Genomic DNA, 95,396 nt, shown 5'->3' on the forward strand with positions numbered 1-95,396 from the left:
TGTATCTAAAATACAATAAGCATCTAAAGAAACAAAAAAAGCTTGTAGAAAAAACATCGTTTTCTCTACAAGCTGAAAGAGCCGGAGGCTCTTTTTTTGTTTTTACAGGGCAATATGTTTTTCGCTGGCTAGCTTCAAAAGGGTTAGTACCGAATCGGCTTGTTTATGGCCGAGCTTTTGTTTTAGTTTGCTTTCTTCAACTAAACGGCTTCCATATATATCGACAGAGGCTTTGTCGACGACAGTATGCCAGTTTTCCTGTTTTTTTCCCTCAACGAGCGGTTTTGAATGTCTCTCAGAAAAAGAGAACACAAACAATACAAATGCAAGTGAAAGTACGATGCCGACAACTAGTTTTTTACGGTTGATCTGTGCTGTCATTTGTTCTCTCCTTCACCATTTTACTTTCTATTTAATCATATTTTCAGCTTGCTTTACATAATGGAAAAGTCATCTTTTAGAGTAGTGCTTACGTTGCGGATGAGGGCGACGTGTGAGATTTTCATAAGCTATTGATTGCGTTTCTAAAATCGATGAGCATGCCTAAGGTCACGTTGTGAACCAAATCGGGTGTGCGTAATAGAAAAAAATTGAAAGATTATGGTAAGATGAACAACATTCGAGGGGGATTATATGATGCCTGCACCGGCATCTTGAAGACCTGCCTGCTGTTTCAGACGACAAAATGGATGTCCCTCTCTTTTTCGATAGCAGGAGGTGGTGAAGTTCGTCAATTGCTGAATCTTTTCTTTCATGGGGAGGGGAAAAGCATGAATGTGGTAAATCGGCGACAAGCTTTGCAGCGTGCACTGATGAACGGAAAAAATAAACAGGATGCTTATCATCCGTTTCCGTGGTACGAGTCGATGAGAAAGGAAGCTCCTGTTACCTATGATGAAGACAATCAAGTATGGAGTGTTTTTCTTTATGATGATGTCAAAAAAGTGATTGGGGATAAAGAGCTTTTCTCCAGTTATATGCCGGAGCAGACAAGTTCTATCGGGAATTCGATCATTAATATGGACCCGCCAAGACACACGCAAATCCGTTCTGTTGTCAATAGAGCGTTTACGCCGCGTGTCATGAAGCAGTGGGAACCAAGAATTCAAGACATCGCAGATGATCTGATACATCGTTTTCATGGACGAAGCGAGTTTGATTTGGTCCAGGATTTCTCATATCCGCTTCCTGTCATTGTGATATCTGAGCTTTTAGGCGTTCCTTCAGAGCATATGGATGCGTTTAAGACATGGTCTGATATTTTGGTGAGCACACCAAGAGATGGAAGTGAGGAAGCGGAGAAAGCCTTTCTGAAAGAGCGGAACAAGTGCGAGGAAGAGCTAGCCGCGTTTTTTGCCGGCATCATAGAAGAAAAACGGAAGAAACCGGAACAGGACATCATCTCCATTTTAGTTAAAGCGGAAGAAACCGGCGAGAAGCTTTCCGGAGAAGAGCTGATTCCGTTTTGTACATTGCTGCTGGTGGCGGGAAACGAAACGACAACGAACTTGATTTCAAACGCGATGTACAGCATTTTAGACACGCCGGGCGTTTATAACGAATTGCGGCGGCATCCAGAGCTGGTGCCTCAGGCGGTGGAGGAAGCTCTGCGTTTCAGGGCGCCTGCACCTGTCTTGCGGCGAATTGCCAAACGGGATACAGAGATTGGTGGCCAGCAGATGAAAGAAGGCGACATGGTGTTAGCGTTTGTGGCGTCTGCAAATCGTGATGAAGCGAAGTTTGACAGGGCGCACATGTTTGATATTCACCGCCATCCCAATCCGCATATTGCGTTTGGCCACGGCATTCATTTTTGTCTTGGGGCTCCGCTTGCACGGCTTGAAGCAGCCATTGCGTTAACGGCTTTGACTCAAACGTTTTCTCATATGGAGCCAGTCAGTATCACCCCGATTGAAAATAGTGTGATATACGGACTAAAGAGTTTTCGTGTCAACATATAATATGAAAATTGGAGGCTGAAATGATGAGACAGCATCATATCTCAATTATTAATATCCCGGCATACGGACATGTGAATCCCACTCTTGCGTTAGTGGAGAAGCTTTGTGAAAAAGGGCACCGTGTCACTTATGCGACGACTGAGGAATTCGCGCCTGCGGTGAAGCAAGCCGGGGCAAGCCCGCTTTTATATCAAACTACGATTAACGTGGAACCGGAACGCATTAGGGAAATGATAGAGAAAAATGAAACACCGATTAGCATTTTAAAAGAATCGCTCGAAATCTTGCCTCAGCTTGAAGAATTATATCAAAATGACCAGCCTGATCTTATCGTTTATGATTTTATCGCATTTGCGGGAAAATTGTTTGCTGATAAGCTGAATGTGCCGGCCATCAGGCTTTGTTCTTCCTATGCGCAAAATGAATCCTTCCAGCTTGGAAGTGAAGAGATGCTCAAGCAACTCAAACAAGCGGAGGCCGATTTCCAGGTTTACCTTGAGAAAGAAAACTTACCGGCTGTCTCATTTGAACACTTAGCTATACCGGAAGCGTTAAATATTGTCTTTATGCCGCGGTCTTTTCAGATTAAAAACGAAACCTTTGATGAGCGATTCTGCTTTGTCGGTCCTTCACTTGGAAAACGAGGTGAACAAGAGAGCCTGCTGCTGGAAACAGGGAATCGTCCGCTCATGCTGATTTCATTGGGAACCGCTTTTAACGCATGGCCGGAATTTTATCGTATGTGTATAGATGCATTTCGGAATTCCGACTGGCATGTTGTGATGTCAACAGGGATATCAATTGAACCTGACAGTCTAGGTGACATTCCTGACAATTTTACAGTTCGCCAGCGCGTTCCGCAGTTGGATATCTTAGCGAAAGCCGATCTGTTTGTTTCTCACGGAGGAATGAACAGTACGATGGAGGCAATGAATGCGGGGGTACCGCTTGTTGTGATTCCGCAAATGTATGAGCAGGAGCTCACTGCCCGGCGTGTTGATGAATTAGGCCTCGGCGTCTATTTGCCGAAAGAAGAGGTCAGCGTCTCCCGTTTGCAGAAGGCAGTTCAGGACGTATCCGGAGATAAAGAAATGCTCAACCGTGTAAAAGACATGCAGAAAGACGTAAAAGAAGCAGGCGGAGCGGAGAAGGCAGCTGCGGAAATTGAAGCCTTCATAAAAAAGTCTGTCGTTCCGCAATAACACATTTGCACCCGAAATCTGCTGAGATTTCGGTTTTTCTTCTTTTAAAAAGGATGGGATGCAATGAGTAAAGAAAACGCCGTCTATCTGATTACAGGGGTGATGGCAGCGGGGAAGTCCACAGTTGCCCAGCTTCTTTCTGAGCGTTTAGACAAGAGCGTTCATATCAGGGGAGATATATTTAGAAAAATGATTGTAAACGGCGAAATGCAAATGTCAGACACTCCTTCAGCTGAGGCGCTGGAACAGTTGCGTCTTCGCTACCGGCTGGCGGCTAACGTATCGGATATGTATGCTGAAGCGGGGTTTCATACGGTGGTGCAGGATGTGATCATCGGACCTATGTTAGAAGAAATGGTGAAGTTGATCAGTTATCGTCCATTGTATGTGATCGTGTTGGCACCCCGAGCTGACATAATAGCCGCAAGAGAATCAGCACGCAAGAAAAAAGGATATGGAGATATCAGCATTGAATCTCTCGATGCCGTCTTGCAGTCAGAAACACCGCGTCTTGGCCTGTGGCTGGATGCGTCAGAGATGACGCCGGAAGAGACGGTGGGAATGATATACAAAGGGCTGGAGACTGCAGCGAAAATAAAATAATGAATCCCGCTTTCTCCAGCTTGTTCTCGGGTGCAGAGGCTAACCCCTGCCCCGCGAACATCTTCTATTAAATATTCTTTTTCATCCCGCATCTCCGGCATTCTCTCAAAAACTTTCCGCCTTTTACGGAGCTTTTAAAAAGCGTATAGTCACAATTATCACAGCGTCCGCTATGGACGTCGGGATATTCGTTGAATTCATAAATAACCGATGTGTCGTAGCCTTTTGTTTCGTATTCTTCTTTTGTTTCCATGGTCGATCCTCCGTTAAAGCGTGTCTGTTGTTTATATTACAGCATGCATCCGGTGTATTCAACGGGTAATGAGAGGCATTTGGTTCATCTTGATTTCTCCCTTGGTTTGCGACACAATAGCTTTATTAAAGGTTATATACATATAAAGCCTAAGCTGGCAAAGAGGAGAGGAACGGATATGGGTAAAGGTTTACATGGAAAACGCGTTGCGATCGGCGGTTCTCGGAAAACGGAAGAAATCAGCACAATCATTGAAAAACAGGGCGGAATTCCTGTCGTTCGGCCTCTCCAAGGAACGGTGTACTTGGCAGAGGAGCAGGTGGAGCCGGAGCTGCGCAAATTTGCGGAAGAAAAAGCCGACTGGGTGATCTTTACGACAGGCATCGGTACGGAGACGCTTGTGAAGATGGCAGAGAAAATCGGAATAAAGGACGAGTTTCTGCTGGCGATTCGCCAGGCTAAAGCGGCGTGCCGAGGGTACAAAACATTGTCTGCGTTAAAAAAGCTTGGCATCACCGCAGAGGCTTCTGATGAAGATGGGACAACCAGCGGATTGATCCGGTCCTTGGAGCCTTACGACTTTTCAGGAAAAAAAGTAATGGTGCAGCTTCACGGAGAAAATGCACCTGCCCTCATAGCATTTTTGAAAGAAAAAGGAGCTTCAGTTTTGCCGATTCTCCCTTATCAGCATATCCCGCCAGAGGAGGAAACGGTGGAACAGTTATGCCGGGAACTGCTGAATGGTGAATTGGATGCTGTTTGTTTTACCACGGCCATTCAGGTTCGTTCTCTGTTTCAATTTGCCAAGGAGCGCGACTTTATCAATGAAGTGAAGGCTGTATTCGAAGAGCATGCCATCGCAGCGGCTGTCGGAAAAGTGACAGCTGAAGCGCTGCGGGAAGAAGGGATCACAAGGCTGCTTGCTCCGGAGATTGAGCGGATGGGCGCGATGATTATTGAACTTTCACGGTATTATGAAGAAATGGCTGGGGAATAAACAGCACAAAAGCCGCTTTTCTGTTGAGAAGCGGCTTTTATGTGATCTGCAAATCCCGAAATCGCTGTCATAATGTTAACCATTTTGCTTCAGCTGCTGATGCGCGGTAAATAATGACGGGTATGTCAGCACGCTGAGTATGACACAAGTCAGCGCGGCGGACGCCATCGTTGTAAAAACAATCAAAAGCTGAAAGCGAACTGCCTGAATCGGGTCCGCGCCCGCTAAGATCTGGCCGGTCATCATGCCGGGAAGCTGGACGAGCCCTAATGTCTTCTGGCTTTCGAGCGTTGGGATCATACTCATTTTCATAGCGGAAGTCAGGATATGCTGTATGGATTGTTTTGGTGTGCCGCCAAGCGACAAAATCAATTGAATTTCTTCCTTGCGCACCCCGATCTCGGAGCTGAGCCGGTTTAAAAACAGGCTCGCGAGCACCATTGAATTTCCGATGACCATTCCGCTGATCGGGATGACATACCGTGCGGTAAGCGGGATGATGTGAAGCGCCAGAAGAATGCCTTGGGTGACGATTTCTACAATCGCTAATGCCACAAACACCCTCCAAAAAGAACCGATTTTCATTTTCTTTCGTTTGACGACGTTTTGCGCCGCCACCGCCAGCATTAACAGCACCATCAGCAGGATAAACACAGGGTGATCCCCATGAAATATCAGCGACAGCACATAACCGATCACAAGCAGCTGTAACGCGGCCCGGATGGTGGCAATGATCATGTCTTTTTCTACGCCGGCTTTAAAGGATTTTGATAAAAACAAGGCGATCAAAACAAAGATCATCGTTAAAGAGAGGGAAAGATAATCCATTATTGAGTGCCTCCCTTCAAAAACTCCTTGGCTGCTTCATGCTGCGGATTAGAGAAAAATGTTTCAGTTTCTGCGATTTCCAGCAGCCGACCATCCGCCATAAACCAAATGGAATCGGCTACTCGTTTTGCCTGCTCCATATTATGAGTCACCCACATGACCGTCAGCTTTTTCTCTTGATGCTGCCTTTTGATCAGCTCTTCAATCTCCAGAGCAGAAACAGGGTCCAGGGCAGATGTAATTTCGTCCAATAATAGGATGGAGGAAGGGTTTGCGAGTGTTCTGGCAAGTGAAAGCCTTTGCCGCTGTCCGCCGGATAAATCCTTGGCGCTCCTGTCTAACAGCTCTGGAGACAGGCCTGTCAGTGAAGCGAGCTCTTCAGGAGAGTAAAGCTGGGTTTGGTGGAGCTTTTGTACCAGATTCAGATTGTCACGCACCGTTCCGTCAAGGACGGGGGCGGATTGAAAGGCAAGGGAGGCCGTCCGCCTCAGTTCATTCACATTCCAGTCTCTGACTTCCTTTCCGTAAATCTTCACTTCACCGTGATCCGGTGTTTTCATCAAATTACACATTGACAGCAGTGTGCTTTTTCCTGAACCGGAAGGGCCCAAAACGGCCACGGTTGCACCCTGTTTAATGTCTCCGGTGACATCCTTTAATACATCATAGGTTTGTCCCTCTTGTTCATAGCTTTTTCGCACAGATGTGAATGAGATTGCTGGTATATCGTCTTTTTGATTGTTTGCTTCCATTAAAATATCACCTTTCAGTTAAGTGGGCTTAGACTATACATAAATATAACGTGAAACAGGTCTCTTTTGGAAGGCGTTAAAAAGAAAGGAGAACGGGCTTTCGCCCATTCTCCAGAAGCTGCTAAGCAGTCAGATTTGACTGAGTTTTCTCTTTGGGTTTTTGTTGGGAAGCGAAGGTATGTAACACCATTCCGGCAATAATAATCATTAAGCCGGCAAACGATAAAATGGAAGGGAAAACACCTGACAGCAGGATTATTTCACCAAGCAAAGCGAATATCACTTCCCCGGATTGTGTTGCTTCAACAGCAGCAAGCTTTTGCGGATGATCTCTTACCATATCCGTTGCCCAGAAAAATAAAACGGTCGCAATGATGCCTGAGCTGACGGCAACGATAAAGGATTGAACGGTTTGCCCCGCGGTCGGGAGGCCATCTGACCACCAGCCGTAAGCTGCCAATACAAGCCAGAATGGAAGGCTTGCAAGGGTCATTCCCAGCACACGCTGGAACGTATCAAGCCTGCCTCCGTATTGCTCAAGCATTCTCCGGTTTCCCAGCGGATAGGCGAAAGCAGCAATGACAACCGGCAACACGCTGAAGAGCAGCATTTTTCCGGAAAGCGATTCTGCATGCTGGAGCTGAATCAGCGCTGCCCCAATCAGAATGACGACGGAAGTGCCCAGCGAAACAAGGGGAATCTTTTGCCGAACGAGCAAAGTGCCTCTAGGTGTGTCTTTTTTCTCATAGAAAAATGGAGACAGCAGCACACCGGCTACAATGGTAATTTGCCATGTTCCGGCTACGAGCCAGCCCGGCCCGAATGCGGCGGCAAACGTGATCGGCGCATAAAAAAGAACAAAGCCGACAAAGCTCCACTTTATCCAAAAAAACGGCTTTTTCCGCATCTCTTGTAAAAGAGGAACGAACTTCCCTTTCATTATGACAATTAGACATAAAAACGGAACCATAAAAATAAAGCGTAACGAGGCGCTCCAAAGCCAGCTGCCTCCGGATAATTCCATCGCCCTGTTTAAAATAAAGGTAACGGCGAAAAAGAGAGAAGCCAATATTCCGATTATGATCGCTTTCATCAAATCCCTCATTCTGGCATTATTTTTTTATACTATACTATCCGGGATGATACAGATCAACGGAATTGTGAGAAAATAATGATGTTTTACGGATCAATATATGTGGAAGACAGAAATAGGGAGGTGAAAATGATGGAAACAGAAACGTACTTTTTTCAGGATGACGGCAGGGTTCCAAATCACCCTGATTTTCCGCTCGTTATCTATAAAAATGTTTTTATGGGACGTGCTGAACAGGCAGAGCGGATCGTCAATCAATCGGCATGGCTGGCTAAACAGCTGGTCGGGCAGTGTTTTTCCGTACCATCATTATCACAGCAACACGCATGAAGTCCTAATCGCAGTCCGAGGGGAGGCTGTTATTCAATTTGGGGGAGAAAAAGGAGCTGCTGTTCCTATCAAAACGGGCGACGCAGCGGTCATCCCAGCCGGTGTCGGCCATAAAAAGCTAAGCGCGAGCCCCGATTTTACCGTGATCGGCGCTTATCCAGATGGTTCTCGGTATGATATGAAGACGGGAAAGCCGGATGAAAGAGCGGCTGCGCTAGAGAATATAGAGCAAGCAGTACTTCCGGCATTGGATCCAGTTACAGGAAAAAGAGAACCTCTATTAGACATATGGGTAACGCGTAGGGGAGAAAATTGATGGATTGTCAATAACTAGTGCTGAAGAAATGTTATGACACGGGCACCATATAAATTAATTTCATAATCGAAGCAATTCACGTTCAAATTTTGTTCAAAAAGTGTTATCATATAGAAGGTAATCAAATTGGAGTTTTTTATGTTTGCTATTTTCAGAGAGAGTAAAGGATTTTGACTTATTCAATGGTTTATTTTTGAGATAAAAATAATACTGAATATGGCAAGATGAAAAACTGGGTAGTAAACATTTATTTTTGCGAATGATTGTGCACGAATTCACAATCCTTCTTCTCATGCTTTCAAACATGAGATCAGGGAGAGGCACTACCCTTTCCAAAAAATCAGCATACTGCTTATAGTAAAGGAGAATTGGATATGCCAGAAACAATCGATCAAACAAATGCGTCTGTCAGCCAAAGCCAGCAAGATCTTATTGATCAGCTGTTAAAGCCAGAAGTTCAAGAATCACTGACTGTTTTAGTTGACCAGCTTCCAAAGCTGACTGAGTTAGTGAATATTTTAACGAAGTCTTACGATTTCGCTCAGTCTGTTGCGACTGACGAAGTATTGAAAAGCGATACAGTCGGTGCAATCACTGAAATTCTTGAGCCTGTAAAAGAAACAGCAAAAGAAGTGGCTGCGACTGCAATCGAAGCGAAAGACCGCGCGGATGCTAGCAACGAAACGATTGGACTTTTCGGCCTGTTGCGCATGCTGAAAGATCCTCAAGCTCAAAAGCTGTTCCGTTTTGCTAACAGCTACCTTGAAATCATGAACGAAAAACAAAAATAATCTCAGATTCAAATTGATATAAAGGACGGAGGATATACGATGTCAAAACATATTGTCATTTTAGGCGCTGGTTATGGCGGTGTTCTTTCTGCTTTAACAGTTCGCAAACATTACACAAAAGAACAAGCACGCGTGACAGTGGTAAACAAATACCCAACTCACCAAATCATTACGGAATTACACCGTCTTGCAGCAGGCAACGTGTCTGAAAAAGCGGTTGCAATGCCGTTAGAAAAACTTTTCAAAGGCAAAGACATTGATCTTAAAATCGCGGAAGTCAGCTCTTTCTCTGTTGATAAAAAAGAGATTGCGCTTGCTGACGGTTCTGCATTAACTTACGATGCGCTAGTAGTAGGCCTTGGTTCTGTCACTGCTTACTTCGGCATCCCAGGACTTGAAGAAAACAGCATGGTTCTTAAATCTGCTGCTGATGCGAACAAAGTTTTCAACCACGTTGAAGACCGTGTGCGTGAGTACTCTAAAACGAAAAACGAAGCGGATGCAACAATCCTTATCGGCGGAGGCGGCTTAACAGGCGTTGAGCTTGTCGGTGAGCTTGCTGACATCATGCCGAACCTTGCGAAAAAATACGGCGTAGATCATAAAGAAATCAAATTGAAATTGGTTGAAGCAGGTCCGAAAATCCTTCCTGTTCTTCCGGATGATCTTATCGAACGCGCGACTAAAAGCCTTGAAAAACGCGGCGTTGAGTTCTTAACAGGCCTTCCTGTTACAAATGTAGAAGGAAACGTGATTGATCTGAAAGACGGATCAAAAGTTGTTGCCAACACATTTGTTTGGACTGGCGGCGTACAAGGAAATCCTTTAGTCGGCGAATCAGGTCTTGAAGTGAACCGCGGCCGTGCGACAGTTAACGATTTCCTTCAATCTACATCTCATGAAGATGTATTTGTTGCCGGTGACAGCGCAGTTTACTTTGCGGCAGACGGCCGTCCATACCCGCCAACTGCACAAATCGCATGGCAAATGGGTGAGCTGATCGGTTACAACCTTTTCGCTTACTTAGAAGGAAAAACACTTGAAACATTCCAGCCAGTAAACTCTGGTACACTTGCAAGTCTTGGACGCAAAGATGCGGTAGCCATCATTGGTGCTAATTCTACACCGCTTAAAGGTCTTCCTGCTTCCTTGATGAAAGAAGCAAGTAACGTACGCTACTTAACACACATTAAAGGACTATTCAGCCTGGCTTACTAATCCTTTCTTGTAAAATCGGACATTGCCAAAAAGTGGTCTTTTCAGGCAGCTTTACGGCAATGTCTTTTTTGCGCTTATTTGCTAACGTTAACATTTAAATTTTAAAAAGAGATTGATCCCAGAGGAATATAAAGGTAAAATAAAAACAAATCAAAATGTTAACGTTAACATTTTGAAATAGAATGAAAGACGGTGAGGACATGGAACCCTTTATGGGAGAAAACGTTTTGCTGAAAAATGAAACCGCTGTCAACCTCTATCACCATTATGCGAAAGACATGCCGATTATTGATTATCACTGCCATTTGAGTCCGAAAGAAATCTATGAAAATAAGAGATTTCAAAACATGACAGAAGCCTGGCTGTATGGAGACCATTACAAATGGCGCATCATGAGAGCCAATGGAATTGAAGAAACATACATTACAGGCGATGCAGCTGATGAGGAGAAGTTCATGGCATGGGCGAGAACAGTACCGATGGCGATTGGCAATCCGCTCTACAATTGGACCCATTTAGAGCTGCAGAGATTTTTTGGGATTTACGAGATATTAAATGAGCAATCGGCGCCAAATATTTGGAAACGGGCGAATGAACTGCTGCAAGGAGAAGGCTTCGGGGCAAGGGATTTCATTGTGAAATCAAATGTAAAAGTAGTATGCACAACCGATGACCCTGTCGATTCCCTCGAATACCACCTATTATTAAAAGAGGACAAAGATTTTCCTGTCAGTGTGCTGCCGGGATTTCGGCCGGATAAAGGGCTGGAAATCAATCGCGAAGGCTTCCCGGATTGGGTGCAGGCGCTTGAAAAGGCTGCGTCACTTTCGATTACAACCTATGATGAGTTTTTGACGGCTCTTGAAGACCGAGTGCGTTTCTTCCATTCAGTCGGAGGCAGAGTATCTGATCATGCGATTGATTCAATGGTGTTTGCCGAAACGGACAAAGAGGAAGCGGGCCTCATTTTTACCGCAAGATTAAATGGGGAACAGGTTTCTTACGAAGATGAGAAGAAATTCAAGACATATACGCTTCAATTTCTTTGCGGATTGTATGCTGAGCTTGACTGGGCGATGCAGTTTCATATCAATGCACTCAGAAATACGAATACGAAAATGATGAATAAATTGGGGCCGGATACAGGCTATGATTCTATGAATGACGAAGAAATTGCGAAGCCTTTGTACAGGCTGCTGAATTCAATCGAAATGAAAAACCAGCTGCCGAAAACGATTTTATATTCGCTCAACCCAAATGATAACTATGTCATTGCCAGCATGATCAATAGCTTTCAAGACGGCATCACGCCTGGGAAAATACAATTTGGCACAGCATGGTGGTTTAACGATTCCAAGGATGGAATGCTTGATCAAATGAAAGCGTTGTCAAACGTTGGGCTTTTCAGCCGTTTTATCGGCATGCTGACTGATTCCAGAAGCTTTTTGTCGTATACACGCCATGAATACTTCAGACGGATTGTCTGCAATCTGATGGGCGAATGGGCTGAAAACGGTGAAGTGCCGAAAGATATGGAGCTTCTTGGCGGCATCGTACAAGGCATTTGCTATCACAATGCGAAACAATATTTTCAATTTCAAGAAGAAAAGGCAAACGTATAAAATAAGTTCCGCTCAGATACGTCATACTGAGCGGACATCTCATCGAAAATTCTTAAGACACAGAGGTGGAAGATGCGAGCAGAACTGGAAAATAAGGTTGTGTCGATTGAAACGGAGAAGAGGCTTTCACTGAAAGAGAAAATTTCCTATGGTTTTGGTGATTTTGGGAACGGTTTTATGTTTGATTTAGGCCAAATCTATTTATTAAAGTATTTTACTGATGTGGCGGGAATTCCGGCTGCAATGGCGGGAAGTATTTTTTTAGTCAGCAAGCTCTTTGCGGCTGTAACAGACCCCATTGTCGGCTCATCAATTGATTATCGCAAAAACATCGGCAGGCGTGGGAAATTCAGGCCTTATTTATTAATCGGCAGCATTGTTCTTGCGGTGTTTACTGTTCTTATTTTTCTGTCCCCGAATGTATCAACGACAGGCAAGCTGATTTATGCGTATGCATCCTATATACTGTGGGGCGTGGGCTATTCATTTGTAAACATTCCGTACGGTTCATTGGGAGCGGCGATGACTCAAAATACCGAAGACCGGACTTCTATCTCTACTTTCCGCCAAATCGGCTCACTCGGGGCTTTGTTTATCACGAGCGTGGCCGTCATGCCGCTGCTCGTCAAGTTTGATAACCCGAAGGTAGGCTATCCGGTGGTCATGGGATTGTTTGCTGTTCTCGGTGTGCTTTGGTTTTATATTTGCTATCGCAACTGCAAGGAACGTATTGTTATTGCGGAAGCGCCAAAAGAGAAATTAACATTTTCATCTGTCGTCAAAACGTTTATAACGAACAAACCGCTGTTAACCCTTGTCCTGATGACCATTTTTTCGATTTCCGCATATAACATTAAATCCGCAATGCTCGTATACTTCGCACAATATAACCTAGGCAATGTCGAACTGATGGCTTATATGAACTTTATCATTATTGGATCTTCCTTTTTGGGTGTCGTGTTTCTGCCAAAGCTCGTTAAGATGTTTGGAAAGAAACAAACCGCAATGATCGGTTTCGGCATCAGCGTTGCCGCGGATCTGATCAACTTTATGCTTCCTTCAAATGTATATGTGTTTACCATCCTTGCAAGCATCGCGTTTATTGGAATCAGTATTCCCAATGGCATTACGTGGGCGCTTGTCTCAGATATCATTGACTATGGCGAGTGGAAATCCGGTGAGCGGAAAGAAGCAACGACATATTCCCTCTTTAACTTCTCGCGGAAGCTTGCTCAGTCATTGTCTGGATTTCTCTCGGGGATCGGATTGGGGCTTGTCGGATATATGCCGAACGTAGCCCAGACGGCACAGGCGCTGCTCGGCATTAAAGCGCTTCTTCTTCTGTATCCCGCCATTGCTTTGGCATTAGCTATGGTCATTATCGGTTTTCTTTATAAACTGACAGATCAGCAGCATGCACAGATTGTCGAAGAGCTTCAGCATAGAAACTGATCAAACAACCATATAAAGAATATTTTGAATAGTTCGCAAGTAATAATAATTTGTAAGGGTTTTCGCTAAGTGATGAAACTGAAAGAAAGGAGGCTCTTTATTGAATTGAATACGGTAACGATTTCCGCTGAAGAAGCGAAGGAACTGGTTCAGCAAAAGCTGATCGGCGCCAATTTGAATGAACGAGATGCCGAAAAAGTAGCAGACGTGCTCATACACGCCGATTTACGCAATGTGAATTCTCATGGTGTTTTGCGAACAGAACATTATGTGAACAGGCTGAGGGCTGGAGGCATCAATCCAAAAGCGTGTCCCATTTTTAAAGAAACGGGGCCGGTGACAGGAGTGCTGGACGGTGATGACGGGTTCGGCCATGTGATTGCCGATAAGGCGATGGCTCATGCCATTGAAATGGCAAAGAAAAATGGTGTTGGCATGGTCACCGCGACAAACAGCAGCCATTGCGGAGCGTTAAGTTATTTTGTGCAAAAAGCGGCTGAGGAAAAACTGATCGGAATCGCTATGTCTCATACTGACAGTATTGTCGTCCCGTTTGGCGGGAGGTCTTCTTTTTTAGGCACAAATCCAATTGCTTACGGTGTGCCGGCAAAGCATAAAAAACCGTTTATCCTAGATATGGCGACGTCAAAAGTGGCATTTGGAAAGATTCTGCAGGCGCGTGAAGAGGGCGCAGAAATACCAGAAGGATGGGGAGTCGATGAAAACGGAGAGACGGTAACAGACCCTCACAAGGTCGTCTCGCTTTCAGCGTTCGGGGGTCCTAAAGGCTACGGGCTATCTGTTGTGGTGGATGTGTTTTCAGGTTTGCTGGCTGGGGCGGCTTTTGGGCCGCATATCGCTAAAATGTATGGCGATCTTGATCAAAATAGGAAGCTTGGACATTATGTTTGCGCGATCCATCCGTCCTATTTTACCGGACAAGATACGTTTTTAGAGCAGATGGACGCCATGCTTGATGAACTGCAGCAATCACCTCCGGCTAGAGGAGTCGAGCGAGTGTATGTGCCTGGCGAATTGGAGCAGCTGCATGAGGAAAGAAACAGGAAACACGGAATTTCAATTGCTCGGAGCGTGTATGAATTTTTAAAAAGCAGGTGAGAAAATGAAAGCGGTTCAAGTGCGAAAAGCGTATGATTTGGTGACAGCAGACATGGAAAAGCCTGTTCTTTCAAAGGCTGATGAGGTGCTCGTCAAAGTAAAACGAGTCGGAATTTGCGGTTCTGACATGCATATTTATCATGGCACGAATCCGCTTGCGACCCTTCCGAGAGTAATCGGACACGAGGTAACGGGAGAAGTGGAGGAGGTTGGTGCGAATGTTAAAGGCCTGAAAGCCGGAGACCATGTTGTGATTGAACCGATTTCTTATTGCGGAAACTGTTATGCCTGCCGTAAAGGCCGGCCAAATGTTTGTGCGAAGCTTTCTGTGTTTGGCGTTCATGAAGACGGCGGGATGCGGGAATATGTTGTGCTTCCTGAAAAGCAGCTTCACGCGGTTTCAAAAGAGCTGCCTTGGGAGGAGGCAGTTATGGCCGAGCCTTATACAATAGGTGCCCAGGCTGTTTGGCGGGGACAGGTGGAAAAGGGTGATCGCGTTCTGATTCAGGGAGCGGGGCCTATCGGCATCTGTGTGTTAAAAATGGCAAAGCTTGCGGGTGCTTCCGTCATGATAACCGACTTAAATAATGAGCGGCTGGCATTTGCTACAGAAAACGGTGCCGACGCTGTTGTGAATGTTCAAACAGAACATGCGGCTGAGCGGGTTCGGGAATGGACGGGCAATGAAGGAGCCAATGTAGTCATTGATGCTGTCTGTCTCCCTGCGACTTTTGAGCTTTCCGTTGATGTTGTTTCTCCGGCAGGGCGTGTGGTGGTGCTTGGATTTGATGAGAGAGCGTCACAAATTCCTCAGCTCCCCATTACAAAAAAAGAAGTCACGATTACCGGCTCAAGACTCCAGACAAATCAGTTTCCGAAAGTTGTAAAGCTGCTGAATGAAGGACGGTTAGCGCATAACGGGCTCGTCACCCATACGTTTTCAGTTGATGATGTCCATCACGCGTTTCAATTTATCAAGGAGCATCCTGATCAGGTGCGGAAGGCAGTGATCACATTTGATTAAAAGGCTCAATCCGGAGGTGTAGGATGAATATTACATTTCGATGGTATGGACGAGGCAACGATACAGTCACACTTGAACACGTGAAACAAATTCCCGGGGTGAAAGGCATCGTCTGGGCTCTTCATCACAAACCTGCCGGGGAAGTGTGGGGAATAGAGGAAATCAAAGCCGAGACGGAATATATACAATCCCATGGTTTTCATACGGAGGTTGTCGAAAGCGTAAACGTTCATGAAGCGATTAAACTGGGCAGCGAAGAACGCGGCCGGTACATTGAAAATTATAAGCAGACCATCCGCAATCTGTCTGCTTTTGGCGTGAAAGTGATTTGCTACAATTTCATGCCGATTTTCGACTGGACACGCACCGACATGTTCCGTCCGCTGGAAGACGGCTCAACCGCTCTGTTTTTTGAAAAAGCCAAAGTGGAGAGCCTGGAGCCTCAAGAGCTGATCCGGACGGTGGAAGAAGCGTCTGACCTGACACTCCCAGGGTGGGAGCCTGAAAAAATGGCTCGGATCAAAGAACTGTTTGAGGCCTACAGGACGGTCGATGAAGAACAGCTGTGGAACAATTTATCATTTTTTTTGAAGGAAATTCTGCCGGTTGCTGAAGCGCATGGCATTCAAATGGCCATTCATCCGGATGACCCGCCTTGGCCGATTTTTGGATTGCCGCGTATTATCACAGGAGAGGCAAGCTATGAGAAGCTGCGGGCCATATCAGACTCACCTTCTAACTGCATCACCTTATGTACCGGTTCCATGGGAGCCAATCCCGCCAATGACATGGTGGAAATTGCTAAAACATATGCCGGGCTTGCTCCATTTTCACACATCCGCAATGTGAAGATCTTTGAAAATGGGGATTTTATTGAAACGTCTCATCTGACAAAGGACGGTTCGATTAATATTCAAGGGGTCATGGCAGAACTGCGCAAGCAGGATTACAACGGATATGTCAGGCCGGATCACGGTCGCCATATTTGGGGAGAGCAATGCCGTCCGGGCTACGGCTTATACGATCGCGCTTTAGGAATCATGTATTTGAACGGACTGTGGGACGCGTACGAATCAATGGCGAAAAAAGAGGTGGAATTATGATTCCTCTTCATCATCGACTGGCAGGTAAAGTTGCTGTTATCACGGGCGGCAGCGGTGTGCTCTGCTCGGCCATGGCCCGGGAGCTTGCCCGCCATGGCATGAAGGTGGCAATACTGAACCGGTCAGCTGAAACAGGACAAGAGGTTGTGAGGGAAATTACGAAAGCTGGCGGCACGGCATGTTCCGTTTCTGCTGATGTGCTGGACAGGACGTCGCTAGAGAAGGCGAAGACTGATATCCTTGACCGATTTGGCGCTGTTCATCTCTTAATCAATGGAGCAGGAGGAAATCATCCCGCTGCGATTACTGATGTGGAGACATATGAAGAAGAAGGAGAAGGGCAATCATTCTTTGACATGGATGAAAACGGATTTTCAACTGTTTTTTCAACCAATTTCACTGGGGCATTTCTGGCTACCCAAGTGTTTGGAAAGGAACTGCTGAAGGCAGACTCACCAGCCATTGTGAATATTTCATCAATGAGCGCTTATTCACCTATGACGAGGGTTCCGGCGTACAGTGCGGCCAAAGCATCAATCAATAATTTTACAATGTGGCTGGCTGTGCATTTTGCGGAAACCGGACTGAGGGTTAACGCAATCGCACCAGGCTTTTTTCTGACAAAACAAAATCACGATCTGCTGATCAATAAGGATGGAAGCTTTACAGACCGCTCTAAAAAGATTATTGCGGGAACACCGATGAAGCGATTTGGAAAACCGGAGGACCTGCTCGGCACGCTTCTTTGGCTGGCGGATGATTCCTATTCAGGCTTTGTCACCGGCATCACCATTCCTGTCGATGGAGGTTTTATCGCTTATTCAGGAGTGTGACGAAAGCAGATACAGATACTGAACCAACATAGGGGTGAGGTTGAGATGTTTTCAAAAGATAAGCTTCCAGTCATCCTTTTTTTGTTCCTGGCTGGTGTGATTAACTATCTGGACCGTTCGGCATTGTCCATTGCAGCTCCATTCATTCAGGATGATCTCACACTGTCCGCTACACAAATGGGCTTGATTTTCAGCAGTTTTTCGATTGGATATGCCGTTTTCAATTTTCTTGGCGGTGTGGCATCCGACCGCTACGGAGCAAAATTGACCTTATTTGTGGCCATGGTCGTTTGGTCGCTGTTCAGCGGAGCAGTTGCATTGGCTTTTGGCTTTGTCAGCCTGCTGATCATACGAATTTTGTTTGGAATGGGGGAAGGGCCGCTTTCGGCGACCATCAATAAAATGGTCAATAACTGGTTTCCGCCGACTCAGCGGGCGTCTGTTGTCGGAGTCACAAATAGTGGAACGCCCCTTGGCGGAGCCATTTCCGGCCCAATTGTCGGCATGATCGCCGTTGCATTCAGCTGGAAGGTTTCCTTCGTTCTCATTATGATCATCGGATTGATTTGGGCTTTTCTCTGGTTAAAATGCGTAAAAGAAAAGCCGGCTGAACCAATGGGCAATGCACCTGCGATGAAAGTTGAAGCCGCTCCCGAGGAGAAAATTCCGCTGACCTTTTATCTGAAACAAAAAACAGTCTTGTTCACGGCGTTTGCTTTTTTCGCTTACAACTACATCCTCTTCTTCTTTTTGACGTGGTTTCCGAGCTATCTTGTCGAGGAGCGGGGATTAAGTGTTGGGGCAATGAGTGTCATCACAGTCATTCCGTGGATTTTAGGATTTATCGGCCTGGCAGCCGGGGGATTTGTTTCGGACTATGTATACAAAAAAACAGTCCGGAAAGGCGTGCTGTTTTCGCGTAAAGTCGTGCTCGTCACGTGTTTGTTTTCTTCCGCGGTATTGATTGGTTTGGCTGGGCTTGTCACCACAACTGTAAGCGCTGTTACACTCGTGGCTCTGTCTGTCTTCTTTTTATATTTGACGGGCGCGATCTACTGGGCTGTTATTCAGGATGTAGTCGACCAAAAGAATGTCGGTTCTGTTGGCGGATTCATGCATTTTCTCGCCAACACCGCAGGCATCATCGGTCCCGCTTTAACCGGCTTTATTGTTGACCGGACGGGTACTTTTTCTGGCGCATTTTTACTTGCCGGAGGGCTGGCCGTCTTCGCTTCACTGGCTGTCATCCGTTTTGTGCGGCCGATCATCGGCAGCGCAGCAGGAACGCATGCTGATGATACGGTTTCTTATTAATCTGGAAATATAGTGGGAGAGGCGGTGTGTTTGATGATACAATATGTAATAACGAATCGCAGCCGGTATGATAAGGAAGGGAAATAGATGGTAACCATTAAAGATATCGCAAAACTTGCAAACGTATCCCACACAACCGTTTCCAGAGCACTCAATAACAGCCCTTATATTAAAGAACACACGAAGAAAAAAATATTGGAGCTTGCATCACAGCTCAACTATACACCGAATGTGAATGCAAAAAGCCTTGCAATGCAAAAATCCCATACGATCGGGCTTTTCTTTACAAGCATCACAAACGGAACCTCACACAGTTTTTTCGCTGATACCATAAAAGGCGTAAACCAGGCAATCAGCGAGGAGTACAATCTGTATGTGCGCGGCATTGATGATCTGAAAAGCTATGACTCTGTAACATCAATGAGATATGACGGCATTATTTTAATGAGTCAAAGCGATATTGATAATTCTTTTATTTATCATATTCGGGAAAAAAAGATCCCGCTCGTCGTGCTGAACCGGGATATCGATGACAGGGGCATTACCAACATATTGTCCAATGACAAGGAAGGTTCTCAGGAAGCTGTAGAATACTTGATTAAAAACGGACATCAAGACATCGCCATCATTGAGGGAATCGAAGGATTTAAATCCTCTCAGCAGCGAAAGGAAGGCTACTTAGCAGCGCTGATTCGCCATCATATACCGATCAAACATGAATACAGTGTAAAAGGGCAATACGATATGGAGAGCGGCTTTCAGGCGATGGAACGCCTGCTGGCGCTTCCGAACACTCCAACTGCTGTCTTTTGTTCGAATGATGACATGGCGATCGGCGCAATGAATGCCATATTTGCCAAGGGGATGCGCGTGCCTGATGATATATCTGTCATCGGATTTGATGATATTGGTTTTTCGCAATATATCACGCCAAGGCTTTCTACAGTGAAACGTCCTGTTGAAAAAATCAGCGTGCTCGGTGCAAAAAAATTATTGGCGCTGATCAGCACACCTGATACGAAAGCAGAAAAAATCTTTGAAAACACAGAGTTTATGGTGCGTGATTCAGTAAAAGATGTCACGACATGATGCCCCGTTTTTCCAGCGGGCATTCTTTATACAGAGAAATGTTAACGTGTGCATAAATCCGAAAGGGAGGCAATGACGGTGCAAAAGCTGAATAAAAAATTGTACGAAAGCTATACACAGTATCCGGAAAGGATTCTCCAGTTTGGAGAAGGAAATTTTCTGCGGGCGTTTGTCGATTGGCAAATTGAGCAATTGAATCGACATACTGATTTCAATGGAAGTGTCGCAGTTGTACAGCCGAGAGGTTCAGAGAAAATCAAAAGATTAAATGACCAGGATGGCTTGTATACTCTTTTTTTACAGGGAATGAAGGATGGAGAAGCGGTAAACGAAAAGATGATTATCAATTCAATCAGCCGCGGGATTGATCTGTTTTCCGACTATGACGAGTTCAAAAAGTTGGCTTCAAGCGAAGCACTGCGTTTTATCATTTCTAATACGACCGAAGCTGGTATTGTTTGTGAGACAGAGGACCGCTTAGAGGATAGGCCGCAAAAAACATTTCCAGGGAAATTAACAGCTTTTCTGTACTTTCGCTACCAGGCTTTTGCCGGAGACGAGACAAAAGGGTGTGTCTTGATTCCGTGTGAGCTGATTGAGAATAACGGGCAAAAGCTGAAGGAAGCGATTTTGCATTATGCTGATCTATGGGAGCTGGAAGAGGGGTTTGCGCAATGGATTCAGAACGCCAACACGTTTTGTAATAGTTTAGTAGACCGCATTGTTCCCGGTTTTCCTGTAGACAGCATTAATGAGATCACTGCGGAATTAGGCTATCAAGATGAACTGGTTGTTGTGGGAGAACAGTATTATTTATGGGTGATTGAAGGGCCGAATTGGATTGGAGAAGAATTGCCCTTTGCGGCAGCCGGTCTTCATACAAAGATTGTCAGCGATCTGACCCCATACAGGACGAAAAAAGTGAGAATTTTAAATGGCGCTCATACGGCAATGACGCCAGTGGCTTCTTTATACGGTTTGAAAACGGTGCGTGATTCAGTTGAACATCCGGCAGTGGGGCGCTTTGTTGAGGAGCTGATTCATGATGAAATACTTCCTGTTTTGAAAATGGAAGGGCTTACTCAATATGCGGAGGATGTGCTGAGTCGCTTTAAAAACCCGTACATCAAACATTATGTGGAAAGCATTGCACTGAATTCAGTATCAAAGTTCAAAACGAGAAACCTGCCGACCCTTCAGGAATATGTTGAACAAAAGGGACAGCTTCCTGCACGTTTAGTGTTTTCATTCAGCGCGCTTCTGTTTGTTTATCGAAAGAAGGAAATGCAGGATGACCCGGCTGTTCTTCAATTTTTCCAAGAGGTTTGGAATCAGGAGACCGGAGATATGCTCCGTATCGCTTCAGCCTTATTAGGAGAACAATGGCTGTGGGGAGCAAATCTGAATGAAATTCCGAAGCTGACTGAGAGAGTCGCTGATTACTTGAATTATATTCAAGAACTGGGAATGGAGCGGGCTCTTGAACAATGCTGTCTGCAAAGGGGGAAAGTGCTGTGAAATCATTTATAAAGATTCATAGACAGGATAATGTTTTGCTTGCTCTGCGTGATATTCAGAAGGGAGAGCGGCTGAATGCGGGCGGCGTGATGATTGAAGTAAAAGATGATATTAAAAGAGGCCATAAGATTGCATTGCAGCATATAAAGGAAAACGACAGCATCATCAAATACGGGTTTCCGATCGGGCATGCGTTAAAAGATATTTTTATTGGGGAGCATATTCATGTTCATAATACAAAAACAAATTTATCTGATATCCAAACGTACAGTTATACACCGAGATTTGAACAAAATCCATACACACATGAGGAGCGGACATTTAAAGGATATAGAAGAGAAAACGGCAATGCCGGTGTTCGCAATGAATTGTGGATCGTGCCAACCGTCGGCTGTGTCAATGGAATTGCCGAAAAAATGCTTCAGCGGTTTGTCAGAGAAACGGGGGATATTGCCCCGTTTGACAACGTATTAGTGCTAAAACATCAATACGGATGCTCACAGCTTGGCGATGATCACGAAAATACTAGGCAAATCCTGCTGAACGCCATTCGCCATCCAAATGCCGGCGGTGTCTTGGTGCTGGGGCTCGGCTGTGAAAATAACGAGCTGGCAGCAATGAAAAAAGCGCTTCAGGATGTCAACAAGGATCGGGTGAAGTTTCTCGAATCCCAGTCAGTGACAGACGAAATGGAGGCGGGTGTCGCATTGCTGAAGGACATCCATGAAGCGGCCAAAGAGGATAAACGGGAAGACATCCCGCTTTCTGAACTGAAAATAGGGTTGAAATGCGGGGGGTCTGACGGTTTTTCCGGCATCACAGCGAACCCATTGCTCGGACGATTTTCTGATTATATCATTGCACAGGGAGGCAGCACGGTGCTGACGGAGGTGCCGGAGATGTTCGGTGCGGAAACGCTGCTGATGCAGCGGGCTGCCAATGAAGAGGTATTCCATATGATTGTCGATTTAATCAATGATTTTAAACAATATTTTATACAGCATGATCAGCCGGTGTACGAAAACCCTTCGCCAGGAAACAAAGCAGGCGGCATTTCCACCCTTGAGGATAAATCGCTGGGCTGTACGCAAAAGGCGGGGATTTCTCCTGTCTCAGATGTATTAAAATACGGTGAAGTGCTTAAGACAAACGGACTGACGCTATTGAGCGCGCCTGGCAATGATTTAATCGCCTCCTCCGCATTGGCTGCGGCCGGCTGCCACATTGTTTTGTTTACAACGGGGCGAGGCACGCCGTTCGGCACTTTTGTTCCAACGGTAAAGGTGGCGACGAATACACAGCTGTACGAGACGAAGCCGCACTGGATTGATTTTAACGCAGGTCTCTTAGCAGAGGATGATGTTCATGAGGAATTTGTGCTTCGTGAGTTTATCGATTATATCACGAAGGTTGCAAGCGGAGAGCTTGTGAATCACGAAAAAAATGACTTCAGAGAGCTTGCTATTTTTAAATCGGGTGTGACGCTATAAACCAAGAAAGGCTATCCTGTTAAGGATAGCCTTCTTGATTAAATCAGCTTTAATCCGCTGATTAAGATAATGGATGCCATAATAAATTGCAGCGGACGGGGTGAAAATCTAGGTGAGAGATGACTGCCAACCAGCACTCCCGGTATGGATCCGATAAGCAAATTGGCCGCTAACAAATAATCAACGCTCCCGAAGCTTGCGTTTAAAATACCTGCCGCAGTAACGAGCAGAAAAGCATGCGCAATATCTGTCCCGACAATGTCGGATGTTTTCATTTTAAATAAGTACAGCATAGCAATCGCAAACAACGAGCCGGAACCGATCGACGTCAAGCCGACGATAAATCCAAACACGACACCGATAAGAATCGTAAGCATCCGCTTATCTTCGAGCGGCATCAGCTGCCAGCGGTTCGGGCGAAGTTTTTTGTCCAGAAACAGGCGGACGATGATCGAAATGGCAACTAGGGTCAACACATAACCAAGAGCGTGTTTAATAATCTCTTCCTGATGCTGGTGGAAGGCGGGGAACAAATGAAGTATGCCAATGGCTATAGAAGCACTCGGAATACTGCCGATGGCTAAGTATTTTACCAATTTAAAATTGATTGTTTTCTGCCGCCAATGGGACGCAACACCAAACAGCTTGGTGATCGAGTTATAGACAAGGTCCGTACCGACTGCAATGGAAGGATTGATTCCAAGCACTATTAAAAGAGGAGTTAAAAGCGCAGCTCCGCCTACACCTGTCAATCCGACTAAGACACCGACTAACAAACCCATCAAAATGATGCTAACACTCATGATAAAGGCCTCCTGAAAACCCGACTATTTTTATCAGATTATATATGATTAGGTCGCTTTAATCAATTAAATTTTTTGAATATTTGTACGTGTGTTTCTTTGATTTTTGTATGCTCAATATCTTTATTCATTTGCCCTATAATGAGTGTCAGGACGAGATGGGATTGAGTTTGATCGGTTAAAACAGGTCATTCGGGGCGGTATTTGGCTGAATGAGATCAACCAGTCAGCCAAATACCGGCTGTCACTGGGAATCGCGGTGTGTTGGATACGGTAGTGAACTGAAGGCAATAAAAAAAGATACCTTTAGATCAGGTATCTTTTCTTTAGGTTACATACGCTGCTGATAAAACGGCAGCTCCGTATGGCCCATTTCTCTTACATAAACAAACAGGTTGCCTTTATGGTGAATTTCATGCTCCATCGCAAGCTGAAGCAATGCGCTGCCAGTGACTTTTCTTCCGAAAGTGGCTGTCAGGTCAATTTCTCTGTCAAGGTGTTCCTCAGTGAGCTGCTCAAGGATGGCAGCCGTTTTTTCTGTAAACGTTTTAGCCAAAACATTGAGATCTGTTTCCGTTTCTTCCTGCTGGTTTTGAAAAGGTGAGGCATTGCCTTCTTTAATGACATTTGCGAACAGATGGAAAGTCGTCAGGATGTGCTTGACAAGCTCTTCTGCTGACATTGATGTTTCCGTCGGTTTGTAGCTGTAATGATTTTTGCTGATTTTTTCTGTCAGCTCAATCGTCACATTGCGATGTGACAAAAAATGACTCACAATTTGAGTGGATTGGCTCAATAGAATCTCCTCCATATGTAAAAATAAATGGTGCAATGAAATCCTATATCAATGGGCATAAATTAACAAGCAATATGCTGAGAAGTGATTGTATTTTTTGCGGTTAGCCGAAATTCGACAATTGCGGTCTTTTTGCGTTCTTCTTTTTCTTGTAAATATGATAAAATATGACATATCTCGGGTATATAAAAGGGGGGATTAATTGAGGATGAAGCAGACTATTCCGTCCTCTTATGTCGGGCTTAAAATTAATGAATGGTATACCCATATCCGGCAGTTTCACGTAGCTGAAGCCGAACGGGTCAAGCTCGAAGTAGAAAGAGAAATCGAGGATATGGAAGAAGATCAAGATTTGCTGCTGTATTATTCTTTAATGGAATTTAGGCACCGTGTTATGCTGGATTACATTAAGCCTTTGGGGGAGGACACCTCGCAGCTAGAGTTTTCAGAATTATTAGAAGACATCGAGGGGAATCAGTACAAGCTGACAGGACTGCTCGAATACTACTTTAACTTTTTTCGCGGGATGTATGAATTTAAGCAGAAAATGTTTGTCAGTGCCATGATGTACTATAAGAGGGCAGAAAAGAACCTTGCCCTTGTGTCAGACGACATTGAAAAAGCTGAATTTGCTTTTAAAATGGCTGAGATCTTTTACAATTTAAAGCAGACTTATGTCTCTATGAGCTATGCCGTTCAGGCGTTAGAAACGTATCAGATGTATGAAACGTACACTGTCCGCAGAATCCAATGTGAATTCGTTATTGCAGGTAATTATGATGATATGCAGTATCCAGAAAGAGCATTGCCCCATTTAGAACTGGCTTTAGATCTTGCAAAGAAAGAAGGCAATCCCCGCCTGATCAGTTCGGCCCTTTACAATCTCGGAAACTGTTACGAGAAAATGGGTGAATTGCAAAAGGCAGCCGAATACTTTGAGAAATCTGTTTCTATTTGCAAGTCGGAAAAGTTCGATAATCTTCCGCATTCTATCTACTCATTAACACAAGTTCTGTATAAACAAAAAAATGATGCCGAAGCGCAAAAGCAATATCGTCAAGGATTGGAAATCGCCCGTCAGTATAGTGATGAATTATTCGTGGAGCTTTTTCAATTTTTACATGCGTTATACGGAAAAAACATTGACACAGAATCAGTCTCACACACCTTTCAATTTCTTGAAGAACATATGCTGTATCCTTACATTGAAGAGCTGGCGCATGATGCTGCCCAATTCTATATAGAAAACGGACAGCCTGAAAAAGCACTTTCCTTTTATGAGAAAATGGTGCACGCACAAAAACAAATCCAGAGAGGAGATTGTTTATATGAAATCTAAATGGATGACAGGTTTGTTGCTCGTTGCGGTCGGGTTCAGCTTTACTCAGGTGATGGTCCATGCAGGAGAAACAGCAGATACAGAGGGAAAAACATTTCATATTGCGGCACGCAATCAAACATGATGATGACAAAAAAAGACCCTCAGGGGTCTTTTTTATTTCAGATTCCATTCCTTTATGGCCAGCTCAGAGGACCCGCTGGACACCAATGGATCAGCTTGTCCGATTTCGCGCGCCTCTTCCAGTGAACCCGCTTTGATAACGTATGCTCCGCCTGTGGCGTCGCTGAAATGCCCGAACATTTTTAAGCGTTTTTCTGCCTGCAGACGGTCCAAAAATTCATAGTGTCCGGCTGCATGCTCCTGATTGAATTGATCTGTTCTCGTAGTCAGTATTAAGTACGTATTCAAGAATGTCCCCTCCTTTTGAACTTTAGCTTAGCACAATTATCCATATAGCGGTGCTTTTCGTCCTACGAATGCCACCTATTGATGAAAAAAGAAAAAGGAGAGATGATAGGTGAGCATTCAAGTGAAGAAAAATTTGGTTTCTGAGGCGAAGTACGCGCTGAAATGCCCGAATGCGATGTCCGCTGAATATATTACCATTCACAACACGGCAAACGACGCGTCCGCTGCCAACGAAATTAGCTACATGATCGGAAACACCAGCTCGACAAGCTTTCATTTCGCGGTTGATGATAAAGAGGTGATTCAAGGATTGCCGCTTAACCGTAACGCTTGGCATACTGGTGACGGCACAGACGGTACAGGCAACCGCAAGTCGATTGGCGTTGAAATTTGCTACAGCAAATCGGGAGGCCCAAAGTACGAGGCAGCTGAGGCATTAGCGATCTCTTTTGTGGCACAGCTTTTGAAGGAGCGGGGCTGGGGAATTGATCGAGTCAGAAAGCACCAAGACTGGAACGGAAAATACTGCCCGCACCGCATTTTATCAGAGGGGCGCTGGGAGCAAGTCAAGGCGGCAATTGAAGCGGAATTAAACGGCAGCGTTTCAGCGAAAAAGGCTTCTTCTTCTGCGCAAGTGTATCATGTGAAAAAAGGAGATACGCTGTCCGGTATCGCAGCATCACACGGTGTCAGTGTGAAAACTCTGCAAAGCTTAAATCACATCACTGATCCAAATTACATTAAAGTCGGACAGGAGATCAAGCTTTCCGGGACCGCCTCTTCCTCTAAAAGCCATGCCGCATCCTCTTATCCGCTGCCATCGGGGGTAATCAAAGTAACGAGCCCGCTGACAAAAGGCACAAAAGTAAAGCAGGTTCAGACTGCGCTGGCAGCTCTTTATTTTTATCCTGATAAAGGGGCGAAGAATCATGGGGTTGACGGTGTATATGGGCCAAAAACAGCAAATGCTGTCAAACGCTTTCAATCTGTCAGCGGATTAACGGCAGACGGCATTTACGGGCCGAAAACGAAAGCTAAAATTGAACAAAAACGATAATGAAAAAAAGGAAGCTTCACTTGAATGGAGCTTCCTTTTTCCCTTACAAACAAACGGCAGCGAGAACCTTTTGACTGATTTGGCACAGCAGGAGAGTGCCGCGCCATAATAGGATGTTAAGAGTTATGAACAATTTGCTGGGCACGAAGTTGACAAGAAATCTAGAAAAGCAAAAACCTTCGAGCAATAAAATAGAAAATAAAAAGACCCGGTGATCACCGGGGAAAAGAAATAGAAAGTTACAGGTTTAGTAATACTTTTTATATTCTACTTTGTAATCATAGTCATGTTTGTCATGGTCATAACACTTTTTGCCGTGGTCATAATATTTTTTGTCATGGTCATAGTACTTTTTGTCGCAATCATAATCTTTCTCATGATCATCATAATACTTTTTATCGTGGTCGTAATACTTCTTGTAGTACTTCTTTTTGTAAGTGTAATACTCTTCTTTATATTTTTTATAATAACCCATACTAACCCCTCCTTTAATGTTTGATCAGTTTTATTATATGGATTAAAAAAGAGATGGTATGGTCAAATGTATTCGTCATCAAAAAAAGGCTGTTTTCAAAAACAAACTGATAAAAATGGATAGCGTGCCAGCTTACATAAGCCTTTTAAAAGAATGATTTATAACATTTATACTTAATCCACCTGTAGATCGACCGCATAAGGCTCCCATTTAAACGCCGCAGTTTTTCTTTCTAGTAAAATAAGTGCTTACTTTTCTATCGCCTCAGCTGTTGACAGAGTTGACACATTCCAGCAATGTATCGATAAATCCCTTCATATATCTCCTGATATGGAAATACGATAAAAAGGTTTTCATTCATAGATGAGTAGAGTAAACTGGTGCTGACTGATAAAGGAGAGCGCTTAACATGAAAGATATGTATGACAGTTTTTTAACTCTTTCTGCGTCTGAATCGGAATACCGGATTATTTATGAAGAGAACAGCGGGAGCGAGCATATTGTCATCGGTCCTCACGGCGGAAGAATTGAGCCGGGCGTCAGCGAACTGGTGCGGGCATTTGCTGATCAAAGTTCCATTTATATCTTTGAAGGATTGAAGCAGCGCAACAACCGTTCGCTCCACCTGACAAGCACTCGTTTTGATGAACCGCTTGCCATAGAAAAAGTAAACGCCCACCGATTCGCGCTGGCATTTCACGGCTATCGTGATCTGAAAAAGCCGCATACATTGGTCGGGGGGGCGGATCGGATAAAAGCAGAAGCCATTTGCGAGTTGCTGAATGAGGCAGGTTTCAGTGCGGAACTGGTCAGTGAAAAAGACCGGCTGGCAGGTGTTCATCCGCAAAATATCGTCAATCGGACGAAAAGGGAGATGGGGCTGCAGCTGGAACTGAGTACGGCGCAGCGGAGCGCGCTGTTTCACAATTTTGGCTGCCGTAAGGGACAATACATAGAAAACAATCTTTTTTCTCGATATGTGAATGCCGTTAAGCTTGGTTTTTATGGAAGAAGCAAGTAGGACCTGCAATAACTGCCCATTCCTTCATATGCTGTGATTGTTTGAATGCGCAGGGAGGAATAAACGATGTTTTATCATATTAAAGAGCTTCAATATCAGGCAAAGCCTTCCCATCCGGATCCTGTTTATGCAAAAAAGCTCCAAGAGGTGCTGGGCGGCCAATTTGGTGAAATTAGTGTGATGATGCAATATTTGTTTCAGGGTTTTAACTGCAGGGCGGATGCCAAGTATAAAGATTTGCTATGTGATGTGGGGACGGAAGAGATCGGACATGTGGAAATGTTGGCTACGATGATTTCCAGGCTTCTGGATGATGCTCCCGCTGATGTACAGGAGAATGCTTATAAAAGCAACCCCGCTATTGCAGCAGTGATGTCAGGGATGAATCCTCAGCACGCTATTGTGTCCGGCTTGGGTGCGATGGCATCAGATAGTGAGGGTTATCCGTGGAATGCAAAATACATTATCTCAAGCGGAAATCTGCTGGCGGATTTCCGTGCAAACTTAAATGCGGAAGCCCAGGGGCGCCTTCAGGTGACACGGCTTTACGCCATGACTGATGATCCCGGTGTAAGAGATATGCTGTCATTTTTGATTGCAAGGGATACTTATCATCAAAATATGTGGTATGCAGCGATTAAAGAGCTGGAAGAAAGAGAACGGGATATTGTCGTTCCCACGACATTTCCGCGTGAGCTAGAAAAGCAGGAAGTATCCTATGACCTGTTTAACTTTTCCAGAGGGGATGAAAGCTCAGAGGGAAGGTGGGCTCATGGCGAAGCCTTTGATGGCCGGGGCGAGTTCAGGTATATCCCGGCTCCGATTGCATTTGGTCCGGAACCTCATCTTAAACCGGCACCGAAGTGGTTGCATGATACGATGCCTCCCATGTCAAAATGCTAGTTTCTCTGCCGGGCTGAGGACATATGTCCCCAGCCCGTTTTCATGTCAGCCACGCCTTCTGATATTGTACAGTGCTTTTGCTTCCGCTACCTGTAATGGGGGCTGATCTTCCTCATATTCCGCTTTTGGCCGCTTATCAGATAATAAATAAGCAAGCCGCTTCTGAAATTGAATACCTGCTTTACGCCGTTCAAACATTTCAAGTCTTTTCTCAGCAAAGTCCTTTGTTACCCGGAATACCGTCGCAATGGTTGCAAGAGCCTGACTTCTCCATTGCGGCAGTTCCATCTGCAACAGCATAAAGGTTGGCACACAGAAGTGGTACATAAATTGGTTCGCCTGAAATTCCTGCAGCTCCCTGAAGAGCTTGTTCATCTGAAAATGATTGCCTGCATGCTTTAATACGTGGCACAGTTCATGGCCAAAATCCTCCCATTGCTCTTCCTGGGACTTTTTTTGGTTCAATATGATACTGTACATGCCGTCGTATTTCACCATCATGCTTCCCATATCCTCGAAATGAACCCAAATATCTAGATCGTTTGCGATTTTCAGCATGTCAATGTGATGGGGAGAGGTGATGCCCAGCCTGCTGTATAAATTTTTTACGTATTCCTCCAGATGTGATAAGTAATCGCCCAATTGAATACTCCCTTTCGAACATACGTTCTGTTTATAGCGAGAAAGAAAAGCCCGTTTAGGACTAAAAAGTGTGTTGAAATCTTTCCCTTTTCTTTAAAAAATAAACACTTTTTTCTTTATATCGGTCTATTTTTTATATGTTTTAGAGAACAGAGAATTATTTATTTGTTTTTCGGTTTCCGGTTTTTCTCTTTTTCTTTTAAATAGTTGATAAATTCGATGGCCTGCTGCTTGCTTTCCGGGGAAAAATCCTGCATATCCCGGTATGCGAGCTGCAAGTCCGGATCAGAAAACATATCATCATCAGATTTTTTTTCTTTTCCTGTTAATAAGTAATCCGTTGTCACTTGGAAGTAATCAGCCAGCTTTTGCAGTGTGTCGTAATCAGGTTCGCTTCGCCCGTTTTCATAATGAGAATATCGTGCGCGCGATACACCGATGTGAGATGCGATTTCTTCCTGTGTCCTTTTTCCTCTGAGACTCTTCAATCTGCCGCCTATCATACTATGACCTCTCTTTTTTTAACTCCCTAAGTTACTTATGATTATAGATACAATCTGTATCAAAATAAAGCTATGATAAAAAAAGTATCAAAAATAACTTGATGATACGGAATGTATCGTTTATACTTGGTAACAGTTGATACGAATTGTATCAAAAACAAATCGGGAGAGTGATCATATGCATCCGATTCAAATCGTTTTTAGTGAACATCCGATAGATCAGCGCCATCTCGGACAATCCGGCGGCTCCATTTCTTTTACGGCATGCGGCCTTCCGGTATTCCATTTTGAAAATCGAGAACAATTTCAAGCATACTTGCTGTTAAAAGAAGAGGTGAAACGCAATGAAAAGGGATAAAAGCTATCCTTTTCCCATGTATTCAGGGCTCTTGAATTCAGAACATTATGACAAAATAGGCTCGGCCCTGTGGCTGTTTCTCTGGTTTATCAGCTCAACGACAAAAGAAATTGAGAAGGACGGCGTGAGCTGGGGAATTGTGCTCGGCCATAAGCCATTAAAAGCAAGAGAGATGGCGGCCGTATTCGATGTAAGTGAAAAAACAGTCAGAAGATGGCTGGAGCTTCTTGAAAGCCATGGATACATAAAGGCTGCCCGCGCGCCATACGGACTCATGATTTCTGTGAAGCACTCTAAAAAATTCAGCTTCAGATCGGACAAAACTGCACACCGCAGCGATAATGAGCGGTCATTTTCGCCGCTGGCACAGGACAAAGAAGACCGCTCTAATATAGATAAAACAAAAACATATACTGCTGCTGATGATGCAGTGGATCACATTGCGAAGCGGTTTACACAATTACGGTCGGCTCAAGAAGGACGCACCGTGTATCCTTCCTCCAGAGATTATCAAGCCATCGCCCGTATTGTCGCCATCGGCGTTCCCGTAACGCAAACAATCAAATGGCTTGAGGAATGTTTTCAAGCTTTTGAAAACCGGCGAACCGCTGCTTCAGAAACGATAAAGGCCTTTCGCTACTGTTCGAAATTCATCGAAGACCGATTTTTCGCGCAGCAAGCCAAAAAGACCGCTGCAATACAACATGAGAGGAATGAAAGTAATGACAAAACATACAATCGAGCAGATTTTAGACGAGTTGAGAAAAGGGAGACGTCCATTACTGGCGGACAAACCGGCCGAATCAGACACAAGCCGGTATGATTGCCAGCGATGCAAGGATCAGGGAGGATATCTCAGCCGGCAAGACGGTCTGGAAGTGTGGACAATGTGCAGCTGTATGGCAGAACGAAAAGTGAAACGGCTGCTTGGCGCAAGTGAAATTACACCTGCTTTCAGACAGCTTGGCTTTCATGAATTCCGCACCCAAGGGAAGCCGCAGGCCGTCAAGGACGCGTTTGAATGCGCCAAAGAGTTTGTGGCGGATTATGAACAAATCAAGGACAGCCGGAAAAACAGCATCGCCCTTTTGGGTCAGCCTGGTTCCGGGAAAACACATCTTCTTACCGCTGCGGCCAATGACCTGATGAGAAAGCGCCATGTGCCGGTCATTTATTTTCCATTCGTCGAAGGCTTTATTGATTTAAAAAATGATTTTGATCTTTTGGAAGCCAAGCTGAACCGAATAAAGCAGGCAGATGTGCTGTTCATTGATGATCTCTTTAAACCGGTAAACGGCAAACCGCGCGCCACTGATTGGCAGCTGGAACAAATGTATTCCGTTTTGAACTACCGCTACTTAAATCATAAACCGATTCTGCTTTCAAGCGAGCTTACGATTGAAACGCTCGTCCGGGTTGATGAAGCGATCGGCACGAGAATCTATGAAATGTGCAGTGATTATTTAGTGATTATCAAAGGAACAGCGTATGACCTGAATCATAGATTGGAGGGCATCAGATAATGTGCAAGCTCTGTAAGACAAAGAAAGTAATTGTTGAACATACCGGGATCGGAACGGTTTTTCATCCATGTCCGAACTGCCGGTCCGGCAATGATTTAACGCCTGTTATTCAAAAGCTGGAACAAATGCTGACAGCCGGAAAAGCGGGGCTGAATGCCCGTGATTAAACAGCTGGCTGCTCTGTTCGCGTTGCTGTTTCGGGCGAAGCGGACAGAAAAAAACATCGAACAATGGTACAAGGATGACGGGAAGTGAAGCAGATGCCGGAAACAAAACAATTTGAAATGAGTCCTGCGCCGTGGCGTGCTGTCGCATGCGGGGATGAGAAGCCAATTTATATCTATTCTGCTTACAGTGAAGAAGAAAAAGAGAGATTCCCTTATTCAAACGGCCGGCTGATCGCCGCTGTATTTGACCTCAGCTCTTTTTCGCAAATAAGCAATGCCAACTTGATGGCAGCCGCACCTGAGCTGAAGGAAGCGGCTAAAGCGGCGCTGGATTTTCTGAACGGGAATTCCGCTCATTCCAAGGAGCACATCATAAAGGTATTAGAAGAAGCCAACAAAAGCGCTGAACCCGAAAGGAAGGAAATGACACATGATCAACCCTAAAAAACTCGTAAATATTGATTCCATCACGCTTGACAGCCAGCTTGAGGATGGGAAAATCCGCGTTATTATAGTCGACGGCATAAAGCAAGAAGCCTGGATCACAGAAGCTCCGGAGCACGGGAAAACGCTTGTTGAAACGAGAAAGGGAGACCTTGCCCGCGTAGAATTTGAAATCGGCTACAAATTAAATTAAAGCGAAAAAAGAATACGTCCAAGACGGAAAGCCTGCGGACACTGATCAACATGCACAGCATTTGTGCGTTGATTGGTGTCCGCTTTTTTATTGCACAAATGAGGAGGAATCATAGAATGCAAGACTTATTATTTGAATATAAACGCACATTAAAACAAACAAGAACACAATATAAGTCGCTCGCTGAAGCAGATGAATCAGTGCTCTCAGCTGAGGACATGAAGGATAAAAAGATTATCAGAAACATCATCACAGACCTTGAATATGTAACAGAATGGCTTGAAAAAGGAAGACAGCCCGGCATCAGACGGGCGATTGACCGGCGTGATGCGTATCAGCGGCTGATGATCAAAGATCCAAGAATCATAGAATCATTTTCTTGCGATATGATGTTTGAGCCGGACGGACAGGTATCTGAGGAAGACAGGGAGAGAATCCGAGAAGCTTTATCCCTTTTAACGGACAGGGAGAAAGAAATGTTTTTGCTGCACAAGGTGGAATGCTTTTCTTATGAACGCATTGCCGATCTTCTTGGCGTCAAAAAATCAACTGTGCAGACAACAATCAAACGGGCTTTATTAAAGATGCAAAGACAGCAGGAGGAAATAAACCGATCGCTTGCCTGAATGCTTGTCATACGTTTGCCACCTATAAGTGAAAAGAGCATGACACATAAGCGGCCGGCATAACCAGCCGCTTTTATGAATAGAAATCCATGCTGGAGGTGGCGGTGATGCCGTAGCATGAAAACACAACAGAGAGAACAAGCATTAGCAATCTATCAGCACCATCAGGGAAATATCACAAACAGGGCCATTGCAGACACAATCGGTGTTTCGGCGAAAACAATCGGCATCTGGAAAAAACAGGACGGATGGAAAGAAGCCTTGTTTTCTGAAAACGGACATAAGCAGCGCCGCATAGAAAACGATGAATTAAATGAACGGCAGCGGCTGTTCTGCCTGTACTACGTAAAAAGCTTCAATGCGACACAGTCAGCGATCAAGGCGGGCTATTCTCCGGACAGCGCCCATGTGACGGGCTGCAGGCTGTTAAAGAATGAAAAGGTTGCCGCTGAAATCAGGCGGATAAAAAAAGAAATGGTGAATGAAGTGTTTATTGAAGCGATGGACGTTTTGCAGGTATATGTCAAAATCGCGTTCGCCGATATTACGGATTATGTGACCTTTGGCAAAAAAGAGGTGCAGGCCGTCGGAAAGTCGGGACCGCTGTTTGATGAAGATGATAACCCGATCATGAAGGAAATCAGCTTTGTCGACGTCAAAGACTCCGGTCTCGTTGACGGCACTATTGTCACGGAGGCAAAGCTCGGCAAGGAAGGCATCGCCATTAAGCTTGCCGATAAGATGAAAGCACTTGAAAAGCTGTCATTATACTTTGATTTGTTTCCGGATCAATTTAAACAAAAAATAGAAAAAGAGAAGTTAAAGCTCGCAAAACAAAAAGCGGAAAAAACTGATGACGGCCGCGAGCCAATTGAAATCATGATCAAACGAAAAGAGGACAAGGCATGATTGTAAAAGAAATCAATCCTCATTTTGAAGATTACGTGTTCAATTGGGAGCAGACGTACCAGTTTCTCGTCGGCGGCTACGGCTCATCCAAAAGCTATCATACGGCGCTGAAAATCGTGTTAAAGCTGTTGAAGGAAAAGCGGACGGCGCTCGTCGTACGAGAGGTGTTCGATACCCACCGGGATTCGACCTTCGCTTTATTTGAAGAGGTGATTGAAGAGCTTGGTCTCACGAAGGCAGCCGCAGCACTTTCTTCCCCGCTTCAGCTGCGGTTTCAAAACGGCAGCCGGATCATGTTCAAAGGAATGGACAACCCGGCGAAGCTGAAATCTGTTCACAACATTTCTTTAATATGGATTGAAGAGTGCTCTGAGGTGAAATATGAAGGCTTTAAGGAATTAATCGGCCGTCTTCGCCACCCTGAGCTGAAACTGCACATGATTTGCACCACCAATCCTGTCGGCACCTCCAATTGGACGTACCGGCATTTTTTTCGGGATGAACGCAATCAGCGGTTTGTGCTGGACGACAGCGAGCTTTATGAAAAGCGGACACTTGTCAGGAGAGATACGTATTACCATCATTCCACGGCAAACGACAACCTCTTTCTCCCCGAAAGCTATATCAAGCAGCTTGACGGACTGAAGGAATATGATCCTGACTTATACCGAATTGCCCGTAAAGGCAGGTTCGGCGTCAATGGAATCAGGGTGCTGCCGCAGTTTGAGGTGCTCCCGCACGACCGTATCGAAGAACGTATTGCCGCCATCAGCAAGCCGATCCTTCGCACAGGCATGGATTTTGGTTTTGAAGAATCCTACAATGCTGTCGTCCGTCTCGCCGTCGATCCTGATAAGAAATATCTCTACATTTATTGGGAGTATTATAAAAACAAAATGACAGATGACAAGACGGCTGAGGAACTGCGGGAATTGGCTGAAACACAGGAAATGATCAAAGCCGACTCCGCTGAGCCGAAAAGCATTCAATATTTCCGCCAGCAGGGTTTTCGGATGGTCGGAGCCAGGAAGTTTCCCGGCTCCAGGCTTCAATACACCAAAAAGGTCAAACGCTTCAAAAAAATTTTCTGTTCGGACCGCTGTGAAAATGTCATCTATGAGCTCAAGACACTGACGTATGCCAAAGATAAAAACGGTGCGCTGATTGAGGATGAATTCACGATCGATCCGCATACGTTTTCTGCTATTTGGTATGCGCTTGATGATTATGAGGTCGCAGATGTGAAGGAAACAGCGCAAAAACGAATCCGTCCGAACCGAGAAAGGAGGAGGTCATAAATGCCGCACAATCAAACAGTCAGAGCAACGGTTTTAAAAGCCAATGCATCTGCTCCTCAGACAAAGCAAATTTATGAAGACGACTTTTCTGATTTGTACGGAGAGGATATCATCGCTCCGCCCTACAATATCACCGAGCTCAAAACAATTGCTGAATACTCAACCATTCTTCAGCAATGCATTGATGCGTACAGAGTGAATATTACTGGTTTTGGTTTTGATGTGGAGTACACGTTTGATGTCAACGCCACTGATGTCGACCAGGCGAAAAAGAAAAAAGCGGAAAAAGACTGGGCCAGACTTGAAGCCTTTTACAAATGCCTTCACTTTGATGAATCTGCTGAAATGATTTTAGGCTATGCCATTGAAGACAGGGAAAAAACCGGAAACGGCTTTATGGAAGTGCTTCGCGACGGGATGGGAAAACCCGCCGGCATTGAATATTTGGATGTGAAATATATGCGCGTATGCGGAGCCGGCGAGCCTGTCGAAGTATCTTTTATGTATGAAGAAAACGGAAAAGTGAAGAGAATCAAAAGGCAAAAACGGTTTCGGAAATTTGTGCAGATGATCAATGGAAAAAAAGTATTTTTCAAAGAATACGGCGATCCTCGAAAACTGGACATGCGCACGGGCGAATATGTCAGCACACTGGCTGAAAAGCACCAAGCAAACGAAGTGATTCATCTTAAAATCGGAAGCGGCGTATACGGCGTGCCCCGCTGGGTAGGCAATATCGTCAATTTATACGGCGCCCGGAAAGCGGAAGAGCTCAATTTTATGTACTTTAAGCAGGGGCGTCACGTACCCGCGGCGATTACGGTGGAAAACGGGATGCTGTCTGAAGCTTCTTACCGGGAACTGCAGGAGTATATGAATGACCTTGAAGGTGTGGAAAACGCCCATAAATTTCTTCTGATTGAGGCGGAAGGCATCGCGAAGGAGAAGGACCTTCACGGCGGTGAAGATATCACGCCGGTTTCTGTGGAAATCAAATCCCTTGCGGAAATCCTGCAAAACGACGCCTTGTTTCTTGAATATGATGAAAAAAGCAGAAATAAGCTGCGCTCTGCTTTCCGTCTGCCGCCGCTTTATACGGGAGAAGCTCAGGAATACAACCGGGCTACGGCTGATACAGCGAGAAAAATTACGGAGGAGCAGGTGTTTCAGCCAGAGCGGAAAACGCTTGTCAACAAATTGAACACACTGCTTTTGCCGGAGCTGAATCTTCATGATGTGAGGCTGACATTAAAAGGACCGGACTTTCGTGATCCGCTTGAGATTGCGAAAGTGCTCGGTCCTTTTATTACAGCTGGAGCCGTTTCGCCGAATGATTTGCGAGACCTTGCCGGACGGGTGCTCGGCAAAACGCTTGAGGAGTGGCCGGAGGACATTTACAAACGCCCTGCCGGACAGGATGCTGAAAAGACAAATCTGACAGCACTTATGCAGGAGCTGAAGGACAGCATCGAAGATATCAAAACGTCCTGAAGGGAGGTGAATCAAGCAGGTGGCGCGGGAATTGAAAAATGCCAAAATCAGCTTTGTCAGCTATGTGGACAAGGCGGCAAACCAGACAGAATTTTTCTTTACGAAGTCAGCCGAACCTCCGTCATTTGAAAAAAAAGTTCGGCTGTTTACGAAAAGCGAGCAGGATGAACAAAAGCTCGTATACGGAATTGTGTATGAGCCTGATGTTCCAGATGCCCACGGCGACTATATGACCGCAGAAGAAATTGAAAAAGCGGCGCATGGCTTTCTTGCAGACGCGCGGGAGATTGATATCAATCACAGCTTTGAAGGCGGCACAGGCGTGGTCGTTGAATCCTATGTGGCGCCCGATGATTTTATCATCGGAACAAAACGGATTACAAAGGGCTCGTGGGTGCTTGTGACAAGAGCGTCAGATGAGGTGTGGGAACAAATCAAAGCCGGCATCATCACCGGCTACAGCATGGCGGGCACTGCTGATGTATATGAAGAAGAACCGGTTGAAAAAGCCGGATTTCTAAGCGTGTTCAAGCAGCTGCTGGCCGACAAAACAGGAAAGGAGACTGAAGAAATGAGGAAAGAAGACATGAGGGAATCAATCGAGCATGCGCTGTATCCGTTGCTCAAACGGCTGGAGACAATTGAAAAAAACACAGAAACAGAGGAAAAACCGGAGCAGACGGGAGATGACGAGCGCCTGAAGAAGCTCGTTGAGGACATGATTGCCCCGCTGATCGAACGCATTGAAGCCCTGGAAAAAGCTCGGGGAGCCTCTAAACAGACGGCGGACGATGCGGCCGGCAATACAGAGCAAGTCAAAAAATCAATCTGGAGCGGACTGCTGTAAACCAGTCAAAGAGGAGGAAATCAATTGAGAAATCAAGAGATCATTCGGAAAGCGGAAATGTCGCTTTCTGCTTTAAAAAGCGGCGGGCTCATGAACCCTGCACAAGCATCAGCTTTTATCCGCATGGTGCAAAACACGCCGACGATTTTCAGTGAATCCCGCGTGATTCAAATGGAAAACGATTCGCAAAAATTTGAAAAAATCGGCTTCGGCCAGCGTATTTTGCGCGCGGCTCAAGAAGGAAAGGCGCTGACAACAGACGAACTGACGGTTCCGACGACAAGCACTGTCCAGCTGAACACAAAGGAAGTCATTGCGGAAATTAACATTACGTACGACACGCTCGAAAACAATATTGAAAAAGGCGGACTGCAGCAGACGATCATGCAAATTTTAGCAGAGCGGGCGGCAGTTGATATTGAAGAGCTGATCGTAAACGGAGATACTGCATCAGCAGATCCATACCTGGCGCAGCTGGACGGCATCCGTAAACAAGCAGTGTCCCACATCGTCGATATGAACGGTGAAGAACTGTCGAGAGCGACATTTAAAAAAGGCTTAAAGGCTGTTCCGCCGAAATATTTGCGCATCCCTCAGGAATTCAGATTCTATACGTCGCACGGCTTAGAAGTTGAATGGAAGGACCGCGTGGCGGACCGTCAGACAAATCTTGGGGACCAGGCTGTTCAGGGCGGCTTGTCCACAGCATTCGGCGTACCGGTAAAAGGGGTATCCAATATCCAGCCGTACGCAGTTGGAGAGGGAGACGCGCAATATGATGCGTCCGATATCATTCTGACACATCCGAAAAATATCATTCTCGGCTTCTCACGCAATATTCGAATTGAAGTCGACAAGGATATCCGCTCCCGTAAGTTCATCATTGTCTTAACGGCGAAGCTGGACAGCAAGTTCGAGGAAGAGGATGCCTGCGCTAAATTAATTAACGTAAAAGAATAATCGAAATGGGGTGGCCAGCTTATATGCTCATCGAACCGACGGACGTTGCCGCCTATTCGGTCTATGACCAGGTGAAAAACAGGCCGGAAGAACTGCTGGCGCAGGATATCATCGAGGCGGAATCGGAAGCGGCCCTCATTACAGGGCACAGCTTTACAGACAGCATCTACGACCCGCTCCCTGAAAAGGCGAAATTAGCTTTGCTGAAGCTCGCCCAATACTTTGCGCTAGTAAACAGCGACGAATCAGCCGCATCAAGCTATCAGTCTGAGAAAATGGGGGATTACTCTTACACGGTTTCCGGTGAAGCCGGCATTCAAAAGCCCGATGTATATCATTTGCTGGAAGAGTTTATCGCACCGGACTATGTTCCGGAGTCTGCCAGATTGAAGGTGCGGTCGTTATGAGTTATCAGCAGATGCTGATCCATCGCTGTGATATTTATCATGAAACAGCGCAGCCGCCGCCGGCAGGACGATTCGGAATTCCGGCGGACAAGCTTCAGCCGGTATTTTCATATCCGAATACACCTGATGAAGAAAATGTCCCTTGCTACTTTACAGAAAAAACGCAGCAGCTGATTCAGGAGGAGCCTGATCAAACCGTGTATCACAGCTTTCTTGTCCATTTTCCATTCTCTGCGGATATCCGGATGAACGACAAAATCATTTGGCAACACAACAGTTATATTCTGAAGCTGCCAAAAAAGATCAGACACCATCATTGGGAAGTCATCGCTGTCAGAGATGAAAGTCTATGAAGATAGCGGGACTTAAACAGCTGAACGCATCGTTAAAAGAAGCGGCATCCGGCGGTTTTTCCCGCGAGGCGTCCCGGTGGCTTGAAGAGTGCGGGCAAGATTTTCTGGAGATCGTACAATCTGAACTCATCAGCACGCAAACGATAGATACAGAAAAACTGCTCAGCTCCTTTCAGAAAGGCTCAGAGGACAACCTCTGGAAGATACAAAGCGGCGGACTCTCACTTGAGGTCGGGACCCAGCTTGAATATGCTTCTTTTCTCAATGACGGCCACTGGACGTCGAAAGCGGACGATGTGAGATGGGTGCCGGGGCATTTTCAAGGCTCACGGTTTATCTATGATCCGGCTTCTTCCACAGGCATGGCACTCAAGAAAAAATGGATACCCGGCACGAGCTATTGGGAGCATGCACTGCTTCTATATGAACAGCTGTTTGCAAAATCAATGGAACATAAATTGCGCCAGTGGCTGAAAAAGATGTAAAGGAGGAGCGGGATGAACAGCGAAACAGGATCGATCATGGCTTTTTTGTACAGCCAGTGGTCTGTTCCCATTTATGAAAGCGAGCTGCCTGATCAGTTTCAAGTGCCGTCTTTATATGTCCCTGCGCCATCTGTTTTTGAAGAAACAGATACAGTCTCCACGTTTAAAAAAACCTACAGTCTCAATGTGAAGCTGTTTCATCTTGACTCCGTGCAGGCGCTGGATGAAGCGGACAGGCTCGCGGATGCCATCAGAGAAGCGAGAAATATGATACCGCTGCTCAGTGAATCCGGTGAGAAGACAGGGGATATGCTTCGCATCACCCGAATCGAGACGAGGGTGGGAGACAGGGGCGAGGCGGTCATGGTGATCAGGTGGAGCAGCCGATATTATTATCACAAAACAGAACAGCCTGTCTTACAGGATATCGATATGAACAGCGGGGTGAAATAGCGGTGGCAAAGCAGAAACAAGCGAAGGCTGTACATACAGAGAGCCGGGAAGCACTTTTTGATACAGCGGATTTGATCAAGCACGCAAAGGAACTGTTCGGCGTTAAGCCGGAGATCCTTCAGGGGGCTTTATTTGGCGTGGACAAAACACGCCTGACGAAATCAGAGGCAAGTCAATTGATACAAACATTTTTAACTAAGGAGGTCATGCAATAATGAATGGCGGAACATTTACAGCAGGAAAAGAAAAGGACCGTGCAGGCATTTATTTCAATTTTAAAACGACGGCACAGGAACGGGTGTCACTTGGTGAACGGGGGACGGTCGCACTTCCTGTCGCATCAAGCTGGGGCGAAGCGAAAACATTCGTCTCCATTTCAAGCGTGGAGGATTTAAATAAAAAAGTGGGTCTCAGCATCGACGATCCATCTTTATTACTGTTGCGTGAAGCGAAGAAAAACGCGAAAACGGTATTGATGTACCGCCTCACTGAAGGCGTCAGAGCATCTGCCGATATTGCCGAAGGCGTTAAAGCGACTGCTTTATACGGCGGATCAAAAGGGAATGACATCATCATCCGCATTAATGAAAATGTACTGGATGCAGCATCATTTGATGTCGCAACGTATATGGATGAATCAGAAGTGGATAAACAGACTGTCAAAAAAGCTGAAGAATTAACAGCAAACGGCTATGTGACATTTACCGGAACAGGAGATCTTTCCTCTTCAATTCCGCTGACTGGATCAGAGGGAGACACGGCTGCCGAGACGCTGAACGCATCTGCGGGAATCCGTCTATCCGGCGGTACGGATAAAGCGCCGGTCAACTCAGACTATACCGATTTCTTGGCTGCGGCTGAAACGGAGAGCTTTGATGTCATCGCTTTGCCGGTTGCAGAAGGAGATCAGCTGAAGGCGACCTTTGCCGCATTCATTAAGCGTCTGCGTGACGGTCAAGGGCAAAAAGTCCAAGGGGTAACAGCCAATTACAGCGGTGACTATGAAGGTATCATCAACGTGACAGAAGGTGTGCTGCTGGAAGACGGAACAGAAGTGACACCGGACAAAGCGACGGCGTGGGTAGCCGGTGCAAGTGCGGGAGCAACCTTTAACCAATCTCTCACATTTGTGGAGTATGAAGGTGCCGTTGATGTCTTAAACCGCCTTGACCACGACGCGATTGTGGAACGCTTAGGCAAAGGTGAATTTTTATTCACATTTGACGCCCGCGATAAATCGGTAAGCGTAGAAAAAGACATTAACTCACTTGTCACGTTTACGGCTGAGAAAAACAAGAAGTTTGCGAAAAACAAAATCGTCCGTGTACTCGACGCCGTCAATAACGATTTAACACGCGAGCTGAAAGCCTTAATCAAATCAAGAAAAGGCAGCGGAAGCGATATTCCGGCGTCTGAAGACGGACTTCAATATGTGAAAACGATGATCACGCAATACATGACAACGCTTCAGGATGCGGGCGGTATTACCGGTTTTGATTCTGATCAAGATATCACAATTTCAATGAATGAAGACCGTGACGGCTTCTTGATTGACCTCGCTGTACAGCCTGTCGACGCAGCAGAAAAATTCTACTTTAATGTGGAGGTAAACTAATATGGCATTAAAAGCACAAAACACGATTTCAGGAAAAGAAGGACGCTTATTTCTCGATGGCGAAGAAATGGCGCATATCAAAACATTTGAAGCAAATGTGGAGAAAAACAAGTCTGAAGTAAATATTATGGGCCGCCGCATGACAGGCCATAAAACAACAGGCGCAAATGGAACAGGCACAGCGACGTTTTACAAAGTCACATCAAAATTTGTGATCCTCATGATGGATTACGTCAAAAAAGGCAGCGATCCTTATTTCACCCTGCAGGCTGTGTTAGATGATAAATCTTCCGGAAGAGGAACGGAAAGAGTCACGCTTTACGACGTAAACTTCGACTCCGCAAAAATCGCCAGCCTCGATGTCGATTCAGAAGCATTAGAGGAAGAAGTTCCGTTTACATTTGAAGACTTCGACGTGCCTGAAAAGCTTTCTGACACGTTTTAATCAAAACTGAACAAGCCATAAACAGACCTTTCTCAGAAAGGTCTGTTTGTAAATGATGAAATCAATTTAAAGATAAGGGAGTTTTTTACATGAGCGAGAAGAACGAAAACGTATATGATCTTTCCTTTTTTATGCCGGGAAAAACAATCGAAGCCGAAGAAATCAAAGTGCCGATCTCTAAGCGTTTTGTTGATAAAAAAGGGAATATCGTACCATTTATTTTCAAAGCGATCACGACAGAGCGCATTGACGAACTGGAGAAAGAAACTACAACTTATAAAAATGTAAAAGGCAGAGGCCGTGTAAAAGATTTAGACAGCCAGCGCTTTTATGCCCGAATCGCAGTGGAATCGACAGTCTATCCGGACTTCCGTTCAAAAGATCTTCGAGAAGCTTACAAAACGGCCGACCCGGTAGAAGTAGCGAAACGTGTCCTGTCTGTAGGAGGCGAATACGCAAACTGGCTCAACAAAGCAATTGAGATTAATGGATTCGAAGACGAATTAGAAGACCTGGAAGAAGAAGCAAAAAACTAATAAAAGATGGGCATAAAGAAGCCGTGTATCTCTACTATGCGATGCACGAGCTTCATTATTCTCCATCAGATTTATTAGAACTGTATGAAGCGCCCAAAAACTTTAAGGCGCTGTTGTATGGGCTGATTGGGTATAAGCTGGATATCCTTGAAAAACAAGCAAAGAAAGGAGGGGCATCGTAATTGGCAAAGCTGACAGCAAGATTTGAAATGGAAGACCGTGTAAGCAAAAAGTTAAGAAAGATACAAAATGGGTTTAGAGCGCTTGAAAAGTATAGAAAAATGGCGCAGCGAAATAGCTCTATAGATATACGAAAAGAAAGCAAAACGGTGTTAAGGACAATTGACCGCATACAAAAATCAATAAAGAAAAAGCTTGGCGCCCAAATGATTTCCATTTCAGCTGAGAATAACGCCAGCACTGTCATTCAGAAGGTTCAAACTGAATTGCAGGGATTGCCGTCATCGGTATCTATTAAAATTGGCGCTAATGATCAAGCGACAGAAAAGTTTGAACGATTAAGAGAGCTCGTTGCGGGTTTTAAAGGCTTTACGATTATGCTGAGTGCAGAAGATCAAGTTTCTCCGGCTGTGCAAAAAATACAGCGTTATATGGAAACCGCACTTCAAAATGGTTACTCTGTTACGATACGTGTGATTGATCACGTCATGAAAACAGTCGGCCGCATTTCAGCAGGCATTGATGCACTTACACAAAAAGATAACCAAATTCAGCTCACTTTGAATGATCAGGTATCAAAAAAGCTGGATGAACTTCAGAAGAAAATTGATAGCTTTGGGAAACTAAAGACAGCTGAGAAAACAGCTCCCTCATCAGCTAAGAAAGCAGAGAGCAAAAAGGGAGAAGAAAAAGAAGGCGGTTCCTTCTGGGGAAACCTCGTTGAAGAAGGCAAAAAGAAGATCAAAGAAAAGTTAGATGAAAAAGTAACTGAATATAAAGAAGCCGTTATTGATCGTGTTACCCAAAAATTTGAAAAGTTTAATCCAGAAAAAATACTTGATGATAAGTTTTATGCTTTATTAGATAAAGTGTTCGGTCCCGAAGAAAAAACTCCGGCAGAAAATGCGGGCTGTTGCTGCAACGGGCTGAATCCAGGATCTGGAGGAGCCGCAGAATCAGGAGGCGGAGGCCTTTTAGATTCGTTTATCAGTGAAGGTACAGCCGGTATCAGCAATGCAATTGAGGAATTAAAAAGTACCTTCTTGAAGGAATTTGAACATTTTACACCCGAATCGATCACCTCAAAATTAGAATCATACACAGAATCCATTACATCTAAAATGACCGCACTAGCTGAGAAGTTCAGTCCGGAGACGATTTTAGCAGAGCTCGATAAGTTCACAAGCTCCTTCATGGGAAAAGTGGATGAGATCGCGACAAAGTTTAGTCCGGAAACGATTTTGACAGAGCTGGATAAATTCACAACATCGTTTATGAGTAAGGTGGATGCAATTGCGGTAAAGTTCAGCCCTGAAACGATTTTGACAGAGCTGGATAAGTTCACAAGCTCCTTTATGGGAAAAGTGGATGAGATCGTGACAAAGTTCAGCCCTGAAACGATTTTGACAGAGCTGGATAAGTTCACATCATCGTTTATGAGTAAGGTGGATGCAATCGCGACAAAGTTCAGCCCTGAAACGATTTTGACAGAGCTGGATAAGTTCACAACATCGTTTATGGGAAAAGTGGACAAAATCGCAAGTAAATTCAGTCCTGAATCTATTTTTAAGCAACTGGACAAATTTACGGATTCCTTTATGAAAAAAGTAGACGATATTGCAAGTAAATTCAGTCCTGAAGCCATTTTTAAGCAACTGGATAAATTTACGGATTCCTTTATGAAAAAAGTAGATGATATCGTAAGCAAATTCAGCCCAGAAACCATTTTTAACGAACTGGATAAGTTTGCGGATTCCTTTATGAAAAAAGTGGACGATGTCGTAAGCAAATTCAGCCCAGAAACCATTTTTAACGAATTGGATAAGTTTGCAGATTCCTTTATGAAAAAAGTGGACGATGTCGTAAGCAAATTCAGCCCAGAAACCATTTTTAACGAACTGGACAAGTTTACAGACTCCTTTATGAAAAAAGTGGATGATATCGCAAGTAAATTCAGTCCGGACGCGATTCTCACTAAAGCAGAAGACTTTGTAACAAATATTGTTGACAAAATCTCTGAAAAATTCAATTTCCTCAACCCAGATAAAATCGCGAATAAAGCAGAAAAGTTTTTTGATAATATTGTCTCAAAAATCGCGAAAAAATTCGAGAAATTCAGCCCTGATAAAATTATTGAAAAAGCGGGAGAGTTTTTTGAAAAGATTATAAAAGGCATTGCTGAAAAACTGGGGAATCTGGATTTTGGAGGACTGCTTGGCGGCAAATCCAGCGGAAGCAAAGGCAAACAAAAAGCCTCAAAAGCCAATACAAATCACTCAACTTCAAACAACTCAAACCGCACTAAAAAACCTTCTATGAACCAAAAAGCGTCAGGTTCTAAATCGAAGAAGTCAGGCGGCAAATGGGGCGGGGCTTGTGGATGTTGCTGTGCCGGAATCAGTACAGGCAAAAGCAAAAAAGTCAAAAATAGAAACGGTTCATCAAACAAGGGCAATAAATCAAATCCTGTGAATACGCCTAAATCGGCAAAAGCAGCTAAAGGCGGATCAGGCAAAGGTTTTTCAGGCCTTCTGAAAACATTGGGAGAATCAAAAGGTTTGAAGGGTGGACTGAAGGGCTTAAAAGGAGCCGCAAAAGGAATACCGGGATTAGGCGAAATTTTGTCTCTTACTGACTTAGCCGGAATCAATAAGGATAATGCCGGTGAAAAAGTAGGTTCAGCCGGCGGAGGTTTAGCCGGAGCAGCTGCCGGAGCGGCTATTGGAAGCGTTGTGCCGGGAGTCGGAACCGCTATTGGCGGTGTTGTAGGAGGAATTGCCGGCACTTTCGGCGGTGAAAGTTTAGGGAAGGCATTTGATGGTTCAGAAGCGAAGGAAAAACTAAATGAGACGTTATTTGATGAAAAATGGTGGTCCGAAAAATGGTCAGGTATTAAGACGAATGCTAAGGATACTGTTAGTGGAATGGGAGATACGTGGTCTAATGTAAAAGACACAGTCAAATCCACTTTGTTCAATAATGAGTGGTGGTCTGAAAAATGGGAAGGTACAAAAGGCTGGGCGAAGGATAAATGGGATAGTGCATCAACAGTTTGGGAATCAGTAAAAGGAAAGATGAAATCTACCTTATTTGATCAGAAATGGTGGTCTGGGAAATGGGAAGGTGTAAAAGGCTGGGCGAAGGATAAATGGGATAGCGCATCAACAGTTTGGGAATCTGTAAAAGGGAAAATGAAATCTACCTTATTTAATGAAAAATGGTGGTCTGGAAAGTGGGAAAGTGTAAAAGGCTGGGCAAAAGATAAATGGGATAAAGCAAAGTCAATATGGACAAATTTTAAAAGTTCTATTTCGGATACTCTTTTCAACAAAAAATGGTGGAGTGATAAGTGGTCCAGCGTTAAAGAATTAGGATCCAACATTTTAGGTGGAGTAAAAGAAGTTGGTGGTAAAGTAGCATCAGGTGCGAAACAAGCTGCCAATAAAACATGGAACTTTGTAAAAAGCGGAGCAAATTATTTATTTGGGACTGAGGAGAAAAAGACACAGAAACATGCCACAGGCGGCTACATCACAAAACCAACCATCTCATGGATCGGTGAAGCCGGCAAGGAATTCGTTATCCCAGTTGATAACAACCGAGGCCGTGGGAAGATGCTTCTTTCACAAGCGGCGTCTAAGCTAGGTATGCAAGTCGTAGACGATATGGGAACCGCTTCGTCTTCTGCTGGAAGCCCGGTATCTGTTTCAAGAGGAGCTGCTGCAAGTCCGTTATCAGGATCAGCCTCTCCATCAATGGACACTGCAAATCTGACAGGCCAAGGGTCCACACTCGGACAGCAATTTTCAGAAGGCTTTGGTAAAGGCATCAGCAATCAGCCGGTCAAAATGGAAGATTGGAAAAAGAAAAACATCAATATGCCATTTACACAAATGATTTCTTCTTCACCAAATTACGGAAAACAGATGGTAAGCGGCTATGCTAAGGGGCAAAACAGCACAGCAACCGGAACAGACGGCTTTTTACAATCAAAAGTCAAAACACCGTTCCAAGCTACTGTAAACAAATCTTCATCATGGGGAAGCAGTACAATCAAAGGATTTGCTTCAGGACAAAATAGTTCCCAAACCGGTACCGATCAATATGTAAATACACATGTGAATAAGCCGTTTTTGAGATCTAAAGAATCATCAAACAGCTGGGGTAGCGGCATGATTGGGAATTTTGTTTCAGGTATGACTTCAAAGGCAAGTGAAGTCCATGAAGCCGCCAAAGAACTCGCGAAAAAAGTTGAGACGGCTTTCCGTGAAGAATTAGATATCCATTCGCCTTCTCGAGTTATGATGAGTCTCGGTCGCTTTGCATCTGTCGGGGTAGTAAAAGGATTGGGTTCTGTCGATGTGAAAAAATACGCTGAAAAGCAAGCCGGTTCACTGGCAGCTGCTTATTCCGGAATGGGTGCAGTAGGGGGAAATGTGAAGCAGTGGCTTATGGCTGCAATGATGGCCACAAAGACACCATTAAGCTGGCTTCCAGGATTGATGACGATTGCTCAGCATGAATCAGGAGGCAACCCGAACTCTATTAACCTGTGGGATAGCAACGCGAAGGCGGGAAATCCATCACAAGGACTCATGCAGACAGTCCCGAACACTTTTAATGCACATAAAGCACCGGGCATGGGTAACATTAGAAATCCGATTCACAACGCTGCTGCCGCTATCGGCTATATCAAAAGCAGATACGGCTCAATTGATAATGTACCTGGCATTAAAAGTCTGAAACGTGGCGGTCCCTATGTCGGTTATGCCAACGGCGGACTGATCACAAAAGAACAAATTGCCCGTGTCGGGGAAGGAAATAAACGTGAATGGATCATTCCGGAGGAGCGGGGCATACGCGGCCGCTACCTCCTTCAGAGAGCAGCGCAAGCTCTGGGTATGGAAGTGACAGATCCGTCTCAATCCCAGCAGTCTGAGCTTTCTTCAGGACAAGTATCAGCAGCCGTTACTTCCGGATCCCGGCAAACGGTACAAACAGCCGGAACGAAAGAAATAAAGATTGAATTCAATGGCGACCAGCATTTTCATAACGGACAGGATACAGACAGTCTAGTAGCTAAAATCAGGCAAGCATTACTTGATGAATTACAAAAAGACATTAACACCGGAACAAAGGGGGTCGTGGCTTTTGACTAAGTCAGTCTATGAATTTTGGATATCACAGGGGAAGGAAAAGCTGCGATTTCCCGTTCTTCCCGAGACAATTGACGTATCTAATAGCTTACAAAATGACTCAGTAAAAATAACAGGGCTGGGTGAAATCACATTTATTGAAGAGCCCGGAGCTAAAGAAATCTCTTTTTCTTCTTTTTTTCCAAAAAAGTATAGCCCGATAGCTGAATATCAGAATATCCCTTCTCCAGAGAACGCCTTTGTTAAAATTGAAAAATGGATGAAGGCTAAAAAGCCTGTTCAATTTTTAATTACGGGAACAAAAATAAATATGACATGCAGCATCGAAAGCTTTAAATACAGTGAAGGAGACAAAGAGATAGGAGATAGGGATTTTGATATTGTACTGAAAGAATACAAAACCGCTTCCCCCCGAAAAATCAAGCAAAAGAAAAAAACAAAGGCAAAACGTCCGTCAAAGGCCTCTCCGAAAACCTATACAGTAAAAAAGGGAGACACGCTTTGGGACATTGCCGGCAGATTTTACGGGAACAGCACGCAATGGCGCAAAATTTGGAACGCCAATAAAACAGCGATGATCAAGCGAAGCAAACGAAATATCAGGCAGCCGGGCCACTGGATTTTTCCCGGTCAAAAATTAAAGATACCGCAATGAAGCAGGTGATGTATGATGATAGAATTGTTCGTCATTAAAGATACAGAATGGCTTGAGCTGGTAGCGGAAAGCGTGTCGCTGGAGGGGCACCGATATCAAGCGCCGCGCTCCATAGAAGCGACCATCGTCATTAAACAGGGCGACCAGAAATATTACAGCGTCACAGAAGGAGATACCGTCTTGTTTAAGTGGAAGGGAAAAGAGCTTTTCCGCGGGATCGTCTTCGCCCGAACGCCTGATGAACATACGCTTGCCTTCAGTGCGTACGATATGCTGCAATATCTGGTCAAAAATCAGGATGTGTACGTGTTTTCCAATCAGCGTGCTGACCAGATGATCAGGAGGATCGCCAATGATTTTCAAATTCCGACAACCTCTATTGCGAACACAAGTCATACGATCAAAAGCCTTGTGATTAAAAATGATACGAGCCTGTACGACATCATATTGAAGGCTTTAAAACAGACAAAGAGCCAGACGGGCCGGAATTATCAGCTGTATTCGGAAAAAGGAAAGCTGGGTCTGCGCGCTTGGCCAGATCCATCAGAGGTATGGGTGCTGGAAACAGGTGTCAATATTACGGGCTACCAATACAGCACGTCTATAAATGATACTGCTACACGAGTCGTGCTGCGCCGCCAGAAGGATAATAAGACGTATAAAGCGTCTGCGAAGGACAGTTCAGGCTTAAACAAATACGGCGTGCTTCAATATACGGAGACCGTAACAGACGAAATTAACCAGGCGCAGCTTCAGCAGAGGGCCGACGTACGCCTTGCTGAAAAAAAGGGCGTAAAAAAAGAACTGAAAAATATTCAGGCCATCGGCATTCCAGAAGTGCAGAGCGGCTTGCCTGTCTATATATCCATTCCGGAGGCCGGAATTAAGAAAACGTATTGGGTAGATACAGACCGGCATGAGTTTAAAGGAACGAAACATACGATGACCATTGATGTTGTCGAAAAGAATACGATGCCGGAAGGGGTTTCCTGATGAGACTGAGTGAAGCCATCAAACATTTGGCCGTCGGTGCGGTTGATGCTGAATCTCCGGTGGAGCTGCTCCCAGCTGAGGTGGTTTCGGTTTCTCCTGTTGAAATCAAATTAAAAGAAAACAGCAAACTGATCATACCGGCTGACGCCCTCATCATCCCAAAACGGATGCAGCCCGGAGGAGATGATGCACTCGAGCTGGGGGATCGCGTCATGACTGCAGCTCTGACAGGCGGACAATCGTTTTTTATTTTAGATAAACTGTAAACAAAACCGCTTCGGACGAAGTGGTTTTTTATTTAGCATGTATAAAGGAGTGGGCATCATGGCCCTGACACCAGAAGTGGAGTTTGAGGATATTGAAGATGACGGCGAAGTCATTGAAACCTCGCAAACCTACAAAATAGATTTTGAAAACGGAAGAATTACAAATGAGCTGATTACCGGGATTGAAGCAATCAGACAGTTTGTGTATATCGCCTTACAAACTGAACGATATGCGTATTCAGTTTACAGCCATAATGTCGGAAATGAGCTTCAGGACGTGCTTACAGATCATGAGACGACTGATGCCTACAAAAAAATGGAGATTCCAAGGCTCATAGAAGAGGCACTTGTTTATGATGACCGTATTTCCGCTGTAACAGACTTTGAGATAGAAAAACAAGGCGATGCGTTTCATGTTTCCTTTGTAGTCGAGACAGATGAAGGATCGCTTGAGATTGAGGAGGTGATTGGCGAAGATGTTTGAGGATCAGACCTTTGAAGAGATTATGGAGCGTATGCTGAACAGCATCTCCGCAGATATTGACACGAGAGAAGGCAGTGTTATTTATAACGCATTAGCCCCGGCGGCAGCCGAGCTTGCGAAGTCGTATATATGGCTTGATACCGTGCTTGAGCTTGTGTTTTCTGATACTGCGCAAGGAGAGTTTTTGGACCGGCGCGCTGCGGAAGCGGGGATTGAACGGACAGCTGCAACAAAGGCCGTGAGGGCAGGGGAGTTCACAGCTGGCGTCAGAATTCCTGAAGGCTCCCGCTTCTATGTGGACAATCTTTATTTTCAATATACAGGAGACGGGACGCTTGTCTGTGAAACGCCGGGAGAAGCAGGAAACGCCAATCTGACCGGACGCAATCTGTTGTCACTGGATACCATCCCGGGATTGGAAAAAGCGATTGTCAAAGAGATTCTGATTCCGGGGCGTGAAGAAGAAGGAGACGATAGTTTAAGAGAACGGTATTTTACGAGGGTTCGGCGTGAGGCTGTCAGCGCCAATAAAATGCATTATAAAGAGTGGGCTGAAGAAGTGGACGGGGTTGGAAAAGCAAAGATCTTTCCGCTTTGGAACGGAGACGGGACGGTTAAAATTGTCGTCACGAATGCAAATCTTGAACCGGCTTCTGAAATTTTAATTCAAAAAGTGAAAGACTATATTGACCCTGAGCCCGGTCAGGGCGAGGGGCAGGCGCCAATCGGAGCCGTTGTCACAGTGGAAAGCGCGGTCTGGAAGGAAGTTGAGATTTCTGCCGAGGTGCTTCCGGAAGTCAATCACTCGATTGATGAAGTAAAGACAGAAATTCAAGAAGGCGTTTTAAATCTCTTTAAGAAAATGGCATTCGAAGATAACATTATCCGCCTTTCTCAAATTAATAACATCGTCTATAATTCGCCGTCTGTCAGTGATTATTCAAATATTAAAATCAACGGCACTTCCGAAAATTTAGTGCTGAGCGACGTAGAAATCCCTAAGCTTGGGCAGGTGAATATCATTGAGCAAACAAGATGACATGATTTCATATCTGCCGCCGTTTCTCACCAGCTTAAAAGAAATGTCGGAGCTGCTGAAAGCGGAAGCACCTGAGTTTGATCAGCAAAATAACAGCATATTTGATCTGACAGACCAGTTATTTGTGCCAACAGCAACATGGGGGCTTAGCCGCTGGGAAAAGATTTTAAACGTGCCGCGGGAATCGGGAGACACCGATGAAATCAGGCGATTGAGGCTCATTTCAAAAATGTCGAACATTCCGCCGATCACCTACCGGGCCATTGAGCAGGCGGTGAACCGTTTCTTAAAAAAACCGTCGGCACAAGTCCGCCTGCTGCCCGGTGAATACCGCTTTAATGTAGACATCAATATTGATGATCTCCAGCACATGAATGAGCTGATCGAAGCATTGGAAAATATGAAGCCGGCACATCTGGCGTATACGCTCAGAGGCGGATTAAATGAGACGCTCCAAATAAAGGACACAGTCATCCTGAATCACCGAAGATACCGAACAGCCAGTGAGCTGAAGGTCGGTTATTCTGTCACCCTTAACAATAATGAGGTGGTCTTAACTTGATTTCAACCATATACAGAGAACGTACAGCTGCCGATCTGAAAAGCAGGATTCATCACGTGCTGCTTAACGGACAAGAAACAGAAATAGTGGAGCTCGCCATTGAAGGAGCAATAGTGACCGTTCTGACAAAACGTGAAGAAGACATCAAACATATAGAAACGGTACAAATTTTAGACGAGCTGGGCAACATCATTACAGAAAGAAAAACAGACCTGGACGTCAGTGAAAATCGAACACTCGATTTCAGATTTACCTTTGAGGTGGTGTAAACATGGCATACGAAGAAAAAACAGACTGGCTTCCGGACGATCCGATCAACGAAGATGACGTCAACCGCTGGGAAAAAGGAATAAAAGACGCCCACACAGACCTGGCCGCCCACAAAAACGACATGAACAACCCCCACAACACAACAAAGGCGCAAGTCGGGCTGGGGAATGTGGATAATGTGCAGCAGGCCGCAAAGAAGGATTTTGACCAGCATGAGCAAGATCAGGTGAGGCATATTACAGAGGAAGAGAGAGTGAAATGGAACAGCGGACAGTTATCTAAGATTACAAATGATAATGGACAACCTATGTTCAATATCACGAGTGATTTCCATACGGAACTGTTGAACTATCCTACATTGACTTATTTTTCTTATACTGGCACGCCTCTAAATTCACCAGGCGGCTCAGGAAGAGGATTTTGGACTTGCAGTGACAGAAAATTAAATGGTCATGTAATTGTGATGACAAATGATAATAAAACTTTCCGTAAAACTCTCTTAAACGGCAACTGGTCAAATTGGATCGAATTAGAGACGACGGAGGGCGCTCAAACAAAAGTGAACGCTCATGCAGGTAAGGCGGACATACATGTCATACAATCAGACAAAGACAAGTGGAATAACAGTCAGCTTTTTAAAGTCACAGCAGATAACGGTCAAGCCAAAATATACTTAAGCGAAACAGATGATTTCCATGAAATTGTTCCGAAGAACACTGGAATGGTTCATTTCACCTCAATGTCAAAAACGTTAAATGGTCCAGGTACTTCGGTCAGGGGCATATGGACAATCAATGCTGCCGGTGATTACGGTCAGATTATCGCTTTTGATAATGCTAATAAAACGTATCGGAAAACGATATCAGGTGGAAACTGGTCCGAGTGGATTGAATTAGAGACAACAGCTGGGGCAGAGGCAAAGGTATCTAATCATGCTAAGGATTCAGTAATACACATTACATCTGCTGAGAGAAGCAAATGGAATGGAGCTCAGCTTACTAAAATAACAAGCGATATAGGAGGGGTGACCATTGCAGCAAACGAAGGAGAGGACATTCTTCAAAAAATAATTGATCAAGGTAGAGGCATGGGCACATTTTATGCACATGGAAAAGCTGTAAATGCTCCATCTCCATTTTCAATTAGAGGCGTATTTCATTTGACTAGCCAATCAACCGACGGTAAAGGTATGTTTGGTTGGGTCTTTGCTACTGATTACAGAAACAATGTCTTTACGAATTATTATGATGGAAGCACTGTTGCATGGCAAGGATGGAACAAGGTTGAAACTGAAACCAGCGCACAAGCTAAAGCGGATAAAGCTTTGTCTAATGCTAAAAACTATGTTGACACAAATTATACAAATCAAAAATTAACTGTGCTTACCGGCTCAAATGCAATCCAAGATGCGAGAACAAGCGGAAATGATTACCCAGCTGGTATTACTTTCATGGACATAGGAGCCAATAACACAACAGGATACCCGCTTACTTATGGAATTGTAAAAAATGAAAAGCATAGTAATTTTCGATTTGCTCAGTATTTTTATGGAACTGGAAATGAATCTAGCTCCAACTTTACTAACACAGGTTCTTGGATCCGCCATTGGTGGGCAGATTCAGGCTGGACAGCTTGGCATAAAATTTCTGGATTCGCTCATGCATATATCCGAACTACAGGTATTCAGTATCTAGATAAAGCAGCCCATACAAAAATTCAGTTCAATCACAAAATAAAGGATAGTCATAATGCTTTTGATACAAAAAATAGTAGATTCGTTGCTCCTAATGATGGAATGTTTTTAGTAGGAGTTGGCCTGTATATGATAAATACACCGGCTTACATCAATTTTCATTTGAAACTCTATCTAAATGGATCATTGTATAAACCAATAGACCATAAGAGAGGGGACTTTGTTGATAAGGAAAGTGAAATGTACCTTGACTTAAATGGTAATGTAACCGTTCCTATGAATAAAGGTGACTATATAGAGATATATTGCTATTGCAACTATCATGGTGATGATAGAAGGGGTGTATCCGATTATAACGAGCTATACAACTATATAGACATTCAAGAACTTGGAGGACTGAACTATCCTACAGTATAAGTATAGGAGGAAAAACGATGATCGCAGAAGCAATCATGTATAAATACCCCAATGCAGATCCAACAAAAGATTTTATCGTTCAGAATGACGGAGAAGGGTCTTATATAGCTGAATGGAACCTGCGCGCCCCGATCCCGACGCAAAAAGAACTCGAATCTTGGTGGGAAGAACTGCAAAAAAAACCGCCGTACGAGCCGCCTGATCAGGTGGAGCTGCTTGCTCAGGAATTGTCGCAAGAAAAGTTGGCACGCAAGCAGCTTGAAGAGCTAAACAAAACGTTGGGGAGCGAGCTGTCAGATATAAAGCTTTCATTATTATCTTTGAAAGGAGAGAGTGCTGAATGAATTATTGGGTGCTTGCCTTATATTATGATTGGGCGACGACAGATATGGTGAAGCAGGCCATACAATTCAAAGACTGTTCTAAAGAGGATCTGGCAGAAGGCGTGAACAAAAAGCTGATCACTTCTGACCAGTATGAAGAAATTACCGGTAAAGCCATGTAGGCTTTTTTATTTTGCTCGTTTTTACATGAAAAGGAGGATAAAAATGGTCAAGTATCAATATGAGTTTCCTCTCGATAAGACTGGAAAAGCTGGAGCTGTGAAGCCGTATAGAGGAGAAAAAAACGATTTTGTCACACCTGTTTCGAATCTCTCAGGTGTAGCGGAGATTTTAACAAATGCCGCGTTAAAGGCCACTGAGGCATACAGTCAGCTCGGGCAAGACCGGCTTGGCGCAGTTCTGATTTCGAAAGTAAAGGGGTGGGCGTATGCAGATCGTGAAGGCACGCTCTTTATAGAGGAAAGCGACAATAACAATGTTTGGACAACGACAACAGCTGTCAATGTTGCTGCAGGTGTTCTGACAGCGACTGACTGGGTGTATATCACGAAACGCTATTACCGATTTCGGTATGTTAACGGCAATCTCCAGCAATCGGAGTTTGTGTTATATCAATCAGTCGGCGCAGGTGAAATGGACGTACGCTTAAATGAAAATCTTCCTTTGCAAATTGATTTGAAGGAAAACCAAACAGACGATGGGCGGCTGAAAGTGGAAGCTGGCAAAACGTTTGACTTTGTTTTTCACGAAAATGCCGAGTCCGCCGGCGAAGGTGCTGCTTTACCCTTGGACGGTGCCGCGCATTTACTCGTTGAAGTATTTGGCACAGCGGAAACGAGTGAGGTGAAATTTTGGGGGAAATCTGTGTCAGGACAGAAACTTCCAATCAGAGGCGTGAAATCGGATGATGCTTCTACCGCTTGCAGCACCTTAGGCAAGGATGAGGCTTGGTCCTTTGATATTAAAGGCTTTAAGGAGATCGTGATGGAGATTGCCAGCATGAGCGGCGGGAGTCTATCAATTAAAGGAACCGCGGTCTCTTAACCATTGCAATTGGCCTCGGAAAGGAGGTGATCCGCATGTAAAGGAGGAGTGAATGATGCAGCAAGACATAGATGTTAATGTCTTTCAGCAGGATTTAGCAGACATAAAAGGTGAGCAAAAAGCGCTCGAACAGAGAGTTTCCGCATTAGAACGCGTGTCTGACCGGCAAGATCAGCAAATCATGACGCTGAACGAAAAATTAAACAAAATTGATGAAAATACAACATGGATTAAGCGCACCATCACTGGTGCCATCATTACAGCAGTGTGCACAGGGATCATCGGCGGAGCCATCGCCATTATGTACAACCTGCTGCAGCATTAAGGGGGATTATCATGAAAACGTATGATAAAGGCACGGTCACTAGGACGGTGCTTCTTTTGCTTGCGCTCATCAACCAGAGCATACTGATGTTTGGCAAATCACCATTGGACATACAGGAAGAGCAGGTGAATCAGCTTGCAGATGCTCTGTATTCAGCAGGATCAGTGATCTTCACAATTGGGACAACACTAGCAGCTTGGTTTAAAAACAACTATGTAACAGAAAAAGGGAAAAAGCAACGCGACTTGTTAAAGGAAAATAATCTGACGAAATAAGGAGAGATGAAAATGGTTAACATTATTCAAGATTTTATTCCGGTCGGTGCAAATAACCGTCCAGGCTACGCGATGACACCTCTTTATATTACCGTACACAATACAGCGAATACGGCAGCAGGCGCCGATGCCCAAGCGCATGCCCGCTATTTGAAAAACCCTGATACGGCGACAAGCTGGCATTTTACAGTTGATGATACAGAGATTTATCAGCATCTGCCGTTAAATGAAAACGGCTGGCATGCAGGAGACGGGAACGGAAGCGGCAACCGGGCTTCTATCGGGATTGAAATTTGTGAAAATGCGGATGGCGACTTTGCACAAGCAACAGCTAATGCCCAGTGGCTGATCAAAACATTGATGGCTGAACACGGTATCAGCCTCGCTAACGTCGTGCCTCACAAATATTGGTCAGGGAAGGAATGCCCTCGCAAACTGTTGGATACGTGGGACTCGTTTAAAGCGGGAATTGGCGGCGGCGGGAGCCAAACTTACGTCGTAAAAAAAGGTGACACACTTACATCCATAGCGAGAGCGTTCGGTGTCACTGTTGCTCAGCTGCAAGAGTGGAACAATATCGAAGATCCGAATCTCATTCAGGTTGGTCAAGTGTTAATTGTAAGTGCTCCATCGTCCGCTGCAGAGCCAGAACTCTATCCGCTCCCTGACGGTATCATTCAGCTGACTACACCATATACCTCAGGCGAACACGTCTTTCAAGTGCAACGAGCGCTGGCAGCTCTCTACTTTTATCCTGATAAAGGAGCTGTGAACAACGGAATCGACGGCATTTACGGGCCGAAAACAGCAGACGCGGTTGCGCGTTTTCAGTCTGTTAACGGTCTACCCGCCGACGGTATCTATGGACCTGCGACAAAAGCGAAGATCGCAGCTCAATTAAGCTGATGAAAGAACATAATAATCCCGGAGTTGCTCCGGGATTTATTTTTTCTTCTTCAATTTTTTTAAAATTCCTGCACTCCGCTCCCTCACCCGAAGCGAATACCCGGAAAAGCCAAACCTCCCGTAATCAATAACCTTCACACGCCGCACCAATTTTTTCACTGTATCACCTGACATTATCCTCTGTTTGTTTTATTATATGTAGCCCCTTAAGAAAAGGAATAAGGACAAGAGCTGTTTCTCTTGTCCTTTTAGTGTGATCATGCTTTTTTTCGTTTATACTCATCAATCAGCCGTTCGTTTTCTTTGAAGATTCTTGCTGTGTGCGGACTGACTTGATAGCTTGCAACACTGGTGGTTGAACGTTTTTTCAGGATTTTAAACGGTTTCTTTGCCCGCGGATGGCATCCGTTTTGAAACGCGTTTTCCATTATCCTTCACCTTCCTCCTCAATTGGCAGCACCAAATCATATATGCTCGTTAATGATGTGAATAGCAAATAATCAAATTCCGTTACAATGCTGTCAGACGTCAGTTTGATGACATAGCTCTGTGTCTCGATTGTAAAGGGAATGAGCACTACTTTTCCATACTGGTCGTAATAGACATCCTTTCGATCCAGCCTCGTTTGCACGTCAGCGGGATCCTCCATGTGCTCGGTTAACCGGTCTTTATCAGGCTGTGTCGAATAGTGACAAAGGCTGGCCGTCAGATTCATTTTATCAGCATAGGTTTTCAGCAGTTTATCAATTCCTTCAGCATATGCTTCTATACTTCCATAATAAACATGAATCGGTTCGTTTTTCAATAGATATTGGTATGTTTTCAGCCGATCGAGATACATGTGGAGCATTTCGTTGTTTTCTTCGAGAATTTCTCTTGTGTCTGTTTCCAGTTCACTGCCGGCCAGTTTTTTCACATAAGCGCTCAAAAAGATAAAAGCGTCAATTAAAGCAAAGCTGACAGCGACAATGACATACCGTTCCCAGTTTGTGAACAGGGAAGAGGGATCATATGTCCAGTATATCATGGCACCAAAAACAAATAGCAAATACCATGTTTTTCGGATGGCGGACATTTTTTCTTTGACCTTCGCTTCGAACCGCCACGTGGCGTATACGTATAAGCCTAAAGCGGCCATAGTGCACCAGACCATGATTTGAAACAATAAAAGCATACATCAATCCCTCGCATCTGAAATAGGTTCTGATTATTGTATTCTAGAAATGCGGCTGGTTTTCCTGTTTCATCAAAAAAACCGCTCCTTTGACAGAAGCGGTGAAACATTAAAAAATCATATTTAAGATAAAGTAGGCGATGGCACCAAGTGTCGCTGAAATCGGAAGCGTGATGACCCATGTAATGAGCATCCGCTTAGCTGTGCCCCAGTTTACGCCTTTTACCCGGTGTGATGCACCGACGCCAAGGATTGATGAAGAAATGACGTGGGTTGTACTGACCGGCAAATGAATAAATGTGGCGCCGAAAATAATGGCTGCCCCGGTTAAGTCAGCGGATACACCGTTTACCGGACGAATCTTCATGATTTTTCCGCCAACGGTTTTAATGATTTTCCATCCGCCGATTGAAGTTCCGAGACCCATGGCTGTCGCACAGGCGAATTGCACCCAGGTTGGAATATCATTAGCAGAAGTATGTAAATTTGCTGTGATGAGAGCCATTGTGATAATTCCCATTGCTTTTTGCGCATCGTTTGTTCCGTGTGTATAGGATTGCAGGGCAGCAGTTATAATCTGCACTCTGCGGAATTGCTTGTTCGTTTTCGCCAAATTGCTGTCTTTGAAGATCAGCTTGACGATGCTGTAAAGAATATAACCAAGGACAAAGGCAATAATTGGTGATAAGATGAGTGCCTCAATGATTTTAATGAAGCCCTTATAATTTAACGCAGTAAATCCGGCTGCCGCAACGGCTGCACCGGCAATCGCCCCGATGATGGCATGGGATGAGCTGCTTGGGATGCCGTAATACCAAGTGAGCAGGTTCCACGCTATTGCTGCGACTAAAGCAGCCAAAATAACAACAGAGCCATTTTCCAAAGTATAAGGGTCTACAATATCTTTCGTAATGGTTTTGGCAACACCTGTAAACGTCATTGCTCCGACAAAGTTCATCACTGCCGCCATTATAATGGCATGGCGCGGTTTCAACGCTTTTGTTGATACTGAAGTCGCAATTGCGTTCGCGGTATCATGAAACCCGTTGATGAAATCAAACGCCAGAGCAAAAATGACTATTAGTATCGTTAATATAAATAGAATATCCATTTTTACCCCTCGTTACGCGTTTTTCATAATAATGGTTTCAAGATTATTGGCAACACTTTGGCACGAATCGGCAATTTCTTCAAGTGTTTCGTAAATTTCACGATATTGAATGACTTTAATTGGATCTGTTTCATTTCCGAAAAGATTCTTTAATGATTTTCTGTGCAGGTTGTCACAGCTGTGCTCATACTCTTTAATTTTGATCGCGTGAGGCTGAATATCCTTTAAGCGGTTTTCTGCCAGCAGCTCAATTGTAATCAAAATTTCTTTCGCGCATTCTCTGATGTATCCGCTGAATTTATCGATATGCTCGTCTGATGAAGTGATTGAGAAAATCTCCATCATGGCAGAGAAATGTTCGATTCCGTCAAGCACATCATCCAGGCTGTTTGTCAGCTGAAGGATATCCTCGCGCTCAATAGGAGTGATGAATGCTTTGTTAAGCTCTTTGATCATGACATGAACATGATTGTCACCTTTTGTTTCATATTCCTTTAACGTATCTGCAAACTCTTTAAGCGTCGTTTGGTTAGTGACCTTAAAATTCAAAAAATATTCTGCAGTTTCGTCTATGTTCTTTGCAATTTCTGTTAAAAGGAGTGAGAACTTATCTTTTTTTCTTCTTATCATTAAAAACCCTCCATAGTTTGAATGAACAATGCACACATCAAATTATTATATAGCCTTTTGTCGAAAAAAAACAGGAAAAGTCGAAAAAAACGCGGCTTGACTTTTTTGATAAAACGTGTCTCCTTATTTTGGCCTACTTCACCTCAAAAAAACGAACCAAGTTTGCAAAATCTTTCTGGTTAACGTAAAAAGTATATCAAAAGTTGTGTTTTTTTTGTCAACATTTATCTTCTGATTCACCAAAAAACGGTTCCCTAAACAAGGGAACCGTTTTTTTAGCTGGCTTTTCGTTTTTGCATCCAATAATACACAGGGAGTCCGGCCAGACCGATGAGAATTGATAATCCGCAGCTTAATGTGTCTGTAATGAGTGTGCTTCCCAATACAAAGAATGAACCTGCGATCGCCAATATCGGCATGAACGGGTAAAGCGGAACACTGTAAGCACGCGTTTTTCCCTTTGTTTGTTTGCGAAGAATAAATACTGCAAAAAAGGCCATCACATAAAAGATATAGATCATAAAAATAGAGATTTCAGAAAGCTTATCAGGATTACTGATGAGCATCAGGATGATCGCCACAGCGATTTGGAAAGAAATCGCAATCCACGGTGTGCGGAATGTCGGGTGCACGCGGGACAATTTCTCAGCAAAAGGCAGCTGTTTTCGTTCTGCCATCGCAAAGGTCACACGCGGGAAAGAAAGAACCTTTCCGTTTAAACAGCCGAAGATGCTGACAATAATTCCGATACTGACCAGCTTTCCGCCGATTGAACCGAACAGCATGCTGGCAGCAGTGCTTGTCGCATTTTCTCCAAGTGTCACAATTTCGTTTGCGGACAGGATATGCAGCAGCGCAAAATTAATGAAGATATAAATGGCTGTTACGATTAACAGTCCGCCAGTCATTGCGCGAGGCAGAAGCTTTTCAGGATTTTTCATTTCTCCGCCGAGAGCCGCAAGCAGGATCCATCCGTCATAAGCAAACAATGTGGCCAAAATGGCTGCTCCGAAATTCATATCAGAAATGCTTTCGTTTACTGCCGTAAAGATATGCTGATCGCCTTTCCAAAGGCCGAAAATAATGATACAAGCAATCGGAATCAGCTTTCCGACCGTAGTCAGCGTTTGAACAAAACCGCCGTATTTTGTACCGATAATATTAATTACACATAAAAAGATAACTGCGATAATACCGATTACCTTTGATAGTCCTGAACCCCAGCCGAAAAGATTCGCCATTAAAGATCCAAAATATAAACCGAGTGCCCCGATAATCGCCGGGCCGTAAATAATGATCTGCACCCAGCCGCATAAAAATCCCCAAAACTCGCCGTATACTTCTTCAAGGTACGTATAAAGTCCGCCTGTTTTCGGAATCTGCGTACCGATTTCTGCAATCGTCAGTCCACCTGCCAGCGTTAATATACCGCCCAACAGCCACGCAAATAGCGCAGTTTTTGAGTCTCCTGAATAAGCGAGCACAGCACCGGGCTTCATAAAAACGCCGGAACCGATAATGGTTCCAATAACAAGAGTAAGGGCAAACAAGAGGCCTATCTCTTTTTTTAAACCGTTTTCTTCAGTATGCATGTCCTTAACCTCCTATGATGAAGCTTCGTGATGAAGAATCTATTTTTCATATTGTAAACCCTATTTTAGAAAAGTGAAATAAAATAAATTTTCTGATTTTCGATATTTGCTTTATTTCCATTCGTGAAATCTGTGAAATCGTCTATTTACTATCTCTTGAAACGAATAAAATTGAGGATAATCTTATCTAAAGTTCGTGTTTTGCGAAAGGTGTTCAAGCGGAGAATGAACACATTAAACGGCTGACAGCGGGACTTAGCAGGATGCCGGACCTAGATGAAGCTGATATGTTGACTTTCGTATGTGAATAAAATACCTTGTAATTAGGAAAATAAATATACATCTTTAATATAATATCTCGAAATCGAGATAAATTGACCTGGAGGGACAGCATATGAAAGTCAACGGCATTCACCACGTGTCCGCATTAACAGCTGACGCGCAAAAAAACTTAGATTTCTATAGTAAAGTATTAGGATTAAAACTCGTCAAAAAATCCGTAAATCAAGATGAACCGACGATGTACCATCTATTCTACGGAGATGAAGTGGCAAATCCGGGAACGGAACTGACGTTTTTTGAGATTCCCCGCATTGCGCCGTTTCATGCGGGAACAAACAGTATTTCTTCTATTGGATTGCGTGTTCCAAGCACAGAAGCGCTGCATTACTGGAAAGAACGTTTTGAAGAGCATCAGGTGGCGCATAGCGGCATCGCCCAAAGAGCCGGACGTGGCATATTGGCGTTCGAAGATCATGAAGGACAGCGCCTTGTGCTGACTGCTGATGAGAAAGGCAAAGGTTATGGTCTGCCTGTTAAACAAAGCGGCATTCCGGAAGAATTTTCATTTCGCGGGTTAGGGCCTGTTGAATTGACAGTGCCGTACGCTGAACCAACATTACATGTATTAACCAATATTCTTGGGTTTACAGAGATCAGCCGAGAGCCGGTTGAAGGACAGGGGACAGCGGTCATTTTAGAATCTGGAGAAGGCGGTGCGGCCACAGAAATCCATTTAATTGAAAGAAATGATCTTCCGCGCGAACGTCAAGGAAAAGGAAGTGTCCATCATGTCGCATTTCGCGTGAGAGACGAAGAAGAGCTTGCCGGATGGCACCGCATCATCAGCCGGGAAGGCTTTAGCAACTCAGGCATCGTTGAGCGCTACTATTTCAAGGCGCTGTATTTCAGAGAACCGAACGGCATTCTGTTTGAGTTATCTACAGACGGTCCGGGCTTTATGGTTGATGAAGAAATTGATGAGCTTGGCCAAACCATCGCTCTTCCGCCATATCTTGAGCATAGAAGAGAGGAAATCGAAGCAAGACTGAAGCCGATTCAATAACGATATATTGTGATTCTTTGCCTTCCGGCGTCACCGGAAGGCTATTTTTGTTCAAAAACGGCTTACATAAATAGCGTGGTTGATTAGGTACAAAATATCAGAATTAGATCAGGATAAAGGCCCGAAAACTTTTGCTTTTATGGACTGATCGTATGAATTGATTTTGGCAAAAATATTGCCTTTGTTTATTAATAGTTTTTTCACATTTGCTTGTTACACTATTTCAAAGTTACACGAAAAGGAGTGAAGACACACGTGGAAAAGAAAAAACGCGAGCTGGACATCTTCCTGATTCTCATTTTGCTCGCATCTGCATTTTTAAATATCTATAACATCTGGAATGATGATACGGTGAATCCTTATTACACCGCTGCAGTCACAAGTATGATGCAAAGCTTTCATAATTTTTTCTATGCCTCATTCGATGCGGCGGGGTTTATAACGGTTGATAAACCGCCCATTACGTTCCAGATACAAACCATCAGCGCACTTATATTCGGTATGCACGGCTGGAGCGTCATCCTGCCTCAGGCACTTGCTGATGTAGGTTCTGTCCTTTTAATGTATCTGTTAATAAAACCAACATTCGGTAAGACGGCAGCAAGAATTGCCTCTTTCATCATGGCGTGTACACCGATTGCGGTGGCTGTGGCCCGGACAAACAATGTTGATGCATTACTGGTATTTTTCTTATTGCTGGCTACATGGCTTCTCTTTAAAGCCATCAGAAAAGGAAAGCTGATCTGGCTGTTAGCAGCATTTTTCGTCGTTGGTGCAGGTTTTAACACAAAAATGCTTCAAGCTTATATGATTCTACCGGCTTTCTTATTGTTCTACCTGATTGCGGCAAATGCCACAATCAAGAAAAAAATCATTTCATTAGGAAGCGCATTAGTTGTATTAGCGGCAGTTTCGTTATCATGGCCGCTCATCGTTGACAATATCCCTGCCAGCAACCGCCCTTATGTCGGAAGCAGCCAGACCAACTCTGTTTTGGAATTGGCTTTCGGATACAACGGAATTCAGCGGCTGACAGGGCAAAATTCCGGCGGCGGTCAGGGCGGGTCAAGCGGAGACACAGCAAAAGAAATGCCTTCTGCGGAGAACCGTTCATCTGACGCTCAGGCACCGCCTAATCAGTCATCAAGCAGCAGCCCATCAAACGATGACAAATCTGCAAATGGCAATATGACGGCACCGCCATCCAATGGGGAAATGCCAAGCAGCGGTCAAGGAGGCCCGCCAAACGGCGGAGGAGATGGCGGACAAGGCGGACCTGGCGGCGGAGGTAAGGGCGGTTCAGGCGGATCGAAAATGCAATCAGGTACAGGAATGTTCGGAACGGGAACACCTGGCCCGCTTCGGCTCTTCCAACAAGAACTATCTGATCAAATCAGCTGGCTGCTGCCATTTGCGCTTTTTGGAATTGCAGGCTTGCTGATTGCAGGCGCGAGAGAAAGAAGAAGATTATCAGTTGAGCAGAAGGAGACGGTGTTCTGGGTTGCATGGCTTGTGCCGATTGCCGGATTCTTCAGCGTAGCAGAATTTTTCCATCATTATTATCTCATTATGCTGGCGCCGCCGATTGCTGCACTTGTCGGAGCTGGATGGGTTGCGCTCGTTCAGCTATACCGAAACCATACAGGCTGGAAGTCTTGGCTTTTGCCGGCGGCGATGATTGCCGCAACAGGATTTGAATTGTTTATTCTGAGAAACTACAACGATCAAATCGGTGTTGGATGGAGTATCGGCGTAGGGGTTATCGGTGCGTTATCTGCCATTGCTCTTTTGATTTTTAAACAGCGCCAAAAACCGCTCACATATTATATATCACTTGCAGGTCTTCTCGTATTGCTTGTGATGCCGATTTATTGGGCAAGCACACCTCTCCTGTACGGAGGAAACAGTTCTCTTCCTGAAACAGGGCCGCAGCTCGCTTCAAGCAGCGGAAAAGGCATGGGAATGAACGAGTCGAGTGTAAATGAAAAATTGATTGAGTATTTAGAAGAAAACAACTCCGGAGCGGAATATTTATTCGCCACAACTGATTCAAACACAGCGGCTCCGTATATTATCAAAACGAAAAAGGCCGTCATGACGATCGGCGGATTCAGCGGTTCTGACCCGGCCATCACGCTGACTCAATTTAAAAAGCTCGTAAAAGAAGGAAAAGTGAAATACTTCTTGGCTTCAGGAATGGGGAAAGGCGGAAACAATGAAATTGTCGAATGGGTTCAAGAAAACGGCAAGAAAGTTTCTTCTGATAAATGGCAGTCAAGCGCTGATCAGCAGACATCATCTGATCAGACTGATTCATCAGGTACGGCAAGCGAGAGCAACGCTTCAGGCCAAACCGGCAAAATCGGCGGCGGGCCTGGCGGAATGAACCAGTCAGCTGCATTATACGAACTACATGCTGATGAATAGGAGGAAAAAAACATGAGCAGACATATTCAATATTCAATTGTGGTACCTGTGTATAATGAAGAGCTTGTCATTCATGAAACCTATCAGCGCTTAAAAGAGGTCATGGATCAAACGAAGGAAAACTATGAACTGCTATTTGTCAATGACGGCAGCAAAGATCGCAGTATTGAGATTTTAAGAGAACACAGTTTGATTGATCCGAGAGTGAAAATCATTGATTTTTCCAGGAATTTTGGGCACCAGATCGCAATTACAGCGGGAATGGATTATGCACAGGGGAATGCAATCGCCGTCATTGACGCCGATTTGCAGGACCCTCCTGAGTTAATTTTAGACATGATTGAAAAGTGGAAGGAAGGCTATGAGGTCGTATACGCCGTACGGACAAAACGAAAAGGGGAAACCTTTTTCAAAAAACAGACAGCGGCCATGTTTTATCGGCTTCTCAGCAGCATGACAGATATTGATATCCCGATTGATACCGGGGATTTCCGTCTCATGGACAGAAAAGTCTGTGATGAAATGAAAAAATTAAAGGAAAAAAACCCTTTTGTCCGAGGACTGGTCAGCTGGGTAGGCTTCAAACAAACGGCAGTTGAGTATGTACGTGATGAAAGGCTTGCCGGAGAAACGAAATACCCGCTTAAGAAAATGCTGAAGCTTTCAATGGACGGCATTACGACATTTTCACATAAACCGCTGAAGCTGGCAAGCTATGTCGGGGTCTTAATGTCAGGCGCAGGATTTCTGTATATGTTTATCGTACTGTATTTGAAGCTGTTCACCGACAGCACCATTACCGGGTGGTCATCGCTTATCGTCATCCAGCTCCTGTTCAGCGGCATCGTGCTTCTGATACTGGGCATGATTGGTGAATATATCGGCAGAATCTATGATGAAGCCAAAGACCGGCCGCTTTACATCGTACAGAAATCGTACGGGATTGAAAATAAAAGACTCTATAGAGACCAGCATATGTCCTAACCTGAAACCCCTGTCCATTACGGACAGGGGTTTTTTATGTTCTGCATGCTGATCAAAGTAAAAGATGCTGATAGGGAAGGAAGAAGGGACTGTGAACTTTTCAGTGCAGTGCCTGTTATGTTTTATAGAATACTTGCCCCCAGTGTAACTCCCTATGCCAATGTTGATGCAGGAAGGAGAAAGCTCAGCATCAGAAAAGCCAATCTTGCGCAAATTATGCTCAATCCCACGGTTTTCATGTCATTCCTCCTTTTTAAACAATGCTTCAAGGATCTGATTAGAATGATGTCAGCCTGTATCATATGCGGGTGTCTTGGCAGAAAGTTTCATAGAGTATATAGGTCTTTTGTCTAATAAAAAGCCTCAGGCCGCTTTTGCGGCCTGAGGCGCTTTTCTTAAGAAGGTGTTTCTTCTTTTTGATCGAGTTTGATTTTTTTCGTCATTTCTTTTCCGTTTCTGAGAATTTTCACTTCGACGGTGTCGCCGATATTTGCGTCTTTATATAGGATGTTGCGCAATTCGCTGCCAGTGTCGATTTCTTTGCCTTTTAAGCTGATAATAATATCTTCAGCTTTCAGCCCGGCCTTTGCAGCAGGGGAGCCTGAAGCGACTTCACGGATGTATACGCCTTTATTCAGCTGGCTGCCGAATAAGCCAAGTGTGCCTTCTTGATAGTTTTGCGGCACCTGTTCCAAATCGAGCATGCTGACACCGATATACGGACGTTCAATTTGCCCTTTAGACAGCAATTCTTCAGCTATCGGTTTTACATCATTGCTTGGTATGGCAAATCCGATGCCCTCAACATCATCTTCACTGATTTTCATACTGTTAATGCCGACAATTTTGCCGTCTGTATTTAACAATGGACCGCCGCTGTTACCTGGGTTAATCGCGGCATCAGTTTGAATCACGTTAATGCTTGTTTGACCGGCTGAGGTTGACATTGAAACTGTTCTATCCACGCCGCTTACAATTCCTTGTGTTACTGTGCGAGACAGGTCTTTTCCGAGCGGATCTCCAATCGCAATGACGGTTTCGCCTGTTCTGAGATCTGATGAATCACCGAAGTTTGCTACCTTTGTTACGTGGTCATCACTGATTTGAAGAACGGCTAAATCTGTTAAAGAGTCACTGCCTACGAGCTTAGCTGTCACATCAGTGCCGTCGTATAAAGACACCTTAAGTGAAGTTGCGCCTTCTACAACGTGGTTATTCGTAATGATATAAGCCTTGCCGTTCTCTTTTTTGAAAATGACACCCGATCCTGAGCCGCTTTCTGTATCTTCGCTTGAATCAGAGCTGGAACCGGAAGAGCCAGAGCCAAACAAAGAGCTGTTTGACTGAGCCTGAAGGTTTGTGATGCCGACAATCGCCGGTGAAAGATCTTCCACCATATCTGAGATTTTAGAAGAATCCTCACTCTTAAATGCAGATGAGCTTGTCGAGCTTTTGCTTGATTCAGAGGATGTGCTTTTAGCTGTAACAGATTGAGTTTGCTGCTGGCTGGACGTCTGTTTCGCTGCGTCCTGAGAATCGTGGTCGCCAAGCGGTGTGAACGTATAAATCCCAAGGGCGAGACTTCCGCCGATGACTCCGCCGAGCAGCGGCCTGAACCATCCGAATCCGCGTTTTTTCTTCTCTTGATCATGAATCACATTGCGGGCTGAGTAAGACGGGTTTTGATCATTCTCTTTTGTTAAAAAAACCTCATTCTCTTGTCCTTCTGTTCTATTTTCGTCACGATAATTATCCATCATGTTCACTCCGTTTCTCTCTATTTTCAAATCATTACATTTTGATTATGGCAGTTTTATGACTTGATTTTATCATAAACAAAAACTGTGGGATAAAAATGAAAACATTATGGGAAATTGTGAAAAAGTGCGAAAAACGGTACACTTTATAAGGATTATTGTACATGAAAGGGCTGAAACGATGGAGTCAATCGGATTGATAGGATATGGCAGCATGGCGGATATGATCGCCAGGCAGCTGCTGAAGCATAAACAAGTAGAGGGAAATGAGCTGTTTGTTGAGACAAGAACTAAGGGAAAGCGGCTTCAGGCTTTGCTCGCTGATTATCCAAACGTTTCGGCAAAACCGCTGGAGGTATGGGCGGAAAAGTGCGCCTTGATCTTTATATGTGTCCCGCCGCTCCATGTCATTGAAACAGTACGCCGGCTTCACCCGTATGTGAACCGGAATACTCATATTGTATCCATTGCGGCTGGTGTGCCTCTGCGGCTTTTAGAGGCTGAAACGGCGGCTGGAATATCACGGTTGATTCCGGCCATTACATCTGAAGCGGAAGCCGGCATCTCACTGGTTGTTCACAGTGAAGCACTGGCGGCACAGAAGAAAGAACGTTTGGATGAATTGTTATCGGCTTTCAGCAGTGTGCGAGAAATAAAAGAATCCAATTTAGATGCCGCCAGTAATCTGACGAGCTCTGCTCCGGGCTTCATCGCCGCAGTGTTTGAAGAATTAGCGCTGTCTGCTGTGAGAAACAGCGGCCTGACAAAAGAAGAAGCCTTTGATTTCCTGATACACTCACTGTATGGGACAGGCAAGCTGCTGATCGAAAAGAAGATGTCCTTTGAGGAGACGCTGAATCGTGTTGCAACGAAAGGCGGAATTACAGGGGAGGGAGCGGCGGTGATACGTGCCTCTGTGCCGCATGTTTTTGATCAAGTATTTGAAAAAACACTCGAAAAATATGAACAGCTGACAGAACAGTCAGCAAAAGAAACATGAATCCTTGAAAGAGGATTCTTTTTTATCTCTGAACGTTAGTGATTTTTCCCAGCTATATTGCATTTTTCCTCTTTTTTTAATATAATCTGTTAGAATATTCATAATTTAGTAAAAAAGGAGGAGCGTTATGAAACTGTACATGTCAGTAGATATGGAGGGTATTTCAGGTCTTCCGGATGATACCTTTGTTGATTCCGGCAAGCGTAATTATGAACGCGGACGGCTGATCATGACCGAAGAAGCAAACTACTGTATTACCGAAGCGTTTAACAGCGGGTGTACGGAGGTGCTGGTGAATGACAGCCATTCGAAAATGAATAATCTGATGATTGAAAAGCTTCATCCGGAGGCGGATTTGATTTCCGGCGATGTTAAACCATTTTCGATGGTGCAGGGGCTAGATGATACTTTCACGGGCGCGTTGTTTCTCGGTTATCACGCAAGAGCTTCAACTCCCGGTGTCATGTCTCATAGCATGATTTTCGGTGTTCGTCATTTTTACATAAATGATCAGCCTGTCGGTGAGCTTGGATTAAATGCTTACGTTGCCGGTTATTACGATGTCCCGGTATTAATGGTAGCCGGTGATGACCGGGCGGCCAAAGAAGCTGAAGAGCTCATCCCGAATGTCACGACAGCTGCTGTTAAACAAACGATTTCAAGGTCTGCAGTCAAATGTCTGTCGCCTGCGAAAGCCGGCCGGCTGCTGACAGAAAAAACCGCATATGCCTTGCAGAACAAAGATAAAGTTAAACCGCTTACACCGCCTGACAGGCCTGTATTAAGCATTGAATTTGCCAATTACGGTCAAGCTGAGTGGGCTCATCTAATGCCGGGTACAGAAATCAAACCGGGAACCACAACCGTTCAATTTCAGGCGAAGGATATGCTTGAAGCCTATCAGGCTATGCTTGTCATGACTGAACTGGCAATGCGAACATCATTCTGCTAAAGGGGTGTTAAGGCTTTGGCAAGATATATAATGAAGCGTTTTTGGGCAATGGCAGCTACGATTTTGGTCATTACCACCCTGACTTTTGTTCTGATGAAGGTCATTCCCGGATCTCCTTTTAATGAGGAGAGGGGCACAAATGAAGCGGTTCAAAGAAATCTCGAAGCCTACTATCACTTAGACGATCCTCTCATTATCCAATACATCATCTATCTAAAATCCATCATTACATTCGATTTTGGCCCTTCTATTAAAAAACCGTCAGACAGCGTAAATGATATGCTGGAACGCGGATTTCCCGTTTCCTTCGAACTTGGGATGGCAGCAATTGTCATTGCTGTGATCTCAGGGCTGATACTTGGCGTAACTGCCGCGCTGCGCCGCAACGGCTTTTTGGACTACGCTGCGATGAGCCTCGCGGTACTCGGCATTTCCATCCCGAATTTCATTATGGCGACGTTGCTTATTCAGCAGTTTGCCGTTAATTTTAAACTATTTCCCGCCGCTACGTGGACGAGCCCGATCCATATGGTGCTTCCGACCGCAGCGCTTGCAGTTGGACCGATGGCGATTATCGCCAGGCTGACAAGATCAAGCATGGTCGAAGTCCTGACACAGGATTATATCCGCACAGCGAAAGCAAAAGGGCTGTCTCCGCTCAAAATTATCATAAAACACGCACTCAGAAACGCGCTCATGCCCGTCATTACCGTACTGGGAACTCTCGTTGCCAGCATTTTAACAGGAAGTTTTGTGATTGAAAAAATCTTTGCCATTCCCGGAATGGGAAAATATTTTGTCGAAAGCATTAATCAGCGGGACTATCCCGTGATTATGGGAACGACCGTTTTTTACAGCGTCATTTTGATCGTAATGCTGTTCTTGGTCGACTTGGCCTACGGTCTGCTGGACCCGCGCATTAAACTGCATAAGAAAGGGTGAAGCGTATGAATCTCCCTGTACAAACAGATGAACGCCAGCCGCAGCAGCACGCTAAGGTGCCGGACGAATGGTTTGTTCCGAATCAGGAAAAGACCCAAGAGACCGATTCAGTCAAACGGCCAAGTTTGTCCTATGCGCAGGATGCCTGGAGGAGGCTGAAGAAAAATAAACTAGCGATGGCCGGGCTTTTTATTCTTTTATTTCTATTTGTGATGGCAGCAATCGGTCCTTTTTTATCTCCTCATAGTGTCGAGCGCCAATCGCTGACAGAACAAAATCTTCCGCCTTCTGCAGATCATTGGTTCGGTACCGATGAGCTTGGCCGGGACGTGTTTACACGAACATGGTACGGAGCGAGGATTTCGTTATTTGTCGGAGTGATGGCTGCACTGATTGATTTTTTGATCGGTGTCATTTACGGAGGCATTGCCGGCTATAAAGGCGGCAGAACAGACAGTGTCATGATGCGGATTATTGAAGTGCTGTACGGGCTGCCGTATCTTCTTGTTGTCATTTTGCTGATGGTCTTGATGGGTCCGGGGCTCGGCACCATTATCGTAGCGCTGACTGTTACGGGATGGGTCGGCATGGCGAGAATTGTAAGAGGCCAAGTGCTGCAAATAAAAAATTACGAGTATGTGCTCGCCTCGAAAACCTTTGGTGCGAAAACCTTTCGCATCATCCGCAAAAATTTGCTGCCGAATACAATGGGCGCGATCATCGTACAAATGACTTTAACTGTACCTACCGCCATATTCGCAGAATCATTTTTGAGCTTTCTCGGTCTCGGCATTCAAGCGCCGTTTGCCAGCTGGGGTGTGATGGCGAATGACGGCCTGCCGACCATTTTGTCCGGGCATTGGTGGCGCCTGTTCTTTCCTGCCTTTTTCATCTCGTTAACGATGTACGCGTTTAATGTGCTGGGGGACGGATTGCAGGATGCACTGGACCCTAAGCTAAGGAGGTAGCTGTATGGAGAAAGTTCTGTCAGTCAATGATCTGCACGTTTCTTTTACGACTTACGGCGGGACGGTTCAGGCTGTCAGAGGCGTGAGCTTCGATTTGTACAAAGGCGAAACATTTGCCATTGTCGGTGAATCGGGCTGCGGCAAGAGCGTCACCTCTCAAAGCATTATGGGACTGCTCCCGCCTTATTCAGCGAAGGTGACAGACGGCAGCATTTTATTTAAAAACAAAGACCTTTGCCGTCTCTCTGACAGAGAAATGAGGAGTATAAGGGGCGCGGACATTTCAATGATTTTTCAAGACCCGATGACGGCGTTAAACCCGACGCTGACTGTCGGCGACCAGCTGGCGGAAGCGCTTCTTCGTCACAAAAGGATGACGAAAAAGGCGGCTGAGAAAGAGGTTCTGTCCATGCTGGAATTGGTTGGCATTCCGGATCCTGAAGCACGCCTGAAGCAGTACCCCCATCAATTCAGCGGCGGCATGAGACAGCGGATTGTCATTGCGATGGCGCTGATCTGTGAGCCTGATATTTTAATAGCGGATGAACCGACAACTGCCCTTGACGTCACCATACAGGCGCAAATACTGGAACTGTTTAAAGAGATTCAGAGAAAAACAAAGGTTTCTGTCATTTTGATCACACACGATTTAGGCGTGGTTGCCCAGGTTGCTGACAGGGTGGCTGTTATGTATGCCGGAAAAATAGCGGAAATTGGCACAAGAAAAGATATATTTTACAAGCCGCAGCACCCTTATACAAAAGGGCTGCTGAATTCTGTCCCGCGGCTGGATCTTGAGGGCGCGGAGCTGATTCCGATTGACGGCACGCCGCCGGATTTATTTTCACCGCCGCCGGGCTGCCCATTTGCCGCCCGCTGTCCGAGCAGAATGATCGTGTGTGACAGGGTATACCCTGATCACACTGTTCGATCCGGCACGCACGCTGTACACTGCTGGCTTCAGGATAAACGGGCTGAGCATGCGGTGCTGCCGGGAGCGAAGGATGAATAACGAAAAAGGGGGAAGAGGATGAAGAGAGTGAAGAAGCTATGGGGAATGGGCCTTGCACTGGGACTTTCATTTGCGCTGATGGGATGTACAGCAAATGAGCAGGCTGGAAAAGAAAGCGGAGAAGATAAGGCAAAGACAAGCGGAGAAAAGGTACTGTACTTAAATAATGAAAATGAACCGACTTCGTTTGATCCGCCGATCGGTTTTAATAACGTGTCTTGGCAGCCGTTAAATAACATCATGGAAGGGTTAACGCGCCTCGGCAAAGACAATGAACCGGAGCCGGCGATGGCAGAGAAGTGGTCTGTGTCGAAAAACAAGAAAACGTACACATTTACGATTCGGGAAAATGCGAAATGGACGAACGGAGACCCTGTGACAGCCGGGGATTTTGAATACGCTTGGAAACGGATGCTTGACCCGAAAACAGGAGCTTCTTCCGCGTTTCTCGGCTATTTTATTGAAGGCGGCGAAGCCTATAACAGCGGAAAAGGGAAAAGAGACGATGTGAAGGTGACGGCAAAGGATGATCACACCCTTGAAGTGACCCTTGCCGCACCGCAAAAATATTTCCTGAGCGTGGTGTCAAACCCGGCGTATTTTCCGGTTAACGAAAAAGTCGACAAAGAAAATCCAAAATGGTTTGCTGAAGCCGATACATTTGTCGGCAACGGCCCGTTTAAACTGACGGAATGGAAGCATGATGACAGCATCACAATGGAAAAAAGCGATACGTACTGGGATAAAGAAACCGTGAAGCTTGACAAAGTGAAATGGGCAATGGTGAGTGACAGAAATACAGATTACCAAATGTTCCAGTCCGGTGAATTGGACACCGCATACGTACCGGCTGAGCTAAGTGACCAGCTGCTGGATCAAGACAACGTGCACATCGTTGATCAGGCGGGTTTATACTTTTACCGCTTTAATGTCAATATGGAGCCGTTCCAAAATGAAAACATCAGAAAAGCCTTCGCAATGGCTGTTGATCAGAAGGAAATCGTAAAATATGTCACGAAAAACAATGAAAAACCGGCACACGCTTTTGTTTCGCCAGGGTTTACACAGCCTGACGGCAAGGACTTCCGGGAAGCGGGCGGAGACCTGATCACACCAAATGGAAACAAAGCGAAGCAGCTGCTGGAAAAAGGAATGAAGGAAGAGAAGTATGACAAGCTGCCTGCGGTCACGCTTACTTACAGTACGAAACCGGAGCATAAAAAGATTGCTGAAGCCATCCAGCAAAAATTGAAAAACACCCTTGGCGTCGATGTGAAGCTGGCCAATATGGAGTGGAACGTGTTTTTAGAGGAGCAAAAAGCGCTTAAGTTCCAATTCTCACAAAGCTCATTTCTGCCTGACTATGCGGACCCTATCAGTTTTCTGGAAGCCTTCCAAACAGGGAATTCAATGAACCGCACAGGCTGGACCAACAAAGAATATGATCAGCTGATGAAACAGGCGAAAAATGAAGCGGATGAAAAAACGCGTTTTTCACTCATGCATAAGGCGGAAAAGCTTCTCATCAATGAAGCGCCGATCATTCCGGTTTATTTCTATAATCAGGTCAATCTGCAAAACGAACATGTAAAGGACATCGTCCGGCACCCTGTCGGCTACATCGATTTAAAATGGGCCGATAAAAACTAACGCGGCGCTTGAGAAAATACTGCTCTCTTTATGTGAAGGAGCGGTATTTTTTCTCTTATTTGCACGTATACGTAGGGTGCAGAGCAAATGAAGGGAGCTGATCAGAGTTGAATCACAAGCCGAACGCACTGAAAAAAGGCGATACAGTCGGTGTCATCGCACCTGCAAGCCCGCCTGATCCGAAAAAGCTTGAAACGGCGCTTTTGTTTTTAGAGGAACTCGGTCTTCAGGTAAAGCTGGGCAAGGCGCTGAAAAACCAGCACGGCTATTTAGCGGGACAGGATGATGAGCGGCTGGCTGATCTGCACGAGATGTTCAAAGACCAGGAGGTGAAAGCGGTGCTGTGCGCATGCGGAGGCTTTGGCACGGGACGGATCGCTTCAGGCATTGATTACAGCTTGCTCCGCAAACATCCTAAAATCTTTTGGGGATACAGTGATATTACGTTTTTACATACCGCCATCCATCAAAACACAGGCCTCGTCACTTTTCACGGGCCGATGCTCAGCTCAGATATAGGCCTGGAAGACGTTCATCCCCTGACAAAAGCGTCATATGAGCAGCTGTTTCAAGAGACAGTATTCATCTATACAGAAAAGCTTTCTCCGCTGACGGTGCTTGTTCCGGGAAAAGCGGAAGGAGAGCTTGTCGGCGGCAATCTTTCCTTGCTGTCATCGACACTCGGCACGCCGTTTGAAATTGATACGAGGGGAAAGCTCCTGTTTATTGAAGACATTGATGAAGAGCCGTATCAAATTGACCGGATGCTGAATCAGCTGAAAATGGCAGGGAAGCTGGCGGACGCAGCCGGTATTCTTGTTTGTGATTTTCATAACTGCATCCCGGTGAAGCGGGAGAAATCTTTGACACTTGAGCAGGTGCTCGAAGACTATATTGTGTCCGCCGGAAGGCCTGCTCTTAAAGGGTTTAAGATCGGCCACTGTTCGCCGAGTATTGCCGTTCCGATCGGTGCGCACGCTGCCATGGATACAGCCGAAAAAACGGTCGTCATTGAGGCGGGCGTTTCTGAAGGGGCGCTTTGAGTATGAAGATCACAAAAATAGACACGAAACGGGTCGCCGTGCCGCTGACAAAGCCGTTTAAAACGGCGCTTCGCACAGTGTATACGGCTGAATCTGTTATCGTAACGATCACTTATGATAATGGCGCAATCGGATGGGGAGAAGCGCCTCCGACGATTGTGATTACCGGAGACAGCATGGACAGTATTGAAAGTGCGATTCACAACGTCTTAAAGCCGGCACTGCTTGGAAGAAGACTGTCCGGCTGCGAGGCCATTCTGCATGACATCCAGCATCTTCTGGAAGGGAATCAAAGCGCAAAAGCAGCTGTAGAAATGGCTGTATACGACGGCTGGGCGCAGATGAGCGGACAGCCGCTTTACCAAATGCTCGGCGGATATCGAAGCACACTTGAAACGGACTACACCGTCAGTGTGAACTCGCCTGAAGAGATGGCGGCGGATGCAGAGAGCTTTCTTAAACAAGGCTTTCAAACGCTAAAAATAAAGGTTGGCAGAGATGACATTGAGACAGATATCTCCCGTATTCAAGAAATCAGAAAGCGTGTCGGGCCTGGGGTAAAGCTCCGTTTGGATGCCAATCAGGGATGGGTGCCGAAAGAAGCGGTAACGGCCATTCGGAAAATGGAGGATGCCGGCCTGGACATTGAGCTTGTCGAGCAGCCTGTCCATAAGGATGATCTTGCCGGGCTCAAGAAAGTTACGGATGCAACAGACACCCCAATCATGGCTGATGAAAGTGTATTTACTCCGCGACAGGCATTCGAAGTCCTTCAAACCCGCAGCGCCGATCTGATCAATATTAAATTGATGAAGGCAGGAGGAATCAGCGGTGCAGAGAAAATCAATGCCATGGCTGAGATTTGCGGGGTGGAGTGCATGGTTGGCAGCATGATCGAAACAAAGCTTGGCATAACAGCTGCGGCGCATTTCGCGGCAAGCAAAAAAAACATTACCCGCTTTGATTTTGACGCCCCGCTCATGCTGAAAACGGATTTGATCAAGGGCGGAATTATTTACAGCGGCAGCACGATTACGATGCCTGACAAACCTGGTCTTGGCATTACCGGAGTCGTGCATCAGAAAGGAGGGATGGAGACATGAACCATACAGTAATATCAGCAGTTGCCAACGTATGGACAGCACCTGATACACCTCGTCCATTTGATCAAACAATGCTCGATCAAACCGTGTCGATCAGAGAATGGCTGAAGAGCATGACCTATGATCAGCGGCTTGGGTTATGTACAGATAATGTGATCCAGACGCAGGTTCTCTTTGGCGAGGAGGTACTGGTCACGGCAGAACAGGATGAATGGGTGTCTGTCGTTGTGCCCGGCCAGTCATCCCACAAGGATAAACGCGGATATCCGGGCTGGATGAAAAAGAACCAGCTGAAAAACATAAATCTCCCACAATCGAATCACACCGTGGCGATCAGCAAACCAACAGCTTTTTTGTATGGGGATACCGGAGATAAGGAAATTGAACTGAGCTTCTTAACTGCTCTGCCGCTGATTGAAGAAGAGGATGGCTTTTTCAAGGTAGCGACTCCTTTTGGAGATAGGCTCCTGCGACAAACTGATGCGGCGCTTGTTCGGAATAAGAAAGGAACGGCGGAAGACATCATTCAGACAGGGGCAAGTTTTCTCGGGCTTCCTTATTTATGGGGAGGTATAAGCGGGTTTGGATTTGACTGCTCTGGTTTTATGTACAGCGTATTTAAAGCAAATGGATACAGGATTCCCCGTGATGCGGGAGACCAGGCGAAAACAGGGGAGGAAGTGCCGCTTCACGACATCAATGCCGGTGATCTGCTGTTTTTTGCATATGAGGAAGGAAAAGGAGCAATTCATCACGTTGGCCTGTCCATAGGAGACGGAAAAATGCTCCATTCTCCTAAAACAGGGAAATCGATCGAAATCATCACGCTGAAAGATACAGGATATGAAAAAGAGCTTTGTGCGGCACGCCGCTGTTTTTCAGAATGAGGAGGGAGACACATGACACCACTGCTAGAGGTCAGTCAGCTGAAAATGCATTTTGACGCAGGGAAAAAGCGAACAGTCAAAGCGGTCGACGGGGTAACCTTCCAGATTCATGAGGGGGAGACGTTCGGGCTTGTCGGAGAATCCGGCTGCGGGAAATCAACCTTGGGAAGAGTGCTGATGCGTCTTTACCATCCCACGGAAGGAAGCGTCAAATACCGCGGAACAAATCTTCACGCCCTCAGTGAGAAAGAGCAGTTTGCCTATAACCGCAAACTGCAGATGATTTTTCAAGACCCTTATGCATCGCTCAATCCGCGGATGACCGTTCGAGAAATCATTCTAGAGCCGATGGAAATTCACAATCTTTACAATACCCATAAAGCGCGGCTTCTCGTTGTGGACGAGCTGCTGGAGGCAGTGGGGCTTCACCCGGATTTCGGCAGCCGCTACCCGCATGAATTCAGCGGCGGTCAAAGGCAGAGAATCGGGATTGCCAGAGCGCTTTCATTGAATCCGGAGTTTATCGTAGCGGACGAACCGATTTCTGCGCTTGATGTGTCAGTTCAGGCGCAAGTGGTCAACCTGCTGAAGCGGCTTCAAAAAGAAAAAGGGCTCACATTTCTGTTTATTGCCCATGATTTATCGATGGTAAAGCATATCAGCGACAGGATCGGCGTTATGTACTTAGGCCACATGATGGAAATTACAGATAGCGGCACATTGTATCGTGAACCGCTGCACCCGTATACGAAGGCGCTGCTGTCCTCGATTCCGATTCCGGACCCCGAATTAGAGGACAAGCGTGAGCGCATCATTTTAAAAGGGGAGCTGCCGAGTCCGGTACATCCGCCGAGCGGCTGTGTGTTTCGGACGCGCTGCCCGGAGGCGATGTCTGAATGCGGGGAATCACGTCCTTTGCTTCAAGAAATCGAAGCCGGCCGTTTCGTTGCCTGCCATTTATATCGAAATGCTGAAACGAAAGAAAAAGTGAGATAAACATAAAAGCTGGCTCCGTTGTCGGGAGCCAGCTTTCTTTTATGATTGCTGTAAAAATTTTACGCACACCGGATAAGGGACAGAAACGGTTGAAGGAAGCAGCGTCAGCCGGCCTGTCTCTGTGTCTCTTTCAAACAATACGAGATTGCCTGTTTCTTCATTTGAAGCAACGAGGAAGGTCTCCGTTGGATCCAGCACAAAGTCACGAGGCCAGTTTCCTTCAGTCGATACTCTTTCCACAAATGCCAGCTCGCCTGAATATTGATTCACTTCAAACACAGCGATGCTGTCATGGCCGCGGTTTGCAACGTAAACAAAACGCCCATCCTGAGTGACGTGAATGGCACTTCCCTGGCTGTTATCTGTGAAATCATCAGGGATGGCAGAGACAACTTGAAGTTCTCTGAATTCGCCGGCTGTCGGATTGTATTCAAGCGCAATCACTTCATTGCTTAATTCTGTCATGACATATGCGTATTTTTCTTTCGGGTGAAAAGCGATATGACGAGGGCCTGCACCGGGAGCGAAGGAATGGCTTCCGGATTCAGTCAATTCACCGTCTTTCAGCTTATAGGTGTACAGCTTATCTGTTCCTAAGTCAACCGCTACGACATAATTATGTTCAGGTGTAAAGCCCGCATAGTGTGTATGCGGCTTTTCCTGTCTTTCATGAGGACCCTTTCCTGTATGGGCGGCTTCTGAAGCGGGAGATTGCAAACCTCCGTCTTGTTGAACCGGAAAAGCGTGTACCTTCCCGCTGTGATAGTTGGCTGTCAATACGAATTGCTGATGATCATCGACGCTCACGTGGCATGGCGATGGGCCATCGATTAACTGATGATTCAGAAATGTTAATTCGCCGCTGTTTTTATCGATTTCATAGGCAGCAATACCGCCTTTACCGTCTGCTTTTTCAATTGAATAAAGAATCGTGTTGTCTTTATTCGGCGTCACATATGTGGGGTTTCCCAGCTTTGCGGCAAGCTTTGGCTCGCTGAGTGTTTTTTTCTCAGTATCCAGCTCGAATGAATAAATGCCTTCACTTCCGCCTTTTGTATATGTTCCGACATATCCTATGTACTTTGTCATGCGATTTCCCCCTTAAAAATGATGTCATCTCTATATTAACGTATCTTAAAGAAATACGCTGTTCAAAACATGAAAAAGGGGAATATTCTTCATTCGCCTCGAATGAGCGGCATCGTACAGCATCTGAAAGAACCGCCTGATTTGATAATTTCTGACAAGTCAATTTCGATGATGTGATAGCCTCTTTTGGATAATTCACGATTCACATGACGATTGCCCGGCAGGCTGATGATGGTTTTTCTGCCGATAGACAGGACGTTGGTGCCAAGTGTAAATTGTTCGTTTTCGGGTACCTCAATGAGATTGTAACGCTCTGCCAGCATATCGACTTCCTGCTGCGGAAGGGCTTCAGGGTAGATTAATGCTTCGCTTTCAGAAATGATATTAAATACACAGTCCAGATGCAGAAATTTTTCATGGAGCGGAACTGGGATGATGGTATATTCAGGAAGCTCTTCTTGCAGCTGGCCGACCGCTGAGATGTCCGTGCGCTGGCTGATTCCGACATAAACGGTATCGCCATCTATGACGACGTCCCCGCCTTCAATGCTAGTATCCAGCATCCGGGTATAAGGAATCCCTTGATTGTGGAAAAATTCTTTTATCACAGCTTCTTCCCCTTGGCGAATGGGCTCAGTCATGCTGGAAAGAAAGACTTTTTCCCCGATAACAAAACCGATATCCCGGGTAAATACCTGCTCAGGCAGTCCGTGCTGAACAGGCAAAAGGATGACCTCAATGCTGTGTGACCTGAGCTCTTCTACTAAGCGTTCGTGCTGGTCTTTGGCGGTTTTGACCTGAATATTGTCATCTTCAAAATGTTTTTGGGTTTCATTAATAACGTCCTTAATTGTCATATGCTCGGGTTTGCATAAAATAACTTTCTTCAAGGTGTCATATTCTGTTTGGCATACCGTTTTGTTCTGATGTTTTGGAATGGATACATCCATTTGTTTCTCCTCCTGACCGTGTGAAGAATACGTATATTATTCCCTCGTCAGTCAAATCATTAAACATTTAAGAAAGAAAACCTGACAGACAAATCATTTTAAATTTTAGACAAATGGATGAGAATATTGTTTAATAGGAGAATATGAGTGCATTTACTAATCGATCAGACATCAAAGGGGAGAAAGGTATGGAAGCACAGGAAACAAAATTTTGTAAAGAGTCAAAGGTTGTGAAAACCAGCAGGGTATTCCCTCTCGATACGAACAATCATAATACGCTGTTTGGCGGAAAACTGATGAGTTATATCGATGATATTGCCTCTATTTCCGCAGCGCGCCATTGCAGACGTGATACGGTAACGGCTTCGATGGACTCTGTCGATTTTCTGAAACCGATCGGGCAAAGGGAGTCTGTCTGCTTGGAATCATATGTAACTTGGGTCGGCACATCTTCCATGGAGGTGTTTGTGAAAGTCATCAAAGAGCATCTGATGACTGGTGAACGGGAGCTCGCCGCGACATCCTTTTTGACCTTTGTCGCATTAGACTCAAACGGCAAGCCGGTGCCTGTGCCGAGAGTTGTACCGGAAACAGAAGAGGAAATCATGCTGCATAACACAGCGGTTCAGCGTGCCAGTGAACGGAAAAACCGAAAAAAACACAGTCAGGCGCTGGCAAATGCGCTTGGAACAGACAAGCCTTGGTAAAACATGAAACCCAAAACATACGTTGTTTTGGGTTTTTTTGTGCCTTCCATTATTTCGCTGTTAATGGTGATCATTACAGAGGTTAGTCCGTTTTTGCTAGGGGATTCTATAAAAAAGCAACAATTGTCACGTTAAATTGATAATTTTGTGACAACTTTATTAAAGATTCATTTTAAATATATCTTTTAAAGGCAAGATCATGTATTTTAAAGATATATTTTAAATACATCTTTTCGGAAGGGTTGTTAAACGATGTTAGATAACAAAACAATCGAAATCATAAAAAGCACTGTACCAGTATTACAGCAGCACGGAGAATCCATTACAGGACGTTTTTACGACCTCATGTTCCAAGATCATCCTGAGCTTTTAAACATTTTTAATCAAACAAACCAAAAGAAAAAAACACAGCGTACCGCCCTGGCGAATGCCGTTATTGCAGCTGCAGCCAATATTGACCAGCTTGGCAATATCATTCCGGTCGTCAAACAAATCGGCCATAAACACCGCAGTATCGGTATTAAGCCTGAACATTATCCGATTGTCGGCAAATATTTGCTGATTGCGATTAAAGATGTTTTGGGAGATGCAGCGACCCCTGACATTATGCAGGCGTGGGAGAAAGCGTATGGAGTTATAGCTGACGCTTTTATCGGAATTGAAGAAGAAATGTATGAACAAGCGGAACACCAAACTGGCGGATGGAAGGAGTATAAGCCTTTCATCGTTGCGAAAAAAGTTAGTGAAAGCAAAGAAATAACATCCTTCTATTTGAAACCGGAAGACGGCAAGCCGTTACCTGAATTTCAAGCAGGGCAGTATATCAGCATCAAAGTCCGGATTCCTAATTCTGAATATACGCATATCCGTCAATACAGCTTGTCTGATATGCCTGGAAAAGACTATTATCGAATTTCAGTTAAGAAAGACGGTGCTGTGTCTTCTTATTTACACGAAGGGCTGCATGAGGGGGATTCATTAGAAATCAGCGCACCGGCAGGAGATTTTGTTTTAGATTCTTCATCCCGCAAAGATCTCGTTCTGCTTAGTGCCGGAGTTGGCATCACACCGATGATCAGCATGCTGAAAACGTCTGTTTCCAAACAGCCTGAGCGGCAGATTCTGTTTATCCATGCCGCGAAAAATAGTGAATACCACGCGCTGCGCGATGAAGCAGAAGAGGCAGCAGAGCATTCTTCTGTTAAAACGGCATTTGTGTATCGCGAGCCGACAGAAGAAGACCGCGCGGGTGACATTCAATTTCATGAAGGCCAAATTGACCAGCAGTTCCTCAAAAGCCTGATCGCCAATACAGATGCGGATTATTATATTTGCGGTTCACCGTCATTTATCACTCAAATGCATAAGCTTGTATCGGAACTCGGATCAGCGCCAGAGTCTATTCATTACGAACTGTTTGGTCCTCAATTAAGCATCGCACAGTCCATTTCTTAATACACACAGCTCTTCTCTTATATGAGAAGGGCTTTTTTTAGGAAAATAGAAGAAGGCGGACGAGCGCCTTCTTCTACATCCGCACAATGACTGATCCGCCTCCATTTGTGCATACGCGATTTTGCTGCTCTTGAATCGCTCTCAACAATTCATTGTTCACCTCGATGGCTCTGATCAAATGCTCCATTTTAAGCTCTAAACCGGCCAGCCTGTCAGCTGTATGGTATGGCTGATAGGCTGCGGATTTTGACTGTATGCTTTCATATTGCCAATTGGCACTCTTATGCTGATGTTTCATGCTGTCCCTCCAATAACATGACTTTCTACTATGTTATGTGCCTGCATTCTGCACGTTCGCCTATTTGGATGCTGGATGAAGAGGTAAGATATGCATAGCGTTTCAGTTACAGGGAACAATATATTCATTATGACTAGCGGATGGAGGGCAATGATCAGTGTTATGGATGGTATGGGCATTTTTATTCAAGCCTGTTATCGTGTTTTCGATTGCGTATATTTTGTTTCGGCTTGCCGGAAAAAAAGCCGTGTCACAAATGAACAATTTTGATTTGCTTTTGACCTTTGCAATCGGAACCATCATCAGTGAGCCGATCCTCACATCCAAGCTGCCGATGTCTATTTATTACGCAGGCGCCTTTTTATTGCTTTATCTTCTGATGAGCAAGCTTGCTCTTTCTAATAAGTGGAGATGGCTGCTGGTGGTCAGTCCGACAGTGTTAATCCGGAACGGGGATATCGATGAGCGTGGACTCAAAAAAGAGAGGCTGACCGTCAATGAGCTGCTCGGAAAACTGAGAGAAAAGGGCTATGCAGATCCGGCTGATATTGACCTTGCCATCATTGAAGAAACGGGAGAAGTAAGCGTGATCCCGACAGAAGAAGCGAGAGCAGTGCAGGTGCGGGATTTGAATATGGAGGCTGAACGGAACTTTATCCCGATTCCTCTCATATTGGACGGTGAGATCCTTGATCACAATTTGAAGTACCTGCAAAAAAACCGAAGCTGGCTGTTTGAAAAACTTAAGGAAAAAGGGCACAGCCCAAAACAGCTGTCTTTGGTCACGCTCGGCACGTTAAATGACCGCGGTGACATCTCACTCGATTTGAATACATCCGACGACGCGCACCATGATCCGTATTTGTACAAGCCTGGAAATAACAATTAAATGTGCTGCCGACATTCTTTGGCGCTTTTTTGATAGATTAGATTGTGCCTTCTGCAAAGGAAATGTTCCCCCTTACGTCAAAATGTACTCATAGGTAAGGAGGGAATGGAACATGAGGGACTTATTCATTAGAAAAGACATGGCGCCGACAGTCAGTCTGCTGTATTCCGCAGTGGAAGAAAACAGCCTCCGTCTGGCATCCATTGTTAGCCGCATGACTCACAGAGAGCTATATTATAAGGGGAGCTGGCAAACGAAAAACAGCACGGCACAGCTGCTGCAGCATATCGCAAATGTTGATATCAGATGGGTGTGGCGCATAAAGGAGAATCGGGTCCCTGAACATATTGAAGACATTTACGGCCCGATGACAGATGAAAGCGGACGATTGCCCGAACCAAAGAATCAGCCGGGGTTAGAAGAACTTTTGACAAGACATCAACATGTCGTAAACGAGCTGAAATCGGTATGTAAGACCTTGACCGAGAACGATTTGCATCAAACGCTTTCTTACGAGGGTGACAAGGCAACAGTAAGATGGGGGATATGGCATATGGCGGATCATAATCGCTATCATCAAGCTCATATTGAAGTCCTTAAAAAAGAATGGAAGCAGGATATGATCAAAAATGGGCGCTGAAACGAAGCTTGTGACCAAACGGATTCGTTTGCGCTGTATGGAGGACCGGGATCAAGAATCTTTACTTGAGCTTTTTAGCGACCCTGAGGTGATGAAATATTATTCCGGTTTAAAAGATAAACGGCAAACCCGCGAGTGGATCGCTTGGAACAAAAGAAATGAAAAAGGGTACCGGGTCAGTCTCTGGATCGCCGAAGACATACAGACGGGGGATTTTTTAGGCCAATGCGGAATCGTGCCTCAGCAAACCGAAAATGAAACGGCAATGGAAATCGGCTATATGTTTGCCCGCCGGCACTGGGGAAACGGCTATGCGCAAGAAGCGGCCAAGGCCTGCCTGGACTATGGTTTCAAGGAGCGGCAGTACGGCAAAATTGCGGCTTTGATTGACCCGGATAACAAAGCGTCTTTACGGGTGGCAGAGAAAATCGGCATGCTTTACAGCCGGACGATCAGAAAATGGAATAAACCGATCGCTGTGTATGAAAGAAAATCTTACAATTGAAGACAGCGTCGAGGTGTAGTATCATAAGACCAGATAAAGTTTTCTAGGGTTCCGCATGTTAATTGACATGGACTGGTCCGAGAGAAAACACATATGCGCATCATAACAGCGCATATGCACACGGAGGGAAAAAAGCCCGGGAGAGTCAAGCTCATTATGAGTCGACTGTCCGGGGCTTTTTTGTTTTCGGAGAATTTTATTGCATAAATAGAAAGGAATGATGTGATATGAAATGGGGATTGGTTGTGCTAGCCGCCGTGTTTGAGGTTGTTTGGGTTGTGGGCTTAAAGCATGCTGACTCAGTCTTAACATGGAGCGGCACTGCCGTCGGTATCATAGTTAGCTTTTATTTGTTAATGCGGGCGACAGCCAGCCTGCCGGTCGGTACCGTATACGCCGTCTTTACAGGCCTTGGCACGGCAGGAACGGTGATGTGTGAAATGTTTCTGTTTCACGAACCGGTCGGTTTGCCGAAGCTTTTGTTAATCGGCGTGCTCTTAATCGGTGTGATCGGATTGAAGCTTGTGACACAGGATGAGGCTGATGAAAAAGGAGGCGAGGCATAATGCTTCATTGGATCAGTTTATTAGGCGCGGGATTTTTGGAAATGGCAGGCGTCGCACTTATGAATCAATTTGCGAAAGAAAAAAGCGCGAAATGGGTGGTGCTGATCATTATCGGTTTTGCCGCCTCATTTTCCTTATTATCATTTGCTATGGAAACCATTCCGATGGGCACCGCTTACGCCGTTTGGACAGGAATCGGCACCGCGGGCGGGGCGCTTATCGGCATTCTCTTTTACAATGAGCCGAAAGACGCCAAACGGATCTTCTTTATCGCTCTAATCTTGTGCTCCGCCGTCGGTTTAAAAATTCTGTCATAAATTGATTTTTATCAAATCTTCAGTATAATGGATAATTAGTTTAGACTTACAAAGATAAGAGGGATTATTCATGAAATCATATATGACCCAGCGGTTAAATGAATACCGTGACGGAAATGAAGATAAAGGGCGCCTCTTGGTCAGCTGTCCTGATCAGCCGGGTATTGTTGCTGCGGTTTCTGCGTTTTTATTAGAACATGGCGCCAATATTATTGAATCCAATCAATATACGACAGATCCTGAAGGCGGGCGTTTTTTCCTGAGAATTGACTTCGACTGTGAGGGCATTCAGGAGAAAAAAGAAAAACTCCAGGACGCGTTTTCGTCTATTGCGGATACATTCGACATGACGTGGAGCTTAACGATGGCCAGCGAGCTGAAGCGTGTCGCTATTTTTGTATCAAAGGAGCTTCACTGTCTGCATGAGCTCATTTGGGAATGGCAAACAGGCAATCTCATGGCGGAAATCGCGGTTGTCATCAGCAACCATGAAGATGCGAGAGACCTAGTTGAACCGCTGAACATTCCATTCCACTATTTAAAAGCGAACAAAGATATCAGAGCGGAAGTTGAGAAACAGCAGCTTGAACTGCTGGAGCAATATGATATTGATGTGATCGTTCTTGCTCGCTACATGCAGATCTTAACGCCTGATTTTGTGTCGGCTCATCCGAATCGAATCATCAATATCCACCATTCCTTCCTGCCTGCTTTTATCGGTGCCAATCCGTATAAACGGGCTTATGAGCGGGGGGTCAAATTGATTGGCGCAACTTCTCACTATGTCACAAATGACCTTGATGAAGGGCCGATCATTGAACAGGACATTGAGCGTGTTGACCACCGCGACAATGCCGACGCGCTGAAAAATATCGGCAGAACGATTGAACGCAGCGTTCTTGCCCGCGCTGTGAAATGGCACCTGGAAGACCGCGTCATCGTTCACGAAAATAAAACCATTGTCTTTAACTAGACTGCCAGATGCCCGCGCAATGCGGGCTTTTTTGATGTGGAAAAAACCTTGACAAGAGGCTTTTTTCTTTGCATAATATAAAAAAATCATTGAGCGTTGAAGAGGATTAGTAAGCAGACCTTTCTGTGACAGAGAGCAAAATGAGTGGCTGAAACATTTTGCCGCATGAAACCTGCCGAACCTGCCTTGGAGTCTTAGGGGGAAAACCTAGGCGCATAACCTGGCGTTACAGGGAAGCGGAACGTGCTGAAGTGCGTTCAAACAAGGTGGTACCACGGAAACCCATTTCGTCCTTATTAATGAGGATGAAATGGGTTTTTTTATTGTAAGTTGGCTGGCGAAGAGCCGCGGAGGAGAATAAATGAAAAAACAAAGAATAGTAGTGAAGATAGGAAGCAGTTCGCTTACAAATAGCAAAGGAAGCATTGATGAGGTAAAAATCAGAGAACACGTTCAGGCAATTTCTCTTTTGAAAAAAGCGGGGCATGAAATGATTTTGATTACCTCGGGAGCAGTAGCGGCGGGGTTTTCCAGTCTCGGTTATCCGTCCCGTCCTGTTACCCTCAAGGGAAAGCAGGCGGCAGCCGCGGTCGGACAAACACTGTTAATGCAGCAATACATGAATCAATTTAAACAATACTCACTTACCCCGGGACAAATCCTTTTGACGAGAAATGATTTTTCGAAGAGAGAGCGGTATCGAAACGCGTATGCAACGATTATGGAATTGCTGGAGCGCGGTGTTATCCCGGTTATTAATGAAAATGATTCTACGTCTGTTGAAGAATTGACTTTTGGCGACAATGATATGCTCTCTGCTTTGGTCAGCGGATTAATTCATGCAGACCAGCTCATGATCCTGACTGACATTAACGGGCTGTATGATGCCAATCCAAATGAAAATCCTGATGCGAAACGATTTGATTATTTGCCGGAGATCACCCCTGAATTGCTGGGTTACGCGGGTTCAGCCGGATCAAAGGTCGGCACGGGCGGTATGAAATCAAAGCTGTTAGCTGCACAAACCGCACTGTCTCTTGGGGTCAAAGTGTTCATCGGAACAGGCAGCGGCGAACAAAAGCTGGCGGATATTTTAAACGGCAGGGGAGATGGGACTTATATCGGCGACAAGGAGCTATCCTCAGTCAACAATACGAGACAATGGATTCAATTCCACTCGCCGATATCAGGGGAAATCGTCATTGACGCGGGTGCCGAAGAGGCGATGGTTCATAACGGAAGCAGTCTTTTACCGGCTGGCGTAGTGGGCGTGAACGGGAGCTTTCCAAAAGGGGCTGTCGTGGAAGTCCGGGGACCGGGCGGTGTGATCGGCAAAGGCCAGACCCATTACTCATCTGAGGAGATTATGGAGGCAAAAGGCAAACGAAGCAATGAGCTTGATTTTGACAAAACGTTTGAGGTCATTCACAGGAATGACTGGGTCAACTTAAAAGACTAGGGGGCGGAAAAATGAGTGAAGTTTCTGTAAAAGCGAAGCTGGCGAAAGAAGCAGCAGCTGAAATGATGATGAAAACAACGGCTGAAAAAAATGAGGCGCTCAGTCTCATTGCAAATGGACTCCGTAAAGAATTGGATTTTCTCTTATCGGAAAATGCAAAAGACATTGAGAACGGAAAAGCAAATGGGTTAACACCCGATGTCATTGACCGTCTCACGCTGGATGAGAAACGCATACGCGACATCGCGGACGCGGTAGAGCTATTGATTGATCTGGCTGACCCAGTCGGCGAATCTCTTGAAACAATTGAAAAAGAGAACGGCCTGTTTATTGAAAAAATCCGTGTGCCGCTCGGTGTTGCCGGAATGATTTACGAGGCGAGGCCAAACGTCACAGTTGATGCGGCTACCCTCTGCCTGAAAACAGGAAATGCGGTTGTCCTGCGGGGGAGCTCCTCGGCCATTCACAGCAACAAAGCACTCGTCAGTGTTATTCACAGAGCGCTTGAGCAATCAGCGCTTCCAATCAACGCTGTGCAGCTGATTGAGGATACGAGCAGAGAGACAGCAAAAGAACTCTTTACGTTAAATGACGGATTGGATGTATTGATTCCGCGCGGAGGAAAAAAACTGATCGATCTCGTTGTAAGAGAATCAACAGTCCCGGTATTAGAAACCGGAGCCGGCAACTGTCATATTTTCATAGATGAAACGGCAAATCAGCAAATGGCTGAAAAGATTGTCATAAACGCCAAAACGCAGCGCCCTTCCGTGTGCAACGCGATTGAATCACTGCTGATCCACAAAGCGTGGGCAGAGCAGCACGGAATAGAATTGCTGACGCAGCTGGAAAAAACAGGAGTCGAAATCCGCGGCGATGAATTCGTATGCGGGCTTCATTCTTCAAGCAAACAGGCGTCAGAAGAAGATTGGGGAACGGAATACTTAGGGCCTGTCATCAGTGTAAAGACAGTTGAAAGTGTACAGGAAGCTGTGCAGCATATCCAGAAATACGGCACTAATCATTCTGAAGCCATTTTAACTGAAAACGATCAGCATGCGGCTTACTTTCAAACGGCTGTAGACGCCGCCGCGGTCTATCATAACGCGTCGACCCGTTTTACCGATGGCTTTGAATTTGGCTACGGAGCAGAAATCGGCATCAGTACACAAAAGCTTCATGCAAGAGGACCGATGGGGCTTCCTGCATTAACTTCTACAAAATATATCATTAAAGGAACAGGACAAATTCGCGAATAGCACGATGTATTCTCTAAAAGGCTTATCTCTCAAGGAGGTAAGCTTTTTTTATGAATAAAAAATTGACACGTTAAATTTAATTGTGTACAATTTAATTGTGTAAAACAAAAGAGGAGGAATACAATATGAGTCAGCCATTATTTACAGCATCCGTTTCAGCGATAGGAGGAAGAGAAGGTAAAATTATTTCCTCAGACCGCGTTCTTGAGATGGATGTCGCAATGCCGGGTACTCCAAGAGCGAAACAGCTGGAAAAAGCGACAAATCCGGAGCAGCTGTTTGCGGCAGGCTATGCAGCATGTTTTGACAGCGCGCTTCAGCTGGTGGCAAGAAAAGAACGGCTGAAAATTGAAACTGAGGTTACAGCCCATGTGAGCCTTTTAAAAGATGAAGCAGATCAGGGCTTTAAACTGGGTGTGACGTTGCAGGTGAAAGGATCAGGAGTCAGTGCGCCAGAATTGAAAACACTCGTCCAAAAAGCGCACGGTGTCTGCCCTTATTCAAAAGCAACCTCCGGAAATATCGATGTCACATTGGAAGTCGCTGAATAAAAAATGAGGATGCCTCACATAGGGCATCCTCATTTTTTATGGTGCAGCGTTTCAAGCAATGTATATAGAGCCGATTTTAAGTGTTTCAATTCCTCGCCGGACTGGCCTGAGAGTGCCAGAATTGTTCCCGGAATATCAGCCGCTTTTTCTTTTAATAGCTTTCCGTTCTCTGTCAGGCTGATCATCACCGACCGCTCATCCTCTTCAGATCTTTTTCTTATAATCAATTCCTGCTGCTCCATCCGTTTCAGCATCGGTGTCAGCGTTCCGGAATCCAAATACAGAAGCTCGCCCATTTTTTTGACGGAAAGTGTTTCATGTTCCCACAATAAAAGCAAAGCCAAATATTGAGGGTATGTCACATTCAGCTTTTCAAGCAGCGGCTTGTACTGCTTTGTCATTTCCCGCGAACTCGCATAAAGCAAAAAACAAAGCTGATTCTCTAATTTCATATGATCAAATCCATTTTGCATCTGTGTTCACCAACTCTTTCTGACATTACATACTATTGTAGCTGAAAATCACCACTTTTCCTATTCTCGGCAAACAAAACATGTTTAAAAAGATGTGTATGGGAAATATAACAACTAAAGACAAATAAGGAGGCTGAAAACAAATGGCACTATTTACAGCAAAAGCCACCGCTCGCGGCGGACGTGCAGGACATATTCAATCAGATGACGGGGTACTCGATTTTGACATTGTCATGCCCAATGCAAAAAAAGAAGGACAAACCGGAACAAACCCGGAACAGCTCTTTGCCGCAGGTTATGCAGCATGCTTTGGCGGCGCGCTTGAACACGTGGCCAAAGAACAAAATATTGACATTGATTCAGAAATAGAAGGACAGGTCAGCCTCATGAAGGATGAAAGTGACGGCGGCTTTAAAATCGGAGTCACACTTGTCGTCAATACAAAGGGATTGGATCGGGATAAAGCCCAAGAGCTTGTCGAGGCTGCTCATGAATTTTGTCCTTATTCTAAAGCAACAAGAGGAAATGTTGATGTGAAATTGGAATTAAAATAATTTGCAGCATCCTGAGAGTTCTCAGGATGTTTTTTTTGATATGAACGGATTGGTTATGATCTTTTCGAAGTGTGAATACATGTAGTATAGGTGGATTCAGACTAGAGAAAAGGTGAGCGAATGAATAGACCGAAACTGTCAGTTTGTATGATTGTCAAAAATGAAGAACGTCATATTGTCCGCTGTTTAGAAAGCGTGCACCATATTGCTGATGAAATCATTGTCGTTGATACCGGATCAAACGATCAAACCGTAGAAATTTGCAGAAGTTTTCATGCTCAGGTCTATCATCATCAATGGACACAGGATTATTCGCAGGCAAGAAACATCAGTTTACAGCATGCCAAGGGTGAGTGGATTTTGATTTTGGATGCAGATGAAGAGTTAGACGTGGATACGGGAAGCTTGCTGCGTTCACTGCTGAATGACTGCAGGCAGTCCCTTGGTTACGTAAAGGTTATAAACTACACGGGAAAGCAATGGGATGAAAACGAAGCATTTGAACAAATGCAGATCAGGCTGATACGGAATCAGCGGAAGATAACGTTTAAGGGAAGAATTTGCGAAAAGCCCGTGGGTGAGGAGGCAAGCGGCGCTTTCTCTCTCCCTTGTGTTATTCACCATTACGGCTATCTGGAGCAGGAGGCAAAGTGTAAGCATAAACGTAATTTAAGCATATTGAATACAGAATTATTGACGTCATATGACGACCCGCTTCTCATTTATCAGAAAGCAGCTGAGTACGACAGAGGCGGTGAACAGAGCAAAGCCATCCGCCTGGCAATGAAGTGCATAAATGAATGCAACAGCAAAAAGCAAATCCCTCCAGCGGTTTTATATTATATCAAGTTTAAACTCTTCATTGATTCTGAACGGTATGAAGAAGCTGAGCGGGATATTGATGAAGCACTGCGGCATTATCCAGATTACAGCACCCTTTACTACTACAAAGGGATAATGAAGTATCAGCTTAAAAAAGTCAGAGAAGCGATTGCAGCATTTGAATCCTGTCTGCAAACGCAAGGTGAAAACCATCAGTACGTACAGGTTAAAGGAGCCGCTGATTTCCGATCCCTTTGCTGGCTGGGCGTCTGTCACGCTGAATTGCCTCAACATATGACAGCAGTTTTATATTTGCAAAAAGCGCTGAAAGCAAACCCGAGGTGTACTCAGGCACAGCAGCTGCTCAGTGAATTAACAAAGGATCAGGCCGCACATGCCTGATCCTTTAATATTCTTTTTTATGGTCAACATCCCGCCATGCTTGAAACGGAGATAAATGTTCCGCGAGAGTCACGTGATAAAAAGGGATCGTTCTTTCTTCAGCAGGTTTATCGATTTCTTCATAAATGAATGAATCATCAAAACCGGCTTCAGCAGCATCTGTATGCTCAGCAGCATAGTAAACGGCTTTCGGGCGGGCCCAGTAGATGGCGCCTAAGCACATGGGGCAAGGCTCGCAGCTCGTATACAACATGCAGTCATCCAGCTGGTATGTCCCAAGCGCTTTACAGGCGTTTCGAATAGCAGTTACTTCCGCGTGGGCAGTCGGATCATTGCTTGTAGTGACGTTGTTCTGTCCTTCGGCTATAATGGCTCCGTCCTTCACGATAACGGCTCCGAAAGGCCCGCCGATTCCAGCAATCACTCCTTCACGAGCAAGCTCGACAGCCCGCTTTAAAAACGCTTCATGATTCATCCCATACCCTCCCAGTCGATCGAATGATATAAGTATAGCCGAAAAGAAGTGCAAAAAACATTCTCAAAAAAATGAAAAATAAACAAAATATTTGGGGGATTTGCTAAGATGAAAAAAGGGAGGGGAGCATATGCTGCATTTGTATATTGCCAGGCATGGACAGACACATTGGAACGTAGAAAAAAGGATGCAGGGCTGGCTGGATTCTGGTGTAACAGAACTTGGACTGTACAATGCCCGCGCTCTTGGAGAACGGCTGAAGGATATTAAATTCAATCAGGTTTACATCAGCCCGAGCAAGCGGACAGAAGAGACGGCAAAAGCTATATTGGGATCGCGCCGCCTGCCGCTGGTGAAAGATCGTATATTCAGAGAAATGTCGCTGGGACCGTGGGAAGGGAAAAAACAAGAGGATATTGAAAGAGACGAACCTGATCTTTTTCATGCTTATTTTCATCATCCTGAAGCATATCGCCAGCCGGGATGTGAAACATTTTTTGACCTTGAAAGCCGGGCAAGGCTGGCTCTCCAATCGATTTTAGACAGCCATTCTTCCGGGAATATTCTTCTGGTTACCCATTCTGTCTTTATATTAATGCTGTTAAATATCATAAAGGGCAGAAGCATTCATGACATATGGAATTCTGCTTACATACATGATACGTCTTTGAGCCTTGTGGCATTTGATAAAAACGGAACAGCCAAAATACTAAAAGAAGGGGATGGGGAGCATCGAAAACAAATTCCCGTTTTCTAAAAGAAAAAACCATCTGCATTTGCAGATGGTCAGGCTGTCGAGAAAATCTCGACAGCCTTTATTTTTTCTTAAAATATCCATTCTCATGTAATAAAATAAAAGAAA

Annotated in this window: 106 protein-coding genes, 2 pseudogenes and 1 riboswitch; of the genes and pseudogenes, 85 read left to right on the forward strand and 23 right to left on the reverse strand. The window is 45.1% G+C overall.

The annotated features are described in order from the left end of the window. Positions 1 to 102: 102 nt before the first annotated feature. Positions 103 to 381 carry a hypothetical protein gene (locus MTN95_RS17245; RefSeq protein ID WP_024121023.1) on the reverse strand — a complete coding sequence of 93 codons (279 nt, stop codon included), beginning with the start codon at positions 379 to 381 and terminating at the stop codon, positions 103 to 105. Positions 382 to 770: 389 nt separating this feature from the next. Between MTN95_RS17245 and yjiB the strand changes: the two genes are divergently transcribed. The 3 genes from yjiB to MTN95_RS17260 all read left to right on the forward strand — a co-directional run bounded on the left by yjiB (position 771) and on the right by MTN95_RS17260 (position 3,766). After that, positions 771 to 1,961: a monooxygenase YjiB gene (gene yjiB / locus MTN95_RS17250; protein ID WP_202852848.1), complete on the forward strand. Its 1,191-nt coding sequence runs from the start codon at positions 771 to 773 to the stop codon at positions 1,959 to 1,961. 23 nt (positions 1,962 to 1,984) lie between these two features. Then, positions 1,985 to 3,163 (forward strand): macrolide family glycosyltransferase, encoded by a 1,179-nt coding sequence (locus tag MTN95_RS17255; protein WP_248339381.1) that lies wholly within the window; start codon positions 1,985 to 1,987, stop codon positions 3,161 to 3,163. Positions 3,164 to 3,226: 63 nt separating this feature from the next. Further along, the gene (locus tag MTN95_RS17260) at positions 3,227 to 3,766 is read left to right on the forward strand and encodes an AAA family ATPase (protein WP_248339169.1); all 540 of its coding nucleotides are present in this window, start codon (positions 3,227 to 3,229) and stop codon (positions 3,764 to 3,766) included. A 67-nt stretch (positions 3,767 to 3,833) separates the two neighbouring features. Here the strand turns inward: MTN95_RS17260 and MTN95_RS17265 are convergent, their stop codons facing one another. Further along, positions 3,834 to 4,019: a DUF8096 family protein gene (locus MTN95_RS17265; RefSeq protein ID WP_010333860.1), complete on the reverse strand. Its 186-nt coding sequence runs from the start codon at positions 4,017 to 4,019 to the stop codon at positions 3,834 to 3,836. Between the two features lie 178 nt (positions 4,020 to 4,197). Here MTN95_RS17265 and MTN95_RS17270 point away from each other — a divergent pair, with 178 nt between their 5' ends. Further along, positions 4,198 to 5,016, forward strand: coding sequence for a uroporphyrinogen-III synthase (locus MTN95_RS17270; protein ID WP_248339173.1), 819 nt, complete (start codon positions 4,198 to 4,200; stop codon positions 5,014 to 5,016). 75 nt (positions 5,017 to 5,091) lie between these two features. Here the strand turns inward: MTN95_RS17270 and MTN95_RS17275 are convergent, their stop codons facing one another. The 3 genes from MTN95_RS17275 to MTN95_RS17285 form a co-directional block, all read right to left on the reverse strand. Continuing rightward, positions 5,092 to 5,844: an ABC transporter permease gene (locus MTN95_RS17275; protein WP_248339182.1), complete on the reverse strand. Its 753-nt coding sequence runs from the start codon at positions 5,842 to 5,844 to the stop codon at positions 5,092 to 5,094. Continuing rightward, positions 5,844 to 6,596: an ABC transporter ATP-binding protein gene (locus tag MTN95_RS17280; protein WP_248339192.1), complete on the reverse strand. Its 753-nt coding sequence runs from the start codon at positions 6,594 to 6,596 to the stop codon at positions 5,844 to 5,846. The genes MTN95_RS17275 and MTN95_RS17280 overlap by 1 nt, the downstream gene beginning before the upstream one ends. 121 nt (positions 6,597 to 6,717) lie before the next feature. Next, positions 6,718 to 7,689 carry a DMT family transporter gene (locus MTN95_RS17285; protein ID WP_248339196.1) on the reverse strand — a complete coding sequence of 324 codons (972 nt, stop codon included), beginning with the start codon at positions 7,687 to 7,689 and terminating at the stop codon, positions 6,718 to 6,720. Positions 7,690 to 7,818: 129 nt separating this feature from the next. On the opposite strand from MTN95_RS17285, the pseudogene MTN95_RS17290 reads away from it, so the two are divergent. The 13 genes and pseudogenes from MTN95_RS17290 to MTN95_RS17350 all read left to right on the forward strand — a co-directional run bounded on the left by MTN95_RS17290 (position 7,819) and on the right by MTN95_RS17350 (position 22,908). Beyond that, positions 7,819 to 8,335, forward strand: a pseudogene (locus tag MTN95_RS17290) (cupin domain-containing protein). A gap of 374 nt (positions 8,336 to 8,709) precedes the next feature. Continuing rightward, positions 8,710 to 9,126 (forward strand): helical membrane plugin domain-containing protein, encoded by a 417-nt coding sequence (locus MTN95_RS17295; protein WP_010333866.1) that lies wholly within the window; start codon positions 8,710 to 8,712, stop codon positions 9,124 to 9,126. Between the two features lie 39 nt (positions 9,127 to 9,165). Continuing rightward, positions 9,166 to 10,344, forward strand: a complete 1,179-nt coding sequence (locus MTN95_RS17300; protein ID WP_059336130.1) for an NAD(P)/FAD-dependent oxidoreductase — start codon at positions 9,166 to 9,168, stop codon at positions 10,342 to 10,344. Between the two features lie 200 nt (positions 10,345 to 10,544). Then, on the forward strand, positions 10,545 to 11,966 hold the full coding sequence (gene uxaC / locus MTN95_RS17305; protein ID WP_105953674.1) for a glucuronate isomerase: 1,422 nt from the start codon (positions 10,545 to 10,547) through the stop codon (positions 11,964 to 11,966). Between the two features lie 72 nt (positions 11,967 to 12,038). After that, complete coding sequence (locus MTN95_RS17310; RefSeq protein ID WP_248339198.1) at positions 12,039 to 13,418, forward strand: MFS transporter; 1,380 nt, start codon at positions 12,039 to 12,041, stop codon at positions 13,416 to 13,418. Between the two features lie 105 nt (positions 13,419 to 13,523). Next, entirely contained in the window at positions 13,524 to 14,537 is a 1,014-nt protein-coding gene (gene allD, locus MTN95_RS17315; protein ID WP_248339384.1) for an ureidoglycolate dehydrogenase, read from the forward strand. Between the two features lie 4 nt (positions 14,538 to 14,541). Continuing rightward, complete coding sequence (locus MTN95_RS17320; protein ID WP_105953671.1) at positions 14,542 to 15,561, forward strand: zinc-binding alcohol dehydrogenase family protein; 1,020 nt, start codon at positions 14,542 to 14,544, stop codon at positions 15,559 to 15,561. A gap of 23 nt (positions 15,562 to 15,584) precedes the next feature. Then, a complete protein-coding gene (uxuA, locus tag MTN95_RS17325) occupies positions 15,585 to 16,664 on the forward strand; it encodes a mannonate dehydratase (protein ID WP_248339208.1) in 1,080 nt (359 codons plus the stop codon). After that, a complete protein-coding gene (locus MTN95_RS17330; protein ID WP_248339213.1) occupies positions 16,661 to 17,497 on the forward strand; it encodes an SDR family oxidoreductase in 837 nt (278 codons plus the stop codon). The genes uxuA and MTN95_RS17330 overlap by 4 nt, the downstream gene beginning before the upstream one ends. A 45-nt stretch (positions 17,498 to 17,542) precedes the next feature. Then, on the forward strand, positions 17,543 to 18,811 hold the full coding sequence (locus MTN95_RS17335) for an MFS transporter (RefSeq protein WP_248339216.1): 1,269 nt from the start codon (positions 17,543 to 17,545) through the stop codon (positions 18,809 to 18,811). Positions 18,812 to 18,898: 87 nt separating this feature from the next. After that, positions 18,899 to 19,900, forward strand: coding sequence for a LacI family DNA-binding transcriptional regulator (locus MTN95_RS17340; RefSeq protein WP_248339218.1), 1,002 nt, complete (start codon positions 18,899 to 18,901; stop codon positions 19,898 to 19,900). Between the two features lie 78 nt (positions 19,901 to 19,978). Continuing rightward, positions 19,979 to 21,418: a tagaturonate reductase gene (locus tag MTN95_RS17345; protein ID WP_248339220.1), complete on the forward strand. Its 1,440-nt coding sequence runs from the start codon at positions 19,979 to 19,981 to the stop codon at positions 21,416 to 21,418. After that, positions 21,415 to 22,908 carry a UxaA family hydrolase gene (locus MTN95_RS17350; protein ID WP_248339232.1) on the forward strand — a complete coding sequence of 498 codons (1,494 nt, stop codon included), beginning with the start codon at positions 21,415 to 21,417 and terminating at the stop codon, positions 22,906 to 22,908. Before MTN95_RS17345 ends, MTN95_RS17350 begins: the two co-directional genes overlap by 4 nt. Positions 22,909 to 22,946: 38 nt before the next feature. On the opposite strand, the gene MTN95_RS17355 is transcribed toward MTN95_RS17350, so the two are convergent. After that, positions 22,947 to 23,711, reverse strand: a complete 765-nt coding sequence (locus MTN95_RS17355; RefSeq protein WP_044156273.1) for a sulfite exporter TauE/SafE family protein — start codon at positions 23,709 to 23,711, stop codon at positions 22,947 to 22,949. 331 nt (positions 23,712 to 24,042) lie between these two features. After that, on the reverse strand, positions 24,043 to 24,507 hold the full coding sequence (locus tag MTN95_RS17360) for a DinB family protein (RefSeq protein ID WP_024121045.1): 465 nt from the start codon (positions 24,505 to 24,507) through the stop codon (positions 24,043 to 24,045). A gap of 202 nt (positions 24,508 to 24,709) precedes the next feature. On the opposite strand from MTN95_RS17360, the gene rapA reads away from it, so the two are divergent. Continuing rightward, positions 24,710 to 25,846, forward strand: coding sequence for a response regulator aspartate phosphatase RapA (gene rapA, locus MTN95_RS17365; protein ID WP_105953663.1), 1,137 nt, complete (start codon positions 24,710 to 24,712; stop codon positions 25,844 to 25,846). Continuing rightward, on the forward strand, positions 25,836 to 25,970 hold the full coding sequence (phrA, locus tag MTN95_RS17370) for a phosphatase RapA inhibitor PhrA (RefSeq protein ID WP_024121047.1): 135 nt from the start codon (positions 25,836 to 25,838) through the stop codon (positions 25,968 to 25,970). The genes rapA and phrA overlap by 11 nt, the downstream gene beginning before the upstream one ends. 32 nt (positions 25,971 to 26,002) lie before the next feature. Here the strand turns inward: phrA and MTN95_RS17375 are convergent, their stop codons facing one another. After that, positions 26,003 to 26,257 (reverse strand): YciI family protein, encoded by a 255-nt coding sequence (locus tag MTN95_RS17375; RefSeq protein ID WP_248339234.1) that lies wholly within the window; start codon positions 26,255 to 26,257, stop codon positions 26,003 to 26,005. Positions 26,258 to 26,366: 109 nt separating this feature from the next. On the opposite strand from MTN95_RS17375, the gene MTN95_RS17380 reads away from it, so the two are divergent. Next, positions 26,367 to 27,314, forward strand: coding sequence for an N-acetylmuramoyl-L-alanine amidase (locus tag MTN95_RS17380; protein WP_248339243.1), 948 nt, complete (start codon positions 26,367 to 26,369; stop codon positions 27,312 to 27,314). Between the two features lie 247 nt (positions 27,315 to 27,561). Here the strand turns inward: MTN95_RS17380 and MTN95_RS17385 are convergent, their stop codons facing one another. Then, complete coding sequence (locus tag MTN95_RS17385; protein ID WP_024121050.1) at positions 27,562 to 27,789, reverse strand: hypothetical protein; 228 nt, start codon at positions 27,787 to 27,789, stop codon at positions 27,562 to 27,564. A 409-nt stretch (positions 27,790 to 28,198) separates the two neighbouring features. Here MTN95_RS17385 and MTN95_RS17390 point away from each other — a divergent pair, with 409 nt between their 5' ends. Beyond that, positions 28,199 to 28,810 (forward strand): poly-gamma-glutamate hydrolase family protein, encoded by a 612-nt coding sequence (locus MTN95_RS17390; protein WP_227598227.1) that lies wholly within the window; start codon positions 28,199 to 28,201, stop codon positions 28,808 to 28,810. Between the two features lie 66 nt (positions 28,811 to 28,876). Continuing rightward, complete coding sequence (locus tag MTN95_RS17395; protein ID WP_248339246.1) at positions 28,877 to 29,713, forward strand: manganese catalase; 837 nt, start codon at positions 28,877 to 28,879, stop codon at positions 29,711 to 29,713. 45 nt (positions 29,714 to 29,758) lie between these two features. On the opposite strand, the gene MTN95_RS17400 is transcribed toward MTN95_RS17395, so the two are convergent. Together MTN95_RS17400 and xre are read right to left on the reverse strand one after the other, a co-directional pair. Next, positions 29,759 to 30,355 (reverse strand): ImmA/IrrE family metallo-endopeptidase, encoded by a 597-nt coding sequence (locus tag MTN95_RS17400; RefSeq protein ID WP_024121053.1) that lies wholly within the window; start codon positions 30,353 to 30,355, stop codon positions 29,759 to 29,761. 161 nt (positions 30,356 to 30,516) lie between these two features. Continuing rightward, positions 30,517 to 30,858: an HTH-type transcriptional regulator Xre gene (xre, locus tag MTN95_RS17405; protein WP_024121054.1), complete on the reverse strand. Its 342-nt coding sequence runs from the start codon at positions 30,856 to 30,858 to the stop codon at positions 30,517 to 30,519. A gap of 178 nt (positions 30,859 to 31,036) precedes the next feature. Here xre and MTN95_RS17410 point away from each other — a divergent pair, with 178 nt between their 5' ends. From MTN95_RS17410 to MTN95_RS17585, 36 genes and pseudogenes are all read left to right on the forward strand, one after another. Then, on the forward strand, positions 31,037 to 31,216 hold the full coding sequence (locus MTN95_RS17410) for a hypothetical protein (RefSeq protein WP_105953658.1): 180 nt from the start codon (positions 31,037 to 31,039) through the stop codon (positions 31,214 to 31,216). After that, positions 31,203 to 32,039: a phage portal protein gene (locus MTN95_RS17415; protein ID WP_105990648.1), complete on the forward strand. Its 837-nt coding sequence runs from the start codon at positions 31,203 to 31,205 to the stop codon at positions 32,037 to 32,039. Before MTN95_RS17410 ends, MTN95_RS17415 begins: the two co-directional genes overlap by 14 nt. Further along, on the forward strand, positions 31,939 to 32,739 hold the full coding sequence (locus tag MTN95_RS17420) for an ATP-binding protein (protein ID WP_202852830.1): 801 nt from the start codon (positions 31,939 to 31,941) through the stop codon (positions 32,737 to 32,739). Before MTN95_RS17415 ends, MTN95_RS17420 begins: the two co-directional genes overlap by 101 nt. After that, positions 32,739 to 32,906 (forward strand): hypothetical protein, encoded by a 168-nt coding sequence (locus tag MTN95_RS17425; protein WP_105953655.1) that lies wholly within the window; start codon positions 32,739 to 32,741, stop codon positions 32,904 to 32,906. The genes MTN95_RS17420 and MTN95_RS17425 overlap by 1 nt, the downstream gene beginning before the upstream one ends. Positions 32,907 to 32,999: 93 nt before the next feature. Next, complete coding sequence (locus MTN95_RS17430; RefSeq protein WP_207203504.1) at positions 33,000 to 33,350, forward strand: phage portal protein; 351 nt, start codon at positions 33,000 to 33,002, stop codon at positions 33,348 to 33,350. Further along, positions 33,337 to 33,543, forward strand: coding sequence for an XtrA/YqaO family protein (locus tag MTN95_RS17435; protein WP_024121060.1), 207 nt, complete (start codon positions 33,337 to 33,339; stop codon positions 33,541 to 33,543). The genes MTN95_RS17430 and MTN95_RS17435 overlap by 14 nt, the downstream gene beginning before the upstream one ends. Positions 33,544 to 33,659: 116 nt before the next feature. After that, positions 33,660 to 34,169: a sigma-70 family RNA polymerase sigma factor gene (locus MTN95_RS17440; protein WP_248339249.1), complete on the forward strand. Its 510-nt coding sequence runs from the start codon at positions 33,660 to 33,662 to the stop codon at positions 34,167 to 34,169. 117 nt (positions 34,170 to 34,286) lie between these two features. After that, a complete protein-coding gene (locus MTN95_RS17445; protein WP_202852828.1) occupies positions 34,287 to 35,078 on the forward strand; it encodes a terminase small subunit in 792 nt (263 codons plus the stop codon). Beyond that, positions 35,075 to 36,376: a PBSX family phage terminase large subunit gene (locus tag MTN95_RS17450; RefSeq protein ID WP_105990652.1), complete on the forward strand. Its 1,302-nt coding sequence runs from the start codon at positions 35,075 to 35,077 to the stop codon at positions 36,374 to 36,376. Before MTN95_RS17445 ends, MTN95_RS17450 begins: the two co-directional genes overlap by 4 nt. Further along, positions 36,377 to 37,867, forward strand: a complete 1,491-nt coding sequence (locus MTN95_RS17455; RefSeq protein WP_044156250.1) for a phage portal protein — start codon at positions 36,377 to 36,379, stop codon at positions 37,865 to 37,867. It abuts the gene before it with no gap. Positions 37,868 to 37,886: 19 nt separating this feature from the next. Further along, positions 37,887 to 38,714, forward strand: a complete 828-nt coding sequence (locus MTN95_RS17460; RefSeq protein WP_024121065.1) for an XkdF-like putative serine protease domain-containing protein — start codon at positions 37,887 to 37,889, stop codon at positions 38,712 to 38,714. Between the two features lie 21 nt (positions 38,715 to 38,735). Then, a pseudogene (locus MTN95_RS17465) lies at positions 38,736 to 39,674 on the forward strand (phage major capsid protein); the annotation flags it as partial. 23 nt (positions 39,675 to 39,697) lie between these two features. Further along, the gene (gene yqbG / locus MTN95_RS17470; protein WP_101860761.1) at positions 39,698 to 40,081 is read left to right on the forward strand and encodes a protein YqbG; all 384 of its coding nucleotides are present in this window, start codon (positions 39,698 to 39,700) and stop codon (positions 40,079 to 40,081) included. After that, positions 40,078 to 40,434 (forward strand): YqbH/XkdH family protein, encoded by a 357-nt coding sequence (locus MTN95_RS17475; RefSeq protein ID WP_101860760.1) that lies wholly within the window; start codon positions 40,078 to 40,080, stop codon positions 40,432 to 40,434. Before yqbG ends, MTN95_RS17475 begins: the two co-directional genes overlap by 4 nt. After that, positions 40,431 to 40,919: an HK97 gp10 family phage protein gene (locus tag MTN95_RS17480; protein WP_105990656.1), complete on the forward strand. Its 489-nt coding sequence runs from the start codon at positions 40,431 to 40,433 to the stop codon at positions 40,917 to 40,919. Before MTN95_RS17475 ends, MTN95_RS17480 begins: the two co-directional genes overlap by 4 nt. 12 nt (positions 40,920 to 40,931) lie before the next feature. Next, on the forward strand, positions 40,932 to 41,372 hold the full coding sequence (locus MTN95_RS17485) for a phage tail terminator family protein (protein ID WP_105953650.1): 441 nt from the start codon (positions 40,932 to 40,934) through the stop codon (positions 41,370 to 41,372). A 2-nt stretch (positions 41,373 to 41,374) separates the two neighbouring features. Then, entirely contained in the window at positions 41,375 to 41,587 is a 213-nt protein-coding gene (locus MTN95_RS17490; RefSeq protein WP_059336109.1) for a YqzN/YkzM domain-containing protein, read from the forward strand. Further along, positions 41,587 to 42,987, forward strand: a complete 1,401-nt coding sequence (locus tag MTN95_RS17495; protein ID WP_105953649.1) for a phage tail sheath family protein — start codon at positions 41,587 to 41,589, stop codon at positions 42,985 to 42,987. Before MTN95_RS17490 ends, MTN95_RS17495 begins: the two co-directional genes overlap by 1 nt. A 1-nt stretch (position 42,988) precedes the next feature. Then, the gene (locus MTN95_RS17500; RefSeq protein WP_003220592.1) at positions 42,989 to 43,432 is read left to right on the forward strand and encodes a phage tail tube protein; all 444 of its coding nucleotides are present in this window, start codon (positions 42,989 to 42,991) and stop codon (positions 43,430 to 43,432) included. 89 nt (positions 43,433 to 43,521) lie between these two features. Continuing rightward, positions 43,522 to 43,968: a phage tail assembly chaperone gene (locus MTN95_RS17505; protein ID WP_014663652.1), complete on the forward strand. Its 447-nt coding sequence runs from the start codon at positions 43,522 to 43,524 to the stop codon at positions 43,966 to 43,968. A 41-nt stretch (positions 43,969 to 44,009) separates the two neighbouring features. After that, positions 44,010 to 44,150 (forward strand): hypothetical protein, encoded by a 141-nt coding sequence (locus MTN95_RS17510; RefSeq protein WP_202852865.1) that lies wholly within the window; start codon positions 44,010 to 44,012, stop codon positions 44,148 to 44,150. Then, positions 44,151 to 49,307 (forward strand): transglycosylase SLT domain-containing protein, encoded by a 5,157-nt coding sequence (locus MTN95_RS17515; RefSeq protein ID WP_248339259.1) that lies wholly within the window; start codon positions 44,151 to 44,153, stop codon positions 49,305 to 49,307. It begins immediately after the preceding gene. Further along, positions 49,300 to 49,959 carry a LysM peptidoglycan-binding domain-containing protein gene (locus MTN95_RS17520; protein WP_105953647.1) on the forward strand — a complete coding sequence of 220 codons (660 nt, stop codon included), beginning with the start codon at positions 49,300 to 49,302 and terminating at the stop codon, positions 49,957 to 49,959. Before MTN95_RS17515 ends, MTN95_RS17520 begins: the two co-directional genes overlap by 8 nt. 15 nt (positions 49,960 to 49,974) lie before the next feature. Continuing rightward, the gene (locus MTN95_RS17525) at positions 49,975 to 50,952 is read left to right on the forward strand and encodes an XkdQ/YqbQ family protein (protein ID WP_248339394.1); all 978 of its coding nucleotides are present in this window, start codon (positions 49,975 to 49,977) and stop codon (positions 50,950 to 50,952) included. After that, a complete protein-coding gene (locus MTN95_RS17530) occupies positions 50,952 to 51,218 on the forward strand; it encodes a DUF2577 family protein (RefSeq protein ID WP_105953645.1) in 267 nt (88 codons plus the stop codon). Before MTN95_RS17525 ends, MTN95_RS17530 begins: the two co-directional genes overlap by 1 nt. 58 nt (positions 51,219 to 51,276) lie before the next feature. Beyond that, positions 51,277 to 51,702, forward strand: a complete 426-nt coding sequence (locus tag MTN95_RS17535; RefSeq protein ID WP_105953644.1) for a DUF2634 domain-containing protein — start codon at positions 51,277 to 51,279, stop codon at positions 51,700 to 51,702. Beyond that, positions 51,695 to 52,741: a baseplate J/gp47 family protein gene (locus MTN95_RS17540; protein ID WP_101860755.1), complete on the forward strand. Its 1,047-nt coding sequence runs from the start codon at positions 51,695 to 51,697 to the stop codon at positions 52,739 to 52,741. Before MTN95_RS17535 ends, MTN95_RS17540 begins: the two co-directional genes overlap by 8 nt. After that, positions 52,725 to 53,303 (forward strand): YmfQ family protein, encoded by a 579-nt coding sequence (locus MTN95_RS17545; protein WP_044156235.1) that lies wholly within the window; start codon positions 52,725 to 52,727, stop codon positions 53,301 to 53,303. The genes MTN95_RS17540 and MTN95_RS17545 overlap by 17 nt, the downstream gene beginning before the upstream one ends. Further along, entirely contained in the window at positions 53,300 to 53,572 is a 273-nt protein-coding gene (locus MTN95_RS17550; protein ID WP_105953643.1) for a hypothetical protein, read from the forward strand. Before MTN95_RS17545 ends, MTN95_RS17550 begins: the two co-directional genes overlap by 4 nt. Positions 53,573 to 53,574: 2 nt before the next feature. Next, positions 53,575 to 55,683, forward strand: coding sequence for a terminase (locus MTN95_RS21720; protein WP_202852824.1), 2,109 nt, complete (start codon positions 53,575 to 53,577; stop codon positions 55,681 to 55,683). A gap of 17 nt (positions 55,684 to 55,700) precedes the next feature. Beyond that, on the forward strand, positions 55,701 to 56,027 hold the full coding sequence (locus MTN95_RS17560) for an XkdW family protein (RefSeq protein ID WP_105953641.1): 327 nt from the start codon (positions 55,701 to 55,703) through the stop codon (positions 56,025 to 56,027). Then, on the forward strand, positions 56,024 to 56,188 hold the full coding sequence (locus MTN95_RS17565; protein WP_105953640.1) for an XkdX family protein: 165 nt from the start codon (positions 56,024 to 56,026) through the stop codon (positions 56,186 to 56,188). Before MTN95_RS17560 ends, MTN95_RS17565 begins: the two co-directional genes overlap by 4 nt. 43 nt (positions 56,189 to 56,231) lie before the next feature. Further along, positions 56,232 to 57,071 (forward strand): phage-like element PBSX protein XepA, encoded by an 840-nt coding sequence (gene xepA / locus MTN95_RS17570; RefSeq protein ID WP_105953639.1) that lies wholly within the window; start codon positions 56,232 to 56,234, stop codon positions 57,069 to 57,071. 55 nt (positions 57,072 to 57,126) lie between these two features. Next, positions 57,127 to 57,396, forward strand: a complete 270-nt coding sequence (locus tag MTN95_RS17575) for a hemolysin XhlA family protein (protein ID WP_059352787.1) — start codon at positions 57,127 to 57,129, stop codon at positions 57,394 to 57,396. A gap of 11 nt (positions 57,397 to 57,407) precedes the next feature. After that, entirely contained in the window at positions 57,408 to 57,671 is a 264-nt protein-coding gene (locus MTN95_RS17580) for a phage holin (RefSeq protein WP_105953638.1), read from the forward strand. Between the two features lie 12 nt (positions 57,672 to 57,683). Then, positions 57,684 to 58,577 carry an N-acetylmuramoyl-L-alanine amidase gene (locus MTN95_RS17585; protein WP_105953637.1) on the forward strand — a complete coding sequence of 298 codons (894 nt, stop codon included), beginning with the start codon at positions 57,684 to 57,686 and terminating at the stop codon, positions 58,575 to 58,577. A 36-nt stretch (positions 58,578 to 58,613) separates the two neighbouring features. On the opposite strand, the gene spoIISC is transcribed toward MTN95_RS17585, so the two are convergent. The 6 genes from spoIISC to steT form a co-directional block, all read right to left on the reverse strand. After that, positions 58,614 to 58,751, reverse strand: coding sequence for a three component toxin-antitoxin-antitoxin system antitoxin SpoIISC (gene spoIISC / locus MTN95_RS17590; RefSeq protein ID WP_125825426.1), 138 nt, complete (start codon positions 58,749 to 58,751; stop codon positions 58,614 to 58,616). 83 nt (positions 58,752 to 58,834) lie between these two features. After that, on the reverse strand, positions 58,835 to 59,005 hold the full coding sequence (locus MTN95_RS17595) for a type II toxin-antitoxin system SpoIISB family antitoxin (RefSeq protein ID WP_024121090.1): 171 nt from the start codon (positions 59,003 to 59,005) through the stop codon (positions 58,835 to 58,837). Next, on the reverse strand, positions 59,005 to 59,751 hold the full coding sequence (locus tag MTN95_RS17600) for a type II toxin-antitoxin system SpoIISA family toxin (RefSeq protein WP_105953636.1): 747 nt from the start codon (positions 59,749 to 59,751) through the stop codon (positions 59,005 to 59,007). The genes MTN95_RS17595 and MTN95_RS17600 overlap by 1 nt, the downstream gene beginning before the upstream one ends. 109 nt (positions 59,752 to 59,860) lie before the next feature. Then, positions 59,861 to 60,862: an inorganic phosphate transporter gene (locus MTN95_RS17605; RefSeq protein WP_024121092.1), complete on the reverse strand. Its 1,002-nt coding sequence runs from the start codon at positions 60,860 to 60,862 to the stop codon at positions 59,861 to 59,863. A gap of 12 nt (positions 60,863 to 60,874) precedes the next feature. Further along, entirely contained in the window at positions 60,875 to 61,492 is a 618-nt protein-coding gene (locus tag MTN95_RS17610; protein ID WP_010333926.1) for a DUF47 domain-containing protein, read from the reverse strand. A gap of 275 nt (positions 61,493 to 61,767) precedes the next feature. After that, complete coding sequence (gene steT, locus MTN95_RS17615; RefSeq protein ID WP_099042852.1) at positions 61,768 to 63,084, reverse strand: serine/threonine exchanger; 1,317 nt, start codon at positions 63,082 to 63,084, stop codon at positions 61,768 to 61,770. 394 nt (positions 63,085 to 63,478) lie between these two features. On the opposite strand from steT, the gene MTN95_RS17620 reads away from it, so the two are divergent. The 3 genes from MTN95_RS17620 to MTN95_RS17635 all read left to right on the forward strand — a co-directional run bounded on the left by MTN95_RS17620 (position 63,479) and on the right by MTN95_RS17635 (position 67,840). After that, a complete protein-coding gene (locus MTN95_RS17620; RefSeq protein WP_248339262.1) occupies positions 63,479 to 64,429 on the forward strand; it encodes a ring-cleaving dioxygenase in 951 nt (316 codons plus the stop codon). Between the two features lie 255 nt (positions 64,430 to 64,684). Next, the gene (locus tag MTN95_RS17630; RefSeq protein ID WP_248339264.1) at positions 64,685 to 66,856 is read left to right on the forward strand and encodes a mannosyltransferase YkcB-related protein; all 2,172 of its coding nucleotides are present in this window, start codon (positions 64,685 to 64,687) and stop codon (positions 66,854 to 66,856) included. A gap of 12 nt (positions 66,857 to 66,868) precedes the next feature. Then, positions 66,869 to 67,840 carry a glycosyltransferase family 2 protein gene (locus MTN95_RS17635; RefSeq protein WP_105953633.1) on the forward strand — a complete coding sequence of 324 codons (972 nt, stop codon included), beginning with the start codon at positions 66,869 to 66,871 and terminating at the stop codon, positions 67,838 to 67,840. A gap of 395 nt (positions 67,841 to 68,235) precedes the next feature. On the opposite strand, the gene htrA is transcribed toward MTN95_RS17635, so the two are convergent. Next, complete coding sequence (gene htrA, locus MTN95_RS17640; protein WP_105953632.1) at positions 68,236 to 69,597, reverse strand: serine protease HtrA; 1,362 nt, start codon at positions 69,595 to 69,597, stop codon at positions 68,236 to 68,238. A gap of 181 nt (positions 69,598 to 69,778) precedes the next feature. On the opposite strand from htrA, the gene proG reads away from it, so the two are divergent. The 10 genes from proG to MTN95_RS17690 all read left to right on the forward strand — a co-directional run bounded on the left by proG (position 69,779) and on the right by MTN95_RS17690 (position 80,150). Next, positions 69,779 to 70,597 (forward strand): pyrroline-5-carboxylate reductase ProG, encoded by an 819-nt coding sequence (gene proG / locus MTN95_RS17645; protein ID WP_248339275.1) that lies wholly within the window; start codon positions 69,779 to 69,781, stop codon positions 70,595 to 70,597. Between the two features lie 127 nt (positions 70,598 to 70,724). Continuing rightward, positions 70,725 to 71,549 (forward strand): D-aminopeptidase DppA, encoded by an 825-nt coding sequence (dppA, locus tag MTN95_RS17650; protein ID WP_101865263.1) that lies wholly within the window; start codon positions 70,725 to 70,727, stop codon positions 71,547 to 71,549. Between the two features lie 15 nt (positions 71,550 to 71,564). Further along, positions 71,565 to 72,491: a dipeptide ABC transporter permease DppB gene (gene dppB / locus MTN95_RS17655; RefSeq protein WP_202853676.1), complete on the forward strand. Its 927-nt coding sequence runs from the start codon at positions 71,565 to 71,567 to the stop codon at positions 72,489 to 72,491. A gap of 5 nt (positions 72,492 to 72,496) precedes the next feature. Further along, positions 72,497 to 73,459 (forward strand): dipeptide ABC transporter permease DppC, encoded by a 963-nt coding sequence (gene dppC, locus MTN95_RS17660; RefSeq protein ID WP_101865262.1) that lies wholly within the window; start codon positions 72,497 to 72,499, stop codon positions 73,457 to 73,459. A 4-nt stretch (positions 73,460 to 73,463) separates the two neighbouring features. Continuing rightward, positions 73,464 to 74,471: an ABC transporter ATP-binding protein gene (locus tag MTN95_RS17665; RefSeq protein ID WP_248339286.1), complete on the forward strand. Its 1,008-nt coding sequence runs from the start codon at positions 73,464 to 73,466 to the stop codon at positions 74,469 to 74,471. An 18-nt stretch (positions 74,472 to 74,489) separates the two neighbouring features. Continuing rightward, positions 74,490 to 76,121, forward strand: coding sequence for a peptide ABC transporter substrate-binding protein (gene dppE, locus MTN95_RS17670; RefSeq protein WP_248339295.1), 1,632 nt, complete (start codon positions 74,490 to 74,492; stop codon positions 76,119 to 76,121). Between the two features lie 107 nt (positions 76,122 to 76,228). Further along, positions 76,229 to 77,164 carry a S66 peptidase family protein gene (locus MTN95_RS17675; protein ID WP_248339313.1) on the forward strand — a complete coding sequence of 312 codons (936 nt, stop codon included), beginning with the start codon at positions 76,229 to 76,231 and terminating at the stop codon, positions 77,162 to 77,164. A gap of 2 nt (positions 77,165 to 77,166) precedes the next feature. Continuing rightward, complete coding sequence (gene ykfB, locus MTN95_RS17680) at positions 77,167 to 78,267, forward strand: L-Ala-D/L-Glu epimerase (protein WP_105953626.1); 1,101 nt, start codon at positions 77,167 to 77,169, stop codon at positions 78,265 to 78,267. After that, entirely contained in the window at positions 78,264 to 79,154 is an 891-nt protein-coding gene (eepC, locus tag MTN95_RS17685) for a gamma-D-glutamyl-L-lysine dipeptidyl-peptidase (protein WP_248339316.1), read from the forward strand. Before ykfB ends, eepC begins: the two co-directional genes overlap by 4 nt. A gap of 12 nt (positions 79,155 to 79,166) precedes the next feature. Continuing rightward, a complete protein-coding gene (locus tag MTN95_RS17690; RefSeq protein WP_248339323.1) occupies positions 79,167 to 80,150 on the forward strand; it encodes an ABC transporter ATP-binding protein in 984 nt (327 codons plus the stop codon). A 39-nt stretch (positions 80,151 to 80,189) separates the two neighbouring features. Here MTN95_RS17690 and pgl read toward each other — a convergent pair whose 3' ends face one another. Next, the gene (gene pgl / locus MTN95_RS17695; RefSeq protein WP_105953623.1) at positions 80,190 to 81,239 is read right to left on the reverse strand and encodes a 6-phosphogluconolactonase; all 1,050 of its coding nucleotides are present in this window, start codon (positions 81,237 to 81,239) and stop codon (positions 80,190 to 80,192) included. Positions 81,240 to 81,328: 89 nt separating this feature from the next. Continuing rightward, positions 81,329 to 82,189, reverse strand: coding sequence for a dimethylarginine dimethylaminohydrolase family protein (locus tag MTN95_RS17700; protein WP_248339326.1), 861 nt, complete (start codon positions 82,187 to 82,189; stop codon positions 81,329 to 81,331). A gap of 188 nt (positions 82,190 to 82,377) precedes the next feature. Between MTN95_RS17700 and MTN95_RS17705 the strand changes: the two genes are divergently transcribed. Both MTN95_RS17705 and hmpA read left to right on the forward strand, forming a co-directional pair. Then, positions 82,378 to 82,896 (forward strand): acyl-CoA thioesterase, encoded by a 519-nt coding sequence (locus MTN95_RS17705; protein ID WP_010333945.1) that lies wholly within the window; start codon positions 82,378 to 82,380, stop codon positions 82,894 to 82,896. A gap of 252 nt (positions 82,897 to 83,148) precedes the next feature. Beyond that, on the forward strand, positions 83,149 to 84,351 hold the full coding sequence (hmpA, locus tag MTN95_RS17710) for an NO-inducible flavohemoprotein (protein ID WP_248339349.1): 1,203 nt from the start codon (positions 83,149 to 83,151) through the stop codon (positions 84,349 to 84,351). A 73-nt stretch (positions 84,352 to 84,424) separates the two neighbouring features. Here hmpA and MTN95_RS17715 read toward each other — a convergent pair whose 3' ends face one another. After that, positions 84,425 to 84,649 carry a hypothetical protein gene (locus MTN95_RS17715; protein WP_105953620.1) on the reverse strand — a complete coding sequence of 75 codons (225 nt, stop codon included), beginning with the start codon at positions 84,647 to 84,649 and terminating at the stop codon, positions 84,425 to 84,427. A 157-nt stretch (positions 84,650 to 84,806) separates the two neighbouring features. On the opposite strand from MTN95_RS17715, the gene MTN95_RS17720 reads away from it, so the two are divergent. From MTN95_RS17720 to MTN95_RS17760, 9 genes are all read left to right on the forward strand, one after another. After that, on the forward strand, positions 84,807 to 85,538 hold the full coding sequence (locus MTN95_RS17720) for a DUF421 domain-containing protein (RefSeq protein ID WP_105953619.1): 732 nt from the start codon (positions 84,807 to 84,809) through the stop codon (positions 85,536 to 85,538). 112 nt (positions 85,539 to 85,650) lie between these two features. Beyond that, positions 85,651 to 86,178, forward strand: coding sequence for a DinB family protein (locus tag MTN95_RS17725; RefSeq protein ID WP_248339367.1), 528 nt, complete (start codon positions 85,651 to 85,653; stop codon positions 86,176 to 86,178). Continuing rightward, positions 86,168 to 86,683, forward strand: a complete 516-nt coding sequence (locus tag MTN95_RS17730) for a GNAT family N-acetyltransferase (protein WP_105953617.1) — start codon at positions 86,168 to 86,170, stop codon at positions 86,681 to 86,683. Before MTN95_RS17725 ends, MTN95_RS17730 begins: the two co-directional genes overlap by 11 nt. A gap of 32 nt (positions 86,684 to 86,715) precedes the next feature. Beyond that, positions 86,716 to 86,828: riboswitch (guanidine-I (ykkC/yxkD leader) on the forward strand. A gap of 82 nt (positions 86,829 to 86,910) precedes the next feature. Then, a complete protein-coding gene (locus tag MTN95_RS17735) occupies positions 86,911 to 87,249 on the forward strand; it encodes a DMT family transporter (protein ID WP_105953616.1) in 339 nt (112 codons plus the stop codon). Next, positions 87,249 to 87,566 carry a DMT family transporter gene (locus tag MTN95_RS17740; protein WP_059292921.1) on the forward strand — a complete coding sequence of 106 codons (318 nt, stop codon included), beginning with the start codon at positions 87,249 to 87,251 and terminating at the stop codon, positions 87,564 to 87,566. Before MTN95_RS17735 ends, MTN95_RS17740 begins: the two co-directional genes overlap by 1 nt. Before the next feature lie 70 nt (positions 87,567 to 87,636). After that, complete coding sequence (purU, locus tag MTN95_RS17745; RefSeq protein WP_024121117.1) at positions 87,637 to 88,539, forward strand: formyltetrahydrofolate deformylase; 903 nt, start codon at positions 87,637 to 87,639, stop codon at positions 88,537 to 88,539. A 361-nt stretch (positions 88,540 to 88,900) separates the two neighbouring features. Then, complete coding sequence (proB, locus tag MTN95_RS17750) at positions 88,901 to 89,998, forward strand: glutamate 5-kinase (RefSeq protein WP_105953615.1); 1,098 nt, start codon at positions 88,901 to 88,903, stop codon at positions 89,996 to 89,998. Between the two features lie 11 nt (positions 89,999 to 90,009). Continuing rightward, positions 90,010 to 91,257 carry a glutamate-5-semialdehyde dehydrogenase gene (gene proA / locus MTN95_RS17755; RefSeq protein ID WP_248339371.1) on the forward strand — a complete coding sequence of 416 codons (1,248 nt, stop codon included), beginning with the start codon at positions 90,010 to 90,012 and terminating at the stop codon, positions 91,255 to 91,257. Positions 91,258 to 91,382: 125 nt separating this feature from the next. After that, on the forward strand, positions 91,383 to 91,808 hold the full coding sequence (locus MTN95_RS17760) for an organic hydroperoxide resistance protein (RefSeq protein WP_105953613.1): 426 nt from the start codon (positions 91,383 to 91,385) through the stop codon (positions 91,806 to 91,808). Positions 91,809 to 91,837: 29 nt separating this feature from the next. On the opposite strand, the gene ohrR is transcribed toward MTN95_RS17760, so the two are convergent. Beyond that, positions 91,838 to 92,281: an organic hydroperoxide resistance transcriptional regulator OhrR gene (ohrR, locus tag MTN95_RS17765; RefSeq protein WP_248339373.1), complete on the reverse strand. Its 444-nt coding sequence runs from the start codon at positions 92,279 to 92,281 to the stop codon at positions 91,838 to 91,840. Positions 92,282 to 92,424: 143 nt separating this feature from the next. Here ohrR and ohrB point away from each other — a divergent pair, with 143 nt between their 5' ends. Both ohrB and MTN95_RS17775 read left to right on the forward strand, forming a co-directional pair. Beyond that, entirely contained in the window at positions 92,425 to 92,835 is a 411-nt protein-coding gene (gene ohrB, locus MTN95_RS17770) for an organic hydroperoxide resistance protein OhrB (RefSeq protein ID WP_024121122.1), read from the forward strand. 120 nt (positions 92,836 to 92,955) lie between these two features. Next, the gene (locus MTN95_RS17775; RefSeq protein WP_248339375.1) at positions 92,956 to 94,059 is read left to right on the forward strand and encodes a glycosyltransferase family 2 protein; all 1,104 of its coding nucleotides are present in this window, start codon (positions 92,956 to 92,958) and stop codon (positions 94,057 to 94,059) included. A 4-nt stretch (positions 94,060 to 94,063) separates the two neighbouring features. On the opposite strand, the gene guaD is transcribed toward MTN95_RS17775, so the two are convergent. Continuing rightward, positions 94,064 to 94,534, reverse strand: coding sequence for a guanine deaminase (gene guaD, locus MTN95_RS17780; RefSeq protein ID WP_105953609.1), 471 nt, complete (start codon positions 94,532 to 94,534; stop codon positions 94,064 to 94,066). Positions 94,535 to 94,664: 130 nt separating this feature from the next. Between guaD and MTN95_RS17785 the strand changes: the two genes are divergently transcribed. Further along, complete coding sequence (locus tag MTN95_RS17785) at positions 94,665 to 95,291, forward strand: histidine phosphatase family protein (RefSeq protein WP_248339378.1); 627 nt, start codon at positions 94,665 to 94,667, stop codon at positions 95,289 to 95,291. The last annotated feature ends 105 nt before the right edge of the window (positions 95,292 to 95,396 follow it).

The sequence above is a fragment of the Bacillus sp. 2CMS4F genome (genome assembly GCF_023161785.1).
GTDB classification, from domain to species: Bacteria; Bacillota; Bacilli; order Bacillales; family Bacillaceae; genus Bacillus; species Bacillus halotolerans.

Excerpts from the sequence above, each read along its gene's own strand:
- MTN95_RS17245 (WP_024121023.1), bottom strand. The coding sequence starts at position 381 with ATGACAGCACAGATCAACCGTAAAAAACTAGTTGTCGGCATCGTACTT.
- yjiB (WP_202852848.1), top strand. The coding sequence starts at position 771 with ATGAATGTGGTAAATCGGCGACAAGCTTTGCAGCGTGCACTGATGAAC.
- MTN95_RS17255 (WP_248339381.1), top strand. The coding sequence starts at position 1,985 with ATGAGACAGCATCATATCTCAATTATTAATATCCCGGCATACGGACAT.
- MTN95_RS17260 (WP_248339169.1), top strand. The coding sequence starts at position 3,227 with ATGAGTAAAGAAAACGCCGTCTATCTGATTACAGGGGTGATGGCAGCG.
- MTN95_RS17265 (WP_010333860.1), bottom strand. The coding sequence starts at position 4,019 with ATGGAAACAAAAGAAGAATACGAAACAAAAGGCTACGACACATCGGTT.
- MTN95_RS17270 (WP_248339173.1), top strand. The coding sequence starts at position 4,198 with ATGGGTAAAGGTTTACATGGAAAACGCGTTGCGATCGGCGGTTCTCGG.
- MTN95_RS17275 (WP_248339182.1), bottom strand. The coding sequence starts at position 5,844 with ATGGATTATCTTTCCCTCTCTTTAACGATGATCTTTGTTTTGATCGCC.
- MTN95_RS17280 (WP_248339192.1), bottom strand. The coding sequence starts at position 6,596 with ATGGAAGCAAACAATCAAAAAGACGATATACCAGCAATCTCATTCACA.
- MTN95_RS17285 (WP_248339196.1), bottom strand. The coding sequence starts at position 7,689 with ATGAAAGCGATCATAATCGGAATATTGGCTTCTCTCTTTTTCGCCGTT.
- MTN95_RS17295 (WP_010333866.1), top strand. The coding sequence starts at position 8,710 with ATGCCAGAAACAATCGATCAAACAAATGCGTCTGTCAGCCAAAGCCAG.
- MTN95_RS17300 (WP_059336130.1), top strand. The coding sequence starts at position 9,166 with ATGTCAAAACATATTGTCATTTTAGGCGCTGGTTATGGCGGTGTTCTT.
- uxaC (WP_105953674.1), top strand. The coding sequence starts at position 10,545 with ATGGAACCCTTTATGGGAGAAAACGTTTTGCTGAAAAATGAAACCGCT.
- MTN95_RS17310 (WP_248339198.1), top strand. The coding sequence starts at position 12,039 with ATGCGAGCAGAACTGGAAAATAAGGTTGTGTCGATTGAAACGGAGAAG.
- MTN95_RS17320 (WP_105953671.1), top strand. The coding sequence starts at position 14,542 with ATGAAAGCGGTTCAAGTGCGAAAAGCGTATGATTTGGTGACAGCAGAC.
- uxuA (WP_248339208.1), top strand. The coding sequence starts at position 15,585 with ATGAATATTACATTTCGATGGTATGGACGAGGCAACGATACAGTCACA.
- MTN95_RS17330 (WP_248339213.1), top strand. The coding sequence starts at position 16,661 with ATGATTCCTCTTCATCATCGACTGGCAGGTAAAGTTGCTGTTATCACG.
- MTN95_RS17335 (WP_248339216.1), top strand. The coding sequence starts at position 17,543 with ATGTTTTCAAAAGATAAGCTTCCAGTCATCCTTTTTTTGTTCCTGGCT.
- MTN95_RS17340 (WP_248339218.1), top strand. The coding sequence starts at position 18,899 with ATGGTAACCATTAAAGATATCGCAAAACTTGCAAACGTATCCCACACA.
- MTN95_RS17355 (WP_044156273.1), bottom strand. The coding sequence starts at position 23,711 with ATGAGTGTTAGCATCATTTTGATGGGTTTGTTAGTCGGTGTCTTAGTC.
- phrA (WP_024121047.1), top strand. The coding sequence starts at position 25,836 with ATGAAATCTAAATGGATGACAGGTTTGTTGCTCGTTGCGGTCGGGTTC.
- MTN95_RS17385 (WP_024121050.1), bottom strand. The coding sequence starts at position 27,789 with ATGGGTTATTATAAAAAATATAAAGAAGAGTATTACACTTACAAAAAG.
- MTN95_RS17390 (WP_227598227.1), top strand. The coding sequence starts at position 28,199 with ATGAAAGATATGTATGACAGTTTTTTAACTCTTTCTGCGTCTGAATCG.
- MTN95_RS17395 (WP_248339246.1), top strand. The coding sequence starts at position 28,877 with ATGTTTTATCATATTAAAGAGCTTCAATATCAGGCAAAGCCTTCCCAT.
- xre (WP_024121054.1), bottom strand. The coding sequence starts at position 30,858 with ATGATAGGCGGCAGATTGAAGAGTCTCAGAGGAAAAAGGACACAGGAA.
- MTN95_RS17410 (WP_105953658.1), top strand. The coding sequence starts at position 31,037 with ATGCATCCGATTCAAATCGTTTTTAGTGAACATCCGATAGATCAGCGC.
- MTN95_RS17415 (WP_105990648.1), top strand. The coding sequence starts at position 31,203 with ATGAAAAGGGATAAAAGCTATCCTTTTCCCATGTATTCAGGGCTCTTG.
- MTN95_RS17420 (WP_202852830.1), top strand. The coding sequence starts at position 31,939 with ATGACAAAACATACAATCGAGCAGATTTTAGACGAGTTGAGAAAAGGG.
- MTN95_RS17425 (WP_105953655.1), top strand. The coding sequence starts at position 32,739 with ATGTGCAAGCTCTGTAAGACAAAGAAAGTAATTGTTGAACATACCGGG.
- MTN95_RS17430 (WP_207203504.1), top strand. The coding sequence starts at position 33,000 with ATGCCGGAAACAAAACAATTTGAAATGAGTCCTGCGCCGTGGCGTGCT.
- MTN95_RS17435 (WP_024121060.1), top strand. The coding sequence starts at position 33,337 with ATGATCAACCCTAAAAAACTCGTAAATATTGATTCCATCACGCTTGAC.
- MTN95_RS17440 (WP_248339249.1), top strand. The coding sequence starts at position 33,660 with ATGCAAGACTTATTATTTGAATATAAACGCACATTAAAACAAACAAGA.
- MTN95_RS17445 (WP_202852828.1), top strand. The coding sequence starts at position 34,287 with ATGAAAACACAACAGAGAGAACAAGCATTAGCAATCTATCAGCACCAT.
- MTN95_RS17450 (WP_105990652.1), top strand. The coding sequence starts at position 35,075 with ATGATTGTAAAAGAAATCAATCCTCATTTTGAAGATTACGTGTTCAAT.
- MTN95_RS17455 (WP_044156250.1), top strand. The coding sequence starts at position 36,377 with ATGCCGCACAATCAAACAGTCAGAGCAACGGTTTTAAAAGCCAATGCA.
- yqbG (WP_101860761.1), top strand. The coding sequence starts at position 39,698 with ATGCTCATCGAACCGACGGACGTTGCCGCCTATTCGGTCTATGACCAG.
- MTN95_RS17475 (WP_101860760.1), top strand. The coding sequence starts at position 40,078 with ATGAGTTATCAGCAGATGCTGATCCATCGCTGTGATATTTATCATGAA.
- MTN95_RS17480 (WP_105990656.1), top strand. The coding sequence starts at position 40,431 with ATGAAGATAGCGGGACTTAAACAGCTGAACGCATCGTTAAAAGAAGCG.
- MTN95_RS17485 (WP_105953650.1), top strand. The coding sequence starts at position 40,932 with ATGAACAGCGAAACAGGATCGATCATGGCTTTTTTGTACAGCCAGTGG.
- MTN95_RS17495 (WP_105953649.1), top strand. The coding sequence starts at position 41,587 with ATGAATGGCGGAACATTTACAGCAGGAAAAGAAAAGGACCGTGCAGGC.
- MTN95_RS17500 (WP_003220592.1), top strand. The coding sequence starts at position 42,989 with ATGGCATTAAAAGCACAAAACACGATTTCAGGAAAAGAAGGACGCTTA.
- MTN95_RS17505 (WP_014663652.1), top strand. The coding sequence starts at position 43,522 with ATGAGCGAGAAGAACGAAAACGTATATGATCTTTCCTTTTTTATGCCG.
- MTN95_RS17510 (WP_202852865.1), top strand. The coding sequence starts at position 44,010 with ATGCACGAGCTTCATTATTCTCCATCAGATTTATTAGAACTGTATGAA.
- MTN95_RS17525 (WP_248339394.1), top strand. The coding sequence starts at position 49,975 with ATGATAGAATTGTTCGTCATTAAAGATACAGAATGGCTTGAGCTGGTA.
- MTN95_RS17530 (WP_105953645.1), top strand. The coding sequence starts at position 50,952 with ATGAGACTGAGTGAAGCCATCAAACATTTGGCCGTCGGTGCGGTTGAT.
- MTN95_RS17535 (WP_105953644.1), top strand. The coding sequence starts at position 51,277 with ATGGCCCTGACACCAGAAGTGGAGTTTGAGGATATTGAAGATGACGGC.
- MTN95_RS17540 (WP_101860755.1), top strand. The coding sequence starts at position 51,695 with ATGTTTGAGGATCAGACCTTTGAAGAGATTATGGAGCGTATGCTGAAC.
- MTN95_RS21720 (WP_202852824.1), top strand. The coding sequence starts at position 53,575 with ATGGCATACGAAGAAAAAACAGACTGGCTTCCGGACGATCCGATCAAC.
- MTN95_RS17560 (WP_105953641.1), top strand. The coding sequence starts at position 55,701 with ATGATCGCAGAAGCAATCATGTATAAATACCCCAATGCAGATCCAACA.
- MTN95_RS17565 (WP_105953640.1), top strand. The coding sequence starts at position 56,024 with ATGAATTATTGGGTGCTTGCCTTATATTATGATTGGGCGACGACAGAT.
- xepA (WP_105953639.1), top strand. The coding sequence starts at position 56,232 with ATGGTCAAGTATCAATATGAGTTTCCTCTCGATAAGACTGGAAAAGCT.
- MTN95_RS17575 (WP_059352787.1), top strand. The coding sequence starts at position 57,127 with ATGCAGCAAGACATAGATGTTAATGTCTTTCAGCAGGATTTAGCAGAC.
- MTN95_RS17580 (WP_105953638.1), top strand. The coding sequence starts at position 57,408 with ATGAAAACGTATGATAAAGGCACGGTCACTAGGACGGTGCTTCTTTTG.
- MTN95_RS17585 (WP_105953637.1), top strand. The coding sequence starts at position 57,684 with ATGGTTAACATTATTCAAGATTTTATTCCGGTCGGTGCAAATAACCGT.
- spoIISC (WP_125825426.1), bottom strand. The coding sequence starts at position 58,751 with ATGTCAGGTGATACAGTGAAAAAATTGGTGCGGCGTGTGAAGGTTATT.
- MTN95_RS17595 (WP_024121090.1), bottom strand. The coding sequence starts at position 59,005 with ATGGAAAACGCGTTTCAAAACGGATGCCATCCGCGGGCAAAGAAACCG.
- MTN95_RS17600 (WP_105953636.1), bottom strand. The coding sequence starts at position 59,751 with ATGCTTTTATTGTTTCAAATCATGGTCTGGTGCACTATGGCCGCTTTA.
- MTN95_RS17605 (WP_024121092.1), bottom strand. The coding sequence starts at position 60,862 with ATGGATATTCTATTTATATTAACGATACTAATAGTCATTTTTGCTCTG.
- MTN95_RS17610 (WP_010333926.1), bottom strand. The coding sequence starts at position 61,492 with ATGATAAGAAGAAAAAAAGATAAGTTCTCACTCCTTTTAACAGAAATT.
- steT (WP_099042852.1), bottom strand. The coding sequence starts at position 63,084 with ATGCATACTGAAGAAAACGGTTTAAAAAAAGAGATAGGCCTCTTGTTT.
- MTN95_RS17620 (WP_248339262.1), top strand. The coding sequence starts at position 63,479 with ATGAAAGTCAACGGCATTCACCACGTGTCCGCATTAACAGCTGACGCG.
- MTN95_RS17635 (WP_105953633.1), top strand. The coding sequence starts at position 66,869 with ATGAGCAGACATATTCAATATTCAATTGTGGTACCTGTGTATAATGAA.
- htrA (WP_105953632.1), bottom strand. The coding sequence starts at position 69,597 with ATGGATAATTATCGTGACGAAAATAGAACAGAAGGACAAGAGAATGAG.
- proG (WP_248339275.1), top strand. The coding sequence starts at position 69,779 with ATGGAGTCAATCGGATTGATAGGATATGGCAGCATGGCGGATATGATC.
- dppA (WP_101865263.1), top strand. The coding sequence starts at position 70,725 with ATGAAACTGTACATGTCAGTAGATATGGAGGGTATTTCAGGTCTTCCG.
- dppC (WP_101865262.1), top strand. The coding sequence starts at position 72,497 with ATGAATCTCCCTGTACAAACAGATGAACGCCAGCCGCAGCAGCACGCT.
- MTN95_RS17665 (WP_248339286.1), top strand. The coding sequence starts at position 73,464 with ATGGAGAAAGTTCTGTCAGTCAATGATCTGCACGTTTCTTTTACGACT.
- dppE (WP_248339295.1), top strand. The coding sequence starts at position 74,490 with ATGAAGAGAGTGAAGAAGCTATGGGGAATGGGCCTTGCACTGGGACTT.
- ykfB (WP_105953626.1), top strand. The coding sequence starts at position 77,167 with ATGAAGATCACAAAAATAGACACGAAACGGGTCGCCGTGCCGCTGACA.
- eepC (WP_248339316.1), top strand. The coding sequence starts at position 78,264 with ATGAACCATACAGTAATATCAGCAGTTGCCAACGTATGGACAGCACCT.
- MTN95_RS17690 (WP_248339323.1), top strand. The coding sequence starts at position 79,167 with ATGACACCACTGCTAGAGGTCAGTCAGCTGAAAATGCATTTTGACGCA.
- pgl (WP_105953623.1), bottom strand. The coding sequence starts at position 81,239 with ATGACAAAGTACATAGGATATGTCGGAACATATACAAAAGGCGGAAGT.
- MTN95_RS17700 (WP_248339326.1), bottom strand. The coding sequence starts at position 82,189 with ATGGATGTATCCATTCCAAAACATCAGAACAAAACGGTATGCCAAACA.
- MTN95_RS17705 (WP_010333945.1), top strand. The coding sequence starts at position 82,378 with ATGGAAGCACAGGAAACAAAATTTTGTAAAGAGTCAAAGGTTGTGAAA.
- hmpA (WP_248339349.1), top strand. The coding sequence starts at position 83,149 with ATGTTAGATAACAAAACAATCGAAATCATAAAAAGCACTGTACCAGTA.
- MTN95_RS17715 (WP_105953620.1), bottom strand. The coding sequence starts at position 84,649 with ATGAAACATCAGCATAAGAGTGCCAATTGGCAATATGAAAGCATACAG.
- MTN95_RS17725 (WP_248339367.1), top strand. The coding sequence starts at position 85,651 with ATGAGGGACTTATTCATTAGAAAAGACATGGCGCCGACAGTCAGTCTG.
- MTN95_RS17730 (WP_105953617.1), top strand. The coding sequence starts at position 86,168 with ATGGGCGCTGAAACGAAGCTTGTGACCAAACGGATTCGTTTGCGCTGT.
- MTN95_RS17735 (WP_105953616.1), top strand. The coding sequence starts at position 86,911 with ATGAAATGGGGATTGGTTGTGCTAGCCGCCGTGTTTGAGGTTGTTTGG.
- MTN95_RS17740 (WP_059292921.1), top strand. The coding sequence starts at position 87,249 with ATGCTTCATTGGATCAGTTTATTAGGCGCGGGATTTTTGGAAATGGCA.
- purU (WP_024121117.1), top strand. The coding sequence starts at position 87,637 with ATGAAATCATATATGACCCAGCGGTTAAATGAATACCGTGACGGAAAT.
- proB (WP_105953615.1), top strand. The coding sequence starts at position 88,901 with ATGAAAAAACAAAGAATAGTAGTGAAGATAGGAAGCAGTTCGCTTACA.
- proA (WP_248339371.1), top strand. The coding sequence starts at position 90,010 with ATGAGTGAAGTTTCTGTAAAAGCGAAGCTGGCGAAAGAAGCAGCAGCT.
- MTN95_RS17760 (WP_105953613.1), top strand. The coding sequence starts at position 91,383 with ATGAGTCAGCCATTATTTACAGCATCCGTTTCAGCGATAGGAGGAAGA.
- ohrR (WP_248339373.1), bottom strand. The coding sequence starts at position 92,281 with ATGCAAAATGGATTTGATCATATGAAATTAGAGAATCAGCTTTGTTTT.
- ohrB (WP_024121122.1), top strand. The coding sequence starts at position 92,425 with ATGGCACTATTTACAGCAAAAGCCACCGCTCGCGGCGGACGTGCAGGA.
- MTN95_RS17775 (WP_248339375.1), top strand. The coding sequence starts at position 92,956 with ATGAATAGACCGAAACTGTCAGTTTGTATGATTGTCAAAAATGAAGAA.
- guaD (WP_105953609.1), bottom strand. The coding sequence starts at position 94,534 with ATGAATCATGAAGCGTTTTTAAAGCGGGCTGTCGAGCTTGCTCGTGAA.
- MTN95_RS17785 (WP_248339378.1), top strand. The coding sequence starts at position 94,665 with ATGCTGCATTTGTATATTGCCAGGCATGGACAGACACATTGGAACGTA.